Source organism: Parafannyhessea sp. LCP19S3_B1 (assembly GCF_052121955.1).
Lineage (GTDB): Bacteria > Actinomycetota > Coriobacteriia > Coriobacteriales > Atopobiaceae > Parafannyhessea.
Window position 1 is genome coordinate 1 of the sequence record NZ_JBQKDH010000012.1, and the last position, 107,091, is coordinate 107,091.

Sequence of the window (107,091 nt, forward strand, 5' to 3'; positions counted from 1 at the left end):
GCGCAGGCGCGGGAGCCGGCGCGGGTGCCGGCGCGGGTGCCGCTGGCGCGGGGCTCGTCGGCGCCGCGGGCGCGGTGGGTGCGTCGCTGAAGAGCTTGCGCCTGATGTCCGAGGTGTTGCGCGCGATCATGACGTTGAGCATCACGAACTCGTAGCCCACGCGAAGCAGGAGCTCGAGCACGATGCACAGGATTATCATGCCCACGAGCGCGCCCAGAAACGCCCCAAAGCCAAAGCTGATGGAGCTCAGCGCGCCCGCTGCGCAGCCAAACAGGACCAGAAGCGCGTTGAACATGTAGAGCGCCTTCAGGATCTTGTCGATGAGCAGGATGTCGAAGCGCAGGAACGGCCCCCAGCTCTTCTTGTCCTTATAGCTCAGGTGGAGCTCGTTCTTATCGGACACGAAGCGCTTGTAGCCCATGACCGTGAGCACGATAGCCGCGACGAGCGCGATGAACATGAGGACGCCGAAGGCAGACCCAAAGTTCACGAGCTGGCCGAACGGATTGGCGTCGTAGCCATATCCTCCGTAGCCGTACGAGTTGGTTCCAAACATGTGCGATTCCTTTCGTTGGTGCGGTCAGTCTGACGCGGGGGCGACGGGAAGCCGTTCTTCTCGGCAGCGCCCACGGAAGGCCCGAGTACCTAGAACTTGATGGTGGGATACACGTCCTGGTAGTCCTGTAGCGCGATGCTCTTGCCCGTGTGCGGGTTGTTGCCGGCGGTGATGGGGGCAAGGATCTGGTCCTTGTGCGGGGCGGGGTCGTCGTAGGCGAGGTCCGTCGTCCACGCAGACGCTATGCAGCCGATGCGGGACTGCAAGTCTGCGAGGCAGCGCTGGATCGACGCGTGCTGCGACGCATACGCGCTGCCCTCGGGGACCTGGATGCCCGCGAACGACGAGACGTCGCCCTGGATGCTCTGCTCCAGGCTGTAGCAGTCGCTCGCCGCGGACGAGCGCGCCGCGTAGTCGCCGCTCAGGTACGTCTTGTTGAACGTGTTCGCGCAGCTCGCGATGCGCGAGTCGTAGTCACTCAGCCTGTTGTAGTACAAGACGAGCTGACCCTTGAACTGCGCGTCCTCCGCGTTCTTCTCGGCATCCCGCTGCGCCTGCGCCGCCGCCTCGGCCTTCTGCTCGGCCTCCGCCTTGGCCTTCGCCTCCGCCTCGACCGCCTTCTCCTTGGCCTCCTCGGCCTTCCGCTCGGCCTCGGCCGCCTTCTTCTGGGCGGCCTTCCTCTTGGCGGCCTCGCTCTTCTCGCCCGTGGCCTTCTGCGCCTGATCTGCGCCCGCCTGCCACGGCAGCGCATTGCCGCTCGCGCTCCACGCGATCAGGAACACGAGCGCGAGGGCAAGGAGGACCGCCGTCACGATGGCGACGATGGTTCCCGTGCCGGGCCTCTTGGCGGGCTGCGGCGCCGGAGCGTCCGTTGGCGCGGCGTCTGCCCTGGCGGGCGAGCCAGGTGCCGTCGACGGCATGCGCGTGGGCAGCGCGGGCGAGGCGTCCGCGATCGGGGCGCCGCACCTCATGCAGAACTTCTTGCCGGGCTGGATTGGCGCTCCGCAACTTGTGCAAAAGCGAGTTCCCATCTTGTGTCCCATCTCCTGGAATCCTCGGTCGCGGTCGAGCGTGGGAAAATGCTACCACGACGACCGGACCGGTCGTTGCCGGACGGCTTCATCTAACGCATCCGTTACCAACTGACGGCAAGTCGTTCCAGCCCGCCGCAGACGCTGCGACTCGAAGGCGCGGCGAGCGGGCGTCGCGCGGGTGACAGGTGCATCACTATCTGACAGAACGCGATTCTGTCAGTTTGTGATGGGCCACGAAGGCAGAAAGGCCTCTTTCTCGCCCAAAAAGGCATCACTACCTGACAGATGTGACATCTGTCAGGTAGTGATGTAGTGGGGCGGTGGTGTCGCGGGCGCCCGCGGCTATGCCAGGCGCGCCTTCACCTCGCTGGCGAGGTCCGCCATGGGCACCTGCACCTGCTCGTGCGTGGACATGTCGCGAAGCGTGGCCACGCCGGCCGCGACCTCGTCGGAGCCCAGTACGACGCACAGGCGCGCGTTGTGCTTGTCTGCCTGCTTGAACTGGCTCTTGAGCGAGCGACCCTGGTAGTCCGCCTCAGTGCGGACGCCCGCCTGGCGAAGCGCGAGCGTGGCGCGGAAAACGGCGTCGCGCTCGTCGGCGCCGGTGCACGCTACGTACACGCACGCGGGCTCGTCGCCGTCCACGTTGACGCCGAGGCTCTGGAGCGCCAGGTACATGCGCTCGAAGCCAACGGCGAACCCGATGCCCGGCGTGGGCTTGCCGCCCTCGAGCTCCATCAGGCCGTCGTAGCGACCGCCGCCGCCGATGGCGCCGACGCCAGCGTTCTGGCACTCGACCTCGAACACGGTGCGCGTGTAGTAGTCGAGCCCACGCACGAGCGTGGGGTCCTCGACGTAGGAGACGCCGGCCTCGTCCAGGTACTGCTTTACCTTTGCGTAGTGCGCGGCGCAGTCGTCGCACAGGTTGTCCTTCGCGAGGGGGGCGTCCGCCATGACCTCGCGGCAGTGGTCGTTCTTGCAGTCGAAGCTGCGCAGCGGGTTGATCTCCGCGCGCTCCAGGCAGTCCTCGCACATCTCGTCCTTGTGGGCGAGGATGAAGTCGCGGACCTTCTGGCGGTACGCGGGACGGCACGCGGCATCGCCCATCGAGTTGATGCGGAGCGTGAGCGCGGAGGGGTCGAAGCCCATGCGCTTGTAGAACTCCATCAGCATGATGATGCACTCGGCATCCGCCGCGGGGTCCGGCGCGCCGAGCCACTCGACGCCCACCTGGTGGAACTGGCGCAGGCGGCCCTTCTGCGGGCGCTCGCCGCGGAACATGGCCTCGCCGTACCACAGCTTGACGGGGGCGCCGCCCTGCGGGACGAAGTTGTTCTCGACCGCGGCGCGCACGACGCCGGCCGTTCCCTCCGGACGCATCGCCATGCGCTGCTTCGCCTTCAGGCCGCTCTCCGTACCGGCGTCCAGCAGGCGCTCCATGAGCGCGCCAGAGAACACGCGGAACATCTCCTTGCGCACGACGTCCGTCGACTCGCCGATGCCGTGCACGAACGTGTCCACCTGCTCGATGGCGGGGGTCTCTATCATGTCGAACCCATACGCGCCGAAGAGCTCGCGCGCGACGTCCTGCATGTGCTGCCACGCACGCATGTATCCACCGTACAGGTCCTCGGTACCCTGGATCTTCTGAGCCATGTCTGGCCTCCTTCCGCGCCTTCAGCGCGACCATGGCCGTGGCCACAAACGCCGTACGACGCACGACGCCTTCCACGGCCAACAGGTAGGCAGTATACGCCTCTGGCCTCTGGCGGCGGAGTCCGACGCCCAACCTTATCTCGCCGTACAACGACGCTGCATATTGGGACGGTCACGCGCCGACGCCCACGGCCGACGAAACGCACCGTAGCTGAGCTTTCAAAACCATGCAAACTGGGCGCGGATGCGTACCCGCGCCCAGGATGCCACCGCACACACCCGTGACGACTTTGCAATGTTTTGCAAACTGGGCGCAGGTGTGTACCCACTTGTGCCATGGCCCCGCACGCACCCGTGCCGACCTTGCGAAATCTTGCAAACTCGGGCCGGGTGTGTTGCGCCGGAGGGGGTCCTGTGGCAGAAATCGGTGGGTGTGTACCCGGAATTTGGCTTAGGATTCCATGGTTTGAGCCTTCTGCCAGCACTTATGTGCAATTGAATCAAAATCGCATGTCGCACACCTGGGGGTTTCTCGCATCTAGCGCAACACACCCGCAAATTCGTGGCGGGAGGCCTCGATTTTCGCAACACACCTTGGGTGAGCTTACAGGATTCCGTAAACTCACCCCGGGTGCGTGCGGCGACGGGTACGCACCAAGGCCGACCTTGCAGGAAAGCGCAAACTGGGACGTGGTGTGTACCCGTAGCCCAGACGTCCTCGCACGCACCCGGGCCGACCTTGCGAAGATTTGCAAATTGGGCGCGGATGCGTACCCGCGAATGCCGCGCCCGGATGCCCAGGCTCAGCCTTGGCGCCCGCCCCTATCGCAGGGTCTCGCGCTCGTAGTCGCTCATCGGCACCAGCCAGCCGTGCTCGGCGAGCGCCTCCCCAATCGCATCGAGGTCTTCCTCGCTGTCGGCCACCACGTGGTGGAAGTGGTAGCCGCTCGTCGTGCCGCTCAGGAGGGACGACCTGCTGTCCTTCAGCTCGGAAAGGAAGCGCTCCACGTCGCGGCGGCTCGACAGCCCCAGGGCGGCGGACATCTGCCCGTAGGTGCGGTGGTTCACCATGGTGTCCTCCACCGTGCCTCCCATGTCCACGATCAGGAAGAGCTCGTCGGCCACCTCCCGCGGACCGTGGTGCAGCTTGAACAGGCGGCGCGGGCGCCTGTCGCGCACGAGCACGTAGCCGCGGTTCGTGGACGCGACGCTATGGCCGTCCGCGCGCAGCAGCGCCACGTCCTGCACGATCACCTGCCTGCTCACGCCCAGCTCGCGCGCGAGGGCGCCGCCGGAGACCGCCGCCGGCGCCTTCTCAAGAAGCTCCACTATGCGCGCACGGCGCTCCTCGCCGCCGGCCATGCTACCTGCCCTCCACCGTAAGGTGCTTCAGCGACAGGTCCAGTATCGGGGCGGAGTGCGTGAGCGCGCCGGAAGACACGTAGTCCACGCCCAGGTCCACCAGGGTCGCGGCCTTCGCGGCGTCCACGTTGCCGGACACCTCGACCTCGGCCCTGCCGGCGATTATGCCCATGGCCTCGCGCATGCGCTCGTGGTCCATGTTGTCGAGCATGATGATGTCCGCGCCCGCATCCACGGCCTCGCGCACCATGTCCAGGGTCTCCACCTCGACCTCGATCTTCCGCACGAACGGGGCGTGCCGGCGGGCGGCCTCTATGGCCTCGCGCACGCCGCCGGCGGCGTCAATGTGGTTGTCCTTCAGCAGCACGCCGTCCGACAGGTTGTAGCGGTGGTTGCCTCCCCCGCCCACGCGCACGGCCTCCTTCTCGAACACGCGCATGTTCGGGCAGGTCTTGCGCGTGTCCACAAGGCGCGTGCGCGTCCCGGCAAACAGCGCGGCCATCGAGCGGGTCATCGTCGCGATGCCGCTCATGCGCTGCAGGTAGTTCAGCGCGACCCTCTCGCCCGAAAGCAGCGCGCGCACGTGGGCGTGCACGCTTCCCAGCACCTGCCCCGAGCGCACGTCGTCGCCCTCCGCGACGGAAAGCTCCGTCGTGGCGGTCTCGTCCAGCAGCTCGAACGTCCGCGCAAACACGTCCAGACCGCAGATGACGCCGTCCTGCTTCGCGATCAGCTGCACGCGGCCCACGGCCTCGGGCCCAATGACCGATGCCGTCGTCACGTCCTCGCTGGTAACGTCCTCGCGCAGGGCCTGCAGAATGAGCGGCTCCGCCTGGAGCCTCAGGCTGACGGGATCCATCCGTGCCTCCTCCTCACGATGTCCCGCGCCGCAAGGCGCGAGAAGACCAGGCTCTCGAGCAGCGAGTTGCTGGCCAACCTGTTCTTGCCGTGCACGCCGTTGCAGCTCGTCTCGCCCGCGGCGTACAGGTGCTCCATCTGCGTGCGGGAGTCCTGGTCAACGTGGATGCCGCCCATAAGGTAGTGCTGCGCGGGCACCACGGGGATCGGCTCCCGCGTGATATCGTAGCCCTCCTCAAGACAGTGCTCGTAAATGTGCGAGAAGTGCTCGCGACACACCTCTTCCGGCACGTTCGCGAACGAGAGCCACACGTGCTTGGTGCCGTCCTTCTGCATCTGGCGCCGGATGGCGGCGGACACCACGTCGCGCGGCTGGAGCTCGTCCGTGAAGCGCTCGCCGTGGGCGTCCAGCAGCACCGCCCCCTCGCCACGGCACGCCTCGGATATCAGGAAGGAGCGACCGGGCTTGGTCGAGAAGAGCGTGGTGGGATGTATCTGCACGTAGTCCATGTGCTCGAGCGCCACGCCGTGCTCCTGGCACACGCGGCAGCCGTCGCCCGTGAGGCAGGGGTAGTTCGTGGAGTGCTCGTACAGTCCGCCGACCCCGCCCGTGGCCAGCACCGTGTCGCGGGCCCGGATGGCAAGTCCTTCTCCCCTGGCGTCCCTGGCATGGACGCCGACGCAGGCGCCGTCCCGCACCAGGAGGTCATCCATGGTGGTGTACTCCATGATGCGCATGTTGCGCAGCTTGCGCACGCGCGCCAGCAGCTTCGTGGTGATCTCCTTGCCGGTGACGTCCGCGTGGTGCACGATGCGGTTTCTGCTGTGGGCGCCCTCGCGCGTGTAGTCCAGGTCCCCCGCGGGCGTGCGGTCAAACTCCACGCCCATGCGGATGAGGTCGTTTATGATCTCGCGGCTGGACCAGATCATGGTGTCCACGCTCTCGGGGCGGCACTCGTTGTGGCCGGCGCGCATGGTGTCGTCGAACCAGTAGTCGTAGTCGTCGTGGTCGCGCATCACGCAGATTCCGCCCTGCGCCAGCATGGAGTCGCAGCTTGCCACGTCCTCCTTGCTGAGCATCGCTATGCGCAGGTGCCGCGGCAGGTTGAGCGCCGCGTACAGCCCGGCCACGCCACAGCCCACTATGCACACGTCGAAGTCCGCCTCGCGCTCGCCGCGCGCCGCGGCCTCGTCCCCCTTCGCCATGCTCGTCGCCTCCCGCGCGCTCATCGTGCCGCCAGCTCGAGCATGCGCTCGAGCGGGGCCATGGCCCTCTCCGCATCGTCCGGCAGCGACACCTCGCCGAGGTTGCCCTCGAGCGCGGCCAGGACCTTCTCTGGCCCCACCATCGCCATGTTCGGGCAGATGGGGGGCGTCGCCGGGAAGTAGACGCGCTTGCCCTGGCCGGCCGTGAGGCGGCCGATCTCCGCCGCGACGCCCACCACCGTCAGCACGATGAACTCGCGCGCGTCGCTCGCGGCGATGTGCTCGATGATCTGCTTGGTCGAGCCTATGTAGTCCGCCTCGCGCAGCACCTCCTCGGAGCACTCCGGGTGCGCGCAGACCTCCGCGTCGGGGTGCTCGAGCTCCAGGCGCTCCACCTCCTGCGGGATGATGCGCTGGTGCGTGGGGCAGTAGCCGCGGTTAAGGATGACGTTCTTCTGGGGCAGCCGCTCCGCCACGTAGCGGCCGAGGTTCATGTCCGGGATGAACAGCACGTTGCGCTCGGGCAGCTGCGAGATCACCTTCACGGCGTTCGACGAGGTCACGCACACGTCCGACCACGTCTTGATCTCTGCGGTCGAGTTGATGTAGCACGCGACGGCCACGTCGCCGGCGTACTGGGCGCGGACCTTCTCCACGTCCTCGCGGCGCACCATGTACGCCATGGGGCACAGGGCGCGGGGCTCCGGGTTCAGCACGCGGCGCGCCGGGTTCAGGAGCTTCACGCTCTCCGCCATGAACGAGACCCCGGCGAGCACGATGGTGTCGCAGTCGAGCGTCTTGGCAAGGCGCGCCAGGTAGAACGAGTCACCCACGTAGTCCGCGAGCGCCTGGGTCTCTGCCGGCACGTAGTAGTGCGCCAGCACCACGGCCCTGCGCTCGCGCTTCAGCTCGTTTACGCGCCGCGCGATACGCGCGAGCTCCTCCGCGGAGAGGTCCGATCCGCGACCGCTCCTAAAGCGGCGCGTCGCCTCGCGAAGGCTCTCCTCCTCCACCGGCGTCCTTACGTAGTCTTCCACAGCACTGCCCTCCCACGGGCGCGCCCCTCTGGCGCGCACTGGGTCCGCAGTATGCCACCTGACAAGACAGCTGACAAGTCTGGTGTCTTGTCAGCTGAAATCTCCTCACGGCGCACAGACGCCACCTGGGCCGGGTGCCATCAACGGCACCCTTAGGCAGGCGCTATGCCAGGCCCTCGTCCCTCTCCTCCGGATAGGTCACGCCCCACTCGCGGCGCAGGCCGGTCATCAGTTCCATCACGTCCGAGGCGCAGTCAATCAAGTGGGCGGCCCGCTCGTCGCCCGCGACGGCGCGCTCGAGGTCCGCCACCTCGTAGTCGAGCGCGTAGCCCTCCTCGCCGCAGCGGACCTCCTCCACGCGGCCGTCCTCTGTCCAGACGATCCTCGCCGCGTCTGCGCGCGGGTAGTCAGTCACCTCGACGTAGCACCTGTCGAACGAGAGCATGCCGCGCTTCGGCTGCTTGGAGTGCAGGCTCAGCGTGAAGGTCGCGATCTGCCCTTCCGGGTTCCGCATCACGATGCCGGACGTCTGGTCCACCCCCGTCGTCGCGAGGTTCGCGAGCGACAGCACCTCCCTGGGTTGGCTCCGCATGAACTGCCGCGCGAACGTGATGGCATACACGCCTATGTCCAGCATGGCGCCGCCCGCAAGGCGCGGGTTATAGAAGCGGTTCGTGAGGTCGCCGTACTCCTTGTACGAGCCAAAGTTCACCTGCGCCAGGTTCAGCGCGCCAAACTCCCCCGCCTCCTGGCGGCGCCTCAGCTCCCGGTACAGCGGCATGTGCAGGATCGTCGTGGCGTCCATCAGGACGACGTGGTGCTCGTCCGCGATGGCACGCGCCTCCGCAAGCTCCTCGGAGTTCAGGGTGATGGACTTCTCGCACAGCACGTGCTTCCCGGCGGCAAGCACCGCGCGCAGGTAGCGGATGTGGGTGTTGTGCGGCGTCGTCACGTACACCGCGTCCACCCCGTCGTCCGCGCACAGCTCCTCGAGCGAGCCGTACACGCGCTCCACGCCGTAGCGCCTGGCAAACGCCTCCGCCTTCGCCTGCGTGCGGTTGCACACGCCGTGCAGGCGCCGCCCCGCCAGCGCAAGGGACTGCGCCATCTGGTTCGCGATGACGCCGCAGCCGATCACCGCCCAGCGCAGCTCGGGCGCCTCGAAGACGTCGGTCGGAAACTCCTTGCCCTCCACCTCGGCAAACGCCGCCTTCGCCGCCTGCGCGGAATCGAGCGGCCTTCGTGTCGCGCTCATGCGAACCCCCTTTGGACGCCTTGTGAGACCACTTCGATTCTAGACGAGAAAAGACGCCCCCTTCCCGGACACTTCGTCCGGAAAGGGGGCGTCTGCAGGCGCGGGGACTCGCCTCGCGCGCGAGCGTCTCTCGCTACTCCACGTCGATCTTGTGGACCCAGCCGAACTTGTCCTCGATCTCGCCGGACTGGATGCCCGTCAGGGTCTCGCGCAGCTTCTTCATCACGGGGCCAACGTGCTCCATGCCATAGACGACCTTCTTGTCGTCGGAGTCGACCTCGCCCACCGGGCTGATGACGGCGGCGGTGCCGCACATGCCGCACTCGACAAACTGGTCGATCTCGTCAAAGCGCACGGGACGCTGGGTCACCTTCATGCCCAGGTAGTTCTCGGCCACGTCCACCAGCGAGCGACGCGTGATGGACGGCAGGATCGAGTCGGTGTGGGACTGCGGAACCACGAGGTTGCCGTCCTTGTCCACAAACAGGAAGTTCGCGCCGCCGGACTCCTCCACGTACGTGCGGGTCTCGGGGTCCAGGAACATGTTGTCCGCATAGCCGGCCGCGTGCGCCTCGACGGAGGGCAGAAGCGACATGGCATAGTTCAGGCCGGCCTTGATGTTGCCGGTGCCGTGCGGTGCGGCGCGGTCGTACTTGGAGACCTGCACCTTCACGGGCTTCACGCCGCCCTTGTAGTAGGCGCCCACCGGCGTCACCAGGATGCGGAACTGGTACTCGTCGGCCGGCTTCACGCCGATGACGTTGCCGGTCGCGATCATGAGCGGACGGATGTACAGCGTCGCGCCGGAGCCAAACGGCGGCACCCAGGCGGCGTTTGCACGGACGACCTGCTCGACGGCGTCCACGAAGCGGTCCTCGGGGAACGGCGGCATCACGATGCGGCGGGCGCTGTTGGCCATGCGCTTCGCGTTCTGGTCGGGCCTGAAGCAGACGATGTCGCCCTTCTCGGTGGTGTATGCCTTGAGGCCCTCGAACACCTCCTGGCAGTAGTGGAAGATGCCAGCGCACTCGGAAAGGGTAATGGAGTGGTCGGTGGTTAGCGCCCCTTCGTCCCACTTGCCGTCCTTGTAGTTGGAAACGTAGCTGTAGTCCGTGGGCTGGTAGGCGAACCCGAGGGCGCCCCAGTCTATGTCCTTCTTCTCCATCAACACACTCCTCACGATAGAACCGTATCCCGCGCTCGCGCGCGGAGTGCAACAGAGTCTACTACGGCGAGAAGAACGTGGCGTTTTTCATCGCGCGGATGAGACAGGCCTGAAACACTTTGCGCGGCCGCAAGGCCTGAGGGCGCGCCCAGGACGGACGCCTAGCGAAGGCTGTTGTCGCGGTCGTAGCGCTTTCCGTCCCAGTACACACGTGTCGCACGCTGGCATTTCTCCGGAAGCTCGACGCCTTCGAGCGCCCACTTGCAGAACTCGTCAAAGCCGACGCGATCGACTATGTAGCCTATGTGTTCCTTCCCCTCCGGGGCGTTGGGGTCGATGTACTCCTCGATGAACGCGTAGGTGTTTTTCACGATCTTCACGATGGAGTCCTCGTCAACCCAACGTAGCCAGTCCTGCGCCAGGCGCGGGTTCTGCTTGCCGGTGCGACCCATGATCTTTACGCGGAAGTAGTGCTCGGGACTGCGCGTCCACGCACGCGTGGGGCAGTACACCACGCACACGCCGCAGCCTATGCAGCGGTCCTCGTCGCGCACGACCTTGTCGTTCACCAGCTTGAGCGCGCTCACGGAGCGACGCTGGCACCAGTCCACGCACTGGCCGCAGCCTATGCAGCGCGCGGGGTCGTACTGCGGCTCCGTCATGCCGATGATGCCGAAGTCGTTCAGGGCCACGTGCGCGCAGTCGTTGGAGCAGCCGGTAAACGCCACCTTCACGTGGCGGTTGTTCGGGAAGATCTCGTGGTCCATGCGCTGTGCGAACGCCGTGGTGTCATAGCAGCCAAACGGGCACAGGCGCTTGCCGGGACACGCCACGACGTTGCGCGTGCCGCTTGCCAGATAGCCCTGGGAGGTGTCCTCCTGGTTGATCTTGGTGTCCTCGATGATCTGCTGCAGGAGCGCGTTCACCTTCGGCACGTCGTCCAGGCTGATGCCCGGGATCTCAACGCCCTGCCGGTTGGTCAGGAAGATCTCGCCGTTACCAAACTCCTCCGCTATCTCCACGATCCTGGCCATGCTCTTCGCGCTCACGAGGCCGCCGGGCACGCGCACGCGGCTCGCGGTCTCGCCGCGCACCTTGCTGTATCGGAAGGCGTTCTTCTTCAGCGCCTTGACGTTGACGTCCTGAATCATGTGTGCCCTCCTAGTCGATCAGGTTCTTGCTCTCGGTGTAGTTGAAGACGGGACCGTCCAGGCACACGTACTTCTCGCCTATGCGGCAGTGCCCGCACTTGCCCAGGCCGCAGCACATCTTGCGCTCCTGGCTCACCCAGATGTTCTGCTCGGCAAACCCGCGCTGCAAGAGCCCCAGCACAGTGAAGTGCATCATGGGCGGTGGTCCCACGACCACGGCCTGCGCAGTCGCCGGGTCGCGCAGCGCGAGCTCTGGTATGTACTTCGTGACGAGACCGACGTTTCCCGCGTAGCCCTCCGGCGCGGCGTCCACCGTGAGCGTGAGGTCGAGCGCCTTGTCCCAGCGCGCGAGGTCGTCGCGAAACAGCATGTCGTCCGGGCTGCGGAAGCCCACGATCACGTGCTTGTCGCGCGGGGTCGTGCTCTGGGCCAGCGCCTCTATCACGCCGCGCACGGGACTCACGCCCGTGCCGCCCGCAACCACGACGCACTCGCCGTCCACATAGCGGTCCACGTCGAAGCCGTTGCCGTACGGCCCGCGCAGAAGCAGGCTCTGCCCGGCGTACGTGTCGAACATCTCGTTCGTGACGCGGCCGACGCGGCGGATGGTGAGGTCCACGGACTCGCCGGGCACGATGCCGCTCACGCTGATGGGCGCCTCGCCAAACTTGGGCACGGACACCTCAAAGAACTGGCCGGGCTTCACGTCGCCCGAAAACGCCATCCTGAACGTGTACTCCTTCTTGGTGTGGCGCACGACCTCGAGCACCTTGGAGGGAAACGGGACGTAGGGATTGGTCTGGCTACTCATCTTGCGCCTCCTCGCGCTCGCACGCGTCCGTCAGCTTGTTCACGCACGCCGCGAAGCTTATGTACTCGGGACACACGTCGTCGCAGCGCCCGCAGCCCACGCACATGTCGTACCCAAAGCGCTGGCGGAAGTCCCACACCTTGTGCAGCACCTTGAAGCGCATGCGCTCGCCGGCGGACTTTCGGTACTGCCCGCCGCCGGCCACGTTGGTATAGCCGTCGATCATGCAGCTCGCCTGCACGCGCCTGCGCTCGCCCACGCGCCCGTTGTCCGTGTAGAACACGTCCTGCATGGTGAAGCACGTGCACGTAGGGCACACGATGTTGCACCGCCCGCAGCGTATGCAGCGGTTGGTGTACTCGTCCCAAAGCGGGTCCTTGTAGATGGAGGCCGGCACGCTCGAGGGGGTACGCACGTGCACCTCGTTCTTGGTCACGTGCGCCGGCGTCACGTCCTTCTCGGCCGAGGCCGCGTCGGCAAATGCCGCCTTGACGGACTCGTCCGCCACAGCGCACAGGAAGTCGTCCCCAGAGGTCTCGAGCGAGAAGAGCCAGCCCTCCGGCGCGACGTTCGCTCCCATGTCCACGCAGAAACAGCTCGCAAAGCTCTGCGTGCAGCCGATGAGCGCGAAGCGCACGCGATCGCGAATGCGTGCGTAGAACGTATCGACGGGGCCGTTGCCCAGGTACATCTGGTCGAGCCGCTTGACGGCATGGAGGTCGCACGCGCGCAGGAACACGATGACGGGGCGCCTGTCCGCCGCCTGGGCCGGTGCGCCGGGCGCACCCGGGCCGCCGGCCTCGCGGACCGCGTCCTCCGTGAAGTAGAACAGCGTCTGAGAGAGCGGCGTGAGCAGCTCCTTGAAGCTGTAGTCGCTCTTCGCGTCCAGCTCGAGCCCGGACGCATCCGTCACGAAGTCGTAGCGCACCACGTCCACGTCGGTGAAGCGGCCCTCGCCCACCTTCCTGACCGGTGCGTACAGCAGGTAGTCCTTCGAGAGCGCGGCGAGCGCGCGGTCGAGGCCCTCCCTCTTCAGCACGTATCCCATCGTCTTCCTTCCTCTTGCGCGGACCCCCGCAGGCGTGCAGACAGTGCCAGTCCGGCTTGGCGTCGCGTCACGTTGCCAGCACGTAACCCAACAGGCGATCCAGCGCTTGGACGCACGGCGCGACGACGGTCGGAGGCGATGTCCTTCTCGCCCGAAACCTTTAGAACGTATCGTACTGGCATAAGGAAAGTTGTCGTCATGGCAACAGGCGACAAATTCGCGAGTGGCGAAATTCGCGCGGGCAAGACGTCAGGCGCTAAGGAACAGGTTGGTTGCGGATCTGCGTGCCGGTGCGCCGGCAGTCCACAACGGCTATAGTCATGAGGTCTGGCAGCCGGGCGCGATCCGGCCAAACCGATTGGAGCGATCATGCGCATGTTCAGGAACGACTACTCTGAGGGGGCGGCGCCGCGGATAATGGACGCGCTCGTGGCTACGAACGACGAGCAGTGCGTGGGCTACACGGAGGGCGACCCGCACTGCGAGCGGGCGCGGCGCCTGATCCTGGACGCGTGCGGCCTGGACGAGGACGAGGCCGACGTGCAGTTCTGCGTGGGCGGGACGTCCGCGAACGTGATCGGCGTGACCGGGATGCTGCGCGACTGGGAGGGTGTCATCTGCACGCGCGACGCGCACATCAACGTGCACGAGACCGGCGCCGTGGCAGCGTGTGGCAGGACCGTCCTGCCCACGTGCGACGCGGACGGGTTCCTCTCTCCAGAGAGGGCGGAGCGCGTGTACGAGTTCCAGACGTCGTGCGGCAGGCACATGACGCGGCCCGCCGCCGTGTACGTGACGAACGCGACGGAGCTTGGCGGCGTGTGGGACGCCGCGCGCCTGGACGCCATATGCGACTGGGCGCACGACCGGGGGCTGAGGGTGTTCATGGATGGCGCCCGGCTGGCATCCGCGCTCGCGTCGGAGGGAAACGACGTGACTCTCGAGCACATAGCGCACACGGTCGACGCGTTCTACCTGGGCGGGACCAAGAACGGCATGCTGTTTGGCGAGGCGATGGTCATTCGCGACGAGAGGCTTCGCGAGGCGTTCCCCTTCCTGGTGAAGGAGCGCGGGGGCCTCGTTGCGAAGGGCAGGCTGCTGGGCGTTCAGTTCGAGGCGGCGTTCGAGCGGTCCGAGGGCGACGCGGAGGCGCCGTACTGGGCCATGGCGCGCCACGCGAACCGCATGGCCGCAAGGCTTCGCGACGGCTTGGCGGGCCTTGGCTTTGAGCCCTATGGGGACTCCCCCTCCAACCAGCAGTTCTTCGTGGTGAGCCCCGGGCAGCAGGCCGCGTTTGAGAGCGCCGTGGGCGCAGAGACGTTCTATGCGCTCGACGACGGCCGCAAGGTCGTGAGGTTCGTGACGTCCTGGGCCACGTCGATCCGCGACGTGGACGAGCTGCTGGGGCTTGCCGCCGGCATCGCGTAGGCACGGCCGTGCAAGACCGCGCGTGCCGGGGCCCGGCGCGTTGCGCGGTCCGAGTGCCCCGGCGCGCGGGCGGCTATGCCGCCTCCGCGCCGTCCCCGGTGGCGGAGCCCCTCTCCAGCGCAGCGCTCACGAGCTTCGCGTACGCCTTCCGTCCTGCCTTGGTCAGCGTCGCGCCATCGGGCCTGAAGTACTCGTCGTGCCCGGCGGAGGCGGCGTACCAGTCGATGAGCCGCACGTTGCCACGCGCCTTCGCCAGCTTGCGCAGCACCTGGTTGTTCGCCTCGCAGTACGTTGCCGAGGACCTGCAGGTCACGAGGTAGACCATCCTGCTCGCCTTCCCGGTCGCGGCAGACCCGGCAGAGCCCGACGCGTCGTCGCCCCCGGAGCCCTCAACGGCCGCGACCATCCGCGCCACCGACGCCGCGTCCAGCGGTGCGGAGTCGTCGGGGTCGATCGCCACCACGTCGCCGGCCGTCCCCGCCTTCGCGTAGCCGTCCCACGTCCGCGCCGTCGCCTTTGCGTCGCGCCCGGCCGCCGCGTCGATCATCGCCTTCGGCATCGCGGCGGAAAGCTCGTCCGCCGCCTCGAGCGTCGTGGCGTCGCCGAGCACTATGGCACCGTACGTCGTGTTCTCCCGCGTGGGCTTCACGTAGCCGGTCGTCTTCACGATCAGGTCCGCCAGGTCCTGCGCGTGCTGTGGCCGCAGGTGGGTCCCGTCGTCCCAGAACCACTCGTCATGTCCGGACGAGAGCGCGTACCAGTCTATGACCCCCACGTTCCTGTGCGCGTCGCCAAACGACTTCAGCAGCGCGTTGTTCGCCAAGACCCAGTCCTCCGGCGCCCTGTTGTTCACAAACCAAAGCTGGCGCTTCTTGCCAACCGCGTCGTAGATCCTCTGCAGCGTGTCCTGCGTCAGCGCACCGTTCGTACCCACGGCAAAGATCACGGTGTCGCCCACCACGCCCTGGTCGGAGTACTTGCGGTACACGTCCAGTGCGTCCGTCGCCTGCCTGCCCACCTTCGCGTCGACCATGCCGTACGGAAACGCCTCGTTCAGCGCGTCGCGCGCGCCCAGCGAAACGGAGTCGCCAATCAGGAGCACGTCGTACTTGCCCGCCGAAAGCGGCTTCCTCAACGTCGCCGCGCTCACGCGGTGCGCGCCGGGCTCGCCCCCCACCGCCGCGACGGGCGGCACGAACGCGAGGCCCCACGCGGCCACCGCGCACACGAGCACGGGCAGCGCAGCCCTCGGCACGCGACGGATCGCAGCCAAGGCCGCCGCGGCAAACCCTCCTGCCAGGCCCTTCTCGCCACCTTCTTCCCCACGTGCCGCAAGGCGGCGAGCGGCGGCATCGCGCGGGCGAGAAGGACGCGGCCCCTCTGCGGCGACGCGGCCGCGCCTTCCGGCGGCGGACGTGCCCGCGGCCGGGGCCACGGGTCCGGCAGCCGCCACCGGCAGGATGGGGCGCGCGAGCGCCGCGAGGTACGACCGGAGCGAACCCTTGCGCAGCGGTTCCTCCACCAGGCGGTAGCTCAGCTCCGCCGCGGCCAGGATCACGCCCAGCTCGAGCGCCACCTGCCACGGCGCGAGCGCCGTGGTGGAGTTTCTTGGCTGCATCAGCTCGACGATGGGATAGTGCCACACGTAGATCGCAAACGACCGCGAGCCCACCCATGCCAGCGGGCGCCACGACATCGCGCGCGAGACCACCGTGCCCGCGGGCACGAGCGCCGCCACCGCCACGGCCGCGACGGCGGAGCACAGCAGGATGCCCCCGTAGTACGAGAAGGACGAGTACCCCTCGGTCGTCGCCATCATCGCAACGAGCGCCGCCACGGAGCCAAAGCCCGCAAGCTCGATCGCCATGCGCCGCCTAGGCCGGGCCGCGGCCGCCGTCTCCTGGCTCTTCTCGCCAAACGGCCACACGAACGCCAGGATGCAGCCCAGCAGCAGGCTCTGGGCGCGGGTGTCCGTGCCGTAGTACGCGCGCGAGGGATCGGCGCCGGGAACGTACAGCGCGGCCATCAGCGCGGCGGAGGCAAGCGTCAGAGCCGCGAGCGCGATCACGACGCCACGTCGATCGTGCCAGCGCGGGCCGCCGCCCCGCGGAACGGCTCGCATCAGCAGCATGAGGACGGGCGGCCACGCCAGGTAGAACTGGAACTCCAGCGCTAGCGACCAAAAGTGCGTCAGGGGCGAGGGGGCGCCGGCTGCCGCGAAGTACGACTCGTGACTGAGGATCTTTGTCCAGTTGAGCGCCATCAGGAGCGCTGGCACCACGTCCGGGCGCATCTTCGTGAGCAGCTGGTGGTTCGCGACGGTGCACACTGCGGCCGTGACCGCGACGAAGACCACGCACGTGGGCAGTAGCCGCTTGACGCGGCGCATCCAGTAGGAACCAAGTCGGATGGAGCCCGTTCTTTCGAGCTCGGACAGAAGCCCCGCCGTCGCAAGGTAGCCGGAAAGCACGAAGAGCACGGTCACGCCCAAAAGGCCTCCCGTGCACCACGAGAGCCCCATGTGGTAGAAGACCACGCCCAGCGCGCACACGGCGCGGAGGCCGTCGAGCGACGTGACGTAGCGGCGCGAGGAGCCGGCCGCCCCGTGGACCTTCGCCCCCCGGGGCCGCCGCCCCGCCCGTGGCGCCTGCCACCCGGGCGCCGTTCCCGCACTCCGAACCCTGCGATCTGCCATGCGTGCCAACCAATCGACCCATGCCAAAGCGGCCAGCGGCCGCGTGACGTATCGACATACAATTCTAGCAATGGCAGTCAAGCAGTCGAAGCGCGTCGCGGCGCAGGACGCTCATTTCAAACGGCACGTCCATCGCGCAGGTCAGGACGGTCTCCCCCAGCTCCACGGAGCGCAGCTCCCAGCCCAGGAGCACCTCCGGGCGCTTGCGCGGGTCCACGGCAAAGCCCGTGCCCATCGCCTTCAGAATCGCCTCGCGCCGGGTCCACGCCCTTGCCCACGCCGCGCGACGCTCGCGCGTGGAGCCGTCGCCCACGGCGGCGCGCTCGGTCTCGTCGTAGTACTTGCGCGTGATGAGGTCCTCCACGTCGCGGTAGCGCGCCGGGATCTCCTCCAGGTCTATGCCCACGGGGCGTTTCGCCACCGCCAGCGCAACGATGCCCACGTCGTTCGTGAGGTTGAACTCCGGCCCGCCCGCCACGCGCGGCTTGCCGTACTCGCCGTAGCTCACGTCCGCGTCCACCGTCACGCCCAGCACGTCGCGCGCAAGGAGGCCGCCTCCCAGCGCCTCCAGCCGCACGCGCGCGGGCCCCACCTCGGAGCGCCGGGCGTACATGGGCGCCACGACGCCGCGGCACGCGTCCTCGTGCCCGGCCAGCGGCGCGCAGTCAAGCACGTGCACCACGACCTTCTCCACCAGGCTCGCCCCCCGTCGTCACGCGAGGGCGACGCCCCGCATCCATCCCCAGCGCGGCTGCTCCCACGCCCCATACGCACCGTACCACAGCGCAAGCGGCACCGTGCGCACGCCGGAGTCCGCGCTGTCCATGACCATGCCGTCGCCCACGTAGATGCCAACGTGCCCGTGCCGCGCCGCCTGCGGGCTCGCCGGGCAGTGCGGCACGGCCACGATCATGCCCACGCGCAGCTCTCCGGGGTCCTCCAGCGTGCAGTGGCGCTCGTACAGCTCGCGGGCGTCGCCGCGCTCCAACCCCAGGCCAGACCACTGGAACACGCCCTCCACCCACGCGGCGCAGCCGTTGGGCCCCGCCCACGGAAAGCCCTTTGCGTGCACCACCAGGCTGCGCTGGTCGCGGCTCGCGGACGCAAGAGCCTCCGGAACGTGGCCTCGCCCGGTCGCGAGGCGCCTCATGGGCAGCCCGCGCCGGGCGAGAAGGGCCTCGAGCCTTCGCAGCCGCTCCGCCTCTGGGTCCGGCGCGTCCGCCGGCCGCCGGGAGTCGTCCACGCTACGCGCTCTTCATCACGACGGTGCGCACCACCTGCGCCGTGTGGTCGCACGCGTCGATGCAGCTCTCCATGCGGTCGAACAGGCGCAGCCACGTCACGGTGGTGCGGCCGTTCTCCTCGTCGTGGAACAGCCTGCGCACGCCGCCGTTGTACACGACGTCGCCCTCGTCCTCGATGTCCGAGATCATGTTCGCGTGCTCCATGACCTCCGGGTCGCTCTTGTAGTTTGGCAGGTGGTCGATCATCCTGCTCACCTCGTCCACGCAGCGGCGCGTCAGGCGAGCCATCTGGATTGCCTCGCCGCGCATCTCCTGCACGTTGAAAAGGTCGAGGCAGAGCGCGGCTCCGTTCATGTAGTCCATGATGTCGTCCATCGCAAGCGCGAGGTCGCTGATGTCCTGGCGGTCGAACGGGGTGATGAACGAGTCGTACAGCTCGCGCATGATGCGTTGGACCTTGTTGTCGCACTCGCTCTCGTACACCTTGAGCTCCGGGATGCCCGGAAACGTCTGCGGATAGCCCTCCATCACCTCGACGTAGTGGTCGCACGCCTCGACGAGCTTTGCCGCGAGGTCCTTGAACAGGGTGTAGAAGATGTCTTCCTTCTTGGCGCGTGCCATGTGGTCTACCTCCAGCTAGAAGATGATCAGGAAAATCTTGGCAAGAACGAAGCCTATGACCCCGCAGCCCGGGAAGGTGAAGATCCAGGTGTAGACCATCTCCTTCGCGACGCCCCAGTTGACGGAGCGCATGTTCTTCGCGGCGCCCGCGCCCATGATGGCCGCGGTCTTCGCGTGCGTGGTCGATACGGGAAGGCCCGTGAGCGTCGCGACCAGAAGCGACGCGGTGGCCGAGACGGACGCGGCAAAGCCCTGGTACTTCTCCATCTGCACCATCTGCATGCCGACCTTCTTGATGATGCGCTTGCCGCCCACGGCCGTGCCGATGGCCATCATGCCCGCGCAGAGCACCTCGACCCACAGCGGGAAGCCGCCCATGTCGGACGCCTTGAGCCCGGCGGAAAGCGCGATGGCGAGCATGGCGGTGGACATGAACTTCTGGCCGTCCTGCGCGCCGTGCATGAGGGCGACGCCGGCGGCACCGGCCACCTGCAGCTTGCCGAAGAGGCTGTCCATCTTCGCGCGGTTCGCGTGCCTAAGCGCGCGCTGTATGAGCCAGGCGACGAGCCAGCCGGCCGCAAAGCCCGCGGCAGTGGAGAAGACCAGGCCGTACACGACCTTCATCCACTCCCCGAAGTTGACGCCGGAAAGGCCGCCGTGCACGGCGAGCGCCGCGCCCGTGAGGCCCGCGATGAGCGCGTGGCTCTCGCTCGTGGGGATGCCGAAGATCCAGGCGCCCACGCCCCACGCCACGATGCCCACGGTTGCCGCGGCCAGCGCGATGAGCGCCGCGTGCGTGTCGCCGCCAAAGTCGACCATGCCGCTGATGGTGTCCGCGACGGCCGTCGAGACGAACGTCATCGCGACGAGGCCGATGAAGTTGCAGACCACGCTCATGGCGATGGCGGCCTCGATGCCGATGGAGCGCGTGCCAACGGGCTCCGCGATCGCGTTAGCGGCGTCGGTGGCTCCGTTGACGAAGATGGTCCCCAGCACCAGGACCATGACGACGGCGAGGAAGGGGTTCGCCTCGAGCATCGCCAGAAACTGCGAAAAGCTGACCAAAGTGACTCCTTTCTTTACATCCCGATGATAAAGGGAGGCGTCACTACCAACAATGTAATCACCCGCAAGGCCGCAATGCCTTACTTTTCGCTTACATTGCGCCAATTGGCTGGTCAATTGCCCTGTTTCGTGCGCGTCTAAACACAGGCGCTCCACATGAGCCATCTGGCGTACGACAAAAGGGGCACGCCCAAACGGACGCGCCCCTGTCGGCATGCCAGCTCTTCTCGCCTGCACCGCACCTAGCGATAGCGCAGCGAGACCTCCAAGAAGCTCGCCTTGCCGTCTATGTAGTCCTTGAACGCGATGGTCGGGTCCTTGCCGTGGAAGCTCGCGCACAGGCCGCACTGGTCGCAGTCCGCGATGCACGGGTACTTCGACTTCACGTACCAGAGCCTGTCCATGCGAGAAGAGCCCTCGATGTCGGGCGCGGAGTCTGCCATGGGCCTCGCCTCCCCTCGCTAGTGGCCCTTGATGGACTCGAGGAACTCGCGGGCGCGCGCGGTCTTGGGGTGGTCGAAGAACTCGTTCGGGTCGCCCTCCTCCAGGATCTGGCCGTCCGCCATGAACTCCACGCGATCGGCCACGCGGCGGGCGAAGTTCATCTCGTGCGTGACGACGACCATGGTCATGCCCTCGCGAGCGAGCTCCACCATGACGTCGAGCACCTCGTTGATCATCTCGGGGTCGAGGGCGGACGTCGGCTCGTCAAACAGCATCGCCTTCGGGTGCATGGCGAGGGAGCGCGCGATGGCCACGCGCTGCTGCTGGCCGCCGGAGAGCTGCGCGGGCACCTTGTTCGCCTGCTCCGCCACGCCTACGCGACGCAGCAGCTCCATGGCCTCCTGCTCCGCCTTCCTCTTGTCAACGTGCAGCACCTCGACGGGGCCCATGGTCACGTTCTCGAGGATCGTCTTGTGCGCGAAGAGGTTGAACTGCTGGAAGACCATGCCTATCTCCGCGCGGGTCGCGGCTAGCTCCTTGCCCTCCTGGGGAAGAGGCTTGCCCTCGATCAGAATCTCGCCGGAGTCGATGGTCTCGAGGCGGTTAATCGTGCGGCACAGCGTGGACTTGCCGGACCCGGACGGCCCGATCAGCACCAGCACCTCGCCCTTCTCGACCCGAAGGTTCACGTCCTTCAGGACGTGGAGGTCGCCAAAGTGCTTCTCTACGTGCCTCAGCTCGATCGTTGGGGTCTTGACCTGCGTATCTTCAGACATTGGATGCTCCTATCAAGCGTGTGGGCGGCGCGCGGCTACACCGGGTTCTCTTGCGAGCGCGTGACCACCTTGGTGCCGCTCCTGCGCGCCAGGCTGACGGCCCACTGGTTGATCGCGTAGTTGATGAGGATGTAGATGATCGCCACCACGAAGTAGACCGATACGAGCGCGTCGTAGTTGCTTATGAGCACGCGCGCGTTCTGCAGCAGGTCCGGGTAGCTCACCACGTACGCGACCGAGGTGTCCTTCACCACGACCACGAGCTGCGAGATGAGGGACGGGATGACGTAGCGGATGGCCTGCGGCAGGATGATCTTGCGCATGACCTTGCCCTCCGTCATGCCGATGGAGAGCGCCGCCTCGCGCTGGCCCTTGGGCACGGCGTTCACGCCGGCGCGAAACACCTCCGCGAGCACGCCGGACGCCGTGAGCGCGATGGGCAGCGCCAGCATCCAGAACGAGGGCATCTTGATGCCGTAGCTGGGGATGACCAGGAAGAAGAAGTAGATCAGCAGAAGCGACGGGATGCCCCTGAAGAAGTTGATGACCACGCGGAAGACGGTGCTCACCACGCGGTTGCGGCTGATCCTGCCCAGCATGAACAGGATGCCGAGCACGAGGGCGATGGCACCGGCGCACAGCGCGACCTCCGCCGTGCCGACAAGCCCCCTCAGCAGGAAGCGCCACGTGGACCACTGCGCGAAGAAGTACCAGTAGCGAGAGTCGAACTGGCCCATCGCGTACAGCCTCGCCACGACCCACGCCACGACGGCGACGATCGCGACGGACGTGACGACGGTTCCCACCACGATGCGGCGCCTCGTCCGAGGGCCCGGTGCCTCGTAGAGCGCGTCGCGCATGGATATGCTGTCTGCGGCACTCATCTGAGGATCCTCACTCTCTTGTCTATGGCGTTTCCGGCGAGGCCGATCAAGAACGCGGTGCCGGCGTACAGCACGGCGGAGACCACGAACGGCAGGATGCCGCCCACGGACATCGTGTTGATGTACGAGACGAGCCCCGTGAGCTCCTGCGGGTCAAGCGGGACCTGCGAGCCGATGGCCGTGGTCAGCATGACCGCGACCAGGAGGTTCGTCATGGGCAGCACGGAGGAGCGCAGCGCCTGGGGGATCACGACGTTCTTCAGCATCTGGCGGAAGCTCAGGCCCAGCGAGCGCGCCGCCTCGATCTGCCCCACGCCGATGGTGTTGATGCCGGTCATGAAGTTCTCCGAGCCAAACGAGGCCGCCACCAGCACGGTCACCACGATGACGCACGTCTGCTCGCTCCACACGATGCCCAGGTACGGGAACGCGTAATAGAAGATGATCAGAAGCGATATCGTGGCGACGTTTCGGAAGATCTGCACGTAGAGGTCCCCCGCCTTGCGCAACGGCGCAATGGGGCTCACGCGCGCAATCGTGACAAGAAGCGCCAGAAGCATCGCGCCGACGTAGGAAACAACCGTCATCCAGAGCGTCGCCCCGTAGGCCCTAACGTACATGCCCCCATAGAGCGAGAAGAGCTCCTGAATACTCATGTTCACCCCCCGCGTTGAAAGCAGAGGCCCCCGTGCGTGCACGGAGGCCTCCTCTTAGCACTGTCTTCAAGATACCCTCGCGACCGCCCCACCCACAAGACGATATCAGCTTTGGAACAATCACGAAACGTGGGCGAGAAACGCTAGTCCTCGATCGCGGGCGGCTTCGGCGCGGTCTTCTGTCCGATGCGGGCGCCCATGCAGACCTTCCAGAGCTTCTCCCACACGCCGTCGTCCTCCACCTTCTGCAGCCAGGCGTTCACGAACGCCGCGGCGTCGGAGTCCTTCGGCAGGCCGATACCGTAGTTGTCCTTCGGGCCGATGAGCTGCTTCAGCAGGCGGTACTTGCCGGGGTTCGAGATCATGGAGCCCATCTGCATCGTCTGGTCGATGATGTAGGCGTCAACGCGGTGCTGCTCCAGGGCGGCGCGGGCCTCCTCGTCGGTCTTGTACTGCTTCTGGATGGCCTTCGGCGCCTCCTCCTTCACGATGCTCGGGCCGGTGGAACCGGACTGGACGGCGACCTTCTTGCCGGCGAGGTCGTCGATGGAGTTGATGTCCTTGTTCGTCGCAAGCACCATGATGGCCTGGCGCGAGGTGAAGTACGGGCCGGCGAAGTCGATGAGCTTCTTGCGGTCGTCGTTGATGCTGTAGGTCGCGAACACGGCGTCCACCTGGTCGTTCTGCAGGACGGACTCGCGAGTGTCCGACGTGACCTGCGTCAGGTCAATCTTGGAGGCGTCGCCCAGGATATAGGCGGCCAGAAGCTGGGACAGGCCTGCGTCGAAGCCGCGGACCTTGTTGTCCTTGTCGTCCAGGTAGCTGAAGAGCTCGGAGGTCTGGACGCCGCCAACGCGCAGCTTGCCGTCCTTCTTCACCTTGGACGCCCACTTGTTCGCCGAGATGGTGGCGTCGTCGGCCTGCTTCGAGTTCTCCTTGATGAGCTTGTCGTACGCGTCCTTGTCCAGCTTGCCGGAGGTCTTCGTGGCGCCGGCGTCGGAGGCGGAGCCGTCAGTCTCGGAGCTGCCGCCGCACGCGGCGAGGCCCATGGTCGCGAAGCCGCCAAGGCCCAGGGCAACCGCTTGGCGCCTGCTGACGACGATCTTGTCAAGAGGATTGCTGATAGACATGTGGGTTCCTTCCTTCGGGCTACCCGTGGGAGCGGGGCGCTGCCCGCTCGACAATAAGACCGGTGCTCGCACCGGGCCGTGCACTAACGCGTTAAATCCTATCGTTTTGCTAGGAAATGTCAACAGGGCCGGATCCACCGTGCGCAAGACGTAACACGGCTGCCGCGACCTGCCATTTCCGCAGAGCGTTGGATTCCTTCTACCCACTTTTCAGCTCAATTTTCCACATGCGCATTTTCGATAGAGCACTATCGGCCTTGGCGATTGCCCCCGGGCGAGAAGGGCCGTCACGAACCGCTCGCACTACAATTGCAGGCTGTGGAACATCTTCGATAGAGGGACTCTCACATGCAGGGAACTAATGGCTCGGCAGCGTTCTGCCCGGTCGTGATGGCACAGCTCGTCGCACTCGTCGTCGCAACGCTCGCATACGCGCTCGCAGGCGCCGTGGTCGCGGCGCGGCGCGCGGGCGAGGGCGGCCCGTCGGCAGTGCTTGCCCACGTCCGCCCGTCCACGCTGCTGTGGGAGCTCCCGTTCCTGGGGGCGCTCGCCTTCCTCTGGGTCTGGTGCGCGCGCGGCCTCTACTCCGGCGGCGTCGCCTCGCTCCGGACGAGCGCGCTCGCCATCCTCGTCGCGGGGCTCGCCTGCCTCCCCAGGCTGCGTCTCTCGGCCCTCCTCGCGCGGCGCGTCCCCGCCCGCAGGCAGGCCGCATGCCACACGGCCGCGACCGTAGTCCTTCTCGCCCTCTGCGAGGAGGCGTCCCGCGCGGCGCTCGAGGTCCCGTGGAACGACGCGTGGCTCGACATCGCGCCGCAGTTCGTGGCGATCGAGGCCACCATCATCGGCCTCGCGCTTCTCGCCCTGTACTTCCTGTTCCAGCGCCGCGGGGCCGGCGTCGCCCTTGGCGTGGGCTTCATGCTCTTCGTCGGCATCGCGCAGTACTTCGTGTTCCTGTTCAAGGACGCCAACATCACGCCGGCCGACCTCCAGGCCATCGACACCGCGGCCGAGGTCAGCGGCGGCTACGTCTACGTGATCACGCCGGCCGTCGTGCGGGCCGTCGCGTTCGCGGCGGCCGGGATCGCGTGCGCCGCGTACCTCATGCCGCCGGCGTCGCAGGCGCTGCCCCAAGGCGGACATGCGCCCGCCCACGCGGAGCCCGCGCGACGCGAGGGGGCCCGCGCATGGCTCGCCCACGCGGCGTCCGTGCCCGCCGTGCGGCGCACCACGCTCGGGCTCGCCAGCGCCCTCGCCCTCGCGCTCTTCGTGACGGTCCCCGGCTACGGTGCGGACTTCGGCGTAAGCCTCAACCACTGGAACTCCCTGTACAGCACGTCCCTGCAGGGCTTCTTCCCCTGCTTCGTGAAGGAGTTCCAGGCGCGCCTCATCCCCGTGCCGCAGGGCTACACGGAAAAGGCCGCGAAGGCGGCCGAGAAGAGCCTGGTCAAGAGGTACCGCAAGACGCTCGGCAGCGACGCCGACACCTCGGCCGGCTCGTCGCGCAAGGCGGCCGAGAAGCAGTTCGAGGACACGAAGCCGTCCGTCGTGGTCATCATGAACGAGTCGTTCAGCGACCTGTCCGTGTACAAGGCCATAGCAGAGTCGGGCTACACGGGCCCCGACTACGTGAAGAACGGCACGACCGACGCCATCCTGCGCGGCGACTCGTACGCCTCGATCTTCGGCGGCGGCACCTGCAACTCTGAGTTCGAGGCGCTTTGCGGCGTTAACCTGCACTACCTGGGGTCGAACAAGTACCCCTACACGCAGTGGGACTTCACGAACGTCGACTGCATGCCCCGGCAGTTCGCGCAGCTCGGCTACCAGACGACGGCAATCCACCCCAACCTGGGCACGAACTGGGATCGCGAGCGCGTGTACCGCCAGATGGGCTTCGACAAGTTCCTCACGATCGACAACTTCGACGGCGCCGAGACGTACCACAACGGCTACGTGAGCGACCGCGCGACGTACCAGCGCGTGCTCGACGTCCTGGCCTCCAGCGACAAGCCCCAGTTCGTTCACGACGTGACCATGCAGAACCACGGGCCGTTCACCACCGGGACCATACCGGGCAAGGACCGCACGAACTTCTCACCCGCGGGCGCCACGAGTCTGGACAACTCGAAGCTGAACGAGTACCTGGCGTGCGCCACGGAGTCCGACCGCGCCATCAGCTGGTTCGTCGGGGAGCTTCGCAAGCTCGACCGCCCCGTGGTCGTGCTGTTCTTTGGCGACCACCAGCCCAAGCCCGCAAGCCCATACGCGACGATCGGCTACGAGGGGGAGCCCTCCATCACGACCGCGGAGCGCATGTTCCACTCCAGCTACTTCATGTGGGCGAACTACGACGTCGCGGGCGACGAGCAGGCGGGACAGACGCTGGACGAGCCCATCTCCGCACTGGGGGACGAGCTCATGTACCGCATCGGCGCGCCGCTCACCGCGCGGCAGGAGGCGTCCCTGGCGTCGCAGCTCGACCTGCCCGTGCTGAGCCTCATCGGCTACAAGGACGCGAACGGCACATGGCATGCCTACGGGGACGACGAGCCCCTGGCATCCCCCGACTCGACGAGGGACTCGGACTCCGCCACGCACGCGGACAGCCTTATGGGCTACGTCAACTACCTGGAGTTTGGCAGCATCGTGAACTAGAAACCCCCATGGGCCTCGGTAGCCGCCCCTCTCCGGCCGGCTACCGAGGCCTGCGCCGCGGCAGACGCCGCAACGAGCCCGCGAGCCTCATCCGTCTGCCATCCCGCTCGAGCACGCCCTCGTCCACCATGCGCCCTACCTCGCGGGAGACGGCGCTTCGGTTGCCTCCTATGAACTGGGCGAGCGCCGTCTGGGACAGGGGGACCGTCACCCAGCCGTCCGCATCGGCGGCAAGCCCTCCCAGGTAGACCACGATGCGATCGCGCAGGCTGTGCTGGCCCAGTATCCTTACCTTCCGGTTGAGGAAGACGCTCTGCGTCGAGACTATGCCCAGAAGGTTGCGCAGGAGCACCGCCTCGAGCGCGTCCGGCTGCCCTCCCGTGCCTAGCACGCCCACGTCAAGCAGCACCACCTCGCTCGGACACAGCGCCACGAGCTCGATGGGGCTCTCGGGAACGAGGGCGCACGCGAACGCGGCGCCGTACATCTGACCTGCGGTGAAGCGATTGACGTTGATGCGGTCGAAGCGCTCGCTGTCGAACGATCCCTCGACCTCGCCGGACATGAGGATTCCCACGTAGCGAAACGGCTCCCCAAAGCCCTGCAGCACCTCCCCCTTGGCGAAGGAGTGGCACCGCGCACGCATGAGCACGAGCACGCGCGGAAGCTCCTCGCGAGATACCCCCGCAAAGAGCGGGCTCTTCGCAAGCATGTCCATACAGTGCGCAAAGCGCCGGTTCACACCGTCCGTCTGCATAAGCCGCACCCTTCCCCGTTGCCACTGCAACATAAACCTAACATCACTCACGCTCACGCGCAAAGCGATTACGCTTGTCAGCACAAACGTCACGCCCGCATAACGGCTTTGTCAGCCAACAAAGACCACGGAGCCCCACGGACACATTGCCCTAGACTGTGCACGGAAGAACACAGGACACCGAAAGACATTCGAGAAGGATAGGAAGAGCATGCAAGACAAAGACGCCGAGAAGGACGAGTCGCGCGAGCAGAAGCCGGACTTCGAGCCCCCATACCACCGTGGCCCCGTCATCATGCGTGGCAAGATGATCCCGAAGGAAAGCACGAACTCCCACCTCCTTGCACCCGACAAGGACACCTCGTGGCTCCACACGGACCCGTGGCGCGTGCTTCGCATCCAGGCTGAGTTCGTGGACGGCTTCGGCGCGCTCGCGGAGCTGGGACCCGCGGTCTCGATGTTTGGCTCCGCCCGCACGAGCGAGGACAGCCCCTACTACAAGGCTGCGCGCGCGTGCGCCCAAGAGGTCGCCCGGCACGGCATCGCCGTGATCACCGGCGGAGGCCCCGGAATCATGGAGGCCGCAAACCGCGGGGCGGCGGAGGTGGGCGGAACCTCCGTCGGGCTCGGCATCGAGCTCCCCCACGAGCAGAGCCTTAACAACTGGATCAACCTCGGCATGAACTTCCGCTACTTCTTCGTACGCAAGACCATGTTCATGAAGTACTCCCAGGGCACGGTCATATTCCCCGGAGGCTATGGGACGCTGGACGAGGCGTTCGAGGGTCTGACGCTCGTTCAGACCGGAAAGTCCCCGCGCATACCTCTTGTGCTGTTTGGGACCAGCTACTGGCAGGGTCTCTTCGACTGGATCCGCGGGTCCATGCTCGCCGAGGGCAACATCTCGCCAAAAGACGTCGACCTCTTCACGCTGACGGACGACCCCAAGGAGGCGGCGGACATCGCCATGAGCCAAATCCTCAACGGATAGGCAAGACATCCCGAGAGCCGGGACCGCATCGCCATCGTCAGGGATGCGGTCCCACGTCGCTACCCCATCTTCGCCCCCTCGAGCGCAAGGAGCCTGGCCTTCACCTCGGCGCCGCCGGCAAACCCCGTCAGGCTCCCTCCTGCGCCAATCACCCGGTGGCACGGCACTATCACGCAGATGGGGTTGTGTCCAACAGCCCCTCCCACGGCACGTGCAGACGTACGCCTTCCCGTCTGGGACTCGACCCTCTCTGCAAGCTCTCCGTACGTCACGGTCCGTCCATAGGGAATCTGGAGCAGCTGCCCCCACACCACCATCCTGAAGGGCGTCCCCACAAGCCCGAGCGGCAGCTCGCCAGGATCGGGCCTCTCCCCCGCGAAGTACCCTCGCAGCCAGCGGCGGGCAATGTCGAACACGGGCAGGTCGTCCTTGCGGACGTACGCCTCGGCAGCATCTGCATCCCAGTTCCTGTCATGCTCGAACCAGCAGTGCGAGATCCGCTCCCCGTCGCTCGCGAGCGTCAGGTTGCCTATCACGCCCGTCTCGAACGTCGTCACATACGTCGTACCCGTACCAGTCCCAGCAACCTTCCGGGGGGCAGAGCCCCCCTTCCGCACGGTCTTCCGGGCCGCACCGCCGTTCTTCTCGCCCGCCTTGCGCACGGGCCTTGTCTTTTGCGCAAGGTCGCAAAGCTCCGGAAGCGCGCCTCCGGCCACCTCCCACAAATACAGGCTCGCGACGCTGCAGTACGGGCTGAACCGGCGGCGATACCTCTCGAACAGCTTCCGCGTGATCTTACGGTGGTGGCAGAGCATGCGCAGGCCGCGCTGGATGGCAAGGTCGTCGAACGCGAACACGTCCGGACGGTTCAGGCAGAAGGTCAGGATCATCTCTGCCGTCCACCTGCCCACGCCGCGAAGTGACGCAAGCGCCTCTATGGCCTCGTCGTCACCCATGCGCTCCACCGCCGCGATGTCGAACGAGCCATCCTGAACGCGCAGGGCGAAGTCGCGGATGTAGCCCGCCTTGCCGTATGTCATCCCAAACGCCTGCAGCTCCTCGACGCTCGCGGCCGCAACGTGCGCCGCATCCACCGTTCCAAGGCCGTCGCGCATGCGTGCCCACACCGTCGCCTGCGCGCGCGTCGAGATCTGCTGCCCCACGATGCTGTGGACTACCGCCTGAAAGAGGTCGTCGTCGCGCACGCGCCACACGTGCCCGATCCTGGCGATGGCGTCCGCCATGCGCGGGTCGCGCGCGGAAAGGTATGCCACGGCATCGTCGCCGTACTCGACGTACCTGACCTCGCCTTGCACCAGCCTGTCATCCGCTTGCGTCATGGCCATCGCCACCCTCGTGGGCCTCGAGCGTTTGGTCAGACCAGCATACACCGCCCAGGCGAGAAGAACAAGTGTTCTGTTTCGTTTTTTACTCTCGCTCGGTTACGACGACGTGGACGGAGTCACCCGGCCCCTTGCCCTGGGCCTCGCAGATCGTTGCGTCGTACTCGTACGCGTCTTGGGCCATGTCCCCTCCAGACCGTTCTCAACACAGGGTGGCGTCTCCCCCGCAAGTTGCCTCGCGGAAGAACTCCGCCGCCGAGAGCCCCTTCGAGCGGAAGCATCGGCAGTTCAGTGCCTGCCCAACCCCAAGGAAAACCGTTCCCGCCAATCTCTTGGAGCGACCTAGCCCTCAGGCCAGCTGACGATGAGCTCCATCTGCCCTTCGAACTCGAGGTCGCCGGAACCCGCCGGCGCCACGAAGTGCGACCCCAGCGCGAGCTCCCAGCTGCCGGCGCCAGACGTAACTTTGCCGCCCTTGCCGTGCACCACGGAGACGCACATGAAGTCGTGTGTCTGAGGCACTCTCGCGGGCGAGCCCGGCACCACGCGCACGCGTTCCACCTCGAAGTTGGGACACGCGCCCAGGACGGTGACGCCGTCCTTCTCGGGCGCTGTGACATCGCCGTTCTCGGGAAGCGGCAGGTCGAAGTCCACCACGTCGAGCGTCTGCGGAATGTGCAGCTCACGGCGGGTGCCGTCCGCCTGCACGCGGTCGTAGTCGTACACGCGGTACGTCACGTCGCTGGACTGCTGGGTCTCGAGCACGACGGTGCCTGCCTGTATGGCGTGGATGGTGCCGGGCTCGATCATGAAGAAGTCGCCGGGCTTGATGGGCACGCTGTAGAGAAGGTCGTCCCACCTTCCCTCCCGCACCATGCGGGCAAACTGCTCGCGGTCCTTCGCGCGCTGGCCCACGACGATGGACGCGCCCGGCTTGCAGTCGAGCACGTACCAGCACTCGCGCTTGCCCAGGCTGCCGTTCTCGTGCTTGGCCGCGTACGCGTCGTCCGGGTGCACCTGCACGGAGAGGTTCTGGCGCGCGTCCAGGATCTTGATGAGCAGCGGGAAGCGGTCACCCTTTGCGTCGCCAAAGAGCTCGTGCTCATGCTCCCAGAGCCAGCTGAGCGACTTGCCGTCAAAGCTTCCGCCCTCGATCGTACAGTCGCCGTTGGGATGCGCGCTGATGGCCCAGCACTCGCCCACGTCGCCATCGGGGATGTCGTAGCCGTATTCGTCGTGCAGGTAGCGGCCGCCCCAGATCTTGTTGTGGAATACGGGCTTCGGGAACAGCAGCTCCTGCGGCTTCGTGCCAGCGCTCTTCTCCATGTGCACGTCCTTCTTCCTCCGACGTTGGAAGGCGCGGGCGCCGGCCCTTGCCTGGCGCCCGCGCCGGTGATACGTTCGCGCCTCTAAGATGACACGATGACAGGCTCTACTTCCGAGCGGCCGCCAGCTTTTGGTAAACGTCCACAAGGTCCTCGGCCATGACGCGGCTGGCCTCGGCGTTACGGTCGGCGATCCTTGTCGGTTCTTCCAAGCTCGTCGCGTACGGCCTTGCGCACGACGAAGTACACGGCGACCAGCAGAAGCACGGCGGGCATCGCCAGCTCCAGCATCATGGCCAGAATCGACATGCCAAGCTCCGGCAGCCCCATTCCAAAAATCATGGTTCCTCCCATCGTCACATCCAAGCGTATGGACCGCATGGCCTCGCCACGCGGAATCCCCCTATGCCAGCGGTGGCATCTGACGCGGAAGTCCGCCCTCGTAGGCAATCTGCTCCGGCGGCGCAACCAGGGGCCTTACGTAGCGCACGAACTCCGGGGTGACGCCCATGCCGTCCGCGGCGATCCACTCGCGCGGGACGGGCTTCACCTTGTTCGCCACGTCCGCCACGCCCACGGTGCGAAGCTCCGCGCGGTATGGGTCGTCCGAGGTGCGCTCGACCGCGCACATGACGCCCGTCTGGCCGTCCAGCGCCGCAAGCGCGCCCAGGTGGCCGAGGGCGAAGGCCTCGTCCAGGTCCGTCGCGCTCGCGCAGTGGCTGGCACAGCGCTGGAAGGTGGAGATCTCCACGGCGCGCGTCTTGCAGCCAAGGCGCTCCTTCGCAAGCGCGGCCAGGTAGCGGCTTGCCCCGGAGAGCTGCGCCAGGTGACCGAACTCGTCGGTGCCCGTGCCCGCGGCGACGGTGCGCTCCGCGATGAGGCGGCCCGAGGCGTCGCGCACGCCCTCAGACGTCGCGACCATGACGGTGTTCTTCTCGGCGAGAAGTGCCTCGACCTTTGCCATGAGCGCGTCCTCGTCCAGAGGCACCTCGGGCAGCAGCACCACGTCGGGACTGGCGAGGCAGGCGGAGCCCGCGAGCCAACCGGCGTCGCGGCCCATGATCTCGACGAAGGTCACGCTCTTGAGGTCGTAGACGTCCGCGTCGCGCGCGACCTCCGCGACGGCCGTCGCCACGAAGCGGGCCGCGCTTCCGTAGCCGGGCGTGTGGTCCGTGCCGACGAGGTCGTTGTCGATGGTCTTGGGAACGCCGACGAAGCGGACGTCGCTTCCCACCTGCGCACCGTAGCGCGCAAGCTTTGCGATGGTGTCCATCGAGTCGTTGCCGCCGATGTAGAGCACGGCGGAGACGCCCGCCTCGTCGATGCGCTCGAGCGCGCGTGCAAAGAACCCCGGGTCGGCCTCGGGCTCCGGCAGCTTGAAGCGGCAACTGCCGAGCCAGCTGGCGGGGGTGTCGCGCAGGAGCGCGAGCGCGTCGTCGTCCGGAACCGCCTGGTCAAGGTCCACCGTGCGCCCGTCAAGAAAGCCCTGGATCCCGTAGCGCATGCCGATGGCGCGCACGCCCTTCTCCCTTGCGCCGGCGATGACCCCGGCGAGGCTCGCGTTGATGGCGCAGGTGGGGCCGCCCGACTGTCCAACAAGAATGCGCTTTGCCTGGGACATGGTCCTCCTATCTTCGTGGTTGGAACGAGTATAGCGCGCCGGCGCCGCGGCGCCGCGCGTTGCGGCGGTCTGGCTTGGACGCGCGACCGCAAGTGGGTACAAGGCAGGTAGGTGACAACGGCCGCCGTCGCGGCGGCGAGTGAGGAGGAGCCATGCTCAAGGAACTGAAGGTCGGACCCTACCTGGCACCGATGCCAGTGCTGATGATCGCAACGTACAACGACGACGGCAGCGTCGACGTCATGAACATGGCGTGGGGCGGCATCTGCGACACGGACAAGGTGGCGCTCAACATTGGCGCGCGGCACAGGACGTCCAAGAACATCGCGGCCCGCAAGGCGTTCACGATCTCCGTGGCCGACGAGGCGCACATGCGCGAGGCGGACTACTTTGGCATCGCCTCGGGCAACGCCGTGACGGACAAGTTCGAGCGCAGCGGGCTCACGGCGACGAAGAGCTCCCGCGTGGACGCACCCGTGATCGAGGAGTTCCCGCTGACGCTGGAGTGCGAGGTCGTCGAGGACGACGAGACCGTGAGCGGGCATCGCGTGGTTGGGAAGATCGTTGGCGTGCTGGCTGACGACTACGTGCTGGACGCCGACGGCAAGCCCGACATCGCCAAGCTGCGCCCCCTGACGTTCGACACATTCCACAACGGCTACTACGCGCTGGGCGAGAAGGTCGGCCAGGCGTGGAGCGATGGCAAGGGCCTGGGCGAGTAGGCACGCGGACGGCCGGGGCCAACCGAGGCCATCCGGGGCCGACCGCAGCGGGTGGGCCGGCCCCGCCCGTGCCCGGCGCTACGCGATCGAGGCCCCCAGCTCGCGCGCCTGCGGCACGTCCGTCACGGCCGCCGGGTCGAGGTCATCCGTGTGCAGCAGCACCGCGGAGCCAAGGTTCCTCCAGCCCATGCGCAGCATGAGGTAGTCGAAGTGCGCAAGCAGCTGCGCGGGATGGCTGCCCCCGGCGGCCACGAGCAGCGCCCCCGACCTGCCGTTTCCGTGGAGCTCGTCCGGCTGGCACTCCGCAAGCGCCCACAGCCGGTCGAACGCGTTCTTGAGCAGGCCGCTGTACGACCAGAAGAAGAGCGGCGTCGCGAGCACCACCACGTCGCACGCGCGATACGCCGCGTATACGGTCGCCATGTCGTCGCGCTGGGTGCAGGGATGCGCCGGGTCCGCCCCGCCGTGGAGACAGCCCACGCAGCAGTGTATGTCAAGGTCCCGCAGGTCAAGCACCTGCACCGTGTTGCCTGCCTGACGCGCCCCCTGCGCAAACGAGCGAATCATGGCAGCCGTGAAGCCCTTTGGGCGTGACGAGCCGTTAAGAACGAGGATTCTTGCCATTGTCTGACCTTCCCCCTGCACGTGAGGGCTACAGCAGAAGCGCCAACAGAAGCGCCGCCTGCCCCACGGCGTTCACTATCTCCTCGACCCAGTTGTCGCGCGCGACGTCCTGGCGGTTGTGGACGGCCATATAGCTCATGGCAACCATGCAGGCGGCCCATGCCGCAAGCGCCACGACGGCCGGTGGCCGCACCAGCGCCGCAAGCACGCCCGCGAGCGCGCGCAGGCGCACGACTGCGCCTGCAACCATAAGCGCAAAGCCCAGAGGCATTACGTAGCGCATCTGCCGCGCGAGGATGGGGACGTCACGGTGGGCAAGTGCCAGCAGCACCTTCCACGCAACCTTGCCGACGCCGCCCGCGAACGCGATAACCGAGCCTGCCACAAAGAGCGGGCTCGCGATGCGCCTGCCAAGCACGATGGAGCTGAGGCAGAACAACGCGACCGGCACGGCGTCGAGTGCCGCGAGTGCGAACGTAAAGCCCTCCCAAGCGTCATCAGGCTGCACGCCCCGCTCTTCTCGCCGCCCTTTTCGCCCGCGCGGGCTGGCTCCCTGCGACGCAACCGCCACGGCTACGCCTGCTCCAGCGCCTGGGCGAGGTCGTCCAGGATGTCCTGCGTGCCCTCGAGCCCGCAGGAAAGCCGTACCATGGACGGGCTGATGCCGGCGGCAACCAGCTCCTCGTCCGTCATCTGGCGGTGCGTGGAGCTCGCCGGGTGCAGGCAGCACGTGCGGGAGTCCGCCACGTGGGTCTCGATGGTGCACAGCTTGAGCGCGCTCATGAAGCGCTCGGCCGCCGCACGTCCGCCGGCCACGTCGAACGAGACCACGCCGCAGGTGCCGCCCGGCATGTACTTCTGTGCAAGGTCGTGGTAGCGGTCACCGGGAAGCCCGGGGTAGCGAACGGACGCGATCTTGGGGTGCGCGCTCAGGAACTCCGCCGCAGCCTGTCCGTTCTTGCAGTGCTGCGGCATGCGTACGTGCAGGCTCTCGAGGCCAATGTTCAGCAGGTAGGCGTTCTGCGGGCTCTGGATTGAGCCAAAGTCGCGCATGAGCTGCGACGTCGCCTTGGTGATGAACGCACCCGCGTTGCCAAAGCGCTCCGCGTACACGATGCCGTGGTATGAGTCGTCAGGGCGCGTGAGACCCGGGAACTTGTCCGCGTGCGCCATCCAGTCGAAGTTGCCGGAGTCCACAATCGCACCGCCCACGCACGAGGCATGGCCGTCCATGTACTTGGTGGTGGAATGGGTCACGATGTCTGCGCCCCACTCGATGGGGCGGCAGTTAACGGGCGTGGGGAACGTGTTGTCCACGATGAGCGGGACGCCGTGGTCATGCGCGGCGGAGGCGAAGAGCTCAATGTCGAGCACCGCGAGCGCGGGATTCGCGATGGTCTCGCCAAACACGCACTTGGTGTTGGGCCTAAACGCGGCGTCCAGCTCCTCGCGCGTGCACGTGGGCGAGACGAACGTCGCCTCCACCCCCATCTTGCGCATGGTGTGCGCCAGCAGGTTGTACGACCCTCCATAGATGGCGGAGCTCGCCACCACGTGGTCGCCGCACTCGCAGATGTTGAAGAGCGAGAAGAACGTGGCCGCCTGGCCCGAGGACGTCAGCATGGCCGCCGAGCCGCCCTCCAGCTGGCAGATCTTCTTCGCGACCGCGTCGTTGGTGGGATTTTGCAGGCGGGTGTAGAAGTAGCCATCCTCCTCCAGGTCGAACAGGCGCCCCATGTGCTCCGAGGTGTCGTACTTGAAGGTGGTGGACTGCACGATGGGCAGCTGCCGGGGCTCGCCGTCCCCGGGAACGTAGCCGCCCTGCACGCACGTGGTCTCGATGGTGCTCATGAACGCCTCCCCAATCGTCGGCGGCACCGCGATGTCTGACGGTCCCGCCGGTCCTACATGCTGTAGATACCATGGACACCTATGGTGCCACACCCACGGCACCGCGCGGCGGTAGAGCTGAGAAGTTGCTCCCCATAAGAACCAATGGCATGCAATTTGACACCAATGCCCCGTTACGCCAAAGGCTCATGTAAGAAACGGCCCCAAAATGCACGATTCCGCACGTAATGCTACAATTCACGCGGGCAAGGCCCCGCCGGCGGAGAATTTCGTACCTTCTGCCGACGCGCCAAAGCGAATACATGGACTCGATAGGAGGACATACCAATATGAAGCGTTCCGTCTACAAGCTGCAGAGCAAGTCCCTCGGCCAGGAGGCAAGCCTCATCGTCTACGGCGAGGGCGGCTACCCCGTCGTCGCGTTCCAGACCCAGGACCAGAAGGCGAGCGAGCTCGAGGACGAGGGCATGGTGGACGCGCTTGCCGAGTTCATCGACGGCAAGCAGATCCAGCTCTTCTCGGTGGACAACTTCGACGAGCAGAGCTGGTCGCTCCTGAGCGGCGACAACGAGGCCCGCGCCGCCCGCCAGGAGGCCTACTTCCGCTTCGTGACGGACGAGCTCATCCCCCGCGTTCACGAGCTGAACGCCTCGAACCTGCGCCCGATCGCGTTTGGCTGCTCCATGGGGGCTGTCCACGCGGCCATCGCGCTGTTCCGTCGCCCGGACCTCTTCCAGGGCTGCATGGCGCTTTCCGGCATCTACCACTCCGGCTACTTCTTCGGCGACTGGATGAACTCCACGCTGTATGACAACGACGTCCTGGCGTTCCTGCCAAACATGCCGCTTGACCACCCGTACGTGGGTCTGTACCGCAACCGCTCGCTGCTGTTCTGCTGTGGCCAGGGCGAGGACGCGCAGTTTGCCAACGACGAGCGCCGCATGGACGCAGAGCTCAACCGCCTGGGCGTGGACCACTGGTGCGACTACTGGGGAGCAGACGTCACGCACGACTGGTACTGGTGGAAGAAGCAGATGGCCTACTTCCTGCCCTTCGTGCTGGAGGACGTCGCCAAGGAGGTAGAGAAGGAGCCCGTGGCGCCGTGGGTCGCGAAGGCGCAGGAGCCTGCGAAGAAGGCCGCCGCGAAGCCGGCCACGAAGAAGCCCGCTGCCAAGCCCGCCGAGAAGAACGCCGAGGCAAAGCCTGCCGCGCCGAAGGCAAAGGCGAAGCCGGCCGCAAAGGCAGCTGCCAAGCCCACCACGAAGTCTGAGCCCAAGGCAGCGGCAAAGGTCGCGGAGAAGACCGCAGCCAAGCCTGCCGCGAAGTCTGAGCCCAAGGCAGCCGCTAAGCCGGCCGCGAAGAAGGCCACTGCGAAGGCGGAGCCCAAGGCAGCCGCAAAGGTCGCCGAGAAGACCGCGGCTAAGCCGGCTGCGAAGGCGGAGCCCAAGCCAGCCGCTAAGCCTGCCGCGAAGAAGGCCGAGCCGAAGCCCGAGGCCAAGCCTGCCGCGGCAAAGCCCGCCGCCAAGGCGACCCCGGCCAAGGCCGAGGCCAAGCCTGCCGCAGCGAAGCCTGCCGCAGCGAAGCCAGCCGCTAAGCCGGCCGTGAAGAAGGCCGCTTCCGCCGCAAAGCCCGCGGCAGCCAAGAAGCCAGCCGCAAAGTCCACGGCCAGGAAGGCTGCCACCACCAGGACGGCCCGCAAGAAGCGCTAGTCGCCGCACGAAAGACAGCCTCGAAGGCCCCACGCCCCTAACACCACGGAGCGCGGGGTCTTCTCGTTAGCGCCGCACTTCTCCCCCGCCCTGCGCCGGGACGCGTCGACGCTTCACACGCACGCAACCTTGCGCTGGTATCATCGCTGGCACGCGCCGCACACGGCGCCGGACCCTCCGGATTGGAGCACCTTGAACTTCGTCTTCGTATCGCCGCAGTTTCCCCACACGTACTGGCAGTTCTGCGACCGGCTGCGCCGGCGCGGCGTCAACGTGCTCGGCATAGGCGACACCCCGTACGACCAGCTCGATGGCCGCCTTAAGGACGCGCTCGCGGAGTACTACTGGGTCCCGAGCCTTTCGGACTACCCCAGCGTGTTCAAGGCGGTCGCGTTCTTCTCGTACAAGTACGGAAAGATCGACTGGATAGAGTCGAACAACGAGTACTGGCTCGCACAGGACGCCGCGCTGCGCACGGACTTCAACGTCACGACCGGCCCCAACGCGCAACAGATCCGCTCGCTCCAGAGCAAGGTCGACATGAAGCTGGGCTACCACCGCGCCGGCGTCGCGACCGCGCGGCAGATACGCCTGACCACGCTGCAGGCGGCGCTCGACTTCGTGGAAGGCGAGGGCGGCATCGGCTGGCCGGCGTTTGCCAAGCCGGAGCGCGGCGTGGGCTCGGTCGGCGTCGCCAAAGTCGACGGCCGTGCAGACCTGGAGCGCCTGCTGAGCGAGAAGGGCCAGACGCCGTACGTGCTGGAAGAGTACGTGGAGGGCCAGATCTTCAGCTACGACGCCATCCTGGACTCGCGCTGCCAGCCGCTGTTCGAAAACATGGAGGAGTTCCCGCCCTCGATGGCCAGGGTCGCGACGGAGGGGCTCGACCTCTGGTACTGCTCGCTTCCCACGGTCGACCCCATCCTGCGGCAGCTGGGCCGCGCGTGCGCCTGGAGCCTTGGCCTTGCGCGCCGCTTCGTCCACATGGAGTTCTTCAGGCTCGCCCACGACAAGCCAGGCCTTGGCCAGCGGGGCGACTACGTGGGCCTCGAGGTCAACGTGCGCCCGCCCGGGGGCTACTCCCCCGATATGATGAACTTCGCCCACTCCACGGACGTGTACCAAATCTGGGCGGACATGGTGGCGCTGGACCGCAGCACGCTGCCGCCCTCGCGCGACAACCACTTCTGCGTGTACGCGGGCAGGCGCGACTCGCACGCGTACGCCCACTCCCACGAGGACGTGATCGCGCGCTTTGGCGACTCCATCGTCATGTGCGAGCGCATGCCAGATGCGCTCTCCAATGACATGGGCAACCAGATGTACACCGCCCGGCTGGACGGCGCGCAGGAGCGCGACGAGTTCATTCGCTACGTGCAGGAGCGCGCGGACTGACGCACCGGCCCCACACGCGGCAGGCGGGCGGCGCGACGCAGACAGGCGCAACGCAAACGCAAGAAACGCAGGATGATAGGAGAAGAGCATGAACATCAGGCGCGCAACGGACGCAGACATCCCACAGGTTCTGGACCTGCTCGTCCAGGTGTGCAACGTGCACGCAGACGGAAGGCCGGACCTCTTCGTGAGGGACACCACCAAATACACCGCGGACGAGCTGAGCCAGATCTTCCGCGACGACAGGACCCCCGTCTTCGTGGCGGTGGAGCCGGCGGACGCGGCCAACCCGGACGCGGGCGAGCGCGTGCTGGGCTACGCGTTCTGCATATACCAGGACTGGAACGGAAACAACGCCACCGGCATCCAGACGCTCTACGTGGACGACATCTGCGTGGACGAGTCAGCACGCGGCAAGCACGTGGGCACGGCCCTGTATAACCACGTGGTCGACTTCGCGCGCGGCGAAGGCTTCCACAACGTCACGCTCAACGTGTGGTCGTGCAACCCCGGCGCCCTCAAGTTCTACGAGGCCATGGGCATGAAGCCGCAGAAGATCGGTATGGAGACCATACTCTAGCGCGCCTAGGCCAAGGCGCCCCTCCTACCGCCTACCTCGGGCGCCTCGACTTCGACGTCGCGTCCAGGATCGTCTCGAGGGCGTCGCGCACGTTCGGCGCCAGCCGCGCATAGATCTCCGCATAGCGCTCCTCGTACGCGCGCACGCGCACCACGCGGACGTCTCCCTCGTATCCCAGCAGGTCGTTGGGGGTGCAACCCAGGCAGTTCGCCAGTGCCAGCAAGTGGTCCGCCTTCATCTCCACGCGACCGGTCTCCCATGCGCTCACGGACTTCTCGCTCACGCCCATGATCGCCGCAAGCTGCCGCTGGCTCTTGCCGGCGGCCTCCCTGCAGGCCCTCAGGTTGTTCCGATGCCGCACGTCCGACTTCCTGGCGCCCATGGGCGCAAACGCCTCCCCTCGACCGCTCCGGCTCCGCGCAACGCAAGCGATTCTTCCCGCTCGGCGCCGCCAAACGCAAGCAAAAGCACTTCAGATACAAAGAATGCTCTTCTCTATTCATAGGAGAGTTCCCACGCGGCATGTCTAGCGCCACTAGGCACGCATGCCAAAACGCCGTAGAATCTAGTCTTGCTAGACAGATGGATAGCCGTACGAGAAGTACGAGCATCCGTACCCCAAACGCATTCGGAGGACACCCCATGAGCGACGCCACCAGCGACCGTCCCGCCTTCGTCGAGCCCAGGCCAACGGACAAGTTCCTCCTGCAGACCACGGGCGAGGTCGTGACGTATGAGCAACTGCTCGATATGTGCGGCGACGCGCCGCGGACGGAGGGCGAGCTCGAGGCCATCCTCGAGGAGTACGCTGCGGCCGCCATCGTGACGGAGCTGTAGCCCAGGCCGCCGTCCCATCGGCACGCCGCGCCCTTCTCGTACGCCGCGCCCTTCTCGCACGCCGCGCCCGCGCGCCTGTGCGCGGGTGCCATGTCGCGTTGCGCAAATCGGCCTTCGCGTGGTATAGCTTTACTGCATAGCAGACCAATGCGGGAGGCCCCAAATGCAGCTGCAGCAGCTCCGTTACGTTATCGCCATAGCCCAGAGCGGCTCCATGAACTCCGTGGCGCGCAAGCTCTTCATATCGCAGTCCAGCCTCTCCGTCGCCGTGAAGGAGCTGGAGGCGGAGCTTGGCATCAGGATCTTCAACCGCTCCAGCAAGGGCATCAGCCTCACGAGCGACGGCGTGGAGTTCCTGGGCTACGCGCGCCAGGTGGTGGAGCAGGCGGACCTCCTGACCGACCACTACACGCGGCGCGGCACGTCCCAGGGGCGCATGTCCGTGAGCACGCAGCACTACGCGTTTGCCGTGCGCGCGTTCATCAACTTTCTGCAGGCGCACGGCGGCTCTTCGTGTGACTTCAGCCTGCGCGAGACGCGCACGGGCGAGATCATCGACGACGTGCGCACGTTCCGGAGCGACATCGGCATCCTCTTCCTGAGTCACTACAACGAGACCGTGATCCGCAAGCGCCTGGGGGACGGCTCCCTCGTCTTCACGTCGCTCTTCCACGCGCGACCGCACGTCTTCGTGCGAGAAGGGCATCCCCTCGCGTCGAAGCGCACGGTCACGGCCGAGGACCTTGCGCCGTTCGAGCGCTACGACTTCGAGCAGGGTGCGGAGGCCTCGCTCTATCTTTCCGAGGAGCCGCTAGGCGACCTGCCGCACGCGCGCCACATCACCGTGAGCGACCGCGCCACCATGACGGGAATCCTCAGCCACTGCGACGGCTACCTCATATCCACCGGCGTACGCTCCGACGAGATGTTCAACGGCATCGCGTCCATCCCCATCGAGACGGACGAGGTGATGAACGTGGGCTACGTCACCCACAGCCAGCGCCGCCTGAGCGGCCTTGCCCGCGACTACATCCGCGAGCTCGAGCGGCTCATCGTGAGCTTTGACCAGCCGGAAGAGATCGTGCCCTCGAAGGCGGCGCTCAAGAGCGTCGCCGCACCGACCGCGGGCAACGCGGGGACGGAGGCATGACGCCGTTCGACCCCGTGCGGGTGGGGCGCGTGGAGCTGCGCAACCGCGTGGTGATGGCGCCTATGGCAAGCGGTCGCGCGAACCCGGACGGCAGCATAAGCCAGCGGCTGCTTGACCACTACCGCGAGCACGCGGAGGGCGGGCTGCTTGGCCTTGTTGAGTGCGGCCACCACTTTGTGACGGCGGACGGCCAGGCCACGCCCCGACAGGCATCCATCAGCCGCGACGACGACCTCTGCGGCCTGAGGCTTGAGGCCCGCGCGTTGCACGAGTGCGACACCCCGGTGTTTGTGCAGCTCAGCCATGCCGGAAGCGCGGCGCGGCCGCAGGTGATACGACAGGTGGCGCTCTCGCCCAGCGGCGTGAACTGCCCGGGTGCGAAGGTGGGACAGCCGCAGCCGCGTGCCATGACGCACGCGGACATAGCCCGCGTGGTGGACGCGTTTGGCCGCGCGGCGAGAAGGGCCCGCCTCGCCGGCTTCGACGGCGTTGAGCTGCACGCGGCGCACGGCTACCTTCTGGACCAGTTCCTCTCTCCCCTCACGAACCTGCGCCAGGACGAGTATGGCGGCTCGCTCGAGGGGCGCCTGCGCATCACGCTCGAGGCGCTCGACGCCGTGCGCGTGGAGGCAGGCGGCATGGCGGTGTCGGTGCGGCTGGGCGGCTGCGACTACATGCCCGACGGCACCACCGTTGAAGACGCGTGCGAGGCGGCGGTCCTTCTCGCCCGGCACGGCGCGGACATGATATCTGTATCGGGTGGGATGAACTACTACACGCGCCGCGACACGCTGGAACCTGGCTGGTTCAAGGGCGTGTCCGGGCCCGTGCGCGAGGCCCTTGCCGCAGCGGGCCGCCCCGTGCCCGTGATGCTTACCGGCGGCATCCGCAGCATGCGCGACGCGCAGGCGCTGTTGGATGAGGGCGCATGCGACCTGGTGGGCATAGGGCGGCCGATCCTGAACAACGAGCGCTGGGCGGCGAAGCACCTCTTGCACGCATAGCACGCAAGGCGATGGGTCACCGAACCGCTACTATTGAATAGTTCGAGAGGCGGCGCACAAGGTGCCGCAAGACGGTTGCGACGCAGCCGCATACAGAAGGCAAGCACATGCAGCAAAACGCAGCATTGGATAAGGCGGCCGCCGACGAGGACGCCGTGGTGGACGAGGGGCCGAACGGCCAGGGGTCGCTGGGCAGGCTCGTGCCGTGGCCCGACGACGAGACGTTCGCGAACATCGACCCCGAGGAGGCGCTCGACCTCTTTTTGGGATGGGTAGACTCGCGCGGCATCGAGCTGTGGGACCACCAGGAGGAGGCTCTTCTCGACCTTGCTTCCGGCGACCACGTGATCCTGGGCACGCCCACCGGCTCCGGCAAGTCCATGGTGGCGCTGGGCATGTGCTTCATATCCATCTGCACCGACCGGCGCGCGTACTACACGGCCCCCATCAAGGCGCTGGTGAGCGAGAAGTTCTTCGACCTTGTGGAGCTCTTTGGCCGCGAGAACGTGGGCATGATCACCGGCGACGTCACGCTTAACCCGGACGCGCCCATCATCTGCTGCACGGCGGAGATCCTGGCGAACCAGGCGCTACGCGAGGGCGAGGCCGCAGACGTGGGCTGCGTCGCCATGGACGAGTTCCACTACTATGGCGACCGTGACCGCGGCTGGGCGTGGCAGGTGCCCCTGCTCACGCTTCCGCACACGCAGTTCCTGCTTATGAGCGCCACGCTGGGCGACACGTCCGACATCGCGGCGTCGTTGGAGCTGATGACGGAGCGCTCCGTGGACACCGTCGCGGACGCGCCGCGCCCGGTGCCGCTGGAGTACAAGTTCGTGGACACCGCGCTGGAGCAGACCGTGAAGATGGCGCTGGACGCGGGCGACGCGCCGCTCTACATAGTGCACTTCTCGCAAGAGGCGGCCGTGAAGAGCGCCTCTGGCCTCGCGAGCTTTGGCGTTTCGACAAAGGAGCAGCGCGCACAGATCAAGGAGGCCATCGCAGGCACCCGCTTCACCACCACGTTTGGCAAGACGCTGCGGCGCCTGCTGCTGACGGGCGTGGGCGTGCACCATGCCGGCATGCTGCCGCGCTACCGGCTGCTGGTAGAGAGGCTGGCCCAGCAGGGTCTGCTTCCCGTGATCTGCGGCACGGACACGCTGGGCGTGGGCATAAACGTGCCCATCCACACCGTGCTGCTGACGGCGCTCTCCAAGTTCGACGGGCGCCGCATGCGCCACCTGAACGCGCGCGAGTTCCACCAGATCGCGGGCCGCGCCGGCCGCGCGGGCTTCGACACCGAGGGCATGGTGATCGCTGAGGCGACGGAGTACGACATCGAGAACGCGCGCGCACTGGCGAAGGCCGGCGGCGACCCGAAGAAGGCGCGCAAGATAAAGACGAAGCAGCCGCCGAAGGGGTTCGTGGGCTGGAAGGAGGCCACGTTCCAGAAGCTCATCGCCGCGGAGCCCGAGAAGCTGAAGCCACGCATGCGCGTGAGCCACTCCATGGTGCTGGCCGAGGTGGAGCAGGGCGGCGACACGTACTCCCGCGTCCACCAGCTGATAGCGGACTCCGCCCAGCCAAAGGACGAGAAGCTCCGCCTGAACATGCGCGCGGACGAAATCTTCGCGACCCTGATAGACGCGGGCGTGGTGGAGCGCCACGAGGAGGAGGACGGGTCCTTCTCGTACGTGACGACCGTCGACCTTCCGGAGGATTTCGCGCTTGACCAGCCGCTCTCTCCGTTCCTGCTTGCGGCGCTGGAGCTGCTTGACCCTGAGAGCGACACGTACGCGCTCGACCTGATATCGATGGTGGAGTCCACGCTGGAGGACCCGCCGCAGATCCTGCGCGCGCTGGAGCGCCAGGCGCGCGACCAGGCAATGGCCCAGATGAAGGCCGATGGCGTCGAGTACGACGAGAGGATCGAGCGCATCCAGGAGGTCACGTACCCCAAGCCCCTGGAGGAGCTTCTGGACGCGGCGTTCGAGCGCTACTGCGAGAAGGTGCCGTGGGCGCGCGACTTCAGCCTGAGCCCGAAGTCCATCCTGCGCGACATGGTGGAGACGGCGTCGGACTTCAAGGGCTACGTGCAGCGTTGCGGCATCGCGCGCTCCGAGGGGTCGCTGCTGCGCTACCTTTCCGACGCGTACCGCGTGCTCGCGCGCACCGTGCCCGAGGACAAGCTGGACGACCGGCTGCGCGACATCGTGGCGTGGCTGGGCCTTGTGGTGAGGACCGTCGACTCGAGCCTAGTGGACGAGTGGTCCGCCGCCGGCACCGCCGCGCCGGAGGCGGGCGCCGCCCCCACGGACGCCGACGAGGTCGTGCACGACCGCCGCGGCCTCACGCTCCTGGTGCGCAACGCCCTGTTCGCGCGTGTGCGCCTTGCCGCCGTGGGCGACACGGAGCGCCTGGGCGCGCTCGACGCGGACTGGGGCTGGCGTCAGCCGCGCTGGGCTCAGGCGCTGGACGCGTACCGCGAGTCCCACGACGACATCCTGCTGGATGCGGACGCCCGCTCCTCCGCCTACCTTGCGATAGACGAGTCGGACGAGAAGGGCGACGGCGCCGGTCGCCACGTCTGGCACGTGCGGCAGATGTTCCGCGACCCAGACGACGACCGCGACTTTGGCATATCGGGCGACGTCGACCTGGACGCGACGCAAGAGGAGGGCGAGGTCGTCTTCTGCAGGTACCAGGTGGGCTTCGTGGAGGACCTTCTGGAGAGCGAGCACCGGGCGTAGCGAAGGGTTCTGCGTGCGACCCGGGCGCGAAGGTGGGCCGGGGGTACACTTCTGCCGCGAGTTTGCAGGGGCGGCGTAAACTCGGCCCTTACGAGTACGCTGGCGATAGGCGCCGGTACACACCTGCGCCGAGTTTGCAGGCGCTCCGTAAACTCGGGCCTCACGAGTACGGGCGACGCTGCGTGCCGGTACACGTCGGCCGCGAGTTTGCAGGGGTCTCGCAAGCTCGGCCCTCACGAGTACGGGCAATGCTTTGCGCCGGTACACTCCTGACCCGAGTTTGCACGCCCGCACGAAACTCGGGTCAGACGAGTACCGGGGGGCGCCTTGGCGGTACACGTCTGACCCCAGTTTGCATGGGTCTCTCAAACTCGCCCCTCATGTGTGCGGGAGGCACGTCCCGCCGGTACACGTGGGGCCGTAGCGTACGGGATCCCGCAAACTTGCGGCCGACGTGTGCCATAAGAAATCAAACCATGGCAGGAACTCGCCCATGTGTACCGGAAAATGCAAACTCGGGCCAGACGTGTACCATGAGGAATTAGTCTAATCCCACATAACACGAGGTAGATTAGCTGCGCGATCAAAGTCTTAACGAACGACCCGGTACACATCTAAGAGTTCCTGACATGGTTCAACTAGTGATGGTACTCGTCTGGCCCGAGTTTGCGGATTCCTGCCAAAAGCGCGCCCATGTGTACCCGCCCCGTACACGTCTGCCGCGAGCTTGCAGGGACCCTGCAAACTGGGCCGCGAAGTGTACCCGGCCCGGTACACGTCTGCCGCGAGCTTGCACGGACCCGTGAAACTCGGCCTCGACGTGTACGGGCGTGTCGACTCGGGGCTCACGTGTACCGACGGCTGGCACCGGCCGCGCCGCACGCCACCGCCCGCGTCCACACAAAAGGCGGGTGCCACTCGGACACCCGCCCCACAGTCTCATTTACGCGCGACGCCAACGCGCACCGCTGCACCTAGTGCACGATGCCAACCGTTCGCAGCAGCTCCCACACGGCAGCCGCCCCCACGATCAGGAGCACGGGCAGCGTAAAGAGCCCCAGCCAGATAAGGCCCAGCACCAACGCGATGCGCAGCAGCCAGCCAAGGACGCGAAATCCCAGCGCCACCAGCTTGAACGCCAGCCACAAAAACCCGATCGTGGCGATGCCGGTCATCAACCCAACCATGAATGCACTCTCCAAAAGCACAGGCGAGCGGCCCCATGCCGCCCGATGAATACCTGATACCCCAACATATCAGAGGCCAATCCCGTTCAAGGGTGGCACACGACGAATCCGCCACATCGCCAAGTCCCCCATCTCGCGCCGGTCTCGCGCCCCGGCCACCGCCTCCCCACGCTTGCGCTAGCATGGTGCAAACCACAACGCTCGGAGGACCAATGGACCAGAACGACCAGGCACTCGTAGATAAGCTCAAGGGAGAGCTCGCACAGCAGGGCATGAAGACCGCCTTCACGGAGGACGCGCCCGCCGCGGGCGAGAAGAACGAGGATTCCGAGGTGGACTTCCTCTCGGCCATGAACGCCTTCCGCAAGGCGAAGGCCTCGGGTGACAAGGACGCCACCGCCGCCGCCGAGCGCCACCTGCAGGAAGTCGTCCGCCAGGAGATGCGCGACTTCGAGGGCTGTGACACGAAGTAGCTCCTCAGTCCGTCAACAGGAGGCATTCATGGAGGACGTTCCCCGCAGGCGCAAGGCTCCCCTCGTCGCACTCGTCATCTGGTCCATCGCTGCCACCGTCACGCTCGTAATCTGCGTCATCGGCATCGCAAACGCAAACAACGCCGCGACGTCCGGCGCCTCAATCGATCAGATCGCGGGCTTCTACTCCTTTGGCACCACGGTCGATGGCCCCGCAAACCCTACGCAGCTTTCCATCGGGCTCACAAGGAATGGTAGCGCAAAGTTCGTGTTCGGCAACAACATCGGCCAGATGGATTCCAAGCCAACGCTTAGCGGCACCGTCAAGAGGACGTCGGCGCCAAACGTGTTCAGGCTCTACTCGAAGGCGGGAAGCCCCATCGGGTACCTTTTCTACCAGCCCGGGGTCACCACACACGCAACACGGACCGTCACGCTCGCGACGGACGAGGGCGAGACCCTCATGTCAAGGCAGTCGGAGGTTCCCCTCGGAGACGTGTAACGAACCCACACGCGAGAAGAACTCACTCCTTGTAATTACCTTACAACAGCACCCGGAATTCCTCGTCGCGGAATCCGGGCGCTCTCATATAGACCCTAGACCTCGAGGCCGGAGCCGACGCTCGCCCTGCCCTACCCCAGCTCGCGGTAGTGAAAGCTCTTCTCGCCCGAGGCGTACGGCGCCACGATGTCGCCATGGCCCACCAGGCGGTACTTGTACGTCACAAGGCCGTCCAGGCCAACCGGGCCGCGCGCGTGCAGCTTGCCCGTGCTGATGCCCACCTCGGCGCCAAAGCCGTAGCGGAAGCCGTCCGCAAAGCGGGTCGAGCAGTTGCGGTACACGCCGGCGGAGTCCACCATCTGCATGAAGTATTCCGCCGTGGCGTCGTTTGCCGTCACGATGGCGTCCGTGTGGTGCGATCCGTAGCGGTTGATGTGCTCCACGGCCTCGCGCACGCCGTCCACCACCTTGCAGCTCATCACGTAGTCGCCGTACTCCGTACAGAACTCGTCGTCTGCCATGAGCTCAACGGCGGGGATGCCCTCCACGCCGGCAAGCAGGTCCACGACCTCCTGCGTGCCGCGCAGGCGCGCGCCGCGCCCCGCCAGGCCGAGCGCGGCCTTCGGCAGGAACTCCGCCGCGATGGCACGGTCCACAAGCAGGGTCTCCGCGGCGTTGCACACGGCGGGATACTGCGTCTTCGCGTCCACCAGCACGCGCACGGCCATGTCCTGGTCCGCGTCGCGGTCCACGTACACGTGGCACACGCCGGCGGAGTGGCCCATCACGGGGATCTTCGTGTGGTCCATGATGTAGCGCACGAACTTGTTGGACCCACGCGGAATCAGCAGGTCGACGTCCTCGTCGCAGCGCAGCAGCTCATCTATCTCGCTGTGGAGCTCCGCCTGCAAGAGGCAGCCCGCGGGAAGCCCCGCCTTAACCACAGCCGCGTGTATCACGTCAAACAGCACGCGGTTGGTGTTCGCGGTCTCGCGCCCGCCCTTCAGCACGGCGCAGTTGCCGCTCTTGATGCACAGCGAGCTGATCTGCACCAGCGCGTCCGGCCGCGCCTCGAAGATCACGCCGATCACGCCGATGGGGCACGTCACGCGCCTCAGCTCCAGCCCCTGGTCAAGCTCGCGGTCGAGAAGGACCCTGCCCACCGGGTCGGGAAGCTCCTGCAGCTGCCGAAGGCCCTCCACGCCGTCGCGGAGCTTGGCCTCGTCGTAGCGCAGCCTCTTCTGGACGGTCTGCGCCACGCCTGCCTCGGCCGCGGACGCCATGTCCTTCTCGTTTGCCGCGAAGATGCTCTGGGCGTTTGCCTCCAGCGCCTGCGCGATGAGCTCGAGCGCGTGGTTGCGCTGCTCCAGCGGGGACGCCGCCATCGCGGGCGCCTCGAGCTTCATCTGGTGGATGCTTTCCCTCATGTCCATGTGGCCTCCTCGTGCGGGGCGGGACGTGCCGCCGCGGTGCCGCTGTCCTCTGAGTCGTACTGCAGAGTGTACCCCGTCTGCCCGCGCGCGCCCCGCGCGTTAACAACATGGTGCCACTCGCGGGTGCGGCGCGGTGCCACTCGCGGGTGCGGCGCGGTGGCGCTCGCGGGCACGCCGCGCACCGGGGCCGCGGGAGCGCCGCACTTGTGGGGGCTTTCTGACGCGGGCGCAACCTCGGGTAGAATCTACGCAGCACAAGGCGGCAACGGGCGTGCGCGGCACAGCCGCGGCACGCGTCTGGCGGCGGGCGACGCCCGCACGGAGGAGGAACCATGGGCAGGCTCAAGTACGAGACGGCGCGCTTCGAGGCGTCGTACGGAACCATCGCGCAGTTGCCCGAGCCCACCACGCCGGAAGTCTCGTTCGTCGGCCGCTCCAACGTGGGCAAGTCGTCGCTCCTAAACAAGCTCATCGGCCGCAAGTCGCTCGCGAAGGTCTCCAGCCAGCCGGGCAAGACCGCAAACGTCAACTTCTTCGACGTGGACGGCGTGCGCTTCGTCGACCTGCCGGGCTACGGCTTCGCGAAGGTGTCGCAGGCAGAAAAGCAGCGCTGGGCCAACCTCATCAGCGGCTACTTCGAGCAGGAGCGCAGCTTCAACCTCGTCGTCTCGCTCGTGGACATCCGCCACGATGCGCAGCAGCTCGACCGCGACATGCTGGGCTACCTCGAGCAGGAGGGCCTGCCGTTCGTCGTGGCGCTCACGAAGGCGGACAAGCTCAGCCGCAGCAAACAGGCGCAGCAGCGCCAGGCGCTCGCCAGGCAGTTTGGGCTCGACGCGTCCCGCATGCTCGTGACGTCGTCCCAGACGGGCCAGGGCATCCAAGAGCTCCGCACCATGATCGAGGACGCCTGCCTCTAGGGATCTTGCCCGCGGCCTAGCTCCCCACCACGTCGCTCAGGCGCAGCACCAGCACGCGGTCCACCCGCGCGCAGTCCTGCCAGCGGTAGGCCTCGGCACCAGACTCGAAGCACAGGTACAGCCTGCCACCCGACACCTCGGTCTCCTCCATCATCGGCGGCAGTATGAACGTGGCCCAGGCCTGGGCGTTCCTCAGGTCGTTGTTCCAGGCCCCGCCGTCCCACGCCATCACCCTCAGCCTGCTGTCGCGCAGGCCGTACGACTGCGACAGCAGGCACAGGTCGCGCACGAGAGCCATCCCCTGCGCCTGGCCGTTGATGAGCGCACCGTCCACGGGCACGGGCATGTCCCCGTGCGAGCGCGCCGCGTCCTTCACCACGTGCCGCATCACGCGGGTGTTGCGCACGTCAACGGCGTCGTCCTGCGGCTCCTGTCCCTCCTCGCTCTCGAGGTAGCCGTCGCTCCGCACCTTCTGGAGGTCCGCCATCGTCTCGTCGCGGTCCGCCTGCCTCAGGGTGCCGCCCTTCTCGATGTCGAACGCCTGGATCGTCGTGCGCGACCTCCGCGTGTCGCTGAAGTCGCCCACGTACAGCCTGTCGCCCTTCACCGTAAGAAACGACGCGTGCGCAAGCGTCGGTATGTAGTACGTTCGCTCCACCGTGCACGGGCCGTCCGCGCGCGACGCGTCGTAGTACTGCCACGCGCTCGCCTTCAGCGAGCTCACGGTGGCGCCGCCGTTCTTGCCCTCTCGGTACCCGCACATCCACACGCGGTCGTGCCTCGCGTCGTACGCAAGTCCGCCCACGTGCGGCGTACCGTCCAGCACGATCACGCCCTCCAGCCGGTGGCTCCTCAGCCCGATGCGATAGATCACGGAGTCGTGCACGCGGTCGTGGCAGTACGCCGATACCAGCAGGTACCTTCCCGCCACGCACACGCCCTGCGGCGTCATCGTCGTGCACGTGCACAGGTTTCCGTCCGCGTCCAGCGTGCGCGTCATCTTCAGTCCCGGTATCACGTAGGAGTCGCGCATCACGCGGTCCACGTCGCAGTACGTGCCCATGCCGTAGTCGCGCAGCACGCGCCTCACGTCCGCGTCGGAAAACACGGCGTCCGCGTTCGTGCCATCCGCACTTGACGGCAGGCCCGCGCTGCGAGGGGCCACAAGTCCATACGCGCCAAGGCACAGGGTCGCCACAAGGAGCGCCCCCGCCGCGTGCAGCACCGCCCGTCTGGCCCGCATGTCACCTCCGACCCCCGACCGCCCGCAGAGCATCTGGCTACGGTAGCACTTGCGGCGTCCGCGCGCACGCGGCCACACGGCGCGTCAGCGCACGGCCACACATTTGTAACGCAACCGTCAGCTTGTCGCAGGCTTCGGTAAGCCCCAGCTCACAAGGGCAGTGCCGGCTCTCGCGCGTGGAAAGATACCAATAGAAGACAATTCTCAGAGGTTGGGAGGTCATCATGTCGTCCACCACTTTTAACCGCCAGACCGAGGGCTTCCTGCGCGGGTTCGGCATGGTTGCCGCCGTCGAGGTCGCGGGGATCATCGTCGCAGCGCTCACAATCCTGCTCCTTACGGGCATCACCCAGCTGTTCTAGCAAGACCCACATCGCCTGCCGACCGCATCCGACCGGTCGCGCGGCACCACCTTCCGCTCCCCCGGCGTCCTGCCCCCGGGAGAGCGGTCTTGTGTGTTTCGGGGCTATTATCGAATACGAATCCCAAAAGGCCTTCCACCACCGCAAAGGAGCCCCATGACCCAGAGCCCGCAGCAAGATCCGCCGGAAACTCCCACGGACACCGTATCCCAGCTCAGGTACCTGCGCCTGCTTTCGCAGCGCTTCCCCAGCCGGCGCGCCGCCATGAGCGAGATCATCAACCTCCGCGCCATCCTCACGCTGCCGCGCGGCACGGACCACTTCATCAGCGACATCCACGGCGAGTACGAGGCCTTCGAGCACATACTCAACAACTGCTCCGGCGTCATCCGCGAGCAGATCCGCGTGATCTTCTCGTCGGAGCTGGACGAGCGCGAGCAGGCGGAGCTGCGCACCCTGGTGTACTACCCGCGCGAGAAAATCGAGCGCCTGCGCGGCGAGGGCCTCGTGGACGAGGCCTGGTACCTGCAGAACCTCTATAGGATGGTGCGCCTGGCGCGTTGGGTCGCCGGCAAGTACACGCGCTCGAAGGTGCGCAAGTCCATGCCACCGGAGTACGCCTACATCATGGACGAGCTCATGCACGCCACGCGCGACGAGGAGAAGGTCCGCCATGCCTACCACCGCTCCATCCTGGAGTCCGTTGTGGCCGCCGGCGCCGCGGACGACTTCATCGTGGCGCTCGCCGGCCTCATCAAGCGCCTGGCTGTCGACCGCCTGCACGTGGTGGGCGACGTGTTCGACCGCGGGGAGCACGCGGACAAGGTCATGCACGTGATCGAGCACCACCCGTCCGTCGACGTGCAGTGGGGCAACCACGACATCGCGTGGATGGGCGCGGCGTGCGGGTCCGCGGCGTGCATCTGCTCCGTCGTGCGCACGTGCGTGCGCTACGGCACGCTGTCCTCCATCGAGAGCGGATATGGCATAAGCCTGCGCGAGCTTGCACTCTTCGCAAACCGCACCTACCGCGCCGGCGACGTGGTATCGCCGTTCCAGAAGGCCATAGACGTGCTGCTGTTCAAGGTGGAGGGCCAGACGTACCGCCGCCACCCGGACTGGCGCCGCGCGAGCGAGCGCCTGCTGCTTGACAAGCTGGACCTCGCGCGCGGCACCGTGCGCATTGGGGACCGCGACTGGCCGCTCAAGACCTGCGACTTCCCCACGATCGACCCAAGCGACCCCTTCCGCCTCTCGCCGGGCGAGAAGGACGTGCTCCAGGGGCTGCAGGCCGCGTTCCGCGATGCGGACCGCCTGCGCCGCCACGTCGCGTTCCTGTACGAGAAGGGCTCCATCTACCGCGTGTGCGACGGCAACCTGCTGTTCCACGGGTGCATACCGCTTGCGTCCGACGGCTCGTTCTGCAGCGTCAGCTGCGAGGGCACGTGGCGGCGCGGCCGCGACTACCTTGACTTCTGCGACTCCGTGGCGCGCCGCGCGTGGACGCGGGGCGACCAGTCCGCGCTGGACTGGATGTACTACCTGTGGTGCGGCGCCCACTCCCCGCTTTCCGGCCGCGTCGTGAAGACGTTCGAGCGCGCGTTCGTGAGCGACAGGGCGGCGTGGGAGGAGCCGCGCGACCCGTACTACGACCTGACGGACCGCGAGGACGTCTGCGTGCGCATACTCGAGGAGTTTGGCCTGTGCGGCCCGGAGTGCCGCATCATCAACGGCCACACGCCCGTGCGCACCGTGCGCGGAGAGAGCCCCGTGCGCGCGAACGGGCGCAAGCTCGTGATCGACGGCGGCTTCTGCCGCGCCTACCACGACAAGACGGGCATCGCGGGCTACACGCTGGTGTCCGGCTCGCACGACCTGCGCATCAAGGCGCACCGGCCGTTTCTGGGCATCGAAGCCGCCCTGGACGACAACGCGGACATCATGAGCGAGAGCGACGTGCTGCGCCGCTACGACCACCAGGTGCTGGTGCAAGAGACGGACCGCGGCGCGGAGCTGCGCGCCCAGATCCAAGACCTGGACGCGCTCGTCCGCGCCTATCAGGACGGCACCATCCCGGAGCGCGCCTAGCGGATGCCGACCACCTTGTACCCGGCCTCCTCAACGGCCTTCGAGAGCTTCTTGTCGCTCACGAGCGGGCCCGCGTCCAGGGTGGCGCTCTTCTCGTCCAGCGACACGTGCACGTTCTTCACGCCACGCACGCCCTCGAGCGCCTGCGTCACATGCGCGACGCAGTGGTCGCACATCATGCCTTCGATATCGAGCGTCTTGCTTGCCATGGGGGCACTTCCCTTCTTGTCTGCCCCGGCGCCTTGTGCCGGGGACCCTTCCTTTCGAACCTTCACGCCATCCTTCGCGGAGGCCGCGGCGGCACGTCCGCGGGGCTTCCACGCAAAGAGCCTGAGCGCGTTCGACACCACGAACACGGAGCTGAAGCCCATGGCGGCGGCGCCCACCATGGGGTTGAGCGTGACGCCCACGGGCGTGAGCGCACCCATCGCCACGGGGATGCACACGGCGTTGTAGAACAGCGCCCAGAACAGGTTCTGCCTGATGTCGCGCATCGTGGCGCGGCTGAGCTCTATGGCCGTGGCCACGTCCGCCGGGTCAGAGCGCATGAGCACCACGTCCGCCGAGCCAATGGCCACGTCCGTGCCGGCGCCGATGGCGATGCCCACGTCCGCGCGGGCAAGCGCCGGCGCGTCGTTGATGCCGTCGCCCACCATCGCGACCTTGTGGCCGTCGCGCTGCAGGTCGTGCACGTGGCGCTCCTTCTGGTCGGGCAGGACGCCGGCTATGACCTCGTCCACGCCCACCTGGGACGCCACCGCGCGGGCCGTGGCCTCCTGGTCGCCCGTGAGCATCACGGTGCGCACGCCCATGGCGCGCAGGCGTGCGACCGCGGCCGCGGAGGTGGGCTTCACCACGTCCGCCACGGCTACCATGCCCAGCACGCGACCGCCCGCCGCAAAGAACAGCGGCGTCTTCGCCGCGGCCGCAAGCTCCTGCGCCTGCGCCGCAAGGTCGCCCAGGTCCACGCCCTCCGCCGCCATGAGGCGGGCGTTGCCCGCAAGCGCGGGCCTGCCGTCGACCGTGGCCTTGATGCCGCCGCCGGCCACCTGCGTGAAGCCGTCCACGCGCGCCGAGGCGTCCACACCCGGCGCCGCCTCGTCCACGTAGTCGCACACCGCCTGGGCCAGCGGGTGCTCGCTCTTGCGCTCCAGCGCCGCGGCCAGGCGGAGCAGGTCCTTCTCGCCCGCCGGCGCCACGGGCACGACGTCCGTCACCTTGGGTGCGCCCTCCGTCACGGTGCCGGTCTTGTCCAGCACCACGGTGTCGAGCGAGCCCGCGACCTCCAGCGCCTCCGCGCTCTTGATGAGGACGCCCTCCCTCGCGCCGCGCTCCGTGCCGACCATGATGGCCGTGGGCGTGGCCAGGCCAAGCGCGCACGGGCAGCTGATCACCAGCACGGACACCGCGTGGTTGAACGCGACGGCGAAGTCGCCCGGGGCGAGAAACGCGAGCCACCCCACCAGCGTCACGGCCGCGATCGCGATGACCACGGGCACGAACACGCCCGCGATGCGGTCCGCCTGGCGCTCGATGGGCGCCTTGGAGCTGGTGGCCTCGTCCACGAGGCGGATGATGTTCGCGAGCGTCGTGTCGGCGCCGACGGCCGTGGCCTCCATCGTGAACCAGCCGCGCCGCGACACCGTGGCGCCCGTCACGCGGTCGCCCACGCCCTTCTCGGCGGGAACGGGCTCGCCCGTGATCGCGGACTCGTCCACGGAGGCCGAGCCCTCGCGCACCACGCCGTCCACCGGCACGGACTCGCCGGCCCGCACCACCAGCACGTCGCCCACGCGCACCTCGTCGGTTGAGACGCTCTGCTCGCGGCCGTCGCGCAGCACGGTCGCCGTCTTCGGAGCGAGGTTCATGAGCGCGGATATGGAGCTCGTGGTCTTGCCCTTCGCGCGCGCCTCGAAGTACTTGCCCAGCGTGATGAGCACCAGGATCGTGCCCGCGGAGTCAAAGTACAGGCTGCCCATCATGGCGTGGTGCGCCGCGGCCATGTCCATGCGGCCAAGCGCGAGCGCCATCTGGTACACGCCCACGACGCTGTAGCCAAAGCTCGCGGCCGAGCCTATGGCGATGAGCGAGTCCATGTTGGGCGAGAGGTGCGCCAGCGTCCTGAACCCGCGCACGAAGTAGCCGAGGTTCGCGAACATGACGCACATGGCCAGCATGAGCTGCGTCACCGCGGACGCCATCATGCCGCGCATGCCCGCGAGCGCCGGCACCTCCGGCCAGCCGAGCATGGGGCCCATGGCCAGGTAGAACAGCGGCACCCCAAACGCGAGCGACCACAGGAGCTGGCGCCGCTTCGCCTCGATCGCCTTTCTGGCGCTCACCTGCGGGTCCACAAACGCCGCGGGACGCCCGTCCGCGGCGGCGGCACGGCTTCGGGGCTCGGCGCCGTAGCCGGCCTTCTTCACGGCCGCCACCACGGCGTCCAGCGTCTGCGGCCGCCCGTCGTACGCGATCTCCATCGAGTTCTTCAGCAGGTTGACGCTCGCCTCGCTCACGCCCCTCACGCCTGCCGCCGACTTCTGCACGCGCGCCTCGCATGCGGCGCACGTCATGCCCGTGACGTCAAACGTCTCGCGGGCCTCCCGGCTTGTCATCTTGCACCTCCCCGGGCGCCGGCGCGCCTGCGCCTACGCCCCAAACTTCCTCAGCAGGTCCATTACCTCGTCGACGACCTCCGTGTCGCCCTGTTGGATCCTCTCGACCACGCAGGTCTCAAGGTGGTCGCGCATGACCATGCGACTCACGGCCTTGACGGCGCTCTCCGCCGCCGCAAGCTGCGTCAGCACGTCACCGCAGTACCTGTCGTCCTCGATCATGGCCTTGACCCCGTTCAGCTGGCCGATTGCGCGGTTCAGCCTGCAGGTCACGCTCTTCTTCAGCTCTTCCGAGCGCGGCGTGTGCTTGTGGGCCGGCGTCGCGGCGCCAGACGCGCGGCAGCCGCACGGCGCGGCCGCGGCCGTGGCGGGCGCGTCCTTCTCGCCCGGCGCACCATGCGCGTCGCACCTTGCCCGCGCGTTCCCCTTGTCCCGTGCCATGGCGGCCTCCCTTCCGGCCCCTGGGTCATATACCCCCAGGGGGTTCCTCTCACTGCAGTGAGACTATACCCCCAAGGGGTACCTGTCAACGGGCGAGAGGGGCGAGGGCCCTCTGCCCACACACGCCGCACACATCGACCGCATGCCGTCGCGCAAGGCCGGGCGCGGCGAACCGTATAATCTGTTGCAGCAGTCTGCCGCGCGGCGGCCTGCGCACACGCACCAGCACAGCACGCACCGGCACGCAAAAGGAGCGACGCATGAGCTTTCTTCCCGTCAACAAGCAGGACATGGCCGAGCGCGGCTGGGACCAGTGCGACTTCGTGTTCGTGTGCGGCGACGCATACGTGGACCACTCGTCGTTTGGCATGGCCATCATCACGCGCACGCTGGAGGCGCACGGCTACAAGGTGGGCGTCATCTGTCAGCCGGACTGGCGCGACCCCGCGAGCGTGCAGGTCCTGGGCCAGCCGCGCCTGGCGTTTCTGGTGTCCTCCGGCAACATGGACTCCATGGTCAACCACTACACCGTGGCAAAGCGGCGGCGCTCCACGGACTTCTACTCGCCCGGCGGCAAGATGGGCCTGCGCCCGGACCACGCCACCGTGGTGTACTCGAACCTCGCCAGACGCGCATACCGCCACGTGCCCATCGTGCTGGGCGGCATCGAAGCGTCGCTTCGGCGCCTTGCCCACTACGACTACTGGAGCGACTCGCTCAAGCGCTCCATCCTGCTCGACAGCGGCGCCGACCTGCTAATCTACGGCATGGGCGAGCTGTCCGTGGTCGAGGTGGCAGACGCGCTCGATTCCGGCCTGCCCGTGAGTCAGGTCACGTGGATCCACGGCACCGTGTACCGGACGCGCAGCATCAAGGACGTGGACCGGCCGCTCATGCTTCCCACCTGGGACCAGATGCAGGCGGACAGGCTGGCGTACGCGCGCAGCTTTGGCACGCAGGGCAAGAACCTGGACCCGTTCAGCGCGCGCACCCTGGTGGAGGAGTACCCCCACAACGTATACGTGGTGCAGAACCCGCCGACCATGCCGCTCACCACCCAGCAGATGGACGAGACGTACGAGCTCCCGTACGAGCGGACCTACCACCCCATGTACGAGGCCGCTGGCGGCGTCCCCGCCATCAAGGAGGTCAAGTTCTCCATCGCGAACAACCGCGGCTGCCTGGGACAGTGCAGCTTCTGCGCGCTCAACTTCCACGAGGGCCGCATCATCCAGAGCCGCAGCCACGAGTCCATCCTGCGCGAGGCGCGCCTGATGACCCAGGACCCGGACTTCAAGGGCTACATCAACGACCTATCGGGCCCCACGGCTGACTTCCGCATCCCCGCGTGCCAGAAGCAGCTGAGGCACGGCGCCTGCCCCAACCGGCGCTGCCTTGCGCCCGAGCCCTGCCCCAACCTCCGCGTCACCCACGAGGACCTGGTCCAGCTCCTGCGAGAGCTGCGCGCCGTCCCCGGCGTCAAGAAGGTCTTCATCCGCAGCGGCATCCGCTTCGATTACGCCATGCTCGACCCCGACCACACCTTCATCAAGGAGCTTGCGGAGTACCACACCTCCGGCCAGCTGCGCCTTGCCCCCGAGCACATCTCGGACCAGGTGCTCGAGATCATGGGCAAGCCCCACAACCACATGTACGAGGACTTCTGCAAGGAGTTCGAGAAGTACAGCCGCCAGGCCGGGAAGGAGCAGTACGTGCTGCCCTACCTCATGAGCAGCCACCCGGGCTCCACCATGCGCGAGGCCGTGAGGCTCGCGGAGTTCTGCCGAGACCTCGGCTACAACCCCGAGCAGGTAAGCGACTTCTATCCCACGCCGTCCACGGTGTCCACCTGCATCTTCTATACCGGCGTGGACCCGCGCACCATGGAGCCGGTCTACTGTCCCACCAACCCGCACGAGAAGGCCATGCAGCGCGCGCTGATCCAGTACCGCAACCCCAAGAACTACGACCTGGTGGTGGAGGCCCTGCACACGGCCCACCGCGAGGACCTCATTGGCTACGGCCCCAAGTGCCTGGTGCGCCCGGACGGCCCGTGGCACAGCAAGGACGACGCCCCCGGCGGCAGGCGCCACGGCAAGGGCAGTGGGTCCGGCAAGCGCGGCGGCAAGGCCGCCGGCAGGGGCGGCGCACAGGGAGGCGGCAAGGGCAAGGGACGTCCCTCGGCCCACGCAGGCAGCACGCCAGGCGGCAGGCATGGCAAAGGCACCCGCGGCGGCACCCCCACGCCGCATGGCAGCGGCACGTACGCCTCCCGCGGTCGTCATCCCGGCAGGCGCCAGGGTCGTTAGGCCACCAGACGCCCCGCCCCTACGCCCGCCTGATGGCGTCGCGCAGCGTCTGCATGTCCAGGTCCACGCTCGCTATCTCGTCCGCACAGCGCTTCAGCTCCTGCGTGAGCAGCGCCTGGTTCTTCACGGACTTCTTGTACTTCATCTTGTGCTCGAGCGTCGCCCAGAAGTCCGTGGCGACGGTGCGGATCTGGATCTCGCACGAGGGGAGAAACGCCGCAGCCCCGCTCGTAAACCTCACGTTCATGTGATAGCTCCGGTAGCCGTTCGGCTTCGGGTTCTTTATGTAGTCCTTCGTGCGCAGCACCTCGACCTCGGGCTGGCTCTCGATCCAGCGCACCGCGGCATACACGTCGTCCTCAAACGCGCAGATGATCCTCAGGCCCAGGATGTCCTGCACGCCCGCGTCGATCGCCGCGGCAAGCGACGATCCGTCGCCACCCTTGCGCCGCACCTTATCCACCAGGCTCTCCGGCGACTTGATGCGAGAGGTGTAGTACACCACGGGCTTCAGGTCGTCGGAGTTGCCCTCCGTGCAGGCAAAGCCCTCGGCCAGGTCGTTCAGCTGCTCGAGCCCCTCCCGCAGCCGCGGCAGGTCCTTCCCATAGAAGCTCTCCAGCTCGGCCTCGCTCTCCGCATGGCACCTGCCCGCCAGCACGCGGCCGGCGGCGCCCTTCTCGTCAGCGCTCATCGCTACCTCCCTCGGTCTCGTGCCTCCACGCGCGCTGCGTGGGGTCTCGCGTCGTCGGCAGCGTCACGGTCATCGTGACGGAGCCTCCGTCCGCCTCGGCCTCCGCGTGCACCTTGCCGCCGTGCGCCCGGGCCACGGCCTCCACCATCGAGAGCCCGATCCCATAGCCGCCCGCCTCGTGGGTCCTGGCCCTGTCGGACTGGTAGAACCTCCCAAACCAGCGGCCAACCTCCTTCGGGTCCACCCCCTCGGTGGCGTTCCTCACGCTCAGCTCCGCCTGGTGCAGGCGCCGCTCGAGCCGCACCTCGATGGCGCCGCCGTCCACGGAGTACTTCAGCGCGTTGTCGATGAGCGCACCGACCATGCGCTGCAGGTACTGCTCGTTGCCCCGCACGTAGATGCCGCCGCACACGTCGCTTGCCAGCGGGTGGTCCTCCGTCAGCGTCCTCGACTTGAAGCCGCGCGCCTCCCGGGACACCACGTCGGAAAGGTTCACCACGCCGGCGCCGCGCTCGTTCTCGGTCGACGCGCGCGAGAGCACGATCAGGCTCTCCGTCAGCCCACTCATGACGTCCACCTGGCTCTTGATGTCGTCGATCCACTCGCTCTTACCCACGTCCATCGCCAGGACGTCCGCGTCCGCGCTGATGATGGAGAGCGGCGTGCGCAGGTCGTGCCCCGCGTCTATCACAAACTGCCGCTGGCTCTCGTGCGCGCGCACGATGGGCTGCACGATCCGCTTCGACAGCAGCAAAAAGATCACGGTCACCACCACGACGCCCGCACCATAGATCCGCAGTTCGGACACGATGCTCGCGCTCAGGGTCTCCAGCTGCCTCGTGCGGTCGAGAAGGACCACGACCTTTGTCCCGTCCTTCTCGGCCCTCACGCCGTAGCGGAACCTCCCCACATAGCCCCGGTCGGCGCCACGCGCGAGCGCGCGCCCCACCATGGCCCGCGCCTCGTCCTCGTCGATGGTCGCTACGTGGTCGAGGTTCGTCTCCACCAGCGTCCCGTCGGACGCCACGCGCGCCACCAGGTAGCGCATCTCGTAGAAGCCCTCGATCGTGCTGTTCGAATACCTGGAGGGGTCCTTCGGGAGCTCTCCCCCCTCCTCGACGATGGTGTCGATCGACTTGTCCGCGTCCGCGTCCACCTGGGCGCGGCGCGTCATGTACGTCCCCAGGAACATGACGCCCAGCAGCACCACAAGAGAGGCGAGCACGCTCAGCGTCAGCTGTATGCGCAGCCTACGCTCCAACGGTCTCGACCATCCTCCAGCCGTCGCGGTCCGAGCCCTCCACCTTCACGCACGAGCCCAGCGCGTCGAGCTTGCCGTTCAGGTAGCTCGCGTACAGCTCCACCTCGCCATCGAGCGCCTCGCCGTCCCACACGCGCTCCCTCAGCCAGTCCGTGTCCACGGCCTTCCCGCCCGCGTGCGCCAGAAGCGCAGCCATCTGGGCCTCGCGCTGGTTCACGCCCAGGGAGGCCGTCCGCGTGGTCAGCGTGGAGGAGTCCTCCTCTATCACCAGGTCGCCAAAGCGCACCTTCGACGACGCCCCGGACCTGTGCCGAGCGGCGGCGCGTATGCGCGCCACGAGCTCGCGGCTGTCGTACGGCTTCGTGATGTAGTCGTCCGCGCCGTCAGCCAAGCCGGCGACCTTGTCGTCCACCTGCGTCTTCGCGGTCAGCAGTATCACGGGAACGTCGTTGCCCTCCGCACGGACGCGTCGCAGCACCTCGAGGCCGTCCAGCCCCGGCATCATGATGTCCAGCACGGCGACGTCAAAGTACCCGCGGTCGAGCGCGTCGAGCGCCTCCAGGCCGTCGTGGGCCACCTCCACGGCAAGGCCGTTCTTCTCCAGGATCACCTCGGTCGCACGGGCCAGCCGCACGTTGTCCTCCGCAAGCAGTACACGCATGACAATCCCTTCGTCGCGCGGGTGGCCCCGCCGCATCGCGGAGGGCAGGGCGTCCGCGTGGACGCCACCCGCATGGCTATGGTACCCATAAGCGCGCGCGGGCCGCCGCGCGCCCGCTCGCCGACGCCCACGTATGAAACGCGGGCGCACATAGCTGTACGCCCGCTGAAACAGCCTACCCTGGCATGCCTTGGCGCATCCGGTCCCCGCGCGGCCAACCCCCGCGCCGCCGGCCGGCGCCGGCCTACTTGCCGTGCCCCTCGATCACCATGTTCTCGAAGCGATGCGACATGAACTGGTTCGAGAAGTTCTTGTCCACCCACGCCTCGAACTGGTTCTTCGGCGGAATGCCCTGGTCCCGCTCCGCGCGCCTCGTGAAGCATGCCAGCGTCATGAACACGTCCAGCGACAGGTACGCCGCAAGTATCAGCACGAAGATTACCTGGCGGCGCGTGGTGGGCTCGCCAATGAGCCCCAGAAGCCACGGCGTGATCACGTTTGCCCAGACAAGCCCCAGCGCGCCCCAGAAGAACAGGAACGGCCACGCCACCCACTTCGTGATGCAGCCGGGAACGGTCGTGTAGTCCCACGACACCGCGCCCATGAACGTCTCCATGCCCCAGCCGGTCAGCTGCTCAAGCAGGCCGCCCACGACCATGGACACCAAAAAGATCATCCACCACTTCGCCTTCTTGCGGCGCAGCTTGAGCGATATCAGCGTCAGCAGCACGGCGCCCACGCCGTAGAGCGGCGAGAAGGGCCCCCATACCAGGCCGTAGCGCCCCTCCGTGAGCCCAAGCGTCGCGAACATCCACAGCTGCTCGAGCAAGAGCCCGCCCACGGAGCCGACGACGAACAGGATGACCACCTGGTACCAGCCAATGCGCATGTGGTCCACGCGGTCGTCGCGCACGACCCGCTCGCGCTGCGCAAGCAGGTGCAGCTGGGCCCTGGACAGCTTCAGCGGCTTGCCTATGAGCTCGCGGTAGCCCTTCAGGCGGTAGTAGTAGTCCAGCTCCCGCGCCGCGTCGCGAACCTCCCGGGGCAGCTCGCGGTCCTCCGCCGCGCGCTGGATGGGCTTGCCGCGGCCAAGCCAGGCCACAAACCACCTGACCGCGAACACGATTCCCCTCACCACGAGGGCGAGCGCCAGGAGGCTCACGAGTGACCAGAACATGCTTGCGTCTCCTATCTTCCTGCCGCGGCCGCGCCCCGCCGGGCGCCGGCGCGATCCAGGCTAGCGAATCTCCACCGTCCGGCGGAAGCCCACCAGCGCAAGGACGATCCCCGCCAGCGCCAGCACGCCCAGCACCGCCCACACGTGCCCCAGGTACGCGGCGGTCGCCGTGTACTCGGGCAGGTTGTGGCTCACGCCAAGCACGCCGGGGTTCAGCGGGAAGTTGGTTATGTAGTCCTGCAGGCGCGCTATGAGCTTGTCGAAGAACGGTATGGGGAGCCCGCCCGCGGGAGAAGAGCTCACCTCGCCGTTCACCTGCCCCGTCACCTGCAGCGACACCTGCCGCATGATCTTCTTGACCGAGGTCTCCGCCTTCCACGACAGCGCGTCGATGTCGAAGATCGTGCCCAGGCCGGAAAGGCCCCATCGCACGATGGTCGTCTCGCGCAGCGGTCGCACCGCATCGGGCAGGCCAAACAGCGTCTCGGACATGATGAGCTCGTATATCAGGATGAACGGCGCCACGGTCAGGGCCTGCTGCGACGTGCGCACGATGGCCGAGACCCCCAGCCCCAGCATCTGCGCCGCAAACGTGATCAGGAAGAGCGTGACCAGGTACTCCGGCATCGCGGGCGCAAGCAGCGCCTTCGTCTGCGCGGGAAACTCGATTATCGACGTCGTCATCCAATACAGGACGCCCGTTTGGAGAAGTGCGTGCACGGCCTGCCACACCACGTTCGCGAACACGAAGCTGAACGAGTTGAGGCCCGAGAACTTGTCGCGCTCAAGCACGTCGCGTGCGTCGCAGATGCACAGGATGGAGTCGAACAGGCCCATCCACAGGCAGCAGCACACCACTATGAAGAAGCCCACCTTCGCGTTCTCGTAGTAGTCGAACATGCGGTAGCGTATGACCCACGCCGCAAGCGAGCTGATGATGAGGGCGGACGCGCCCATCATCAGCTCGGACCTCTTGTTGAACGACTCCCTGGCAAGCATGGCGACCTGCCCAAAGAAGCTCAGGCTCATCAGCAGATGCCTCCCAGCTCGTCCGGATGGTCCCGACGCCACTCCTCGAAGCGCCTGATGAACGGGTACGGGTCCTTGTCCATGAGGGTGTATATCTCGCGCGTGGAACGGGTGTCGAAGTACTCGAACAGCTTGTCCGGCGTGCCATAGAAGCAGACCTTGCCGTGCGCGAGGAAGCAGATCTTGTCGAACAGCTGGATGTTCTCGTAGTCGTGGTTGATCACGAGCGCCGTCATGCGCCGGTTGTGGACCAGGCTGTGCAGCACCGCAACCAGGTTGCCGGAGTCCCCGGGGTCCAGGCCGGACGTCGGCTCGTCCAGCACGAGGCCGTCCGGGAACGAGAGGAGCTCGCACGCCACGGACACGCGGCGCTTCTCGCCGCCCGAGCACTTGCGTATGAGGGTGCGGCGCACCTTCTGCAGGCCAAGCTCGCGCACGACGCGGTCCACCCGCTCGCGCGCCTTCTGCCGGGGAAGGTGCTTCACGGCGCGCGCGTAGAAGTCCAGCTGCTGGGCCACGGTCAGGTTCTCGTGCACGAGGTTGCGCTGCGGCACGAAGCCCAGGCGGCCGCCAAACACCACGCGGCCGCACGTGGGCTTGAGCGTGCCCAGGATGATGCTGCCCAGCGTGGACTTGCCGCCGCCGGAGCTGCCCACGATGGCCACGAGCTCGCCGCCCTTGATGGTGAGGGTGATGTCGTCCAGCACAACCTTGCGCCCGAAGCTGCGGCTCACGTGGTCGAGCACGATGTTGCCGCCGCGCACGGAGCCGGCGTCCTCCGACTCCGAGCCCTCGGCGAGCGCGCGCTCGCACTCCGCCATCTCCTCGCGGGCGTCCTCGCGGCCAAGCTCCAGCGCGCGGGCGAAGAGCTTCCGGGCAAGGTCGTAGTCCTGCTCCACGAACATGCCCGTGCCGTAGTACAGCGCAAGCTGGAACGCGGCGTCCGCGTTGCCGTTCTCTATCGCGAGGCTGAACCACGCCAGGCCGCGGTCCACGTCCTGGTCCAGATACTTGCCGATGAGGTAGTAATAGCCAAGGTCCCACATGGCCGTGGTGTTGCCCGCCTGGGCGGCGCGCTCCCACCACTCGCGCATGAGGTCGTAGCTCTGCGGCACGCCGTTTCCCGCCTGGTAGCGGTTGCCCAGGGAGCGCATCGCCGCGCGGTCCCCCGCCGCGGCGCGTGCCTTGAGCTGGGCGATCTCTCCCTCCTCAAGCTCGGTGTCGTCCTCGTCGCGTCCCGGCGCGGAAAGCGCGTCGTGGTAGCTCGGCCTTCCGGCACTGCCGGCCGCCACCGCGTCTGCCGCCACTGCGTCTGCCACCGGAGCGTCGCCTGCCGGCTCGTCAGCCGCTGCAGAGGCCTCGGCGTCAGACGGCCGATAGACGTCGCCTGGCTCCTCGTCGCCGCGCTCGCCCTCGGAGGGCGCGTCTTCCCCCGCGTCGGTTTCGGCCGGCTGCGGCGCGTCCTTCTCGCCCTGGGCGAGAAGGACCTCGTCCCCCGGTTGGGCCTCCACCGTGACCTTTGGCTCGTCCGTGGCCGTGGCGTCCGCCGTCGCACCCGCCGCGTCCGATGCCGCGCGGGCCTTCGGGAGCGCGACCGTCACGTCGCCGGGCTCCGCGGGGTCGTCCGCCTCACGGGGCTTTGCCAGCGTGGAGTAGTCTATGTACACGCGCAGCCTCTTGCCGCGCTTGCCCGCCTTGCCGACCTTGCCCGCCTTGCCGGACCCGTCGCGTCCCGCAGCGCCGCCCTTCGCGCCCTCGGGGCATGCCGCCGCGGCGGCGTCGGCCTCAGGCGTCGCGTCCCCGCCCGGGCGCGCGTGCTTCTCGCCCTTGGCGGCCTTGCCCTTCTTGTCCTTCTTCTTGTGCTTCTTCCGCTTTCGCTCCGGCTCTGGCTTGCCCCAGTAGACCTCGGCGTCGCTCTCAAGCTTCTTCTTGCCCATGGCCCACCGCTAGCTCGTGATGATCGACACGATGTCGCTTGCGCCCTTGAGCAGCGTCAGCTCGTCGTGGAGGCTCTCGTACGTGTCGTTCGTGCCGGAAAGTATGCTCAGCAGCCGGTCACGCGTGCGGTTCAGGCTCGACATGTGGGCGTCGCCCGCGGCGCGCACCTGCTTTTCGCAGTCCTTCGTGATCTTCTGCGCCGTGTCCACCTTCTTGAGCAGCTTCGACAGGTCCTTCGCCGATCCTATGCCCGACCCGTCCGCAGGCACCACCTTCTGGAGCCCGTCGCACACGGGCATCAGGGCGTCGTCGCAGGAGCGCTTGCCCACGGCGGCCAGCGTGCGACCCATACGCACGTCGTCGCCAACCACGGGAAGCCGCGCGGGTATGCCCCACACCCACAGCTGGGTTTGTTCCTGGATCTTGTCCATCGCGGCGGTCAGGCTCTTGGACGCCTTGATGGCGGCCGGGTAGTCCGCCTTGCGCGCGGCGGCCGTCAGGGCGTCGTAGCTCTGGTTCACGTCCATCATGCCGTCCTGTATGGCAAGGTAGCTGCGACCGAGCGCAAACAGGTACGCAACCAGCAGCGCAAGCACCACCAGCAGGATCGCCTGCTTGCGCCGGCGGCGCGTCTGGTCCGCGGCGGGGCGGGGCTCCTGCGGCGGAATCTCGTCGCGCCCCAGGCCCAACTTGGTGAGGTGCTTGGCCATGCTCGCCTCCACGTGACAGATGACTGTGCGGGGCGCCGCGTGCCGGCACCCGCTCGTTAGGCTATCTTATCACCCGCGCCGGACGCGGCGCGCTGCGGGGCGCGGCGGCGCCACGGCAGGCCCTATAGCATGAAGCGGGGTGTGCGGCCCTCGCGCGTGGCGCAGGCGATCTCCTCCAGGGCCGCGGCCACGCTGTCCTCGTCGCAGCGGCCAATGTGGTAGCGGGCCGCCGCGGCCGCGGCAGGCGTCGCGTTCGCCACGGCCACGGAGTTCTTGAGCGCGCCCATCAGGGCCAGGTCGTTCTCCGCGTCGCCAAAGAACACCACCTCGTCCTGGCGGATCCCCATCGCGTCAAGCAGCATCGGCAGCGCCGTGCCCTTGTTCAGGCCGCGCGGCACCACGTCGCACCACGCGTCCACGGGCTGCACTATATCGAACTCGGGACACGCCTCCATGCCGCCGGTCTTGATCTTCTCCAGCACGTCCTGACCCAGCGGGCACGCGATGGTCGCCGCGATCAGCTCGTCCTGCGGCACAAAGTCTGCCAGCGTGCACGTAAACTTGAAGCGCTCCGCGTACGGCGCCGCGTCCGCCTCCGTGGTCGCGACGCACCACGCCGGGTTCGTCGCGTCGTTCGCCAGCGGGTACGCCGTCACGAAGCAGTGGTCGAAGCCGCGCACGTAGTCGCTCAGGCGCTGCAGCGCGGCGTTGTCTATCAGGCTCTTGCGGCGCAGCTCGCCGTCCACGTAGATCTTCTTGCCGTTCGAGAGTATGCCCGTCTGGAACGCGGAGTCGTCGCCGCCAAAGAAGCGCATCAGCTCCTGCGTGTCGCGGCCGGTCGCGGGGCCAAACTCCACGCCGGCGGAGCGCAGCTCGCGAATGGCGTCCATCGCGCGCGGGCTCACGCGCTCCGCGCCAAACGGGATGAGGGTGTTGTCCATGTCCGTCAGGACCAGCTTGATCATGCCTTGCCTTTCGCTTGGGTTGCGACGACCGCGCGGGCGCCGGGCGAGAAGTGCCGCCGCCCAAGAAGATAGCATCGCCCGGGGCGCAAACATCAACACTTCCGAAAGTTTTCGCTTTGCCATGGATGCCGGCACATAAATGGCTACCCTGTTGTGTGCAGGATTTCGCGTCATGCGACGGCGTGCGACGCTGCCGCCATGACACCAAGCGCCGGGAGGTTCCACATGCTGATGCCGCAGGAGAGCGCGCGCAGGCTCTTCTTCCCGCAGGCGTACGCGGGCGGCGAGGGGGCGCAGTGGTCGCGCCTCCCGTACTGGTGGCAGGACGTAGAGCTTTCCGGCTGCGGGCTGTGCTCCGCGACCATGTGCATCGACCTGCTCACGAACCGGAACCTCACGCCCCGCGACGTACTCGCGCGCTACCGCGAGGACGGCATGGACGGCGCGGGCGCAAGCAAGGTGGGCGGACGCAACATGAGCGTGCTCCTGAACGAGTACAACGCGCGCGCGTTTGGCATACGGTCCTTCCCCATCGAGCGCAGCGTGGGCGCGTTCAGGCAGGCGCTCGCGCAGGGCGACGTCATCTGGGCGTCGAGCTCCGACCGCCAGGGCACGCACCCGTGGCACTACGCCGACGGCTCCATGCAGCCGCTGGACCCGTGCGGCATCCAGCACCCGCACGGCCACATCGTGTGCGTCTGGGCGTACGAGGACGGCGCGTTCTTGGTGAAGGACCCCCTTGGCCCCAGCCAACTCTGCAACAACGTGCGCTACACGGACGACCAGATGGAGCGCTGGCTCGCAGGAAACGACCACCAGCAGTACCGCGTCTCCGCGGTGCGCTAGCCTCCGCGGCGCGCGAGCGTCCGCGCCTAAAGGTCGCGCTTCGTCAGGATCTCCTGCGGAATGAGCCCGCACGACTCCACCACGGCGCGCGCGTAGTCCGCCTCCTCGGCGCTCATCCCCTCGCACACCAGCGACATGTCCGGCACGTCTATGTTCGCCTGGCCGGTCGACTCGTTGTCCGTCGGGTCCGGGAAGCGCTCCATCGCGCGCCGTACCATGAGCCCATACGCGGGCGAGAAGGACGAGAACTTGTACTTCTCGCCCAGCTCGGCGCGCAGCTTCATCATGAGGTCCACTCCCGCGCGGTCGATGTCGCCCCAGTACAGCACCTCCACGGAGTCCGCGCCCAGCGTGTCCAGCAGAAGCGACAGCCGGTTGTGCTCCAGCACGGGCGTGCCGCCGCCCAGCACCACGGCATGCACGCGCTCGCCCAGGATCTGCGTGCGGCCGTCCTCGTACATGAGGTCGTGCACGTCCAGGTAGGGGTCCAGGTTCTCCGTCACCAGCACGCGCATGTGCTTGCGGCGGCGCGGCGCGTGGTACACCAGGTCCGGCTTCGGCATGGGCCTGTGGCGCACCACGTCCTCCATGCCCATGGCGCGCAGCAGGCGAAATCCGTCGCTGCCGTACTCGAAGAACTTCTCGTCCCCGCCCATCTGGTACGCCAGCTGGCGCCGCGTGATGTCGCCGGGCAGCATGCCGTCCGTCAGCACGTCGTTTATGGCCGTGAGCTCGCGCTCGTACATCGTGAAGGCTCCGGGGTGGCTCAGCAGCCAGCCGTTCATCCAGAAGCGCGGGTCAAGCGCCACGATCCTCTGGCGCGCCTGTGCGTCGGACTCGTTGCCGCGGCGCACGTACGGTACCTTCTTCAGGTCGCGCCGCGACGCCTCGCGACGGCGTGCGCCGCCGCGCCGGGCGGCCCTGCCGGAACGCGCGCCGTCCGCGGGCTCGGGGGAAGGCGCGGCATCGGCCTCGCCTTCGGCCTCGGGCTGGACGGACGCGTCCTTCTCGCCCGCGGCGGCATCTGCCTGCGCGGCTATCGGGGAGGCAGGCTCGGCGCCTGCGTCCGGCGCATCTGGCGCGGGCGCGTCCGCGGCGCAGGCGGCCTCCCCCGCGTCGCCTTCCGCCTCGCCTTCCGCGGGCCCGTCCGAAGGCGCGGCATCGGGCGCCCCGTCCTCGCGCGATCCGCTTGCGTCGCCCGCCGCCCCGGGCGCGGGGTCGTCCGCCTGCGCGGCCAAAGCGCCCGCGTCATCCGACGAGGCGTCCGACACCTCCGCGCCGGACTCGCCGGCATCCGTCTCCGCGGGCGCAGGGACGCACACGTCATACGCGCCGTCCTCGTCCGCGCATGGCACCAGCACGCCGGCGCGCATCATCTTCTTCAGGGCGTTTGCGCTCACCTTGTACTTGCCCAGGATGCGCTCCACGTCCTTCGCCGTGGCCCTCCCGTCGGGAAGCCGAACGAGCGCGCTCGCGATACCGGGGGCATAGCCCCTGTCCGCAGGCCCAAGCTCCTGCACCAGAACGCCACGCAGCGCCTCCGCGTCGTCCCGTTCCTGCCCCGTCATCTTTCGAGCCATTGCCTCGTCCTTTCGATGCGCCAGGCGCGCGGCCGATGCACCTTGGCACCCTTCGCCCCGCGCGGTCACGCACCATTTTCTCCCAAAGCACACATCCGTGCACGGCGCGGCCGTGCGCATGCCGCCCAAGCAGCGACGTCCTTGCGCGCGGCGCCGCCACGGCGGTGCTTCGTCATCAAAAAGCATGCGACGCAACCGTCGGGACGGCGAATTAATGTCCACTGCGGTCGCTATACCTCTAATAGTGACATTCGTGCTTGCACGTTTCCAGACGAACGGAGGAAATCATGGGCTCTAACACGGAAAACGACCACACCTCTGGCAGCCGGGACGCCAAGCCAACGACCAGCGCGGGCCACGTCTTCGAGGTGGGCTACGTGCCGCACGCGCGCGACGCCGCGCAGGTAGACGCAGCGCAGGCATGCTCCGCTGCCGCCCAGGCAGGTGCATCGTCCGGCGACGCGCGAGAAGACCCGAAGGCTTCCGCCGGCGCCCCGCCCTTCCCCGGCAGGGATGCGCCCGCGGCAGCGTCCACGGGGAGAGAGCCACTCCCCGAGGAAGAGCGGAAGCGCCGTCGCCGCACCAGGATCATCGCAGCCGTCGCCGTGGCCGTGGTCGCCCTGCTTGGGGGCGGGTACGCCGTCGCGTCGCACAACCAGCAGGTCGCTCACGAGGAAGCCGTCGCGCGCAAGGAGGCCGCAAAGAAAAGGCGCCAAGAGGAGCAGGCGAAGGCGATACGCGTGCACGACGAGTACGTCTCGAACCTCAACAAGGTGTACGGGTACATGATGGGCGGTGCCGTGACCTCGGAGACCGCGTGCAACCTCACCTCGGGTGTTTGGCATGACGCCATCTTCGGCGGGTGGGACGACGAGACGAGCCCCTACCAGGCAAACGACTTCAACGACGCGCTCAAGAAGCTGTACGAGAGCGAGAAGTACCAGGGGTACGTGAGCAGCATCGAGGACAGCAACGACAAGATCGACGACATCATGCGCGAACTCACCGACCCGCCGAGCGACTGCGAGAGCGCCTACGACACGCTGCAGGACCTCTACCCCGAGTACCAGTCGTTTGCCAGCCTCGCGACCGACCCTTCCGGGAGCTACACGACCTACACCCAGAAGTTCGAGGAGGCCGACTCGACCGTAAGCTCGAAGATCCAGCTCCTGAGCACTCAGATACCGGACGCCATCAAGTCCGACGACAGCTCCAGCAGCTAGGTCGGCCCACGTGCGCGGGAGCGGCGACCGACATCGCGACAAAGCCTAGAAGTGGCCGTTCCCGTTGTTGAAGGCGTCGTCCGCAGAGATCGGCTGAATCACGTCCCAGTGCTCCGCGAGCATCCCGTCCTCCACGCGATAGATGTCGCACACCTTCGCCGCGCCGCCGTTTGCGCGAAAGTCGCAGCGGAAGAACACGAAGACCCTGTCGCCGTCCTGTGCCACGGACATGATGGTCATGTGCGGGTCGAGTCGGAAGAAGCCCTCGGCAAACGCACGGAACCCCTCTCGTCCATCGGCGACCTCGGGGCTGTGCTGCCTGTAGTCCTCGCGCATGTAGCGCCCGAGGTCGCTCAGGTCGTGCCCGTTGAACACCTTGTCGTAAAACTCGAGCACAAGCTCCTTGTTGGTCATGGCCCATCCTCCATTCGATCGCGTCGGAGGCCGACAACGTCATGTGCGGGCAGCGCCCCGCCTATCGCCCGTCCGTGCCGCCGTCCTCCTCGCCCGCCTCGTCCTTCTCGGCGTCGCCGCCGGCGTCGGCCTCGGCCTTCGCGGACTTTCTCGTCCTCACCGCATCGGGATCGACGCCCGCAGCCTCAAGAATGTGGCGAACGTTCTTCTTTCCGTTCTTTATCCCCTCGTAGAGAACGGCCGAGAAGAGCCCGCCCAGCACCATGAGCGCGACGCCGAGCACGAGCACCCACATCGCCGCGCTCTGCCAGACGTAAGCGTACACCATGAGCGCCCCCACCGCCACGACCGAGTACCCTATGCGCTTGTACACCTCGAGCCTCATGATCGCCTGCGTCTGCCTGTCCGCCTCCTGTATGAGGGCGTGACGCTTCTCATCGCTCATCGGGGGCGCGGCATAGGTTGGCTCAGGCGCGTCCGCCGACGAGGAGGGACGCTGCGTCTTCTTACCGCTCTTGCTCATATATCCTCCCTGAAGACACCGGATATGGGAAGCATAGCCCACACCCGCTTTGTCCGCCCGCGAGGGGCTTCGCCGATCTTTCGCACCACATGACAAGGCCGGCCTCCCGCAACCATGCGAGAGGCCGGCCGCCTGTGGGGGATTTCGCTCTAGGCCGCACGCTCCATCCCAAGTCGCGCGTCCCCAGGACGGCAGGTCCTGGTTTCTAGTACTTCAGCTTCGGGTCGAAGAAGCCCACGAGCACGCCCACGAACGCGATGCCAACGAGGATGAGCATGACGACGGTCGGGCTGATCTTCTTCTTGGTCATGAGCCACCAGCACAGCCACACGAAGAAGAAGTTCAGTGCCTTCGGGAAGATGCCGTCGAGCGTGTCCTGCAGGACGAACGCGCTGTCCTTCGTGAACGTGACCTGGAGCGCGGTCGTGATGTTGATCCACGTCGCCGCGACGGCGCCGATGACCATGGTGCCGACCATGACGATGGAGCTGCGAAGCGCCGCGGACTGCGGGCCGACGAGCGCCTCGACGGCGGCGCCGCCCATGGTGTAGCCCTGGTTGTACGCGTACTTCATGCCGAAGTACATCGCGACGTTCCAGGCGACGATGTAGAACAGGGGTCCGAGCACGGAGCCGCCGGTGGAGAGGCCGAGGGCGATGCCAAGGAGGATGGGGATGAAGGTGCCGACGATGATGGAGTCGCCGAGGCCGGCGAGCGGGCCCATAAGGCCGGCGCGGATGCCGTTGATGGTCTCGTCGTCCAGCGGCTCGCCGTTGGCGCGGGCCTCCTCGAGGCCGGCGGTCAGGCCGACGACCAGCGTGCCGATCTGCGGCTCGGTGTTGAAGAACGTGGTGTAGGTCCTGAGGGACTTCACCTTGTCCTCTTCGTTGTCGTACAGCTCGTCGACCACGGGAAGCATTGCGGCGAGGTAGCCGAACGTCTGCATGTGCTCCTGCGAGAAGCAGGTAAGGTTGCCGTATGCCCAGTTGCGGAAGCTCTTCTTGAGCGTCGCTTGGGAAATCTTCTTCTTCTCAGCCATTAGATGTCCTCATCTTCCTCGTCGTCATCGGCAGCGGCAGCAGCGGAGCCCCCAGCGATTGCGGGCTTGGCGGTCTTGACCTGCTGAATCTCGTAGTTGATAAGAGCGAAGAACACCGCGATCAGCGCGGACGCGATCAGGTTGCACTTCATGACGGCAGCGAGCGTGAAGCCGAAGCCGAAGACGACCCAGTCGAGCGGCTTGTTGATGACCTGCTTGCACAGGATCGCGACACCGACGGCGGGAAGGAGCGAGCCGACGGTGAACAGCGTCTTCATCGCGATGCCGTCCATGGGCAGGAACTCCTTCATGGCCTGGACCATGGGGGCGCCGGCGAGGCAGATCACGAACGTCGGGAGGAACGAGAACAGGATGTGACCGATCCAGGGCAGGACGAAGTCGACCATCGGGATGGTCTTCTTGATCTTCTCCCAGTTACCGGACTCCATGGCCTTCCAGCCGATGCCCTGCCAGACCAGGTTGATGGTCGCGGTGCCATAGAAGAGGACGGTTCCGAGGGTGCCGACTGCGGCGCCGAGCGAAGCGGCGAGGCCTGCGGCGGCGGCGGAGTTGGGGTCGAGGCCCTGCGCCTGGATGGCGAGGATGGACAGCGGGATGCCGATGTAGGTGACGGCACGGACGTCCGCGGAGACCGTTCCGCCCGGGGTCACGAGCGCGATGTAGACGAGCTGGATCGCCGCACCGACGATGATGCCCAGCTGGACGTTGCCGAGGATGATGCCGACGACGAGGCCGCCGACGAGGGGGCGTCCGAGGGTGTAGTTACCGATCGTGGTGCCGCCCATGCCGGGAAGCGATGCCAGGCAAGCGAAGATGCCCAGCAAAGCGGCTTGGAACACGTTAATGGTCATGCGTGTCACTCTGCCCTTCGTGTCTAGGATGAACCCTTACTTAAGGTCGAACTGATCGCGGAACTTAGGCCACTCGCCGATGGACTTCTCCTTGATCAGCGCGAACTCCACGGTGTAACCAGCCTTCGTGATATCCTCCAGGGCCTGTGCCTCCTCCTGGGTGATGGACTGGTTGTTGCCCAGCTTGACGGCGCCGGGACGGTCGTTGCACGGCCCGATGATGACGCGCTTGACGTCGGAGGGCACGAACTTGTTGTCGACGAGGATCTTCTTCATGTCGATGGGGTTCTTGGTGATGAGGAAGTACTTGGAGTCAGAATCGAGAACCTTCTGGGCCTTGGCGAGGAAGTGCTCCATCGTCCAGACGAAGATCTTCTTCTCGGGTGCGGCGCCCTTGTAGGCGGCCTTCAGCACCGGGTTGGTCGCGGCTGCATCGTTGACGGCGATGATGCCGTCGCACGGATACTCCAGGGACCACCTGGTTACCGTCTGGCCATGGATCATACGGTCATCTACACGCACGAACGAAATCATACCTACTCTCCCCTTTCAAAACTTGCGTACAGTTCCCCCACAGGCCCCCGCAAGGGGGTCTGGTCGTGCCACTTTGGTAAGCGCAATCAGACGGTCAGGCCGTCAGCATGTCTGGCGAGAAGGACCTGCGACTATGGCAGGGGCACTTCTCCCCTAGGAAGTGGAAATTGGATTGAATGGCTAGAGGTCGTCCTCGTCGTCGTCCTCCACGGCGACCTTGAACTCCTGCAGGGCAGCCACGCCCTCGCTCACGACGTCGGCGGCAAGGGAGTCGTCGTCGGCCTCGGGGCTGAGCGCCGCCGTGAGGACGGCAGGCAGGTTCACGCCGCCGAAGATGCGGGTCCTGGGCAGGAGCCCCGCCTCGGTGATGGTGTTGATGGCATTGGTGAGGGGCGACCCACCAATGATGTCGCCGAACAGGAACACGGAGTCGCCGTCGCCGATGACCGAGATGGTCTGCTTCAGCTCTGCGACGTACTCGTCCGCACCTTCACCATCCTTGAGGGAGCAGCTGAGCACTTCTTCACGATCGCCAGCGAGCATCTTGAGGACGGAGTGGAGTCCCTGTGCAAACGTACCATGGCTGACGAGAACAAGATACCTCATTGCTATCCCTCTCAACTGGGGCGATGTGCCCTCATGGCACGTTGGTCCGCCCGCTCGACACATTCGATTATCACGGTCGACCCGTTTTGTGTAATACTGTTTTTGCCATAGTTTTGTAATTTTTGGTTCATTCTCAAAATTGCACTAGACGGATAAAATATGAATATTTATGACAACGTTTCTGGTAACGTTTTCGATCCCACCCCGGACAGCCAGCAGCCCGTGGCCCAGATCGCACCCTTCCTGTGCCAGCTCTTCTATGGCTCTCACGGAATTCCGATTGCCGGCTGGTACGGAGAGGAGCGCATCTGCTGCGTCGGCCTCCCCAGTGACGTGATGCCCGACGCTCACGTCCTGCCGATCGCGCGGGCACAGTCCAGGCCGTACACGACGTACTCCACCCCGGACGATGCGATGTACGGCTACGTGCACGACATACCGCTGGGAATCGAGTTCATCATCGGCCCGACGTTTCCCCTGGGTCGAAGCGGTCTCGTGCTCGACCACTTCATGAACTTGTCGGACATCCCCACCAGCCGCCGCGAGGAGGTGGCGCCCATCCTGGCCAGGATTCCGCGCTACACGTACCAGCGCTTCTGCGCGCTTTGCGGCTTCCTGTACCTCCAGGCAAACGCGACGGTACCCGGGGCGGAGGCACTCGTGGGTGCAACCGACTACGAAGCCATAAACGAGGTGCACCGCATGGCGTCGCAGCAGCGCGACAGCTTCAGCATCGAGCAGAGCATGCTCATCCGCAACGACATCACGCGCCTCGTGCGCGAGGGCGCCGTGGACGAGATCTGGACGGGCCTCGGCAGCCAGTCGTACCTCGACAACCTCGTGAACGAGCTCTCAACCACCATGGGCAGCGGCAACCTGCGCATGGCGAAGGACGAGTTCATCATCGACGCGACGGAGACGTTCCTCCATGGCGCCATACCCGGCGGGATCGGCCTGAAGCTCGGCCTGCAGATGCTGTCCGCCTACGTCGCCAAGTGCGAGGACGCGCAGTCCGAGGCAGAGGTAGCCACCCTCCTGAACGCGATGCTCATGGACGTCGCGACCGTGGTGAACGACGTGCGCACGCCCACGGGCATCGGCCCCGAGGTGCGCGAATGCATCAAGATGATCGCGGACGACCTGGCAAACGTCCCCACGATAGAGCAGATGTGCCACAGGATCGGCTGCAGCACGTCCTACCTCACGAAGCACTTCAAGAGGGAGACCGGCCTCACCATCAACCAGTACGTGCGCTACCGGCGCATGGACGAGGCAAAGCGCCTGCTGCGCTACACCAAGTACTCGCTGAGCGAGATAAGCGACCTTCTGGGGTTCTCGAGCCAGCCCTACTTCGCGACCACGTTCAAGAACGAGACCGGCATCACGCCAAAGCAGTACCGGATCGCCGTAAGCAACCCGGACTACGAGGAGGACATCTAGCTAGAACAGGAGCATCCAGAGCGAGAAGAGCGCGCACACCGCGGTGACGCCCGCCCAGAACATGAGGCGGCGCCTGCAGTCCTCGCGCGCCATCACGAGGGCCTCTGGCGTGACGTACGGCTCGGCATGGCCACACTTGCGGCACTTGGCCAGCTGGTCGTAGCCCACGTTGCCGATGGCGCCGGTGATGTCCCAGAAACCGGGCTTCGCGGCCGCGGGGTCCGCGCCCTTCTCGCACAGGTGGACGTTCTTACTGCCGCACTCCGGACACACGCGCTCCGTGGGCCGCGCCGCGCACACCTTGCGGTATCCCACGAGCGAGAGCACCGCCAGCGCGGCAGACGCAACGAACCCCAGCAGGACGCCCCACACGAGCTGCGCGGACAGCACGACGAGCGTGACGATGGCGGCAATCACGATGAGGATGACGGGGAGCATGCGGCCTCCTGGGTAGTGTTGGCGATGCCGCCTATTATAGGCGACGCGCCGTGGACCATGGCATCTGTGGAGCGTCCGTGCCCATTCGTGCGGAAATATCTCTCGTATTGAATTGCGCTCGATTTAATTGTACGCTACTAATGCCGCGCGGCGCATGGCCGCCGCAACGATCAGATCGAATTGGAGAGACGCATGAAGGCAGCAGTGAGGTACTTCTCGCGCACGGGCAACACGAAGGCGGTCGCGGAGCGGATCGCAAAGACGATGGGAACCCAGGCGGTGTCGGTCGACAACGCAGACGCGGCGCTTGCGGAGCCGGTGGACGTCCTGTTTGTGGGCGGCGCGCTGTACGCATACGGCATCGACTCCCACCTCAGGGAGTACATCGCGTCGCTTGACGCCGCAAACGTGGGCAAGGCAGTCGTGTTCTCGACCTCGTGGGTGTCCAAGCACGCCATCGAGCTCATAAAGAGGGCACTGGGCGAGAAGGGCATCGACGTGGACCAGAGGACCCTCTACTTCCGTGGCCACCCCGGCGACGAGCAGCTGCAGATGGCGGACGCGTTCTCGCGGCAGTTTCTGTAGCGGAAGCGGTTTGGCAATAAGCGACCTGGAACGAGGCGTGCAGTGAGACTTGCATGGAAGGAACTGACATACAACTGGAAGAAGTACCTGCTGGTAGAGGTCATCGTGATCCTAATGATGTTCATGGTGCTCTTCCTGTCGGGGCTCGTGAGCGGCCTGGGAAGGGCGGTGTCCTCCGGCATAGAGACCATGGACGCCAGCGCCTTCGTGCTGGGCAAGGACTCCGAGAAGCTCATCACCGTGTCGAGCCTTACGGACGCCCAGCACAAGAAGCTGCAGGACGAGTACGGAAGCCGGCAGACGCCGCTTGACATCCAGCGCGCCTACCTGCAGAAGGCGTCCGGCGAAAAGAAGATCGACGTCACGTACTTCGGCATCGACCCCACGGGGTTCCTCGCGCCAAAGACGTACGCGGGCAGGGGCCTCTCCGCGGGCAAGGGCGAGGTCATTCTCGACGACGCCTTCCAGGAGAAGGGCATCAGCCTGGGCGACACCGTCAAGGACTCGTCCTCGGGCGTGAGGCTCAAGGTCGTCGGGTTCACGAAGGATAGGATGTATGGGCACGTCTCCGTGGCGTACGTCTCGGTGGACACGTTCGACGCCATGGGCGAGAAGGGCAACCCCATGTACCAGAAGGCCGTGCACGCCGTCGCGATAAGCGGCGGGCTCGCGGCCCACGTAAAGGGAACCGAAAGCTACACCAAGGCGCAGATCGTGGAGGCGCTCCCCGGCTACAAGGCCGAGCAGATGACCATCACCATGGTCGAATGGCTGCTCGTGGCCATAACCGCCGTGATCATCGGCGTGTTCTTCTTCGTGATCAACATGCAGAAGGAGCAGGAGTTTGGCGTGATGAAGGCCATCGGCACCAGCACCGCCAAGATATCTGGCACCATCGTGAGCCAGGTGTTCCTGATCGCAGCGCTCGGCGCGGCCATCGCCTGCGGCCTCGCCACCGCCATGAGCGCGGCGCTGCCGGCCTCCATGCCGTTCTACCTGGTGCCCGTCCAAGTGGCCGCGGTGCTGGCGGCGTTCGTGGCGATTTCGATCCTAAGCAGCCTGGCGTCCGTCGTCCGCGTGGCGCGAATCGACCCGGCCAAGGTCATCGGGGGTGATTTCCAGTGAGCGAGACGATACTGGGCATGAGCGGCATCGTGAAGACGTATGCCGACGGAGAAGAGCGGCGCTGCGTGCTGGACCACGTTGACCTGAGCGTGGGCGCGGGCGAGCTCGTGGCCATAGTGGGGCCTTCGGGCAGCGGCAAGTCCACCCTGCTCAACATCGCGGGCATGATGCTCTCCCCGGACGAGGGCGACGTCGCCATCTGCGGGCGCGCCGTTTCGCACCTGCCGCAGCGCGCGTGGACGAAGCTGCGCCGCGAGCAGATCGGCTTCATCTTCCAGAACCACCAGCTGCTGCCCTACCTTACGGCCGAGGAGCAGCTCACCGTGATACTGGGTGCCGACCGCGACGCCACGCATCAGCTGTTCGAGGAGCTGGGTATCGCAAACGCGATCCACAAGCACCCCGCACAGCTCTCCGGCGGAGAGAGGCAGCGCGTCGCCATCGCACGTGCCTTCGCCACCGACGCACGACTGATTCTGGCAGACGAGCCCACGGCCTCCCTCGACTCCGGAAGGGGCAGGCAGGTGGTGCAGATGATCCGCCAGGAGACGCACCAGCGCAACAAGGCCGCCGTCATGGTGACGCACGACCAGCGCGTGCTCGACCTGGTGGATAGGGTCTTCCGGATGGAGGACGGAAAGCTGACCGCAGCCTAGGAGAACGGCAACGGCGCGGGAGCGAAGGTCTCTGCGTACGGCAAGCTACAACTGATACGGCAATCGCCTCTGGTGGGCCCCAGTACGGGGCCCGCCTTTCTCGTATGCGCGCGGGGTAATGTCAGCCACAGCCGGAGCCATCTACAGTTCGCGACGGGCGAACGCGCGACGTGCCACCACAAGCGCCAGCAGGTACGCACCAACGCTCCCCGCAAGCCACGCTAGTACAAACAGCGCCGTGGCAAATGGGCTGGGCATGACAGGGCCACCGCTCGCATCCATCATGGCAACGCCGGAACCCGCAAGCCCCACCAGCGCGATAACCACCATAAGCGCAGGCACAAACCCTATCACACGGCCATGGCGCGCACCCATGGCGAAGTAGACTGCCATCTGGAAGCCCGTTACCACAAGCATGACCATCGCATCAAGGCACACGCCCACCACAAGGTCCGAGCTAAGGCGCCACGTGCCAAACGCCTGTGGCGCAAGGCGCGTGAGGGCCGTAACCGCCACGCCTACGAGTGCGCCAGCAAGAGTGGCCGCCGGCACCAGTACCGCAACCAGCAGAAAGCGCGAACCCACCAGTTGCGCCCGCGTTGCGGGCAGGCACAGCCGAGCCTCTTGCCAACCGCTGGCCTCATCCGCGTAGAAGAGCCCCGTCATACCGCTTACGGCCAGAATTCCCGGCGCCATGCACGCGAACATGTTCACGAGCATGGTGGCATCAAGGTTACGAACACCGTCTGAAGATCCCAGGACCACCGGTACCGACACAATCAGCATTACCAGCAGCATAGATTTGAGGCTGGCACGAAGGTTTGACCTCATGTAGCACCAGTCGCAGTACAGATACGCCTTGCTCATCACAGGCTCCTTCCCAGGACGACCAGCCGCATCACGTCCTCTATCGCAGCACGGTCGCACACCATGTCGGGATACGCGCGCACGAACGCAGCACGGTCGGGCACCAGCACCTCGCTCGTACCGGCAAGTCCGTCTTCGCGCACGCGCAGTTCCCCACGCGGCACAATTCCCTCGTCCAGCACGCGCTCCAGTTGGGCGGGCAGCAGCCGCGCTACGCCCATCATCTCGGTAAGCTCGTCCTTCTCGGCCGAAAGGACAACCTGCCCCTCGTCCACAATCACGATGTAATCTGCCAGGCGATCCAAATCGCCCGTAATGTGAGACGACACCAACACGGAGCAATCCGGATGCGCGGCCATGTGCTCGCGCAGCATCTGCAGCAGCTCGTCGCGAACGATGGGGTCAAGGCCAGCCGTGGGCTCGTCCAGTACCAGCAGGTCCGCGCCCGTGGCAAGACATGCCGCAAGCTGCAGTTTCATGCCCTGCCCGCGCGAGAGGTCGCTCACGCGCAACCCCGCCGAGACCGGTCGGTGCGCGCCCTCGGGCTGATGCATGATGCCCATACGGTCGAGAAGGGCCTCGAACGCAGCGTGGTCGAACGTCGGGTACGAAAGCGCGTACACGGTCGCGACCTCGCCAATCGTAAGGTAGCCGGGATACGGGCATACGGACGAGACCGTGGCCGTGCGCATGCGCGCCCGAGCGTGCGCCTCCTGCCCGGCTGCGGTGACGTCTTGTCCAAACAGCGCAACAGAGCCCTTGTCAGGCCTCGCCGTGCCAAGTGCCAGGCGCATAAGCGTCGTCTTGCCGGCACCGTTTCTTCCCACGAGCCCAACGACCGAGCCGCAGGGAACCGAGAGACAGACGTCCCGCACGGCAAAGTCGCCAAGGCTTTTTGCAACGTGGCGCAGCTCCAACGCGGTGGGTTCGCCGGAAGGTTCCATGGTGCGATACGGACGCCCCATGGTCGCCTCGCACTCCTTCGTTACCGCGCTCATCGTTCCTCCTCCAGCTCGAGGTCGAGCATCTCGTGCAGCTCTTCCTTCCCGATGCCTGCCAGACGTGCGTCCTCCACGGCCTTCGCAAGCGACGCCTCGACCTGCCGCAGGCGCTCCTCGCGCAGCAGCTCAAGGTTGTCCCCCGCCACGTAACTCCCCTTGCCGGGCACGGTACAGATGAACCCCTGGGCTTCAAGGTCCGCATACGCACGCTTTGTGGTGATTGCGCTTATACGCAGCTCCGCCGCCAGTGCGCGGATTGACGGCAGCTGTTGGCCGGCCACAAGCTCACCAGACATGATGAGTGAGCGAACTTGCGACGCCACCTGCTCGTAGATCGGCTTGTCCGAAGAGTTCGATATGACAATCTGCACGCGCGCCTCCCCTCTTTCACGAAAACTTCCGCCCAAGCTCCCACGCGGCACCACAGGGTCGCAAACACTGCTCTGGCGGGTATACTGTATATATCGTATATATACGCTATTGTCAATAGGGAAGCCATGACCGTAGCACGTCGCACCCAACGAGCGCCACGCTCTTGTAGCCCCGGAGCATCAGATAGATCGGTTCTTTCGTTTGCATAGCATGTAAATTGATACCGCTGCTGTACAAGCAAGCGAGCTACGCGCCAGGACGCCTTCCGAGCGAGGCGAGAAACGCCACCTCGGGCACAAGCACCATGACCGCCGCGCTGCCTCCGTTCAGGTTGCCTCCCATGCCAAGCGCCACGAGGGGAACCGCGAGCGTCACGAACAGCACCGCCAGCGACGTTCGCGCACGGCCGTCGAGTCGCACGTTGGGGCCGAGGAGCGTGCGCGCGGTCATGAGCGGGAGCGACACCATGACCACTACGCCGCACGCGCACGCAATCGCCCGGGCGATGGGACCCATTGCTTCGCATACCTGGAACGCCACGCCCAGTACCACAGCCGCTACCAGCACGCGAAGCGCCAGTCCAACAAGCGCCTCCATTGGGTCCGGACCTTTAGGGCTCATGCTTCCTCCTCACGCAAACGTCCCGGGGCAGGCATGACCGGCCCCACCCGAAGCCGCTAGAGCTCCACGGTCGCCGCGGGCTTTCCGGACATGGAGCAGAAGCGCGCCGTCGCGTTCTTGAAGTACAGCACGATGGTGTTGTCGTCGTTCTCGTCATACATCTTGCGGAGCGCCGGGTATGCGTCCAGCATGTGACGCTTTGCCTCTACGCGGTCGTCCGGCACAAGCTCGCCCGAGACGCGCCACCAGTCCCCACCGCTCACACCGCAGATCTCCGCCTTGGGGTTGGCGAGAAGCTGCCGGTAGACGTCCTTCTTCTTTCCGGTCTGGATGTACAGCCTACCCTCGAAGAGGTCGACCGTGCCGAACGGGCGAACGCGCGGCTGGCCGCCGTCGTCCGTTGCAAGGAAGTACGTGGGGGACTCGCTCTTGAAGAACTTGAACACATCGTTGATGTCTGCCATGGTGGGCTCCAATCCTCGGGACGTCAGTACTTCTCCTCTTACCCCAAAAGACCGCGCGTCGTTTCCCCAGAGGGCATGCCAGCCTCACGAGCGGCCGATATGGGCCGTCAACGTGCCACAGCCTGCTCGTAGTATGAAAAAATTGCGTATCTACCTGCGAAAACGCAGTGCCAAAAATACCAAAAATGCCAAAAGTTACAAAAGAAATCAAGGGAACCGGGCACCTAGACAGAGGAACGAACGCCAACTTATCCACCGATGGCCGCATCACGAGTAACGATACAATCTTGCGCATGGACACACTTACCGCATGGGGCTCGAACGCCCTGCTAGCATATCTTGCCGCGATCAACGTCGTCACCTTTGCGCTCTTCTGCCTGGACAAGGCGAGAGCGGTCAGGGGCGCCTGGCGCATACCCGAGAAGGTTTTGCTTGGCTGCTCGGCCATAGGCGGCGCGGCGGGAGGTCTTCTGGGTATGAGGGTTGCGCACCACAAGACCCGTAAGCCCCTGTTCTATCTGGGAGTTCCTGCCATGCTCGTTGTTCAGGCCGCGCTCCTGGCTTGGTTGATGCAGGAATCTGCTACATCCGCGGCATTCTTCGCAACTACACTGTAGCCACGCTTGGGCTTGGAGGTTGGAGGTCGCATGGTCCGGCTCATGGTTTGCTCTGACATACACGCAAGGATCGGCCACTTTCAGGACGCGGTGGTGGCCGCACGGGCCGATGGCCCCGTGGATGCCATCCTGATTGCGGGCGACCTTCAGATGCCGATGGCGGCCATCGACGAACTGAACCTGCCCGAACCCATCCACCTTGTCCATGGCAACAACGATGCCGCGCTCAAACCCACGCATCCGGCGGACGAGCTTGTGATTGACGTTGCCGCGGACGGCATCGCAAACGTGCAGGCACGTGCCTATCACGAGGGGGCTTCGGCACGCGGTGACGGCATTGAGCATCGCATCATGATGACGCACGGGCACACGTACCGCGCGCCTCGCCTGGTGCGGCTGCGGCAACGCGCGGCGGCGCTTGACGCGGACGTCGTGATCTATGGGCACTCGCACCGCTGGCAGGTGGATGCGGGAGGACCCTCGGAGGCTCTTGTGGTGAACCCCGGCACGCTGATGCCGAAGCCGGGCTCCGGGCGCTGCACGTTCATGACGATGGAGATTGACGGGCCGGACGTGCGCGTCGAAAGGCACGAGCTGTAGCCTTTCCGCCGGCAGGGGGCTTGGCCTAGGGCCGTGCCCTAATACCTCACGCGAAAGTCCTTCTCGCCCTGCGCGAGCGGCACCGCGACTTGCGAAGCGAGGCGGCAGGAGATCCAGGTATCCGGGCTGTTTGAGAGGTCCTGGATGCCGCGCCGGAACGCCTCGAGCTGGGAGGGCGTGCCCTGGACCTCGACGAGCACGTCTCCGTCGTCGAGGTTCTGGACCCAGCCGACGCAGCCCGCGCTCTTGGCAAGCAGCTGCGCCTGGAAGCGGAAGCCCACGGCCTGGACCTTGCCCGCGTAGCGCAGGCGAAGCCGTTGGGGAGCGCCCCCTTCCGCACGCGCGATGTCCTGGGCGAGTGTGCCGGCGTGCGCCGCGGCGGCCATCTCGTCTGGAGCGGACGCCGCTGCCTTGCGCCTCCACGGCCAGCGAAGCCCCATGCCTCCCCCTTCCGGCTTACGTTTTCGGTGCACGCCAACGACGCGCGTTGGCCTTGGGGAGAGTATTCCCCATGGCATGGTGATTGACGCGGTTGAGCGGGGAACGGTGGCACGCGGCCATGCAAAGGGGCGACGGCCACGATGGCCGCCGCCCCTTGGGGACGCTATGCCGCGCGGGAGGCTAGGCCTCCTGGTACGGCTTCTTCCAAAGCGAGAGGATCAGGCATGCCACGACGGAGCCGATGGCGAGCGCCGCGAGGTAACCGACGGGGTTGCCGATGACGGCGATGACCCAGGCACCGCCGTGCGGGGCGGGGCTGGTGCAGCCGAACGCCGCGGAGAGCGCGCCGGCGAGCGCGGAGCCGATGATGCAGGACGGAAGGACGTGGCCGGGGTCGGCTGCGGCGAAGGGGATGGCGCCCTCCGTGATGAACGACAGACCCATGATGTAGTTCACGATGCCGGCGTCGCGATCGGCCTTGGACCACTTGCCCTTGAAGAGCGTGGTGGAGAGGGCGATGGCCAGGGGCGGCACCATGCCGCCGACCATGACGGAGGCCATGACGAGCTGGCCGGAGGTGGTGCCGGCGGTGAGGGCGCCGGTGCCGAAGACGTAGGCCGCCTTGTTGAACGGGCCGCCCATGTCGATGGACATCATGCCGCCGACGATGGCGCCGAGCAGGATGACGTTTGTGGTGCCCATGCTGTTGAGGCCGTTGTTGAGCGCGGTGTTGATGGCGCCGAACAGCGGGTTGAGCACGAACATGACGGCTCCGATGGCGAGGGTGCCCAGAAGCGGGTAGATGAGCATGGGCTTGATGCCCTCGAGGGAATCGGGCATGTGGTCGCAGAGCTTCTCGATCCCGAGGACCATGTAGCCTGCCGCGAAGCCTGCGAACAGCGCCGCGATGAAGCCGCCGGAGACGCAGGACGCGGCAGCCGCCTTGGCATCGGAGTTCATGAGCGTGAGGTAGGTGAGGCTGTAGCCGGTCTTGGCGAACAGGCCGCCTACGAAGCCGGGTGCGAGGCCGGGTCGGTCCGCGATGGACATGGCGATGAAGCCCGCCAGGATCGGGAGCATCATGCCAAAGGCCTCGCCGCCGATGGTCTTGAAGAAGGCCGCCGCGGGAATCGAGGAGCCGTAGGCCGCCGTGCCGAGGCCCGGCTGGTCGACGAGAAACGCGATCGCCGTGAGGATGCCGCCGCCGATCACGAAGGGCAGCATGTGGCTGACGCCGTTCATGAGGTGCTTGTATATCACGTGCCAGGCGGAGTCCTTCTCGCCCGCGGTCTCTGCTGCCGTGACCGTGGTGCCCTCCTGGACGGGCGCCTTGCCGTCGAGGATGGTCTGGATGAGCTTCTGGGGCTCGTTGATGCCCGCGGAGACGTTGGTGGAGAGCACCTGCTTGCCACCGAAGCGCGCGCGGTCGACGTTCTTGTCGGCCGCGATGATGATGCCCTTGGCGTGGGCGATCTCGTCCGCGGTCAGGACGTTCTTCGCTCCCGCGGAGCCCTGGGTCTCGGCCTTGAGCGTGACGCCCATCTCCTTGGCCTTCTTCTCCAGGTTCTCGGCCGCCATGTAGGTGTGCGCGATGCCGGTGGGGCAGGCCGTGATCGCGAGGACCTCGGGGTAGCCGGCGGCCGCGACCGCCTCGGGCGCCGCCTTCGCGGCGTCGGCGGCCTCGCGCTCCGTCTCGGCGCGGTCGATGACGGAGCAGAACTCCTCCGGCGTCTTGGCGGCGCGCAGGGCGTCCGCGAACTCCTGGTGCATGAGGAGCTTCGACAGCTGGGCGAGCATCTCGAGGTGGGTGTTGTTCTGCCCCTCAGGCGCAGCGATCATGAACATGAGGTCCGCGGGCGCGTCGTCGGGGGCGTTCCACTCCACGCCGCCCGGCACGGTCATGGCCGCGAGTCCCGGCCGCTTGACGGCCGAGGTCTTGGCGTGCGGAATCGCGATGCCGTCGCCGACGGCGGTGGAGAACTCCGCCTCTCGGGCCAGGATCGCCTTCTTGTACGCAACGGTGTCGCCGATGTTGCCCGAGGCGTCCTGGAGGGCGATCAGCTGGTCGATGGCATCGTCCTGGCTCTTGGCCGTGGCGCCCACCTTGATTCCCTCGGGTTTGAGCAGGTCCGTGATCTTCACGTCTGGCTCTCCTCTCTTACGTGCGGGCGCACCCGGTGCGCCCAACGGAGCCGGCCCCCGTGTGGAACCGGCGTGCCATGCCAATGAAAGCGGTCGAGAAACGCTAGAGGGTCTTGAGCAGCGCCTCCACCTCGGGACGCGTCGCAAGCTTTGCCGAGAAGGCGCTCGCGGAGCCGGTCGCGACGCCCATCTTGAACGCGGTGGCGCAATCGCCGTCGCTCTCCTGGTAGCCTGCCAGGAAGCCGGCGACCATGGAGTCGCCCGCGCCCACGGAGTTGACGACCGTGCCCTTGGGGGCCTCGCTCATGATGACGTCCCCGGACTCGGGCACGAGGACCGCCCCCTCCCCCGCCATGGACACGAGCACGTTGCGCGCGCCCTTCTCCTGTAGTTTGCGCGCGTAGGGCACGACCTCGTCGCGCGTGGACAGCTCCACGCCAAAGATGGCGCCCAGCTCGTGGTTGTTGGGCTTGATGAGGAACGGGTGGTAGCGCAGGACCTTCACGAGCAGGTCGCGCTCAGCGTCGACCACGATGTCGATGCCGCGCCTGTCGAGCCTGTCCATAATGCGCTCGTACATGTCTGACGGGAGCATCGAGGGGACGGAGCCCGCGATCACGAGGGTGTCACCCCGCTGCAGGGCGTCGAGCCTGGCATAGAGCGCGTCGATGTCGGACTCGAGGATCTTGGGGCCGATACCGTTGATCTCGGTCTCCTCGGCGGCCTTGATCTTCATGTTGATGCGGGACATGCCCTCCGCGACGTGGATGAAGTCGCTCTTGGCGCCGGACGTCTGCATGAGGCGGACGATCTCTGCGCCGGTGAAGCCCGCGACGAAGCCGAGGGCGCACGACTCGTGCCCGAGGTTCGAGAGCACGATGCTCACATTGATGCCCTTGCCACCCGGCAGGATGTCCTCGTACGTCACGCGATTGATGGCGCCGGGCTCAAGCCGGGGCATCCTCACGATATAGTCGATCGAGGGGTTGAAGGTGACGGTGTAGATCATTGGTGCTCCTCCTCTAGGTCCACGATGTTGGGGGCTTTGCCGTAGATACCATCTGCGTCGACGTGGTCCGTGATGACGGTCGCCTGGTCGAACTGCGCAAACGTCACGAGCGAGACCTGGCCGAACTTGCTTGCGTCTGCCAGCACGTACGCGCTTTGCGCCTGGCGCAGGCTGGCCTCCTTCACCCTTGCCTCCTCGAGCTCCGGCGTGGTGAAGCCCGCGTCGGGCGAGATGCCGTTCGTTCCCCAGAACCCCACGGTAAAGTGCATGCGCCCCAGGGTCGCGATGGCGTCCGGACCCACGACGGCCTCCGTGACCGGCTTCACCGTCCCGCCAAGCAGGTAGGTCTTCGCACCCTTTGCGAGCAGCGCCTGGGCATGCGGAAGCGAGTTGGTGACGAACGTCGCGCGCGTCTCGGTCAGGTGCTCAACAAGAAGCATCGTGGACGAGCCGGCGTCGACGTACACGAAGTCGTCCGGGCCCACGAGGGCGGCCGCGTACGCGGCGATGCGCTCCTTCGCGGGCAGGTTCTGGGCGCGCTTCTGGGCGACGGGCGAATCCTGCACCACGAGGCGCCGCTTTGGCGCGCAGGCGCCGCCGTGCACGCGGACGATCTTGCGCTGGCCGCTGAGCGCGTCCAGGTCGCGGCGGACGGTCGACTCCGACGCGTCGAGCGCCGCCATGAGCTCGGGCGTGGTGACGCTCCCCCGCTCCGCAACGAGGCGCAGTATGAGGTCGTGGCGTTCCGTGGCAAGCATCGACTGGCACCTCCCTTTCACTACCAAGCAGTATGCACCAGGTTTCCGTCATTTACAATCATTTTCCGTCATTTACGATGATTGTTTTTGACTGAACGGTTACCAGGCGCTCGCGAGCGGTCAGGGCGCGCATGCGAGAGGCCCGATGCCTGCGTGCAGACACCGGGCCTCGGGAGAAGCCTACCTGTTGTTGAGGCGCCTGGGGCGAACGTAGTAGAGGGCACCCGCGACGCATGGAGGTACTTCTCGCCCGGCGAAGCGGCGGACGAGGGGTGCGCGGCGACGAAGGCGGGCACGGCACGCCGGACGCAGCGAATGCGGCACGGCGGACGAGGGACGCGCGGCCTACCTTGCGCGAAGCCTGAGGTTGAGCACCGCCGCCACGATGCCAAACAGCGCAAGCGCGAAGAACGTTCCCCAGGTGACGAGCAGCATGAGGGCGTTTCCCGCGAAGGCAAGCGTCGTCGTGGCCATGACGGCCTGGCCGGCACCCATGACCAAGATCTTGAACGAGTACCCGCCGATCGCCGCAAGGACGTCCGTGACGCCAAACAGCGTGAGCACGCCTCCGAGCGACTGCCCCACCAGCAGCACGTTTGGCACCTGGAAGCCGCCGGCGTCGGTCACGGCCTGAAACGCGATGCAGACGAGGCCCGCCACGACAAAGCCCGCAAGCAGCGCCAGGGGCATGGCGGGCGCCTGCGGCACGGGCAGCGTCGGCAGCGTGACGAACGCGGCCAAGGCGCCCGCGAGCATGTTCACCACGGAGCTGAGGACGATTACGTGAAGAAAGAGGCCGCCAACGCTCCTGATGCCGCCGGCAAAGCCGCCACCGTTTGCATGGCCGGCCTGGAAGGCGTCTGCGATTCCGCAGGCAAAGCCGTTGAACGGAAGGATGGAGCCGAATCCGCTGACGGCCGCGACCCTCTGGTGGATCCCGGGGACGTACAGGATGACCGCGAGGACCCCCAGGCAGAGCAGGGTGCACGGGGCGGCGAACGCCGGGCCCGCCACGGGTTCCAGCGCAATGCCTATAAGCTGGCCAATGATTCCGTACGCCCCTCCCACCAGAAAGCAGAGCGCGTACAGCCTCGCCCTCGACTGGCTCTTTTCTGCCATGATTGCCATCCCCTCCACACGCCCCCGCGCCTCACGCGAGCCATATTGATCCCATGTTGATTGACGCATCGATTTTGAGGGGACGAAGTCTCGAGGCATACGGTCATGCGTCCAGATTAAGGCGTCAAGGGAACGCGGCTTTCTGTTCGCAAGAACAAACGCCCAGGCGAGAAGTACAAGAAAGGCCGGAGGATCTTCTCCCCCGGCCTTTGAATTCAATGGAGCCAGCTATCAGACTCGAACTGATGACCCCCGCTTTACGAGAGCGGTGCTCTACCAACTGAGCTAAGCTGGCAACCTCTGGCTGCCTTAGCAGCGAGTATCAATTATACGGACGCTGCCAAATGATGCAAGTGCGAGTTTTGCCAATTCTCAGGGCGCACAAAACCACCAACACCACCAACACCACCAACGTCTGCCTCACTAACTGACAGATCGCGCTTCTGTCAGTTAGTGATGCTTCTTTAGGCCTCACTATCTGACAGGTCCCTCTTCTGTCGGAAAGTGAGGGCTCCCATGGCCTCACTACCTGACAGATCGCACTCGTGTCAGATAGTGAGCAGGTTGGAGGGCCACAAGCACCAATTTTCACGCAAAAGTGCCTCACTACCTGACAGAACGCACTCGTGTCAGATAGTGAGGCACCCGGGCTCAGGCATCCACGCTCAGGCGGCACGGGTCCAGGCGTCCGGCCCGCGGCGCCGCCTGCCTGCGCTACAGAAGGCGCAGCACCCCGCGCACCAGGCTCTCGAAGTCTGCCGCGTGGCGCTCGGCCTCCTCGAGCACACTCTGGTGCGTGACGGAGGAGTCGCCGCTCTCGTTCGCCGCAAGCGTCAGGCCAAGCACGTTCATGCCCAGCGCGTGTGCCATAATCACCTCACACACGGTGGACATGCCCACGTAGCTCACGCCAAGACCCTTGAGCATCGCTATCTCGGCCGGGGTCTCGAACGTGGGGCCAAGCATGCCCGCGTACACGCCCTCCTCCACCGTGATGCCGGCGTCGTCCGCCACGCCGCGCGCAAGCGTGCGCAGGTACGGCGTGTAGGCGTCCGTCATGCCAACGAACGGCGTGTCCAGCTCGCGCACGTGGTCCCACTCCGCAAGCGGGTTCCTGCCCGTCAGGTTGATCTGGTCCGTCAGGATGCCCAGCCCCTTGTGGGCGTTGCCGGGGATGCAGCCCGTCGCGCACGCGAAGATGATGTCGCGGCAGCCCAGGTGGTGGGCATGGCGCACGAGGGACGTGACCTCGGCCGCGCTGTAACCCTGGTACAGGTGGACGCGCCCGGGGTACACGACCACGGGAACCTCGTCGATCGTGCCGATGGTGGCCTCGAACTTGTGGCCGCTAATGGGACGGGCCTCCTGGGGGAACCCGTCGATGTCGTGGTAGTCGATGCGGCGGACGGGCTTTACCAGCTGCGCAAGGTGTCCAAGGCCCGACCCCAGCACGATGGCGACGGGATGCTCGACGGACGGCTTGCAGCTCTCGACAGTGTCTTCCGTAACCACGCAGATACCTTCTTCCTCGAGGAGGCGCGCAAACACGCCGTCGCCCTCGGTCAGACTTCCCGAATACGTACCATCGTAGATGACTCCGACCCCACACGAGGGGCTCTTTGCCTTCAGAACCGCAAGCGGCGCCCGGCTTGACTTTGCCTTCGCGAAGGATATCCGCGCGCCCCGCTCGAAGTCCTCCGTCACGTCCGTGCCGTCCCTCAGCATCACGCGGCCGTCGCGCTGCTCCGCGGGAGGGCGCGGCACCGGCAGCCGGCTCGCGGTCTCGGGACAGACGCCCACGACGTCCACCTTGGAGCACAGCTCCCCCACGGCCGAGTTCGGCTTCGCTCCCCCGTCGTACCTGCATGCGGTGCCGCGCAGGCACTCGCTCACGATGACCCTCATGCAGCCTCCTCCACGCGCGTCAGACATCCGTCACCTGATTATGCCACGCCGGCGGGCGGACGCGGCACAAGTTGGCTCCCCCGGCGCAGTCGCGCTCGAGGGAGCCATTCGTGACGCTACGTTGTCGCGCGTTGCGCGCGCCCCTGGCGCGGGGCGAGAAGGGCTAGGCGATCAGGCTGGAGATGCTCACCGTGGCGTTGCAGAGCAGTCCGTTCACGTACTCGGTCCACTCCTCGCTCACCTTGGTCTGCTTCTGGCTGTACTCCTGGTAGGCAACGTAGTACGCGGCCTGCGCGGCCTCGTACGTCGCGGAGTCGGCCGTGACCGTGTAGCTCTTCAGCGCGGTCTCGTACGAGCCGCCCTTGCCGCTCCACGTGCCCTTCTGGGCATCCCACTCGTCGCCGGCGAGGTTGATGATGTACTTGGCGTAGTCGGCGCTCGCGGTCTGGGTGTTGCCGTCGGAGGGCTCGGTCGGCGCGGTGGGGGCAGTGCCCGCCTTCGTCTTCACGACCTTGTCGCGAAGCTTCTGCATCTCGGCGGACTGCTTCACGAGGGCCTTCACGGTGGACTTGCTCATGCCGTAGCTCGAGGCGATGCTCGAGTAGTCGCTCGATCCAAGGGTGGACTGCGCGTAGGACTTCATGTCCTTATCGCTCACCTTGATGCCCTTGGCCTCGGCCTCCTTCTGGATGATGGCGGAGCGCGCGTAAGAGAGCACGCCGTCGACGGATGGCAGCTTGTACGTGCCGTCGTCCTGCTTCTGAGAGCTGAGCGAGGACGTGCTGTTGATGACGTCGCGCGCCGTGACCTTGTACGTCTTGCCCTCGTAGGTGTACGTGGCGATCGTGGAGTCGAGCTCGGCCTTCTTTACGGTCGTCTTGCCGGAAAGAGACCCGCTCGCGCCGCCCTGCGCGCCGCCGAACGCGAAGTAGCCCGCGCAGAGGCCCACGGCAAGCGCCACCACGGCGCACACCAGCGGCACCACGAACTTCGGGAGCTGCTTCTTGGCCTTGGGTGCCGCGTCCTTGGCGCCCTTCTCGGCCTTCGTGTCCTTCTCTTGCGACTTGTCCTTGGAAGTGGACTCCGTCATTTCAACCTCCATGCTCGGCCGGCAGGGCCGGCTCCTTGCGACATACGCTTCAGACTGTACCACGACCGGCCGCCCGCACGTCCACGCGATGCCCTTGCGGGCACTTTGCCCATACGCCTGCGCGAAAGCTTAACGCAAGCTCCACGCAAGGCGCGCCGCGCGTGGCACAAGGCGGGCCTGCCACGCGCGCGAGGCGTCGGGCGAGAAGGGCGCGGCCTCGTGAGCGCTACTCCTTCGCGGCGTCGATGATCTCCTGCGACATGGTCTTCACGTAGTCGCGGCCGTTCTTCGCGTCGAAGCTCACGCGCGCCACGAGGGCAGCCCTCACCTCGTCGGACACGTCGCCGCGCACGAACTCCGCCAGCGCCACCAGCATGTCGCGGTACTCCGGGTCGCCGTGGTAGCACTGCACCGCCTCGTCCAGAAGCGGCCAGACGGACGCGGATAGCCTCTTGGAGCGCGCGCCGAGCGCCGCCAGGAACTTGAACGCCGCCAGTCGCACGATGGGCGAGTCCTCGTCAAACAGCGACGCCTCGGCGCCGTCGAGCGCGGCCGAGGCCGCCTGCGCGTCCACGGCAGAAAGCGCCGTGAGCGCCTCGAGCACCTGCCAGCGCGTCTGGGCCTCCGGACGGTCGAGCGCGTCCACCAGGTCGTCCGCGTACGGCAGCACGGCGTCGGGGCTCGTCTTCGCGATGGCCGCCACGATGCGCGACGCCTCCTGCCTGCCACGGCGATGCGACCCGCCGAGCTGCGCAACCAGCAGCTCCAGGCTCTTCTCGTCCGCCGTCTTTGCTTCTTCTGCCATTTGGGCCGCTTCCTTCCCGTCTACTCGCGAAAACCGTCCACCATGACGGTGCCGCTCTTGCTGTCCTGATGAATCTCGATGAAGCCCAGCTTGGACGCCTCGCGCAGCAGCGTCGAGAACGAGCGGTAGCCGTAGCTTCGCTCCGAGAACTGCGGGCGCTTGCGCTTCATGGTGTCCTTCAGACGCGACGCCAGGATCGCGCTGTCGCTTTCCGCCTGCAGTGCGTCGATCGTCTCGAACAGCAGCTGGTAGCAGGGGTGCTTCTCCTTCGACACCTTCGCCTGGAAGTCCGGCACGCCGCTTGCGTGCACGATGTCCTCGTAAAACAGGAACTCGTCGCAGACCTCCGCCAGAAGCGGGCTCGTGGACTGCTTCATGCCCACGCCTATGACCGTCTTGCCAAACTCCTTCAGCTTCGTCACCAGGGGCGAGAAGTCCGAGTCGCCGGACAGGATGGCGAACGTGTCGATGTGGTCCTTCGTGAGGCACATCTCCATCGCGTCGACCGAGAGCCTGATGTCGGCGGAGTTCTTGCCGGTGTACGCCCGGTCCGGGATCTCTATCAGCTCTATGCCCAGCTCGTGCAGGGGCGTGATGGCGTCGTCGAAGCGCTGCCAGTCGCAGTACGCGCGCTTCGCCGTGATGCGACCCTTGTCGACCAGGCGCTCCAGGATGCGCTTGACGTCGGGCCTTGGTCCGGGCTCCTGGTGCCCGTTCCTCTTGCGCTTGCCAGTCCCCAGCGCGAGGTTCTCGTAGTCGATGAGAACCGCCAGGGAGCTCTGGCTGGATTCGTTCATGTATCACTTGCCTTTCGAACTCTTGTGAGAAGGGTGGGGGCCCTTCGCCCCAGACGCGCCCTTGGGGTCCTTCGCGTCCTTTTGGGACACGCTGATGACCTCTGGCATGGGGGTTCCGTCGCGACGTGCGCGACGCACGGCCTCCGCGTTGCCGCCTTCCGCGCGGCGCAGCTGGTCCTTATTTACCCCAAGCACCCTGTCGTGAAACTTCCACGGGCCCACGCTCTCGCCAAAGTCCATCTTCAGCGTGGCGATGGCGCCCGCCATGGCGCCGATGGGGATGCCCGACAGCAGGATGAGCCGCGTGAACCCGATGAGCGCGGACGCGATCACGCCCACGAGCACGATCTTGAGGTTCGCCATCCAGTACTCGCGTCTCGTGACGCAGCCGCGCGCGAGCTCGCTGCCGATGCGCGCGCCGATGACGATGCCCAGCAGCATGAGCATGATGGCGACTATCGCCAGCGCGAAAGCGCCCAAGCTACGCCTCCCCGTTCTGGCTCGCCCTGCGCGTGCGGCTGACCAGGCGGACCTTCGCGTCCCCGGTAACGGCGCCCTTCGCGGAAGGCGCGCCCTTCTCGTCCTGCGCGCCCTGCGAGGCCGCCGCGGACGGGTCCGCGTACGGGTCCGCGTCCAGAAGCGACCAGTCAAGCCCGGCCGCCGTGCCCGTGGCCTCGTCCTCGTACAGCAGCGTCAGCGCCTGCGTGCCCAGCTTGGAGCCGCCGATCTGGCACAGCACGTCGTACAGGTTGAACGCGGTGTCCGCGCCAGGCAGCGTCACGTCCACGTCCTCGGCCTGGCGCAGCGCCAGCGCGATGTCCTTGCGCATGTGCTCGCTCAGGAAGCCGGGGGCGAAGTCGCCCACCACGGACTTCGGCGCCAGGCGCTCCAGGGCCGCGGAATCCGCCATGCCGCCGCTGAGCACGTCGATCACCTGGTCGGGATCGAGCCCGGACTCCCGCGCCAGCGCGAGCGCGTCCGCGTAGCCCACCATGCACGAGGCGAGCGCCACCTGGTTGCACAGCTTGCAAGCCTGGCCGTTGCCGGCGCGCCCCAGAAAGTGGATGCCCTTGCCAAACGCCCGCAGCACGGGGAGAAGGACCTTCGCCTCGTCCTCCGTGGCGCCCATCATGAGCGTGAGGGTACCGTCCTCGGCACCCTGCTGCCCGCCCGTCACCGGGCAGTCAACGGCGTGCTTGTCCATCACGGCCGCCGCGTCGTGCAGCTCGCGCGCGAGCGTGGGCGAGCTCGTGGTGAGGTCGACCATCCACGAGCCCTTGCGCGCCGCGTCCAGGATGCCGTCCTTCCCCAGGTAGACGTCCTCCACGTCGCTGGGGTAGCCCACCATGGTGAACGTCACGTCGGCGTCGCGCGCGGCCGCGGCCGGGCTGTCCGCCCAATGGGCCCCCTTCTGCAGGAGGCCCTCGGCCTTCTCCCTGGTCCTGTTGTGGACCGTCACGTCGAAGCCGGCGTCCATGATCCTGGAGGCGATTGGGGCGCCCATGATTCCGCAGCCCACAAACGCCACCCTGCGTACGCGCACGAGTGCCATGCTGTTCCCTTCTTGCGTACGGTCCCGCCTACTGGGCGGAGCCGCCCCTCTTCACCTTGCGGGCGATGCGGTCCGTAAGCGACATCTTCTCCCTGCGGTCCGTGCCCCAGAACACGAGCGCAACCATGCCGGGGCCCACGTGCGAGCCCAGGATGGGCGACACTCTGCTGTGGATGATCGCTACGTCCTCGCAGCCCTTCTCCTTGCGGACCTCGCGCTCGAGCCAGTCCGCGTCCTTCTGCGCGTCCGTCGACACGATGGCCAGGGGCAGCGTGGCGTCGTGGGCGTAGTTGTCGCGGAAGTCCTGCAGGATGGCGCGAAGGGCCTTCTTGCGGCCGCGGCACATGCCGCGTAGCGTGAGGGCGCCGTTCGTGTCGTACGAGAGCTCCGGCTTGATGTCGAGCTTGCCGCCCACGTTCGCCGCGGCGGGCGGGATGCGGCCGCCTGCGGCCAGCGCGTCGAAGCTGTCGAGCGTGAAGTAGCCGTGCACGAAGTAACGCGCGTCGCTCGCCCACTCGTAGAGCTCCTTAGCGGAAAGGCCGTTGGAGGCCTGGCGCACCACCTCGATGGCCAGAAGCTCGCCGGCCGCGGAGTCGCACTTGTTGTCGAGCACGTAGATCTCGAAGTCCGGGTACTCCTTGCGCACCATCTCCGCTGCCTGGCGGGCGGAGTTGATGGAGGAGGAGAGCCCCTCCGTCAGGCCCATGTACAGCGTGGGCATGCCCTCCTGCGCGGCGCGCTTGAAGACCTCGTAGTACCTGCCGGGCGTGACGGCCGCCGTGGTGTAGTGCACGTCCGGGTGCTTGCGCATGTTCTCGTAGAACTCGTGCGGGTCGCTTTCGGCCCACATGTCGTCCACGTGCTCGCCGTCAGGCCCCACGTACGTGAACGGGATGACCTCCACGCCGAGCTGCTTCACGACGCCGGGCGCGAAGTCCGCCGTGGAGTCCACTATGATCTTGACGTTACGCCTCTGATGATAGGCGCGGCCGGCGCTCTTCACGCCGGCCGGAACATCAGGAGCGTCAGATATGGCTTGTGCCTGCTGACCCATCTGCTGCTTACCTCGCTAAGCCTGGTCGTCCTCTGGTTCGAGGCGCGGTTTGATGATTCCGTATCCACCATTATGACGGTGGTAGATGACGTTCACCAGCCCGGTCGCAGCATTTTCAAACACGTAGAAGTCGTGACCCAGCAGGTCCGTCTGCACAAGCGCCTGCTCCTCGGTCATCGGCTTCAGCTCGACGTACTTCTCGCGCACGAGCACGTCATCGTCATCGTCCGTCGGCTCGATGAGCTCCGCGAGGTCGTCCACGTGCTCCGGGACCGCGACGGCGGCGCGCTGCTTCCTGTCGATCACGCGGGTCTTGTACTTGCGCAGCTGGCGCGTGACCTTCTCGGCCGCCTCGTCGATGGCGGCGTACATGTCAGAGCTGCTTGCCTCCACGCGCACGACGTAGTCGCGCACGAATACCGTGACCTCGCACATCTTGCGATCGGGGTTGGACGGGTTCTTGTCGACGCGCAGCACGACATCGCAGCTCATGGGCTTGATATCGAACACCTTGAGCGCTTCGCCGACCTTGCTGTTCACGTGCTCACGCATGGAATCGGACACGGAGACCTTGCGCCCGGAAATCTTGATATCAGCCATCAGTGCCTCCCACTATCGCGTTTTCTGCCCTTTTGGAGCACTTGCGTACCCTATTAATACCCAATGGTGCCGACAAAAGCCCCTTGCATTCGACATTCGGTAGGATTGGCCGCCCCGCGCACCCGGCCCCTACACCGTGGCCGCGTTCGAGCCGGCCTCGTGTCCCGCGGACGCGCCTTCGAGCGACGCCTGGCTCGCGCCGGCGGAGTCGCCGTCCGTCGCGGTTCCCGCGCCCGTCGCGCCCGCACCGGACGCGCCCGCCGGAACGTCCTGCACCTGTGACGAGGCCGAAAGCGCGTCCATGCCCGCGACCCAGCGCCTGCGCACCAGCCCCATGAGACCGTTCTTCTCGACCGCGTCGTACACGGCCTTCACGGCATCCGCGAGCTCGGCGTTCCGGGAGGACACCGCGATGCCCTGGGCCCTTGGCGCGTCGAGCGTGCCCGCGAGGCACACCTCGTCGTAGCGGGCGGAAAGGTATGCGCCGCTGTACGCGTCGCACAGCACGTAGTCCACGCCTCCGGACTCGAGCGCGTCGAACGCGGCGTTCAGGTTGTCGTACGTCTTGACCGACATCACGAGGCCGGTCTTGGAGAGCGCGGTCTGCGACACGGAGCCCATCTGCACGCCGACGGACTTGGACGAGAGGTCGTCCACCTTCGCGACGCCCGTGTCGCCCTTGTGGAAGAACGCCGAGGCCTGCTCCGCGTAGTCGCCCACGACCGTCGCTCCGCCCACCTGGCCGTCCACGGCGCCCATCAGCACGTCGCACGTGGTGCCCAGGCCAGGGTTCGCCTCGTCCACGCTCACGAAGCGCACCTTCAGGCCAAGCTCGTCCGCGAGCGCACCCGCGAGGTCCACGTCCATGCCGTACGCCCTGCCCGAGCTCGAGCCCACGTACAGCGGCACCATGCTGTCCTGCGTGTCGATTCCCACGGTGAGCACGCCCTTGCTTATGGTCGACGTCACCTTTGGCGAAAGCGCGGCGGTCTTGGCGGCAAGCGCCTCGCCCACGCTGGCCCTTGGCCCCGCGACGGCGGACAGGGGGCTCGAGCAGCCCGACAGCGCGACGCAGGTTGCGAGCGCCGCCGCGGCGGCTACGGTGTTGCGGTGGACGGCTTTGCTCATCCCAGGACCTCTCCTCGTGCGACCTCAAACGTGTCCCACCCAGCTGACCTGGTATTTGACCCCACACTCGCGCACCGGGACCGTCGCTTCGGGGCTGCTCGGCCCCCCACTGTTGGCCCTCTCGCCCGGGAGGCCGGATGCCTCGAGGAATTACGGGCGGTGCGACTGACTTCTAGGACGAGCCATGCTCGCTCGGCCGCGCACGCCCGAGCTTACGTGGATCCCTTTGGCCTCGTCTGCCATGGACTAGGGGCTTTGCCCCGCAACCACAGACCTGGATGGAACAATCGCATAGTATACCAGCACTTTCGTCACGCCCTCACCACACGCGCGCGAGCGAGCACGCACTCACGGCCAGCGCGCCGCGCGCCAGCAGGGCACGCGCCGCCTCGCGCACCGTCGCCCCGGTCGTGATCACGTCGTCCACCAGAAGCAGCCGCAGGCCCCGCACGTCCTCCACCACGCCGACCGTTCCCGCGAGGTTCGCGGCGCGCTCGTCGCGGCCCAGCTCGCGCTGGTCGCGGGCCGAGCGCCTCGCCAGCACGTCCGCAAGCGGCAGCCCCGTCCCGCGGGCGAGAAGAGCCGCCACCCGCTCCATGTGGTCAAACCCGCGCCTGGCGTATGCCTCGGCCGTCGCGGGCACGAAGCACACGCCGTCGAGGGCGCGCTCGTCGAAGCGGGGGCCTCCGTCCGCGCCCGGCCACGACGACGCCTCTTCGAGCGAGGTCAGCATGGCCGCCGCTATCACCGGCGCCATGCGCTTCTCGCCCTCGTCCTTGTAGCAGGTGATCATGCGCGCCGCGAGCCCCGCAAACGGCAGGCAGCACACGGTGCCGGCCAGCTCCCAGTCGCGCGAGCACTCCGTGCACGTGAGCCAGCCAAACGGGGCTCCGCACACCGGGCACGCCCAGCGCTGGTCTATCCACGGCAGCGCGGAGCGACAGTCCGCGCACAGAAGCTCCCCCGGCATGTCGCAGCCCACGCAGCGCGTCGGCCACAAAAGCTCCGCCATCCCGCCCGCAAGGTCCCGTATCGCGCCGCCAGTCACGCCCCACATGCACACGACCCCCCCCCAACGCTTGCGCGCGGGGGGTCGTCGGTTTTGCGTCATACTACCACGCCGGCGCTACAGCGAGAAGAGCGCGCACGCGTTTCTCCAGCAGGCGTCGTACGTGGACTGCCGAGCGTGCCCACCGGCCTCGCGCACCTCCGCCAGCCTCGCAAGCGTGAACGCGACCATCGCCGGCTCGCACTCCTCGCCGCGCAGCGGCACGGGCGCCATGTACGGGGCGTCCGTCTCGCACAGGAGCTGCTCCTCCGGGCACAGCGCCGCCGCCTCGCGAATGTCGTCCGAGCGGTTGAACGTCATCGCGCCGCCAAACGCCACGTCGCAGCCCAGCTCGACGAACGGGGCCATCACGTCGGGGCCCTGCGTGAAGCAGTGCAGGTCGCACCCGCGCCCGGGCACGCCCTCCTCCCTCAGCACCCGCGCGGCCAGCACGTGAGCCTGGGCGCCGGGGTCGTCCGGGTTGTCGCGAATGTGCAGCTCTACGGGCAGGTCCCGCTCGTGCGCAATGCGCAGCTGCGCCCTGAACGCCGCCTCCTGCACGTCCGCGGGAAGCTCGTTGTACGGGCCGAAGTCGAGGCCTATCTCGCCCACGCCCACGCAGCGCGGGCTGTCGAGAAGAACGTCGAGCCTGGCCAGGGCATCGTCCGTGAGCTCCGCCGCGCCGTAGGGGTGCGCCCCCGCGACGATGCGCACGTTGTCCACGAGGTCGGGAATATCCCGCCCGGAAAAATCCGGCGGCACGAGACCGTGCTCGGCGCACTCGTCCAGGCGCTCGGCCGCACGCCCCACCTGCTCGTCCAGCCACGAGAGCAGCGCCTGTGCCGTGGAGAACTTCCGCGGCACCTCGTCCACGGGGTCGACGGGCACCACCAGCAGGCGAACGCCCGCCAGCGCGGCTCGGCAGATGGAGATGGAGGCGTCGTGCTTGCGGAAGCTCGTCAGATGGCCGTGGCTGTCCGCGATGGGGGCGAGCGGCGCGGGCAGCGGCTTCGCGCGGCCCTTCCGGTCGTGGAAGAGTTCCCCGTCCTCGAGCGTGAGGGCGTCCATGCCAAGCATCTCCTGCGACACGCCTACTCCTTCCCCACCTGTGACAGCGCGTCCGCAAGACGAATGAAGTCCTCGGTCGCGAGGGTCTCCGCGCGGGCCGTCGGCTCAATGCCGGTTGCGGACAGCGCCTCATCCAGCGCGTCCTTCGCGTAGCCCGCCGAAGACATGGAGTTTCGTATGGTCTTGCGACGCTGGGCGAACGCGGCCTCGATCACGCCTCTCGTGGCCTCGAGCATCGCCGGGGCGAGGGGCTCTCCCGTTGCGGGGTCGCGCGCGGGGTCGCGGTCGATCCTCACGACGGCGGAGTCAACGTGCGGGGGCGGCATGAAGTTACCTGGTCCCACCTCGAAGCGCCCGGTCACCGTTCCCAGGAGCGAGAGCTTCGCCGTGTAGGCGCCGTATGCCTTGCTGCCGGGCTTTGCGGAGATGCGGTCGGCGACCTCCGCCTGGACCATCACGACGGCGCGCCCGATGGTGGGCATCTGCTCGAACGTCTTCAGGATGATGGTCGCCGCCACCTGATAGGGCAGGTTTGAGACGAGCTTAGTCGGGGCGGGGTCGAGCCCCTCGATGCCAAGGTTGCGAACGGCATCCGTCAGCGCCCCCACGTCGACCCTGAGGGCGTCGCCCTCGAGCAGCGCGAAGCGCTCGGAGTCGCGCGCGCAGGTCTGTGCGAGCACGGGCGGCAGGGTCCTGTCCGCCTCGACGGAGCACACCGCCCCGGCATGCGGCAGCATGGCGACGGTAAGGGTCCCGATGCCGGGCCCGACCTCGAAGACCACGTCCTTCTCGCCCAGCTCCGCCAGGCCGAGGATGCGACCGATGACGGAGTCGTTCACCAGGAAGTTCTGCCCGAGGCGGTGCTTTGTGTAGAGGCCGAACCCGTCCAGGACCTCGCGCGTCCTGGACGGGTTGGCGAGCCATGAGTACGGCGTCTGGGCCATGGGGCTACTTCTTGGCCAGACGGGGGAAGAGCGCGTCGCCCTTGGTCACGGGAAGGCCGCCCTTGAGCTGGCCCCACTCGCATGCGGCCGCAAGGTCGTCGGTCGCCGCCTCGTCACCGTGGCTCATGCGGCGCAGCGCCTCCGCGGAGGTCTCGGGCATGAACGGCGCGAGCAGGTGCGCGCAGATGCGGATGGTCTCGAGCAGGTTCAGGATGATGTCCTGCAGGTCGCCCGCGCGGGCGGGGTCCTTCGCCACGTTCCAGGGCTCGGAGTCCTCGATGTAGTGGTTTGCCGCGTGGACCAGCTCCATCACGACGTCCTTCGCGTCGTCGTACTCGATCTTGTCCATGTGCGCGGCATAGCGTCCCTCGATGCCGAGCGCCACGTCCCTGAGCGGGTTCGGGCGCGTTGCCCAGCCCTCCGGGACCTCAGGGCTCTTGCCGTCGAAGTACTTCACGCTCATGTTGAGGGCGCGGCTCACGAGGTTGCCCCAGCTGTTGGCCAGGTCGGCGTTATAGACCTGCTCCATGCGGCTGAAGCTGATGGCGCCGTCCTCGCCGGGCTTGACGTCGGTCATGAAGTAGTAGCGGTAGCCCTCGACGCCCAGGAGGTCGATGACCTCCTGCGGCGCGATGGCGTTGCCGCGGGACTTGCTCATCTTCTCGCCCTGGCCGGTCTCCTCGTTCTTGACCATGAGGAAGCCGTGCGCGAAGACGTGCTCGGGCAGGGCCTCGCCGATGGCCATGAGCATGGCGGGCCAGATGACGCAGTGGAAGCGGATGATGTCCTTGCCAACGACGTGGTACTGAGCGGGCCAGCGGTACGCGAGCTCCCTCTTCGCGGCCTCGCTGGGGTCGCCGTAGCCCACGGCCGTCATGTAGTTGAGCAGGGCGTCGAACCACACGTAGGTGACGTGCTTCTCGTCGAACGGGAGCTTGATGCCCCAGTCGAAGCTCGTGCGGGACACGGAGAGGTCCTGCAGGCCGCCCTCGACGAAGGTGCGCACCTCGTTCATGCGGAAGCCGGGCTGCACGAAGTCGGGATGCTCGTCGTAGAGCGCCAGCAGCTTGTCCTGGAAGGCAGAGAGCTTGAAGAACCAGGACTCCTCCTGCACGCGCTCCAGGGGACGGCCGCAGTCGGGGCAGAGGTGCTGGCCCTCGGTGTGACGGTCCTCGTCCGCATGGGCGACCTGCGTCTCGGTGAAATAGGTCTCCTCGGGCACGCAGTACCAGCCGTCGTAGGAGCCCTTGTAGATGTAGCCGGACTCGCGCATGCGATCCCACAGGTACTGGACGGCGCGGGTCTGGCGCGGCTCGGTGGTGCGGATGAAGTCGTCGTTGGAGATCTCGAGGGTCTTCCAGAGGTCCTTGAAGTACGGCGCCTGGCTGTCGCACCACTCCTGCGGCTCCATGCCGTGCTCGCGGGCGGCCTCCTCGACCTTCTCGCCGTGCTCGTCCATGCCGGTCAGAAACTTGACGTCGTAGCCCTTGGCGCGACGGTAGCGCGCCTGGACGTCGCACAGGACCGTGGAGTACGCGGTTCCCAGGTGCGGCTTCGCGTTGACGTAGTAGATTGGCGTGGTGATGAAGAACGAGGGCTTGTCTGCCATAGTGCTGGTCTCCTAATGACGGAATGGTTGGCTTGCCGACGGCGCATGTCGCCGCGACGTTCGCGATGGACAATTGTAACTCAGGTGCATTCGCGCGGTTCGCGCAGGCTGTGGGCGCACATCTGCTCCACCTGTACGTGGGAGCGCGCGGGCGCGCCCATGGGACGACCCGGCGCTATCGCCCGCTCTCCCGCAGAATCGCGTCGTAGGCCTCGGCCTTCGTGAGCGAGAAGGACTTCGCAAGGCGCTTCGCGAGCCTGGTCTTGGGTTCGCCCTCCTCGAGGCCGGCGCGTATCGCCTCCTCGAGAGACTGGGTTCTACCGCTCGCCGCGGCGCGCCTTCCCGAGAGCTCCTCCTCAGTGGGGGCACCGATGACGACGACGCACTCGCCCCTGACCTCGTCCCTCTCAGCGACGAGCGCGGCGAGTTCGGGAGCGCGGCCCCGGAGGCACTCCTCGTGCACCTTCGTGAGCTCGCGGACGAGGGCGACGTCGCGGTCCGGAAGCACCTCCGCGATGCGTGCCAGAGTCGCCGCGACACGATGCGGCGACTCGTACACCACGAGCGCGCCGGGCACGACGGCAAGCTCCTCGAGCCTGGCCCGCATGGCGCCCGCCTTGCGCGGCAGGAACCCCTCGAAGAAGAAGTGCTCCATGGGCAGGCCGGAGGCGACGAGCGCGCAGATGGCCGCGGACGGGCCCGGTATGACCTCAACGCGCAGCCCCCTGTCGAGCGCCGCGTCCACCAGCCTCTGGCCGGGATCTGAGACGCCCGGCATGCCGGCATCCGAGACGAAGGCGACGCGGTCCCCCGCCTCGATCCGCTCGAGCGTCGGCTCCACCCTCTGGTCGAGCACGTTCTCGTCCGCTCGCTGAAGCGGGACGTGCACGTCGAAGCGTCCGAGTAGCTTGCTCGTCACACGCGTGTCCTCGCAGAGCAGGAGGTCGGCGGACTTCAGGGTCTGGATGACCCTCGGCGATGCGTCGGAGAGGTTTCCTATGGGCGTGCCCACGACGCTGAGCACGCCCGGCGACGCCGCGCTCACGCCAGCATCCTTCGCTCGAAGGATGCGAGGGAGATCCTCGCGTCCCAGCTCGAGAGCTTTCCGTCGGTCTTCCACGTCTGGTAGAACCACCCGTCACAGTCCCTGAAGGCATTGAGCTGCTCGGAGATGTAGACGCGCTCGAGGGCGATGCGCCCCTCCGGGGTGGTCATGGAGTCCGAGAACGGCAGGGCGGCGGACCACTTGCCGACCATGACGGGAAGGCCGCTCCTCCTTGCGGCGCGGAGCGACTTCTGCGACTTGTTGACGAGACTCCTCACGCCCGACGGACCGGCCGTCTTGACGCTGTCCGTGTAGTGGTAGAGATGGCAGTCGAGCCACACGTTCTTGTAGCGGTCGTGCGCCATGAAGTGACGCCACGAGGCCGGCTCGCCGGCGTCGGGAATGATGACCCTGACGTCGTCCCCCGCCTCGCGACGGATGGCATCGTAGGCATCGCGATAGTAGTTCCGGAGCCTGTGGATCGGGACGCCATCGGTGAGCGTGAGGCCATGTCTCACCTGCACGGCGGGATCGTCCGCCACCTCGATGCCCGCGAAGGACGCCCGCGTGGCGTAGCGCTTCGCGAGCATGCCGAGGACGGAGACCATGTCGTTGCGGTAGTGGGAGAAGTCGTCGTGGTTGCGCACCAGAGACGTCTGGTCGCTCGCGGAGCCTGGCGCGATGTCCAGCACAAGCACGAGGTTGAGGCTTATCTCGTCCGCCCAGTCGAATGCCTTGTCCACCTTTTCGATGCAGCCGAGGAACGGGCCGGCTTCGGGGCCGTCGTCCCCGAAGACATACCAGGGAACGGGAAGGCGGACGGCGTTGAAGCCACGTGCGGCGATATGGACGAAGTCCGTCTGCTTTATGAAGTCGGCCCTGTGCTCGCTCACGAGGTCGCGATAGTGGCGCTTGCCGAGCGAGCGGACGAGGCTCTCCTCGTCCAGGGCCCCGGAGTCCGCGAACAGGACCGGAGAGACCCACGGCTCGAGCGTAAGCCAACCGGAAAGGTTAACCCCATGTAAAGCCCTGTCAGACATGAATCCCCAATCGTCGCAGCTACGACCTTTGTTTTCGAGTATAACCGCTCCACTGGACGCAAGGTGCACAATGGCGTCTTTCGTTCGCGCCACCACGACTAGCCAAGATACGACGGCGGCACCTTCGCCTCGACGAACCATCGCGGCCCCTCGTAGTAGAGGAAGGTGTCCCTTCCCGCGACGCGCACGGTGTAGCGCATGCCCGTCCCTCCCGTGCGGAGCGAGTGCGCCTGCCGCCGATCGAGCACGCGGTCGATCTTGTAGCGCGTCCCGTCGTCCCATATGACCTCGAGGGGCTTGACCCGCCCCTCCACGTCCGTCTCGGAAAGGACCTCAACATAGTGCTTCCTCCTGTCGATTATGCCGTCCACAAGGGCTCACCTCACGCAAAGTACGAGACGGGATGGGTAAAGTGGTCGCGCTCGGGGTCGAGACCGGAGAGCCGTGGGTCGAGCAGCTCCGACGCACGCCTGACCGCATGGTTGCCGAAGCGGTGCCTGAGCTCGTCCATCGACTCGTCGAGCGCGCGCTGTCGCAGGCGTCTCTCCTCCACCCCCTCGATGTCGAGCTGCACGGGACGCATGGCCGGAACGAGGTTCGACGCGCGTACCCCGATTGCGCGGATCTTCTCGTACCTGAAGTCCCAGTCCGATACGAGGAGGCTCGCGGCGAGGGAGCATATCTCGGTCGTGATGTTGCTGGGACAGTCGAGCCGGGCCTGCCGGCTGTGGCAGGCGAGCGTGCGGAAGTCGCGACCCGTTGCCGATACGGTGCGCGCCATGAGGCCAAGCTGCCTGAGCCGCTGGGAGACTGACTCGCCCATGAGCCAGACCACCTGCCTAGCCGTGCGCGCGTCCTCCACGTCGAAAGGGCAGGTTATGCCATTGCCCACGCTCTTCACCTCCCGCTCCGTGTCCGTGATGGCAAGGTCGAGCGGTCGCACGGGACTCGCATCCCTGCCTTGGGCGAAGGCCTGGACGACGAGGCCGGGCTTGCCGAGCGTTCGCCTGACGAGCGCGGGGTCTGCGCGGGCGAGCTGGCCTATGGTCCAGATGCCGAAGTGGTTGAGCTTGTGCTCCGTGGCAGGCCCCACGTAGAGGAGGTCTCCCACCGGGGCCTTCCACACGAGGTCGCAGGCGTTGTCCGGGAGCACCTCCATGTAGCCGTCCGGCTTGTCGTGGTCGCTCCCGAACTTGGCGAAGATCTTGTTCCACGAGTACCCGATGGAGCACGTTATGCCGAGCTCGTGCTTTATGCGGTTGGAGATGGAGGCCGCGACGGAGCGGACGTCGCCTCCCCACAGGTGGATGGAGCCCGTGAGGTCGAGCCACGCCTCGTCAGGGCCAAAGGGCTCCACGAGGTCCGTGTAGTCGTAGTAGATGCGGCGCGCCGCCATCGAGTAGCGACGGTAGAGCTCGTAGCGCGGCGGGACGATCACCGCGTCCGGGCAGGCCTGGCGCGCCTGCCAGAGCGCCATGGCCGTTTTGACGCCGCGACGCTTGGCCTCGTAGCTCGCCGTTAGCACGATGCCGTGCCTGAGCTCCTCGTTTCCGCCCACGACAAGCGGGCGCCCCCTGAGCTCCGGCCGCTCCGCCTGCTCGACGCTCGCATAGAAGGCGTTCATGTCACAGTGTAGGATCTTGCGCGACGTGTCCACCGTTCCCCCTCCGACAGCATCCATTTAAGAACATCTGTTCGTAGTTTGGAAGTGCCAGTGGACATTAATTCCGTCATCGCGCGCCGGCGGTCCGCCGGGACGCGTCGCGGGGCGGACCAGGCACAGGTAGGTGCGGCCGCGCGAACGATTAGAACACTTGTGCTGTTTTTGTCGAGAAGGACGTGACGTCCGGAACATGAGGAAGCCCCGCGGGCGAAGGGGCCCGCGGGGCTTCGACTCTACTCTGAGGAGGGCTTGGGGCCGTTGCCGGAGGGCCTTGCGGAGGAGTCTCCGCCCGGCTTGCCTCCGCCGCGATGGCGACGGCGGCGCCTGGGCTTGTCAGAGCCCTCGGCCGACGGCGAGGACGCACCCTTCGCGCGGGGCGGGCGCTGGCTGCCGGCACCGTCGGCGGGCTGCTGGCCGCCGCGGTCGCCGGGCTGTCTCTTATACACATCT

Annotated in this window: 103 protein-coding genes, 1 tRNA gene and 2 pseudogenes; 25 read left to right on the forward strand and 81 right to left on the reverse strand. The window is 66.7% G+C overall.

Going from position 1 to position 107,091, the window contains the following annotated elements; genetic code table 11:
* The 12 genes from ACTQWE_RS07600 to asrA form a co-directional block, all read right to left on the reverse strand.
* Positions 1–556, reverse strand: a 556-nt coding sequence (locus ACTQWE_RS07600; protein ID WP_441921508.1) for a DUF4282 domain-containing protein, incomplete at its 3' end; no start/stop codon positions are given.
* A gap of 89 nt (positions 557–645) precedes the next feature.
* Entirely contained in the window at positions 646–1,587 is a 942-nt protein-coding gene (locus tag ACTQWE_RS07605) for a zinc ribbon domain-containing protein (protein WP_441921510.1), read from the reverse strand.
* Between the two features lie 345 nt (positions 1,588–1,932).
* Positions 1,933–3,246, reverse strand: a complete 1,314-nt coding sequence (hisS, locus tag ACTQWE_RS07610; protein WP_441921512.1) for a histidine--tRNA ligase — start codon at positions 3,244–3,246, stop codon at positions 1,933–1,935.
* Between the two features lie 822 nt (positions 3,247–4,068).
* Positions 4,069–4,608: a transcription repressor NadR gene (locus ACTQWE_RS07615; protein ID WP_373577717.1), complete on the reverse strand. Its 540-nt coding sequence runs from the start codon at positions 4,606–4,608 to the stop codon at positions 4,069–4,071.
* Between the two features lies 1 nt (position 4,609).
* Positions 4,610–5,467 carry a carboxylating nicotinate-nucleotide diphosphorylase gene (nadC, locus tag ACTQWE_RS07620; protein ID WP_441921514.1) on the reverse strand — a complete coding sequence of 286 codons (858 nt, stop codon included), beginning with the start codon at positions 5,465–5,467 and terminating at the stop codon, positions 4,610–4,612.
* Positions 5,449–6,672 carry an L-aspartate oxidase gene (locus tag ACTQWE_RS07625; protein WP_441921516.1) on the reverse strand — a complete coding sequence of 408 codons (1,224 nt, stop codon included), beginning with the start codon at positions 6,670–6,672 and terminating at the stop codon, positions 5,449–5,451. The genes nadC and ACTQWE_RS07625 overlap by 19 nt, the downstream gene beginning before the upstream one ends.
* Before the next feature lie 20 nt (positions 6,673–6,692).
* Positions 6,693–7,709: a quinolinate synthase NadA gene (gene nadA / locus ACTQWE_RS07630; RefSeq protein WP_441921518.1), complete on the reverse strand. Its 1,017-nt coding sequence runs from the start codon at positions 7,707–7,709 to the stop codon at positions 6,693–6,695.
* Between the two features lie 163 nt (positions 7,710–7,872).
* Positions 7,873–8,964 (reverse strand): Gfo/Idh/MocA family protein, encoded by a 1,092-nt coding sequence (locus tag ACTQWE_RS07635; RefSeq protein ID WP_441921520.1) that lies wholly within the window; start codon positions 8,962–8,964, stop codon positions 7,873–7,875.
* A 133-nt stretch (positions 8,965–9,097) separates the two neighbouring features.
* Positions 9,098–10,129, reverse strand: a complete 1,032-nt coding sequence (locus tag ACTQWE_RS07640) for a branched-chain amino acid aminotransferase (RefSeq protein WP_441921522.1) — start codon at positions 10,127–10,129, stop codon at positions 9,098–9,100.
* Between the two features lie 161 nt (positions 10,130–10,290).
* Positions 10,291–11,280 carry a sulfite reductase subunit C gene (asrC, locus tag ACTQWE_RS07645; RefSeq protein ID WP_170103243.1) on the reverse strand — a complete coding sequence of 330 codons (990 nt, stop codon included), beginning with the start codon at positions 11,278–11,280 and terminating at the stop codon, positions 10,291–10,293.
* A gap of 10 nt (positions 11,281–11,290) precedes the next feature.
* Entirely contained in the window at positions 11,291–12,091 is an 801-nt protein-coding gene (gene asrB, locus ACTQWE_RS07650; RefSeq protein ID WP_170103242.1) for an anaerobic sulfite reductase subunit AsrB, read from the reverse strand.
* On the reverse strand, positions 12,084–13,139 hold the full coding sequence (asrA, locus tag ACTQWE_RS07655; protein ID WP_441921525.1) for an anaerobic sulfite reductase subunit AsrA: 1,056 nt from the start codon (positions 13,137–13,139) through the stop codon (positions 12,084–12,086). Before asrA ends, asrB begins: the two co-directional genes overlap by 8 nt.
* Before the next feature lie 369 nt (positions 13,140–13,508).
* On the opposite strand from asrA, the gene ACTQWE_RS07660 reads away from it, so the two are divergent.
* Positions 13,509–14,567: a threonine aldolase family protein gene (locus tag ACTQWE_RS07660; protein WP_441921527.1), complete on the forward strand. Its 1,059-nt coding sequence runs from the start codon at positions 13,509–13,511 to the stop codon at positions 14,565–14,567.
* 73 nt (positions 14,568–14,640) lie between these two features.
* Here the strand turns inward: ACTQWE_RS07660 and ACTQWE_RS07665 are convergent, their stop codons facing one another.
* The 10 genes from ACTQWE_RS07665 to ACTQWE_RS07710 form a co-directional block, all read right to left on the reverse strand.
* Complete coding sequence (locus ACTQWE_RS07665; protein ID WP_441921529.1) at positions 14,641–17,262, reverse strand: acyltransferase family protein; 2,622 nt, start codon at positions 17,260–17,262, stop codon at positions 14,641–14,643.
* Positions 17,263–17,326: 64 nt separating this feature from the next.
* Positions 17,327–17,956: a 4'-phosphopantetheinyl transferase family protein gene (locus ACTQWE_RS07670; protein ID WP_441856878.1), complete on the reverse strand. Its 630-nt coding sequence runs from the start codon at positions 17,954–17,956 to the stop codon at positions 17,327–17,329.
* A gap of 18 nt (positions 17,957–17,974) precedes the next feature.
* Positions 17,975–18,505 carry a hypothetical protein gene (locus tag ACTQWE_RS07675; protein ID WP_441856877.1) on the reverse strand — a complete coding sequence of 177 codons (531 nt, stop codon included), beginning with the start codon at positions 18,503–18,505 and terminating at the stop codon, positions 17,975–17,977.
* Between the two features lies 1 nt (position 18,506).
* Positions 18,507–19,127: a DUF47 domain-containing protein gene (locus ACTQWE_RS07680; RefSeq protein ID WP_170103236.1), complete on the reverse strand. Its 621-nt coding sequence runs from the start codon at positions 19,125–19,127 to the stop codon at positions 18,507–18,509.
* A gap of 15 nt (positions 19,128–19,142) precedes the next feature.
* Positions 19,143–20,192, reverse strand: coding sequence for an anion permease (locus ACTQWE_RS07685; RefSeq protein ID WP_441856876.1), 1,050 nt, complete (start codon positions 20,190–20,192; stop codon positions 19,143–19,145).
* 242 nt (positions 20,193–20,434) lie between these two features.
* Positions 20,435–20,635, reverse strand: coding sequence for a hypothetical protein (locus ACTQWE_RS07690; RefSeq protein ID WP_441856875.1), 201 nt, complete (start codon positions 20,633–20,635; stop codon positions 20,435–20,437).
* Between the two features lie 18 nt (positions 20,636–20,653).
* Positions 20,654–21,412 carry an amino acid ABC transporter ATP-binding protein gene (locus ACTQWE_RS07695; RefSeq protein ID WP_441856874.1) on the reverse strand — a complete coding sequence of 253 codons (759 nt, stop codon included), beginning with the start codon at positions 21,410–21,412 and terminating at the stop codon, positions 20,654–20,656.
* Between the two features lie 35 nt (positions 21,413–21,447).
* Positions 21,448–22,296, reverse strand: a complete 849-nt coding sequence (locus tag ACTQWE_RS07700) for an amino acid ABC transporter permease (protein WP_441856873.1) — start codon at positions 22,294–22,296, stop codon at positions 21,448–21,450.
* Entirely contained in the window at positions 22,293–22,952 is a 660-nt protein-coding gene (locus ACTQWE_RS07705; RefSeq protein WP_441856872.1) for an amino acid ABC transporter permease, read from the reverse strand. Before ACTQWE_RS07705 ends, ACTQWE_RS07700 begins: the two co-directional genes overlap by 4 nt.
* A 143-nt stretch (positions 22,953–23,095) precedes the next feature.
* Positions 23,096–24,082 carry a transporter substrate-binding domain-containing protein gene (locus tag ACTQWE_RS07710; protein ID WP_441856871.1) on the reverse strand — a complete coding sequence of 329 codons (987 nt, stop codon included), beginning with the start codon at positions 24,080–24,082 and terminating at the stop codon, positions 23,096–23,098.
* A 348-nt stretch (positions 24,083–24,430) separates the two neighbouring features.
* Here ACTQWE_RS07710 and ACTQWE_RS07715 point away from each other — a divergent pair, with 348 nt between their 5' ends.
* The gene (locus tag ACTQWE_RS07715) at positions 24,431–26,737 is read left to right on the forward strand and encodes an LTA synthase family protein (protein WP_441856870.1); all 2,307 of its coding nucleotides are present in this window, start codon (positions 24,431–24,433) and stop codon (positions 26,735–26,737) included.
* A 40-nt stretch (positions 26,738–26,777) separates the two neighbouring features.
* On the opposite strand, the gene ACTQWE_RS07720 is transcribed toward ACTQWE_RS07715, so the two are convergent.
* Positions 26,778–27,494: a Crp/Fnr family transcriptional regulator gene (locus ACTQWE_RS07720; RefSeq protein WP_441921531.1), complete on the reverse strand. Its 717-nt coding sequence runs from the start codon at positions 27,492–27,494 to the stop codon at positions 26,778–26,780.
* Between the two features lie 211 nt (positions 27,495–27,705).
* On the opposite strand from ACTQWE_RS07720, the gene ACTQWE_RS07725 reads away from it, so the two are divergent.
* Positions 27,706–28,485, forward strand: coding sequence for a TIGR00730 family Rossman fold protein (locus tag ACTQWE_RS07725; RefSeq protein WP_441856868.1), 780 nt, complete (start codon positions 27,706–27,708; stop codon positions 28,483–28,485).
* 59 nt (positions 28,486–28,544) lie between these two features.
* Here the strand turns inward: ACTQWE_RS07725 and ACTQWE_RS07730 are convergent, their stop codons facing one another.
* The 4 genes from ACTQWE_RS07730 to ACTQWE_RS07745 form a co-directional block, all read right to left on the reverse strand.
* Positions 28,545–29,831: a methylated-DNA--[protein]-cysteine S-methyltransferase gene (locus ACTQWE_RS07730; protein ID WP_441856867.1), complete on the reverse strand. Its 1,287-nt coding sequence runs from the start codon at positions 29,829–29,831 to the stop codon at positions 28,545–28,547.
* Between the two features lie 339 nt (positions 29,832–30,170).
* Entirely contained in the window at positions 30,171–31,154 is a 984-nt protein-coding gene (locus ACTQWE_RS07735) for a type I phosphomannose isomerase catalytic subunit (RefSeq protein WP_441856866.1), read from the reverse strand.
* Positions 31,155–31,333: 179 nt separating this feature from the next.
* On the reverse strand, positions 31,334–31,495 hold the full coding sequence (locus ACTQWE_RS07740; RefSeq protein WP_154540928.1) for a hypothetical protein: 162 nt from the start codon (positions 31,493–31,495) through the stop codon (positions 31,334–31,336).
* 61 nt (positions 31,496–31,556) lie between these two features.
* On the reverse strand, positions 31,557–32,774 hold the full coding sequence (locus tag ACTQWE_RS07745; protein ID WP_441856865.1) for a 6-phosphofructokinase: 1,218 nt from the start codon (positions 32,772–32,774) through the stop codon (positions 31,557–31,559).
* A 152-nt stretch (positions 32,775–32,926) separates the two neighbouring features.
* Here ACTQWE_RS07745 and ACTQWE_RS07750 point away from each other — a divergent pair, with 152 nt between their 5' ends.
* Complete coding sequence (locus ACTQWE_RS07750) at positions 32,927–33,496, forward strand: flavin reductase family protein (RefSeq protein WP_441856864.1); 570 nt, start codon at positions 32,927–32,929, stop codon at positions 33,494–33,496.
* A gap of 78 nt (positions 33,497–33,574) precedes the next feature.
* Here ACTQWE_RS07750 and ACTQWE_RS07755 read toward each other — a convergent pair whose 3' ends face one another.
* The 3 genes from ACTQWE_RS07755 to ACTQWE_RS07765 form a co-directional block, all read right to left on the reverse strand.
* The gene (locus ACTQWE_RS07755; protein ID WP_441856863.1) at positions 33,575–34,120 is read right to left on the reverse strand and encodes a flavodoxin family protein; all 546 of its coding nucleotides are present in this window, start codon (positions 34,118–34,120) and stop codon (positions 33,575–33,577) included.
* Between the two features lie 28 nt (positions 34,121–34,148).
* Positions 34,149–34,628: a hypothetical protein gene (locus ACTQWE_RS07760; RefSeq protein ID WP_441856862.1), complete on the reverse strand. Its 480-nt coding sequence runs from the start codon at positions 34,626–34,628 to the stop codon at positions 34,149–34,151.
* A 65-nt stretch (positions 34,629–34,693) separates the two neighbouring features.
* Positions 34,694–35,971, reverse strand: a complete 1,278-nt coding sequence (locus ACTQWE_RS07765) for an O-acetylhomoserine aminocarboxypropyltransferase/cysteine synthase family protein (protein WP_441856861.1) — start codon at positions 35,969–35,971, stop codon at positions 34,694–34,696.
* Positions 35,972–36,300: 329 nt separating this feature from the next.
* Here ACTQWE_RS07765 and ACTQWE_RS07770 point away from each other — a divergent pair, with 329 nt between their 5' ends.
* From ACTQWE_RS07770 to ACTQWE_RS07780, 3 genes are all read left to right on the forward strand, one after another.
* Positions 36,301–37,680, forward strand: coding sequence for an esterase family protein (locus ACTQWE_RS07770; RefSeq protein ID WP_441856860.1), 1,380 nt, complete (start codon positions 36,301–36,303; stop codon positions 37,678–37,680).
* A 192-nt stretch (positions 37,681–37,872) separates the two neighbouring features.
* The gene (locus ACTQWE_RS07775; RefSeq protein ID WP_441856859.1) at positions 37,873–39,075 is read left to right on the forward strand and encodes an ATP-grasp domain-containing protein; all 1,203 of its coding nucleotides are present in this window, start codon (positions 37,873–37,875) and stop codon (positions 39,073–39,075) included.
* 88 nt (positions 39,076–39,163) lie between these two features.
* Positions 39,164–39,655 carry a GNAT family N-acetyltransferase gene (locus ACTQWE_RS07780; protein WP_441856858.1) on the forward strand — a complete coding sequence of 164 codons (492 nt, stop codon included), beginning with the start codon at positions 39,164–39,166 and terminating at the stop codon, positions 39,653–39,655.
* A 31-nt stretch (positions 39,656–39,686) separates the two neighbouring features.
* Here the strand turns inward: ACTQWE_RS07780 and ACTQWE_RS07785 are convergent, their stop codons facing one another.
* Positions 39,687–40,037: a helix-turn-helix transcriptional regulator gene (locus tag ACTQWE_RS07785; protein ID WP_441856857.1), complete on the reverse strand. Its 351-nt coding sequence runs from the start codon at positions 40,035–40,037 to the stop codon at positions 39,687–39,689.
* A 260-nt stretch (positions 40,038–40,297) separates the two neighbouring features.
* Here ACTQWE_RS07785 and ACTQWE_RS07790 point away from each other — a divergent pair, with 260 nt between their 5' ends.
* From ACTQWE_RS07790 to ACTQWE_RS07805, 4 genes are all read left to right on the forward strand, one after another.
* Positions 40,298–40,492 (forward strand): hypothetical protein, encoded by a 195-nt coding sequence (locus ACTQWE_RS07790; RefSeq protein ID WP_170103222.1) that lies wholly within the window; start codon positions 40,298–40,300, stop codon positions 40,490–40,492.
* A gap of 163 nt (positions 40,493–40,655) precedes the next feature.
* Positions 40,656–41,642, forward strand: a complete 987-nt coding sequence (locus ACTQWE_RS07795) for a LysR family transcriptional regulator (RefSeq protein WP_441856856.1) — start codon at positions 40,656–40,658, stop codon at positions 41,640–41,642.
* Positions 41,639–42,646, forward strand: a complete 1,008-nt coding sequence (locus tag ACTQWE_RS07800) for an NADH:flavin oxidoreductase (protein ID WP_441856855.1) — start codon at positions 41,639–41,641, stop codon at positions 42,644–42,646. Before ACTQWE_RS07795 ends, ACTQWE_RS07800 begins: the two co-directional genes overlap by 4 nt.
* A gap of 107 nt (positions 42,647–42,753) precedes the next feature.
* Positions 42,754–45,396 carry a DEAD/DEAH box helicase gene (locus ACTQWE_RS07805; RefSeq protein ID WP_441856854.1) on the forward strand — a complete coding sequence of 881 codons (2,643 nt, stop codon included), beginning with the start codon at positions 42,754–42,756 and terminating at the stop codon, positions 45,394–45,396.
* 974 nt (positions 45,397–46,370) lie between these two features.
* On the opposite strand, the gene ACTQWE_RS07810 is transcribed toward ACTQWE_RS07805, so the two are convergent.
* Entirely contained in the window at positions 46,371–46,583 is a 213-nt protein-coding gene (locus ACTQWE_RS07810) for a hypothetical protein (protein WP_170103218.1), read from the reverse strand.
* A 212-nt stretch (positions 46,584–46,795) separates the two neighbouring features.
* Between ACTQWE_RS07810 and ACTQWE_RS07815 the strand changes: the two genes are divergently transcribed.
* Both ACTQWE_RS07815 and ACTQWE_RS07820 read left to right on the forward strand, forming a co-directional pair.
* The gene (locus tag ACTQWE_RS07815; protein ID WP_441856853.1) at positions 46,796–47,056 is read left to right on the forward strand and encodes a hypothetical protein; all 261 of its coding nucleotides are present in this window, start codon (positions 46,796–46,798) and stop codon (positions 47,054–47,056) included.
* Between the two features lie 28 nt (positions 47,057–47,084).
* Positions 47,085–47,558: a hypothetical protein gene (locus ACTQWE_RS07820; RefSeq protein WP_441856852.1), complete on the forward strand. Its 474-nt coding sequence runs from the start codon at positions 47,085–47,087 to the stop codon at positions 47,556–47,558.
* A 131-nt stretch (positions 47,559–47,689) separates the two neighbouring features.
* Here ACTQWE_RS07820 and ACTQWE_RS07825 read toward each other — a convergent pair.
* A pseudogene (locus ACTQWE_RS07825) lies at positions 47,690–48,994 on the reverse strand (glutamate-5-semialdehyde dehydrogenase); the annotation flags it as partial.
* 329 nt (positions 48,995–49,323) lie between these two features.
* On the opposite strand from ACTQWE_RS07825, the gene yihA reads away from it, so the two are divergent.
* Positions 49,324–49,911 carry a ribosome biogenesis GTP-binding protein YihA/YsxC gene (gene yihA, locus ACTQWE_RS07830; RefSeq protein ID WP_090845931.1) on the forward strand — a complete coding sequence of 196 codons (588 nt, stop codon included), beginning with the start codon at positions 49,324–49,326 and terminating at the stop codon, positions 49,909–49,911.
* A gap of 16 nt (positions 49,912–49,927) precedes the next feature.
* On the opposite strand, the gene ACTQWE_RS07835 is transcribed toward yihA, so the two are convergent.
* On the reverse strand, positions 49,928–51,154 hold the full coding sequence (locus tag ACTQWE_RS07835) for a hypothetical protein (protein WP_441856851.1): 1,227 nt from the start codon (positions 51,152–51,154) through the stop codon (positions 49,928–49,930).
* Positions 51,155–51,378: 224 nt separating this feature from the next.
* Here ACTQWE_RS07835 and ACTQWE_RS07840 point away from each other — a divergent pair, with 224 nt between their 5' ends.
* Together ACTQWE_RS07840 and ACTQWE_RS07845 are read left to right on the forward strand one after the other, a co-directional pair.
* On the forward strand, positions 51,379–51,516 hold the full coding sequence (locus ACTQWE_RS07840; protein WP_154540962.1) for a hypothetical protein: 138 nt from the start codon (positions 51,379–51,381) through the stop codon (positions 51,514–51,516).
* Between the two features lie 156 nt (positions 51,517–51,672).
* Positions 51,673–53,604, forward strand: a complete 1,932-nt coding sequence (locus ACTQWE_RS07845) for a fructose-1,6-bisphosphatase (protein WP_170103213.1) — start codon at positions 51,673–51,675, stop codon at positions 53,602–53,604.
* Here ACTQWE_RS07845 and ACTQWE_RS07850 read toward each other — a convergent pair.
* Entirely contained in the window at positions 53,601–56,219 is a 2,619-nt protein-coding gene (locus ACTQWE_RS07850) for a heavy metal translocating P-type ATPase (protein WP_441856850.1), read from the reverse strand. The genes ACTQWE_RS07845 and ACTQWE_RS07850 overlap by 4 nt on opposite strands.
* Before the next feature lie 33 nt (positions 56,220–56,252).
* Positions 56,253–56,660, reverse strand: a complete 408-nt coding sequence (locus tag ACTQWE_RS07855; protein ID WP_441856849.1) for a metal-sensing transcriptional repressor — start codon at positions 56,658–56,660, stop codon at positions 56,253–56,255.
* Between the two features lie 260 nt (positions 56,661–56,920).
* Here ACTQWE_RS07855 and ACTQWE_RS07860 point away from each other — a divergent pair, with 260 nt between their 5' ends.
* Positions 56,921–58,969 (forward strand): YgiQ family radical SAM protein, encoded by a 2,049-nt coding sequence (locus ACTQWE_RS07860; RefSeq protein ID WP_441856848.1) that lies wholly within the window; start codon positions 56,921–56,923, stop codon positions 58,967–58,969.
* 19 nt (positions 58,970–58,988) lie between these two features.
* On the opposite strand, the gene ACTQWE_RS07865 is transcribed toward ACTQWE_RS07860, so the two are convergent.
* From ACTQWE_RS07865 to ACTQWE_RS07900, 8 genes are all read right to left on the reverse strand, one after another.
* Positions 58,989–59,660, reverse strand: a complete 672-nt coding sequence (locus tag ACTQWE_RS07865) for a GTP pyrophosphokinase (RefSeq protein ID WP_170103209.1) — start codon at positions 59,658–59,660, stop codon at positions 58,989–58,991.
* Positions 59,650–60,921, reverse strand: a complete 1,272-nt coding sequence (locus tag ACTQWE_RS07870) for a sensor histidine kinase (RefSeq protein WP_441921533.1) — start codon at positions 60,919–60,921, stop codon at positions 59,650–59,652. Before ACTQWE_RS07870 ends, ACTQWE_RS07865 begins: the two co-directional genes overlap by 11 nt.
* Positions 60,911–61,582: a response regulator transcription factor gene (locus ACTQWE_RS07875; protein WP_441856846.1), complete on the reverse strand. Its 672-nt coding sequence runs from the start codon at positions 61,580–61,582 to the stop codon at positions 60,911–60,913. Before ACTQWE_RS07875 ends, ACTQWE_RS07870 begins: the two co-directional genes overlap by 11 nt.
* A 244-nt stretch (positions 61,583–61,826) precedes the next feature.
* A complete protein-coding gene (locus ACTQWE_RS07880; RefSeq protein WP_170103206.1) occupies positions 61,827–62,759 on the reverse strand; it encodes a putative ABC transporter permease in 933 nt (310 codons plus the stop codon).
* A 60-nt stretch (positions 62,760–62,819) separates the two neighbouring features.
* Positions 62,820–63,788: an ABC transporter permease gene (locus ACTQWE_RS07885; protein ID WP_441856845.1), complete on the reverse strand. Its 969-nt coding sequence runs from the start codon at positions 63,786–63,788 to the stop codon at positions 62,820–62,822.
* Positions 63,788–65,725 (reverse strand): ATP-binding cassette domain-containing protein, encoded by a 1,938-nt coding sequence (locus ACTQWE_RS07890; protein ID WP_441921535.1) that lies wholly within the window; start codon positions 65,723–65,725, stop codon positions 63,788–63,790. Before ACTQWE_RS07890 ends, ACTQWE_RS07885 begins: the two co-directional genes overlap by 1 nt.
* Before the next feature lie 9 nt (positions 65,726–65,734).
* Positions 65,735–66,436, reverse strand: coding sequence for a hypothetical protein (locus tag ACTQWE_RS07895; protein ID WP_441856843.1), 702 nt, complete (start codon positions 66,434–66,436; stop codon positions 65,735–65,737).
* Positions 66,437–66,558: 122 nt separating this feature from the next.
* Entirely contained in the window at positions 66,559–67,401 is an 843-nt protein-coding gene (locus ACTQWE_RS07900; protein WP_441856842.1) for an HAD family hydrolase, read from the reverse strand.
* A gap of 225 nt (positions 67,402–67,626) precedes the next feature.
* On the opposite strand from ACTQWE_RS07900, the gene ACTQWE_RS07905 reads away from it, so the two are divergent.
* Positions 67,627–68,247 (forward strand): hypothetical protein, encoded by a 621-nt coding sequence (locus ACTQWE_RS07905; RefSeq protein WP_441856841.1) that lies wholly within the window; start codon positions 67,627–67,629, stop codon positions 68,245–68,247.
* Positions 68,248–68,273: 26 nt separating this feature from the next.
* Here the strand turns inward: ACTQWE_RS07905 and ACTQWE_RS07910 are convergent, their stop codons facing one another.
* Positions 68,274–69,827, reverse strand: a complete 1,554-nt coding sequence (locus tag ACTQWE_RS07910; protein ID WP_441921537.1) for a Wadjet anti-phage system protein JetD domain-containing protein — start codon at positions 69,825–69,827, stop codon at positions 68,274–68,276.
* A 287-nt stretch (positions 69,828–70,114) separates the two neighbouring features.
* Between ACTQWE_RS07910 and ACTQWE_RS07915 the strand changes: the two genes are divergently transcribed.
* The gene (locus ACTQWE_RS07915; RefSeq protein ID WP_441856949.1) at positions 70,115–71,050 is read left to right on the forward strand and encodes a hypothetical protein; all 936 of its coding nucleotides are present in this window, start codon (positions 70,115–70,117) and stop codon (positions 71,048–71,050) included.
* 45 nt (positions 71,051–71,095) lie between these two features.
* Here the strand turns inward: ACTQWE_RS07915 and ACTQWE_RS07920 are convergent, their stop codons facing one another.
* From ACTQWE_RS07920 to ACTQWE_RS07945, 6 genes are all read right to left on the reverse strand, one after another.
* Positions 71,096–71,464, reverse strand: a complete 369-nt coding sequence (locus tag ACTQWE_RS07920; protein ID WP_441856948.1) for a nuclear transport factor 2 family protein — start codon at positions 71,462–71,464, stop codon at positions 71,096–71,098.
* Between the two features lie 61 nt (positions 71,465–71,525).
* Positions 71,526–71,987 carry a hypothetical protein gene (locus ACTQWE_RS07925; RefSeq protein WP_441856947.1) on the reverse strand — a complete coding sequence of 154 codons (462 nt, stop codon included), beginning with the start codon at positions 71,985–71,987 and terminating at the stop codon, positions 71,526–71,528.
* Between the two features lie 205 nt (positions 71,988–72,192).
* Positions 72,193–73,026 carry a PTS system mannose/fructose/sorbose family transporter subunit IID gene (locus ACTQWE_RS07930; RefSeq protein ID WP_441921539.1) on the reverse strand — a complete coding sequence of 278 codons (834 nt, stop codon included), beginning with the start codon at positions 73,024–73,026 and terminating at the stop codon, positions 72,193–72,195.
* Positions 73,026–73,898 carry a PTS mannose/fructose/sorbose/N-acetylgalactosamine transporter subunit IIC gene (locus tag ACTQWE_RS07935; protein WP_441921541.1) on the reverse strand — a complete coding sequence of 291 codons (873 nt, stop codon included), beginning with the start codon at positions 73,896–73,898 and terminating at the stop codon, positions 73,026–73,028. The genes ACTQWE_RS07930 and ACTQWE_RS07935 overlap by 1 nt, the downstream gene beginning before the upstream one ends.
* A 36-nt stretch (positions 73,899–73,934) precedes the next feature.
* Positions 73,935–74,432: a PTS system mannose/fructose/N-acetylgalactosamine-transporter subunit IIB gene (locus ACTQWE_RS07940; RefSeq protein WP_090845891.1), complete on the reverse strand. Its 498-nt coding sequence runs from the start codon at positions 74,430–74,432 to the stop codon at positions 73,935–73,937.
* A 180-nt stretch (positions 74,433–74,612) separates the two neighbouring features.
* Entirely contained in the window at positions 74,613–75,038 is a 426-nt protein-coding gene (locus tag ACTQWE_RS07945) for a PTS sugar transporter subunit IIA (protein ID WP_320786253.1), read from the reverse strand.
* Between the two features lie 159 nt (positions 75,039–75,197).
* Here ACTQWE_RS07945 and ACTQWE_RS07950 point away from each other — a divergent pair, with 159 nt between their 5' ends.
* The gene (locus ACTQWE_RS07950) at positions 75,198–76,478 is read left to right on the forward strand and encodes a helix-turn-helix transcriptional regulator (protein ID WP_441921543.1); all 1,281 of its coding nucleotides are present in this window, start codon (positions 75,198–75,200) and stop codon (positions 76,476–76,478) included.
* Here the strand turns inward: ACTQWE_RS07950 and ACTQWE_RS07955 are convergent, their stop codons facing one another.
* Positions 76,479–76,916, reverse strand: coding sequence for a hypothetical protein (locus tag ACTQWE_RS07955; RefSeq protein ID WP_441921545.1), 438 nt, complete (start codon positions 76,914–76,916; stop codon positions 76,479–76,481).
* A 192-nt stretch (positions 76,917–77,108) separates the two neighbouring features.
* Here ACTQWE_RS07955 and ACTQWE_RS07960 point away from each other — a divergent pair, with 192 nt between their 5' ends.
* From ACTQWE_RS07960 to ACTQWE_RS07970, 3 genes are read left to right on the forward strand one after another with little or no spacing between them, the layout of a single operon-like run.
* The gene (locus ACTQWE_RS07960; protein WP_441921547.1) at positions 77,109–77,501 is read left to right on the forward strand and encodes a flavodoxin family protein; all 393 of its coding nucleotides are present in this window, start codon (positions 77,109–77,111) and stop codon (positions 77,499–77,501) included.
* Between the two features lie 42 nt (positions 77,502–77,543).
* On the forward strand, positions 77,544–78,626 hold the full coding sequence (locus tag ACTQWE_RS07965; protein ID WP_441921549.1) for an FtsX-like permease family protein: 1,083 nt from the start codon (positions 77,544–77,546) through the stop codon (positions 78,624–78,626).
* Entirely contained in the window at positions 78,623–79,282 is a 660-nt protein-coding gene (locus tag ACTQWE_RS07970; RefSeq protein WP_441921551.1) for an ABC transporter ATP-binding protein, read from the forward strand. Before ACTQWE_RS07965 ends, ACTQWE_RS07970 begins: the two co-directional genes overlap by 4 nt.
* Positions 79,283–79,423: 141 nt before the next feature.
* Here ACTQWE_RS07970 and ACTQWE_RS07975 read toward each other — a convergent pair whose 3' ends face one another.
* The 5 genes from ACTQWE_RS07975 to ACTQWE_RS07995 all read right to left on the reverse strand — a co-directional run bounded on the left by ACTQWE_RS07975 (position 79,424) and on the right by ACTQWE_RS07995 (position 82,607).
* Entirely contained in the window at positions 79,424–80,149 is a 726-nt protein-coding gene (locus ACTQWE_RS07975) for an ABC-2 transporter permease (RefSeq protein WP_441921553.1), read from the reverse strand.
* Positions 80,149–81,147 (reverse strand): ABC transporter ATP-binding protein, encoded by a 999-nt coding sequence (locus ACTQWE_RS07980; protein ID WP_441921555.1) that lies wholly within the window; start codon positions 81,145–81,147, stop codon positions 80,149–80,151. Before ACTQWE_RS07980 ends, ACTQWE_RS07975 begins: the two co-directional genes overlap by 1 nt.
* On the reverse strand, positions 81,144–81,521 hold the full coding sequence (locus tag ACTQWE_RS07985) for a GntR family transcriptional regulator (RefSeq protein ID WP_173455528.1): 378 nt from the start codon (positions 81,519–81,521) through the stop codon (positions 81,144–81,146). Before ACTQWE_RS07985 ends, ACTQWE_RS07980 begins: the two co-directional genes overlap by 4 nt.
* Positions 81,522–81,768: 247 nt before the next feature.
* Complete coding sequence (locus ACTQWE_RS07990; RefSeq protein WP_441921558.1) at positions 81,769–82,143, reverse strand: hypothetical protein; 375 nt, start codon at positions 82,141–82,143, stop codon at positions 81,769–81,771.
* A gap of 56 nt (positions 82,144–82,199) precedes the next feature.
* Entirely contained in the window at positions 82,200–82,607 is a 408-nt protein-coding gene (locus ACTQWE_RS07995; protein WP_441921560.1) for a pyridoxamine 5'-phosphate oxidase family protein, read from the reverse strand.
* 293 nt (positions 82,608–82,900) lie between these two features.
* Between ACTQWE_RS07995 and ACTQWE_RS08000 the strand changes: the two genes are divergently transcribed.
* Both ACTQWE_RS08000 and ACTQWE_RS08005 read left to right on the forward strand, forming a co-directional pair.
* Positions 82,901–83,224, forward strand: a complete 324-nt coding sequence (locus tag ACTQWE_RS08000) for a DUF1294 domain-containing protein (protein ID WP_441921562.1) — start codon at positions 82,901–82,903, stop codon at positions 83,222–83,224.
* A 30-nt stretch (positions 83,225–83,254) separates the two neighbouring features.
* Positions 83,255–83,824 carry a metallophosphoesterase family protein gene (locus ACTQWE_RS08005; protein WP_441921564.1) on the forward strand — a complete coding sequence of 190 codons (570 nt, stop codon included), beginning with the start codon at positions 83,255–83,257 and terminating at the stop codon, positions 83,822–83,824.
* A gap of 38 nt (positions 83,825–83,862) precedes the next feature.
* On the opposite strand, the gene ACTQWE_RS08010 is transcribed toward ACTQWE_RS08005, so the two are convergent.
* From ACTQWE_RS08010 to ACTQWE_RS08125, 24 genes and pseudogenes are all read right to left on the reverse strand, one after another.
* Positions 83,863–84,264, reverse strand: coding sequence for an acylphosphatase (locus ACTQWE_RS08010; RefSeq protein ID WP_441921566.1), 402 nt, complete (start codon positions 84,262–84,264; stop codon positions 83,863–83,865).
* 181 nt (positions 84,265–84,445) lie between these two features.
* Positions 84,446–86,407: a PTS fructose transporter subunit IIABC gene (locus ACTQWE_RS08015; protein WP_441921568.1), complete on the reverse strand. Its 1,962-nt coding sequence runs from the start codon at positions 86,405–86,407 to the stop codon at positions 84,446–84,448.
* A 103-nt stretch (positions 86,408–86,510) separates the two neighbouring features.
* Positions 86,511–87,416 (reverse strand): 1-phosphofructokinase, encoded by a 906-nt coding sequence (gene pfkB, locus ACTQWE_RS08020; protein ID WP_441856939.1) that lies wholly within the window; start codon positions 87,414–87,416, stop codon positions 86,511–86,513.
* A complete protein-coding gene (locus tag ACTQWE_RS08025) occupies positions 87,413–88,174 on the reverse strand; it encodes a DeoR/GlpR family DNA-binding transcription regulator (protein WP_441856938.1) in 762 nt (253 codons plus the stop codon). Before ACTQWE_RS08025 ends, pfkB begins: the two co-directional genes overlap by 4 nt.
* A gap of 345 nt (positions 88,175–88,519) precedes the next feature.
* Positions 88,520–89,293, reverse strand: a complete 774-nt coding sequence (locus ACTQWE_RS08030; RefSeq protein WP_441856937.1) for a hypothetical protein — start codon at positions 89,291–89,293, stop codon at positions 88,520–88,522.
* Positions 89,294–89,512: 219 nt separating this feature from the next.
* Positions 89,513–89,588, reverse strand: a tRNA-Thr gene (locus ACTQWE_RS08035).
* 419 nt (positions 89,589–90,007) lie between these two features.
* Positions 90,008–91,198, reverse strand: a complete 1,191-nt coding sequence (locus tag ACTQWE_RS08040; RefSeq protein ID WP_441856936.1) for a purine-nucleoside phosphorylase — start codon at positions 91,196–91,198, stop codon at positions 90,008–90,010.
* 163 nt (positions 91,199–91,361) lie between these two features.
* Complete coding sequence (locus ACTQWE_RS08045; protein WP_441856935.1) at positions 91,362–92,288, reverse strand: hypothetical protein; 927 nt, start codon at positions 92,286–92,288, stop codon at positions 91,362–91,364.
* A gap of 226 nt (positions 92,289–92,514) precedes the next feature.
* Positions 92,515–93,093: a hypothetical protein gene (locus tag ACTQWE_RS08050; RefSeq protein WP_441856934.1), complete on the reverse strand. Its 579-nt coding sequence runs from the start codon at positions 93,091–93,093 to the stop codon at positions 92,515–92,517.
* A 20-nt stretch (positions 93,094–93,113) separates the two neighbouring features.
* Entirely contained in the window at positions 93,114–93,890 is a 777-nt protein-coding gene (locus ACTQWE_RS08055; protein ID WP_170103159.1) for an NYN domain-containing protein, read from the reverse strand.
* A gap of 3 nt (positions 93,891–93,893) precedes the next feature.
* Positions 93,894–94,370, reverse strand: coding sequence for a hypothetical protein (locus tag ACTQWE_RS08060; protein WP_441856933.1), 477 nt, complete (start codon positions 94,368–94,370; stop codon positions 93,894–93,896).
* 1 nt (position 94,371) lies between these two features.
* The gene (locus ACTQWE_RS08065) at positions 94,372–95,442 is read right to left on the reverse strand and encodes an NAD(P)-dependent oxidoreductase (protein WP_441856932.1); all 1,071 of its coding nucleotides are present in this window, start codon (positions 95,440–95,442) and stop codon (positions 94,372–94,374) included.
* 28 nt (positions 95,443–95,470) lie between these two features.
* The gene (locus ACTQWE_RS08070) at positions 95,471–96,496 is read right to left on the reverse strand and encodes a DegV family protein (protein ID WP_441856931.1); all 1,026 of its coding nucleotides are present in this window, start codon (positions 96,494–96,496) and stop codon (positions 95,471–95,473) included.
* Positions 96,497–96,511: 15 nt separating this feature from the next.
* Positions 96,512–97,096, reverse strand: coding sequence for a ribosome hibernation-promoting factor, HPF/YfiA family (gene hpf / locus ACTQWE_RS08075; protein WP_170103156.1), 585 nt, complete (start codon positions 97,094–97,096; stop codon positions 96,512–96,514).
* A 129-nt stretch (positions 97,097–97,225) separates the two neighbouring features.
* Positions 97,226–98,224, reverse strand: a complete 999-nt coding sequence (locus ACTQWE_RS08080) for a substrate-binding periplasmic protein (RefSeq protein ID WP_441856930.1) — start codon at positions 98,222–98,224, stop codon at positions 97,226–97,228.
* 319 nt (positions 98,225–98,543) lie between these two features.
* A complete protein-coding gene (locus tag ACTQWE_RS08085) occupies positions 98,544–99,281 on the reverse strand; it encodes a ComF family protein (RefSeq protein WP_441856929.1) in 738 nt (245 codons plus the stop codon).
* Between the two features lie 69 nt (positions 99,282–99,350).
* Positions 99,351–100,361: a TatD family hydrolase gene (locus tag ACTQWE_RS08090; RefSeq protein ID WP_441856928.1), complete on the reverse strand. Its 1,011-nt coding sequence runs from the start codon at positions 100,359–100,361 to the stop codon at positions 99,351–99,353.
* A 2-nt stretch (positions 100,362–100,363) separates the two neighbouring features.
* On the reverse strand, positions 100,364–101,284 hold the full coding sequence (rsmA, locus tag ACTQWE_RS08095; protein ID WP_441856927.1) for a 16S rRNA (adenine(1518)-N(6)/adenine(1519)-N(6))-dimethyltransferase RsmA: 921 nt from the start codon (positions 101,282–101,284) through the stop codon (positions 100,364–100,366).
* 4 nt (positions 101,285–101,288) lie between these two features.
* Positions 101,289–102,893 carry a methionine--tRNA ligase gene (gene metG / locus ACTQWE_RS08100; RefSeq protein WP_441856926.1) on the reverse strand — a complete coding sequence of 535 codons (1,605 nt, stop codon included), beginning with the start codon at positions 102,891–102,893 and terminating at the stop codon, positions 101,289–101,291.
* A gap of 175 nt (positions 102,894–103,068) precedes the next feature.
* Positions 103,069–103,938 carry a 16S rRNA (cytidine(1402)-2'-O)-methyltransferase gene (gene rsmI, locus ACTQWE_RS08105; protein WP_441856925.1) on the reverse strand — a complete coding sequence of 290 codons (870 nt, stop codon included), beginning with the start codon at positions 103,936–103,938 and terminating at the stop codon, positions 103,069–103,071.
* Positions 103,935–104,978: a glycoside hydrolase family 5 protein gene (locus ACTQWE_RS08110; protein ID WP_170103150.1), complete on the reverse strand. Its 1,044-nt coding sequence runs from the start codon at positions 104,976–104,978 to the stop codon at positions 103,935–103,937. Before ACTQWE_RS08110 ends, rsmI begins: the two co-directional genes overlap by 4 nt.
* Before the next feature lie 98 nt (positions 104,979–105,076).
* Positions 105,077–105,349, reverse strand: a complete 273-nt coding sequence (locus ACTQWE_RS08115; protein ID WP_197674338.1) for a hypothetical protein — start codon at positions 105,347–105,349, stop codon at positions 105,077–105,079.
* Between the two features lie 11 nt (positions 105,350–105,360).
* The gene (locus ACTQWE_RS08120) at positions 105,361–106,635 is read right to left on the reverse strand and encodes a Y-family DNA polymerase (protein ID WP_441856924.1); all 1,275 of its coding nucleotides are present in this window, start codon (positions 106,633–106,635) and stop codon (positions 105,361–105,363) included.
* Positions 106,636–106,874: 239 nt separating this feature from the next.
* Positions 106,875–107,091 (reverse strand): annotated as a pseudogene (locus ACTQWE_RS08125) (hypothetical protein); the annotation flags it as partial.

Bases quoted from the DNA above. Each gene is read 5' to 3' on its own strand.
- ACTQWE_RS07605 (WP_441921510.1), bottom strand. From the start codon at position 1,587: ATGGGAACTCGCTTTTGCACAAGTTGCGGAGCGCCAATCCAGCCCGGC.
- hisS (WP_441921512.1), bottom strand. From the start codon at position 3,246: ATGGCTCAGAAGATCCAGGGTACCGAGGACCTGTACGGTGGATACATG.
- ACTQWE_RS07615 (WP_373577717.1), bottom strand. From the start codon at position 4,608: ATGGCCGGCGGCGAGGAGCGCCGTGCGCGCATAGTGGAGCTTCTTGAG.
- nadC (WP_441921514.1), bottom strand. From the start codon at position 5,467: ATGGATCCCGTCAGCCTGAGGCTCCAGGCGGAGCCGCTCATTCTGCAG.
- ACTQWE_RS07625 (WP_441921516.1), bottom strand. From the start codon at position 6,672: ATGGCGAAGGGGGACGAGGCCGCGGCGCGCGGCGAGCGCGAGGCGGAC.
- ACTQWE_RS07635 (WP_441921520.1), bottom strand. From the start codon at position 8,964: ATGAGCGCGACACGAAGGCCGCTCGATTCCGCGCAGGCGGCGAAGGCG.
- ACTQWE_RS07640 (WP_441921522.1), bottom strand. From the start codon at position 10,129: ATGGAGAAGAAGGACATAGACTGGGGCGCCCTCGGGTTCGCCTACCAG.
- asrC (WP_170103243.1), bottom strand. From the start codon at position 11,280: ATGATTCAGGACGTCAACGTCAAGGCGCTGAAGAAGAACGCCTTCCGA.
- asrB (WP_170103242.1), bottom strand. From the start codon at position 12,091: ATGAGTAGCCAGACCAATCCCTACGTCCCGTTTCCCTCCAAGGTGCTC.
- asrA (WP_441921525.1), bottom strand. From the start codon at position 13,139: ATGGGATACGTGCTGAAGAGGGAGGGCCTCGACCGCGCGCTCGCCGCG.
- ACTQWE_RS07660 (WP_441921527.1), top strand. From the start codon at position 13,509: ATGCGCATGTTCAGGAACGACTACTCTGAGGGGGCGGCGCCGCGGATA.
- ACTQWE_RS07665 (WP_441921529.1), bottom strand. From the start codon at position 17,262: ATGGCAGATCGCAGGGTTCGGAGTGCGGGAACGGCGCCCGGGTGGCAG.
- ACTQWE_RS07680 (WP_170103236.1), bottom strand. From the start codon at position 19,127: ATGGCACGCGCCAAGAAGGAAGACATCTTCTACACCCTGTTCAAGGAC.
- ACTQWE_RS07690 (WP_441856875.1), bottom strand. From the start codon at position 20,635: ATGGCAGACTCCGCGCCCGACATCGAGGGCTCTTCTCGCATGGACAGG.
- ACTQWE_RS07695 (WP_441856874.1), bottom strand. From the start codon at position 21,412: ATGTCTGAAGATACGCAGGTCAAGACCCCAACGATCGAGCTGAGGCAC.
- ACTQWE_RS07700 (WP_441856873.1), bottom strand. From the start codon at position 22,296: ATGAGTGCCGCAGACAGCATATCCATGCGCGACGCGCTCTACGAGGCA.
- ACTQWE_RS07705 (WP_441856872.1), bottom strand. From the start codon at position 22,952: ATGAGTATTCAGGAGCTCTTCTCGCTCTATGGGGGCATGTACGTTAGG.
- ACTQWE_RS07710 (WP_441856871.1), bottom strand. From the start codon at position 24,082: ATGTCTATCAGCAATCCTCTTGACAAGATCGTCGTCAGCAGGCGCCAA.
- ACTQWE_RS07715 (WP_441856870.1), top strand. From the start codon at position 24,431: ATGCAGGGAACTAATGGCTCGGCAGCGTTCTGCCCGGTCGTGATGGCA.
- ACTQWE_RS07720 (WP_441921531.1), bottom strand. From the start codon at position 27,494: ATGCAGACGGACGGTGTGAACCGGCGCTTTGCGCACTGTATGGACATG.
- ACTQWE_RS07725 (WP_441856868.1), top strand. From the start codon at position 27,706: ATGCAAGACAAAGACGCCGAGAAGGACGAGTCGCGCGAGCAGAAGCCG.
- ACTQWE_RS07730 (WP_441856867.1), bottom strand. From the start codon at position 29,831: ATGGCCATGACGCAAGCGGATGACAGGCTGGTGCAAGGCGAGGTCAGG.
- ACTQWE_RS07735 (WP_441856866.1), bottom strand. From the start codon at position 31,154: ATGGAGAAGAGCGCTGGCACGAAGCCGCAGGAGCTGCTGTTCCCGAAG.
- ACTQWE_RS07740 (WP_154540928.1), bottom strand. From the start codon at position 31,495: ATGATTTTTGGAATGGGGCTGCCGGAGCTTGGCATGTCGATTCTGGCC.
- ACTQWE_RS07745 (WP_441856865.1), bottom strand. From the start codon at position 32,774: ATGTCCCAGGCAAAGCGCATTCTTGTTGGACAGTCGGGCGGCCCCACC.
- ACTQWE_RS07750 (WP_441856864.1), top strand. From the start codon at position 32,927: ATGCTCAAGGAACTGAAGGTCGGACCCTACCTGGCACCGATGCCAGTG.
- ACTQWE_RS07755 (WP_441856863.1), bottom strand. From the start codon at position 34,120: ATGGCAAGAATCCTCGTTCTTAACGGCTCGTCACGCCCAAAGGGCTTC.
- ACTQWE_RS07765 (WP_441856861.1), bottom strand. From the start codon at position 35,971: ATGAGCACCATCGAGACCACGTGCGTGCAGGGCGGCTACGTTCCCGGG.
- ACTQWE_RS07770 (WP_441856860.1), top strand. From the start codon at position 36,301: ATGAAGCGTTCCGTCTACAAGCTGCAGAGCAAGTCCCTCGGCCAGGAG.
- ACTQWE_RS07780 (WP_441856858.1), top strand. From the start codon at position 39,164: ATGAACATCAGGCGCGCAACGGACGCAGACATCCCACAGGTTCTGGAC.
- ACTQWE_RS07785 (WP_441856857.1), bottom strand. From the start codon at position 40,037: ATGGGCGCCAGGAAGTCGGACGTGCGGCATCGGAACAACCTGAGGGCC.
- ACTQWE_RS07790 (WP_170103222.1), top strand. From the start codon at position 40,298: ATGAGCGACGCCACCAGCGACCGTCCCGCCTTCGTCGAGCCCAGGCCA.
- ACTQWE_RS07795 (WP_441856856.1), top strand. From the start codon at position 40,656: ATGCAGCTGCAGCAGCTCCGTTACGTTATCGCCATAGCCCAGAGCGGC.
- ACTQWE_RS07800 (WP_441856855.1), top strand. From the start codon at position 41,639: ATGACGCCGTTCGACCCCGTGCGGGTGGGGCGCGTGGAGCTGCGCAAC.
- ACTQWE_RS07805 (WP_441856854.1), top strand. From the start codon at position 42,754: ATGCAGCAAAACGCAGCATTGGATAAGGCGGCCGCCGACGAGGACGCC.
- ACTQWE_RS07810 (WP_170103218.1), bottom strand. From the start codon at position 46,583: ATGGTTGGGTTGATGACCGGCATCGCCACGATCGGGTTTTTGTGGCTG.
- ACTQWE_RS07815 (WP_441856853.1), top strand. From the start codon at position 46,796: ATGGACCAGAACGACCAGGCACTCGTAGATAAGCTCAAGGGAGAGCTC.
- ACTQWE_RS07820 (WP_441856852.1), top strand. From the start codon at position 47,085: ATGGAGGACGTTCCCCGCAGGCGCAAGGCTCCCCTCGTCGCACTCGTC.
- yihA (WP_090845931.1), top strand. From the start codon at position 49,324: ATGGGCAGGCTCAAGTACGAGACGGCGCGCTTCGAGGCGTCGTACGGA.
- ACTQWE_RS07835 (WP_441856851.1), bottom strand. From the start codon at position 51,154: ATGCGGGCCAGACGGGCGGTGCTGCACGCGGCGGGGGCGCTCCTTGTG.
- ACTQWE_RS07840 (WP_154540962.1), top strand. From the start codon at position 51,379: ATGTCGTCCACCACTTTTAACCGCCAGACCGAGGGCTTCCTGCGCGGG.
- ACTQWE_RS07845 (WP_170103213.1), top strand. From the start codon at position 51,673: ATGACCCAGAGCCCGCAGCAAGATCCGCCGGAAACTCCCACGGACACC.
- ACTQWE_RS07850 (WP_441856850.1), bottom strand. From the start codon at position 56,219: ATGACAAGCCGGGAGGCCCGCGAGACGTTTGACGTCACGGGCATGACG.
- ACTQWE_RS07855 (WP_441856849.1), bottom strand. From the start codon at position 56,660: ATGGCACGGGACAAGGGGAACGCGCGGGCAAGGTGCGACGCGCATGGT.
- ACTQWE_RS07860 (WP_441856848.1), top strand. From the start codon at position 56,921: ATGAGCTTTCTTCCCGTCAACAAGCAGGACATGGCCGAGCGCGGCTGG.
- ACTQWE_RS07865 (WP_170103209.1), bottom strand. From the start codon at position 59,660: ATGAGCGCTGACGAGAAGGGCGCCGCCGGCCGCGTGCTGGCGGGCAGG.
- ACTQWE_RS07875 (WP_441856846.1), bottom strand. From the start codon at position 61,582: ATGCGTGTACTGCTTGCGGAGGACAACGTGCGGCTGGCCCGTGCGACC.
- ACTQWE_RS07880 (WP_170103206.1), bottom strand. From the start codon at position 62,759: ATGTTCTGGTCACTCGTGAGCCTCCTGGCGCTCGCCCTCGTGGTGAGG.
- ACTQWE_RS07885 (WP_441856845.1), bottom strand. From the start codon at position 63,788: ATGAGCCTGAGCTTCTTTGGGCAGGTCGCCATGCTTGCCAGGGAGTCG.
- ACTQWE_RS07890 (WP_441921535.1), bottom strand. From the start codon at position 65,725: ATGGGCAAGAAGAAGCTTGAGAGCGACGCCGAGGTCTACTGGGGCAAG.
- ACTQWE_RS07895 (WP_441856843.1), bottom strand. From the start codon at position 66,436: ATGGCCAAGCACCTCACCAAGTTGGGCCTGGGGCGCGACGAGATTCCG.
- ACTQWE_RS07900 (WP_441856842.1), bottom strand. From the start codon at position 67,401: ATGATCAAGCTGGTCCTGACGGACATGGACAACACCCTCATCCCGTTT.
- ACTQWE_RS07905 (WP_441856841.1), top strand. From the start codon at position 67,627: ATGCTGATGCCGCAGGAGAGCGCGCGCAGGCTCTTCTTCCCGCAGGCG.
- ACTQWE_RS07910 (WP_441921537.1), bottom strand. From the start codon at position 69,827: ATGGCTCGAAAGATGACGGGGCAGGAACGGGACGACGCGGAGGCGCTG.
- ACTQWE_RS07915 (WP_441856949.1), top strand. From the start codon at position 70,115: ATGGGCTCTAACACGGAAAACGACCACACCTCTGGCAGCCGGGACGCC.
- ACTQWE_RS07920 (WP_441856948.1), bottom strand. From the start codon at position 71,464: ATGACCAACAAGGAGCTTGTGCTCGAGTTTTACGACAAGGTGTTCAAC.
- ACTQWE_RS07925 (WP_441856947.1), bottom strand. From the start codon at position 71,987: ATGAGCAAGAGCGGTAAGAAGACGCAGCGTCCCTCCTCGTCGGCGGAC.
- ACTQWE_RS07930 (WP_441921539.1), bottom strand. From the start codon at position 73,026: ATGGCTGAGAAGAAGAAGATTTCCCAAGCGACGCTCAAGAAGAGCTTC.
- ACTQWE_RS07935 (WP_441921541.1), bottom strand. From the start codon at position 73,898: ATGACCATTAACGTGTTCCAAGCCGCTTTGCTGGGCATCTTCGCTTGC.
- ACTQWE_RS07940 (WP_090845891.1), bottom strand. From the start codon at position 74,432: ATGATTTCGTTCGTGCGTGTAGATGACCGTATGATCCATGGCCAGACG.
- ACTQWE_RS07945 (WP_320786253.1), bottom strand. From the start codon at position 75,038: ATGAGGTATCTTGTTCTCGTCAGCCATGGTACGTTTGCACAGGGACTC.
- ACTQWE_RS07950 (WP_441921543.1), top strand. From the start codon at position 75,198: ATGAATATTTATGACAACGTTTCTGGTAACGTTTTCGATCCCACCCCG.
- ACTQWE_RS07955 (WP_441921545.1), bottom strand. From the start codon at position 76,916: ATGCTCCCCGTCATCCTCATCGTGATTGCCGCCATCGTCACGCTCGTC.
- ACTQWE_RS07960 (WP_441921547.1), top strand. From the start codon at position 77,109: ATGAAGGCAGCAGTGAGGTACTTCTCGCGCACGGGCAACACGAAGGCG.
- ACTQWE_RS07975 (WP_441921553.1), bottom strand. From the start codon at position 80,149: ATGAGCAAGGCGTATCTGTACTGCGACTGGTGCTACATGAGGTCAAAC.
- ACTQWE_RS07980 (WP_441921555.1), bottom strand. From the start codon at position 81,147: ATGAGCGCGGTAACGAAGGAGTGCGAGGCGACCATGGGGCGTCCGTAT.
- ACTQWE_RS07990 (WP_441921558.1), bottom strand. From the start codon at position 82,143: ATGAGCCCTAAAGGTCCGGACCCAATGGAGGCGCTTGTTGGACTGGCG.
- ACTQWE_RS07995 (WP_441921560.1), bottom strand. From the start codon at position 82,607: ATGGCAGACATCAACGATGTGTTCAAGTTCTTCAAGAGCGAGTCCCCC.
- ACTQWE_RS08000 (WP_441921562.1), top strand. From the start codon at position 82,901: ATGGACACACTTACCGCATGGGGCTCGAACGCCCTGCTAGCATATCTT.
- ACTQWE_RS08005 (WP_441921564.1), top strand. From the start codon at position 83,255: ATGGTCCGGCTCATGGTTTGCTCTGACATACACGCAAGGATCGGCCAC.
- ACTQWE_RS08010 (WP_441921566.1), bottom strand. From the start codon at position 84,264: ATGGGGCTTCGCTGGCCGTGGAGGCGCAAGGCAGCGGCGTCCGCTCCA.
- pfkB (WP_441856939.1), bottom strand. From the start codon at position 87,416: ATGATCTACACCGTCACCTTCAACCCCTCGATCGACTATATCGTGAGG.
- ACTQWE_RS08025 (WP_441856938.1), bottom strand. From the start codon at position 88,174: ATGCTTGCCACGGAACGCCACGACCTCATACTGCGCCTCGTTGCGGAG.
- ACTQWE_RS08030 (WP_441856937.1), bottom strand. From the start codon at position 89,293: ATGGCAGAAAAGAGCCAGTCGAGGGCGAGGCTGTACGCGCTCTGCTTT.
- ACTQWE_RS08040 (WP_441856936.1), bottom strand. From the start codon at position 91,198: ATGAGGGTCATCGTGAGCGAGTGCCTGCGCGGCACCGCATGCAGGTAC.
- ACTQWE_RS08045 (WP_441856935.1), bottom strand. From the start codon at position 92,288: ATGACGGAGTCCACTTCCAAGGACAAGTCGCAAGAGAAGGACACGAAG.
- ACTQWE_RS08050 (WP_441856934.1), bottom strand. From the start codon at position 93,093: ATGGCAGAAGAAGCAAAGACGGCGGACGAGAAGAGCCTGGAGCTGCTG.
- ACTQWE_RS08055 (WP_170103159.1), bottom strand. From the start codon at position 93,890: ATGAACGAATCCAGCCAGAGCTCCCTGGCGGTTCTCATCGACTACGAG.
- ACTQWE_RS08065 (WP_441856932.1), bottom strand. From the start codon at position 95,442: ATGGCACTCGTGCGCGTACGCAGGGTGGCGTTTGTGGGCTGCGGAATC.
- ACTQWE_RS08070 (WP_441856931.1), bottom strand. From the start codon at position 96,496: ATGGGTCAGCAGGCACAAGCCATATCTGACGCTCCTGATGTTCCGGCC.
- hpf (WP_170103156.1), bottom strand. From the start codon at position 97,096: ATGGCTGATATCAAGATTTCCGGGCGCAAGGTCTCCGTGTCCGATTCC.
- ACTQWE_RS08080 (WP_441856930.1), bottom strand. From the start codon at position 98,224: ATGAGCAAAGCCGTCCACCGCAACACCGTAGCCGCCGCGGCGGCGCTC.
- ACTQWE_RS08085 (WP_441856929.1), bottom strand. From the start codon at position 99,281: ATGTGGGGCGTGACTGGCGGCGCGATACGGGACCTTGCGGGCGGGATG.
- rsmA (WP_441856927.1), bottom strand. From the start codon at position 101,284: ATGGCCCAGACGCCGTACTCATGGCTCGCCAACCCGTCCAGGACGCGC.
- metG (WP_441856926.1), bottom strand. From the start codon at position 102,893: ATGGCAGACAAGCCCTCGTTCTTCATCACCACGCCAATCTACTACGTC.
- ACTQWE_RS08110 (WP_170103150.1), bottom strand. From the start codon at position 104,978: ATGTCTGACAGGGCTTTACATGGGGTTAACCTTTCCGGTTGGCTTACG.